General features: G+C 73.1%; 99 protein-coding genes and 1 tRNA gene (2 of these 100 running past the window's edge). 65 read left to right on the top strand and 35 right to left on the bottom strand.

All coding sequences use genetic code 11. The features are described 5' to 3' along the window. On the bottom strand, positions 1–56 hold the beginning of the coding sequence (locus CCO04_RS23575) for a malate dehydrogenase (RefSeq protein WP_215816589.1). 931 nt of this gene lie to the left of the window's left edge; the window shows 56 of its 987 coding nt (coding positions 1–56); the start codon lies at positions 54–56; its stop codon lies off the left edge, out of view. Positions 57–153: 97 nt separating this feature from the next. On the opposite strand from CCO04_RS23575, the gene CCO04_RS23570 reads away from it, so the two are divergent. After that, a complete protein-coding gene (locus tag CCO04_RS23570) occupies positions 154–774 on the top strand; it encodes a hypothetical protein (RefSeq protein ID WP_215816588.1) in 621 nt (206 codons plus the stop codon). A gap of 78 nt (positions 775–852) precedes the next feature. Here CCO04_RS23570 and CCO04_RS23565 read toward each other — a convergent pair whose 3' ends face one another. Further along, a complete protein-coding gene (locus CCO04_RS23565) occupies positions 853–1,917 on the bottom strand; it encodes an aquaporin (RefSeq protein ID WP_215816587.1) in 1,065 nt (354 codons plus the stop codon). Between the two features lie 182 nt (positions 1,918–2,099). Between CCO04_RS23565 and CCO04_RS23560 the strand changes: the two genes are divergently transcribed. The 4 genes from CCO04_RS23560 (at position 2,100) to CCO04_RS23545 (ending at position 9,844) form a co-directional block, all read left to right on the top strand. Continuing rightward, entirely contained in the window at positions 2,100–4,289 is a 2,190-nt protein-coding gene (locus CCO04_RS23560; protein WP_215816586.1) for an NADP-dependent isocitrate dehydrogenase, read from the top strand. Between the two features lie 35 nt (positions 4,290–4,324). Further along, positions 4,325–4,957 carry a DNA alkylation repair protein gene (locus tag CCO04_RS23555; protein ID WP_256448630.1) on the top strand — a complete coding sequence of 211 codons (633 nt, stop codon included), beginning with the start codon at positions 4,325–4,327 and terminating at the stop codon, positions 4,955–4,957. 85 nt (positions 4,958–5,042) lie between these two features. Beyond that, the gene (locus CCO04_RS23550; protein WP_215816585.1) at positions 5,043–8,564 is read left to right on the top strand and encodes an ABC transporter ATP-binding protein; all 3,522 of its coding nucleotides are present in this window, start codon (positions 5,043–5,045) and stop codon (positions 8,562–8,564) included. A gap of 41 nt (positions 8,565–8,605) precedes the next feature. Further along, on the top strand, positions 8,606–9,844 hold the full coding sequence (locus CCO04_RS23545) for an MFS transporter (RefSeq protein WP_308281484.1): 1,239 nt from the start codon (positions 8,606–8,608) through the stop codon (positions 9,842–9,844). Here the strand turns inward: CCO04_RS23545 and CCO04_RS23540 are convergent. Further along, positions 9,798–10,460 carry a DUF4328 domain-containing protein gene (locus CCO04_RS23540; protein WP_215816584.1) on the bottom strand — a complete coding sequence of 221 codons (663 nt, stop codon included), beginning with the start codon at positions 10,458–10,460 and terminating at the stop codon, positions 9,798–9,800. The genes CCO04_RS23545 and CCO04_RS23540 overlap by 47 nt on opposite strands. Positions 10,461–10,535: 75 nt before the next feature. On the opposite strand from CCO04_RS23540, the gene trpS reads away from it, so the two are divergent. The 9 genes from trpS to CCO04_RS23495 all read left to right on the top strand — a co-directional run bounded on the left by trpS (position 10,536) and on the right by CCO04_RS23495 (position 18,492). After that, entirely contained in the window at positions 10,536–11,624 is a 1,089-nt protein-coding gene (gene trpS, locus CCO04_RS23535; RefSeq protein ID WP_215816583.1) for a tryptophan--tRNA ligase, read from the top strand. Further along, complete coding sequence (locus tag CCO04_RS23530) at positions 11,624–12,130, top strand: 2'-5' RNA ligase family protein (RefSeq protein ID WP_215816582.1); 507 nt, start codon at positions 11,624–11,626, stop codon at positions 12,128–12,130. The genes trpS and CCO04_RS23530 overlap by 1 nt, the downstream gene beginning before the upstream one ends. After that, the gene (locus CCO04_RS23525; protein WP_252373727.1) at positions 12,127–13,176 is read left to right on the top strand and encodes a YihY/virulence factor BrkB family protein; all 1,050 of its coding nucleotides are present in this window, start codon (positions 12,127–12,129) and stop codon (positions 13,174–13,176) included. Before CCO04_RS23530 ends, CCO04_RS23525 begins: the two co-directional genes overlap by 4 nt. Before the next feature lie 35 nt (positions 13,177–13,211). Beyond that, on the top strand, positions 13,212–13,439 hold the full coding sequence (locus CCO04_RS23520) for an SCO4848 family membrane protein (protein WP_215816581.1): 228 nt from the start codon (positions 13,212–13,214) through the stop codon (positions 13,437–13,439). A gap of 5 nt (positions 13,440–13,444) precedes the next feature. Then, positions 13,445–14,053: a hypothetical protein gene (locus CCO04_RS23515; RefSeq protein ID WP_215816580.1), complete on the top strand. Its 609-nt coding sequence runs from the start codon at positions 13,445–13,447 to the stop codon at positions 14,051–14,053. Between the two features lie 65 nt (positions 14,054–14,118). Then, positions 14,119–14,658, top strand: coding sequence for a copper chaperone PCu(A)C (locus CCO04_RS23510; RefSeq protein WP_215816579.1), 540 nt, complete (start codon positions 14,119–14,121; stop codon positions 14,656–14,658). Continuing rightward, entirely contained in the window at positions 14,658–15,944 is a 1,287-nt protein-coding gene (locus tag CCO04_RS23505; RefSeq protein WP_215816578.1) for a Dyp-type peroxidase, read from the top strand. The genes CCO04_RS23510 and CCO04_RS23505 overlap by 1 nt, the downstream gene beginning before the upstream one ends. Continuing rightward, a complete protein-coding gene (locus CCO04_RS23500; RefSeq protein ID WP_215816577.1) occupies positions 15,941–16,522 on the top strand; it encodes a copper resistance CopC family protein in 582 nt (193 codons plus the stop codon). Before CCO04_RS23505 ends, CCO04_RS23500 begins: the two co-directional genes overlap by 4 nt. Continuing rightward, the gene (locus CCO04_RS23495; RefSeq protein ID WP_215816576.1) at positions 16,519–18,492 is read left to right on the top strand and encodes a bifunctional copper resistance protein CopD/cytochrome c oxidase assembly protein; all 1,974 of its coding nucleotides are present in this window, start codon (positions 16,519–16,521) and stop codon (positions 18,490–18,492) included. The genes CCO04_RS23500 and CCO04_RS23495 overlap by 4 nt, the downstream gene beginning before the upstream one ends. Here the strand turns inward: CCO04_RS23495 and CCO04_RS23490 are convergent. The 5 genes from CCO04_RS23490 to CCO04_RS23470 all read right to left on the bottom strand — a co-directional run bounded on the left by CCO04_RS23490 (position 18,489) and on the right by CCO04_RS23470 (position 24,425). Next, a complete protein-coding gene (locus CCO04_RS23490; RefSeq protein WP_215816575.1) occupies positions 18,489–19,769 on the bottom strand; it encodes an adenylate/guanylate cyclase domain-containing protein in 1,281 nt (426 codons plus the stop codon). The genes CCO04_RS23495 and CCO04_RS23490 overlap by 4 nt on opposite strands. A gap of 96 nt (positions 19,770–19,865) precedes the next feature. Next, entirely contained in the window at positions 19,866–20,609 is a 744-nt protein-coding gene (locus tag CCO04_RS23485) for a succinate dehydrogenase/fumarate reductase iron-sulfur subunit (RefSeq protein ID WP_215816574.1), read from the bottom strand. 11 nt (positions 20,610–20,620) lie between these two features. Beyond that, entirely contained in the window at positions 20,621–22,645 is a 2,025-nt protein-coding gene (locus tag CCO04_RS23480; protein ID WP_215816573.1) for a fumarate reductase/succinate dehydrogenase flavoprotein subunit, read from the bottom strand. Between the two features lie 13 nt (positions 22,646–22,658). Further along, a complete protein-coding gene (locus tag CCO04_RS23475) occupies positions 22,659–23,300 on the bottom strand; it encodes a succinate dehydrogenase cytochrome b subunit (RefSeq protein WP_252373726.1) in 642 nt (213 codons plus the stop codon). A gap of 174 nt (positions 23,301–23,474) precedes the next feature. After that, a complete protein-coding gene (locus CCO04_RS23470; protein ID WP_215816571.1) occupies positions 23,475–24,425 on the bottom strand; it encodes a Dyp-type peroxidase in 951 nt (316 codons plus the stop codon). Between the two features lie 110 nt (positions 24,426–24,535). Between CCO04_RS23470 and CCO04_RS23465 the strand changes: the two genes are divergently transcribed. From CCO04_RS23465 to CCO04_RS23435, 6 genes are all read left to right on the top strand, one after another. Continuing rightward, complete coding sequence (locus CCO04_RS23465; RefSeq protein WP_215816570.1) at positions 24,536–26,842, top strand: FdhF/YdeP family oxidoreductase; 2,307 nt, start codon at positions 24,536–24,538, stop codon at positions 26,840–26,842. Beyond that, complete coding sequence (locus tag CCO04_RS29365; RefSeq protein WP_215816569.1) at positions 26,826–27,800, top strand: FUSC family protein; 975 nt, start codon at positions 26,826–26,828, stop codon at positions 27,798–27,800. The genes CCO04_RS23465 and CCO04_RS29365 overlap by 17 nt, the downstream gene beginning before the upstream one ends. Positions 27,801–27,809: 9 nt before the next feature. Continuing rightward, on the top strand, positions 27,810–31,088 hold the full coding sequence (fdh, locus tag CCO04_RS23450; RefSeq protein ID WP_252373725.1) for a formate dehydrogenase: 3,279 nt from the start codon (positions 27,810–27,812) through the stop codon (positions 31,086–31,088). Next, positions 31,088–32,080 (top strand): 4Fe-4S dicluster domain-containing protein, encoded by a 993-nt coding sequence (locus tag CCO04_RS23445; protein ID WP_215816566.1) that lies wholly within the window; start codon positions 31,088–31,090, stop codon positions 32,078–32,080. The genes fdh and CCO04_RS23445 overlap by 1 nt, the downstream gene beginning before the upstream one ends. Continuing rightward, entirely contained in the window at positions 32,080–33,168 is a 1,089-nt protein-coding gene (gene nrfD / locus CCO04_RS23440) for an NrfD/PsrC family molybdoenzyme membrane anchor subunit (RefSeq protein WP_215816565.1), read from the top strand. The genes CCO04_RS23445 and nrfD overlap by 1 nt, the downstream gene beginning before the upstream one ends. A gap of 63 nt (positions 33,169–33,231) precedes the next feature. Further along, entirely contained in the window at positions 33,232–33,804 is a 573-nt protein-coding gene (locus CCO04_RS23435; RefSeq protein WP_215816564.1) for a hypothetical protein, read from the top strand. A gap of 86 nt (positions 33,805–33,890) precedes the next feature. Here CCO04_RS23435 and selD read toward each other — a convergent pair whose 3' ends face one another. Further along, positions 33,891–34,883: a selenide, water dikinase SelD gene (gene selD, locus CCO04_RS23430; RefSeq protein ID WP_215816563.1), complete on the bottom strand. Its 993-nt coding sequence runs from the start codon at positions 34,881–34,883 to the stop codon at positions 33,891–33,893. Between the two features lie 38 nt (positions 34,884–34,921). Here selD and CCO04_RS23425 point away from each other — a divergent pair. The 3 genes from CCO04_RS23425 to selB all read left to right on the top strand — a co-directional run bounded on the left by CCO04_RS23425 (position 34,922) and on the right by selB (position 38,102). After that, a tRNA-Sec gene (locus tag CCO04_RS23425) sits at positions 34,922–35,017 on the top strand. A 20-nt stretch (positions 35,018–35,037) separates the two neighbouring features. Next, complete coding sequence (gene selA, locus CCO04_RS23420) at positions 35,038–36,291, top strand: L-seryl-tRNA(Sec) selenium transferase (protein ID WP_215816562.1); 1,254 nt, start codon at positions 35,038–35,040, stop codon at positions 36,289–36,291. Continuing rightward, on the top strand, positions 36,291–38,102 hold the full coding sequence (gene selB / locus CCO04_RS23415) for a selenocysteine-specific translation elongation factor (protein ID WP_252373724.1): 1,812 nt from the start codon (positions 36,291–36,293) through the stop codon (positions 38,100–38,102). Before selA ends, selB begins: the two co-directional genes overlap by 1 nt. A gap of 155 nt (positions 38,103–38,257) precedes the next feature. Here the strand turns inward: selB and CCO04_RS23410 are convergent, their stop codons facing one another. Continuing rightward, positions 38,258–38,659 (bottom strand): rhodanese-like domain-containing protein, encoded by a 402-nt coding sequence (locus tag CCO04_RS23410; RefSeq protein ID WP_215816561.1) that lies wholly within the window; start codon positions 38,657–38,659, stop codon positions 38,258–38,260. Beyond that, a complete protein-coding gene (locus CCO04_RS23405) occupies positions 38,656–39,573 on the bottom strand; it encodes a LysR family transcriptional regulator (protein ID WP_215816560.1) in 918 nt (305 codons plus the stop codon). Before CCO04_RS23405 ends, CCO04_RS23410 begins: the two co-directional genes overlap by 4 nt. A gap of 40 nt (positions 39,574–39,613) precedes the next feature. Here CCO04_RS23405 and CCO04_RS23400 point away from each other — a divergent pair, with 40 nt between their 5' ends. Then, positions 39,614–40,273: a DUF1345 domain-containing protein gene (locus CCO04_RS23400; protein WP_215816559.1), complete on the top strand. Its 660-nt coding sequence runs from the start codon at positions 39,614–39,616 to the stop codon at positions 40,271–40,273. A gap of 9 nt (positions 40,274–40,282) precedes the next feature. Here CCO04_RS23400 and CCO04_RS23395 read toward each other — a convergent pair whose 3' ends face one another. Both CCO04_RS23395 and CCO04_RS23390 read right to left on the bottom strand, forming a co-directional pair. Beyond that, the gene (locus CCO04_RS23395; protein ID WP_257754119.1) at positions 40,283–41,056 is read right to left on the bottom strand and encodes a crotonase/enoyl-CoA hydratase family protein; all 774 of its coding nucleotides are present in this window, start codon (positions 41,054–41,056) and stop codon (positions 40,283–40,285) included. Beyond that, positions 41,053–42,558, bottom strand: coding sequence for a class I adenylate-forming enzyme family protein (locus CCO04_RS23390; protein ID WP_215816558.1), 1,506 nt, complete (start codon positions 42,556–42,558; stop codon positions 41,053–41,055). The genes CCO04_RS23395 and CCO04_RS23390 overlap by 4 nt, the downstream gene beginning before the upstream one ends. A gap of 71 nt (positions 42,559–42,629) precedes the next feature. Here CCO04_RS23390 and CCO04_RS23385 point away from each other — a divergent pair, with 71 nt between their 5' ends. Then, the gene (locus CCO04_RS23385) at positions 42,630–43,220 is read left to right on the top strand and encodes a TetR/AcrR family transcriptional regulator (RefSeq protein WP_215816557.1); all 591 of its coding nucleotides are present in this window, start codon (positions 42,630–42,632) and stop codon (positions 43,218–43,220) included. Here CCO04_RS23385 and CCO04_RS23380 read toward each other — a convergent pair. The 3 genes from CCO04_RS23380 to CCO04_RS23370 all read right to left on the bottom strand — a co-directional run bounded on the left by CCO04_RS23380 (position 43,190) and on the right by CCO04_RS23370 (position 45,134). Then, positions 43,190–44,248: a glycosyltransferase gene (locus tag CCO04_RS23380; protein WP_215816556.1), complete on the bottom strand. Its 1,059-nt coding sequence runs from the start codon at positions 44,246–44,248 to the stop codon at positions 43,190–43,192. The two genes, CCO04_RS23385 and CCO04_RS23380, sit on opposite strands and share 31 nt — an antisense overlap. A 63-nt stretch (positions 44,249–44,311) precedes the next feature. Next, the gene (locus CCO04_RS23375) at positions 44,312–44,734 is read right to left on the bottom strand and encodes a hypothetical protein (RefSeq protein ID WP_215816555.1); all 423 of its coding nucleotides are present in this window, start codon (positions 44,732–44,734) and stop codon (positions 44,312–44,314) included. Then, positions 44,721–45,134: a hypothetical protein gene (locus CCO04_RS23370; RefSeq protein ID WP_215816673.1), complete on the bottom strand. Its 414-nt coding sequence runs from the start codon at positions 45,132–45,134 to the stop codon at positions 44,721–44,723. The genes CCO04_RS23375 and CCO04_RS23370 overlap by 14 nt, the downstream gene beginning before the upstream one ends. A gap of 82 nt (positions 45,135–45,216) precedes the next feature. Here CCO04_RS23370 and CCO04_RS23365 point away from each other — a divergent pair, with 82 nt between their 5' ends. The 6 genes from CCO04_RS23365 to CCO04_RS23340 all read left to right on the top strand — a co-directional run bounded on the left by CCO04_RS23365 (position 45,217) and on the right by CCO04_RS23340 (position 53,137). Further along, complete coding sequence (locus CCO04_RS23365) at positions 45,217–46,941, top strand: methylmalonyl-CoA mutase family protein (protein ID WP_308281479.1); 1,725 nt, start codon at positions 45,217–45,219, stop codon at positions 46,939–46,941. A gap of 86 nt (positions 46,942–47,027) precedes the next feature. Then, the gene (gene scpA / locus CCO04_RS23360; RefSeq protein ID WP_215816553.1) at positions 47,028–49,193 is read left to right on the top strand and encodes a methylmalonyl-CoA mutase; all 2,166 of its coding nucleotides are present in this window, start codon (positions 47,028–47,030) and stop codon (positions 49,191–49,193) included. Continuing rightward, the gene (gene meaB, locus CCO04_RS23355; RefSeq protein ID WP_215816552.1) at positions 49,193–50,185 is read left to right on the top strand and encodes a methylmalonyl Co-A mutase-associated GTPase MeaB; all 993 of its coding nucleotides are present in this window, start codon (positions 49,193–49,195) and stop codon (positions 50,183–50,185) included. Before scpA ends, meaB begins: the two co-directional genes overlap by 1 nt. A gap of 89 nt (positions 50,186–50,274) precedes the next feature. Further along, positions 50,275–51,321 (top strand): ScyD/ScyE family protein, encoded by a 1,047-nt coding sequence (locus CCO04_RS23350; RefSeq protein ID WP_215816551.1) that lies wholly within the window; start codon positions 50,275–50,277, stop codon positions 51,319–51,321. Positions 51,322–51,402: 81 nt separating this feature from the next. After that, on the top strand, positions 51,403–52,602 hold the full coding sequence (locus tag CCO04_RS23345; RefSeq protein WP_308281477.1) for an amidohydrolase: 1,200 nt from the start codon (positions 51,403–51,405) through the stop codon (positions 52,600–52,602). A 37-nt stretch (positions 52,603–52,639) separates the two neighbouring features. Continuing rightward, complete coding sequence (locus CCO04_RS23340; protein ID WP_215816550.1) at positions 52,640–53,137, top strand: DUF3060 domain-containing protein; 498 nt, start codon at positions 52,640–52,642, stop codon at positions 53,135–53,137. 9 nt (positions 53,138–53,146) lie between these two features. Here CCO04_RS23340 and CCO04_RS23335 read toward each other — a convergent pair whose 3' ends face one another. Continuing rightward, the gene (locus CCO04_RS23335) at positions 53,147–54,925 is read right to left on the bottom strand and encodes an amidohydrolase (RefSeq protein ID WP_215816549.1); all 1,779 of its coding nucleotides are present in this window, start codon (positions 54,923–54,925) and stop codon (positions 53,147–53,149) included. Positions 54,926–54,977: 52 nt separating this feature from the next. Between CCO04_RS23335 and CCO04_RS23330 the strand changes: the two genes are divergently transcribed. After that, positions 54,978–55,958, top strand: a complete 981-nt coding sequence (locus CCO04_RS23330) for a LacI family DNA-binding transcriptional regulator (RefSeq protein ID WP_215816548.1) — start codon at positions 54,978–54,980, stop codon at positions 55,956–55,958. Here CCO04_RS23330 and CCO04_RS23325 read toward each other — a convergent pair. From CCO04_RS23325 to CCO04_RS23310, 4 genes are all read right to left on the bottom strand, one after another. Then, positions 55,943–57,229 carry an ABC transporter permease gene (locus CCO04_RS23325; protein WP_215816547.1) on the bottom strand — a complete coding sequence of 429 codons (1,287 nt, stop codon included), beginning with the start codon at positions 57,227–57,229 and terminating at the stop codon, positions 55,943–55,945. The genes CCO04_RS23330 and CCO04_RS23325 overlap by 16 nt on opposite strands. Further along, entirely contained in the window at positions 57,226–58,518 is a 1,293-nt protein-coding gene (locus tag CCO04_RS23320) for an ABC transporter permease (RefSeq protein ID WP_215816546.1), read from the bottom strand. Before CCO04_RS23320 ends, CCO04_RS23325 begins: the two co-directional genes overlap by 4 nt. Then, entirely contained in the window at positions 58,515–60,029 is a 1,515-nt protein-coding gene (locus CCO04_RS23315) for an ABC transporter ATP-binding protein (RefSeq protein ID WP_215816545.1), read from the bottom strand. The genes CCO04_RS23320 and CCO04_RS23315 overlap by 4 nt, the downstream gene beginning before the upstream one ends. Before the next feature lie 132 nt (positions 60,030–60,161). Next, positions 60,162–61,244, bottom strand: coding sequence for a BMP family ABC transporter substrate-binding protein (locus CCO04_RS23310; protein WP_308281475.1), 1,083 nt, complete (start codon positions 61,242–61,244; stop codon positions 60,162–60,164). A gap of 200 nt (positions 61,245–61,444) precedes the next feature. Here CCO04_RS23310 and CCO04_RS23305 point away from each other — a divergent pair, with 200 nt between their 5' ends. Then, positions 61,445–61,867 carry a cytidine deaminase gene (locus CCO04_RS23305; protein ID WP_215816544.1) on the top strand — a complete coding sequence of 141 codons (423 nt, stop codon included), beginning with the start codon at positions 61,445–61,447 and terminating at the stop codon, positions 61,865–61,867. Here CCO04_RS23305 and CCO04_RS23300 read toward each other — a convergent pair. After that, positions 61,855–62,979: a glycosyltransferase family 39 protein gene (locus tag CCO04_RS23300; protein ID WP_215816543.1), complete on the bottom strand. Its 1,125-nt coding sequence runs from the start codon at positions 62,977–62,979 to the stop codon at positions 61,855–61,857. The genes CCO04_RS23305 and CCO04_RS23300 overlap by 13 nt on opposite strands. Positions 62,980–63,016: 37 nt before the next feature. Here CCO04_RS23300 and CCO04_RS23295 point away from each other — a divergent pair, with 37 nt between their 5' ends. Then, positions 63,017–64,309 (top strand): thymidine phosphorylase, encoded by a 1,293-nt coding sequence (locus CCO04_RS23295; protein ID WP_215816542.1) that lies wholly within the window; start codon positions 63,017–63,019, stop codon positions 64,307–64,309. A gap of 146 nt (positions 64,310–64,455) precedes the next feature. On the opposite strand, the gene CCO04_RS23290 is transcribed toward CCO04_RS23295, so the two are convergent. Next, positions 64,456–66,033: a PucR family transcriptional regulator gene (locus CCO04_RS23290; protein WP_215816541.1), complete on the bottom strand. Its 1,578-nt coding sequence runs from the start codon at positions 66,031–66,033 to the stop codon at positions 64,456–64,458. 83 nt (positions 66,034–66,116) lie between these two features. Between CCO04_RS23290 and CCO04_RS23285 the strand changes: the two genes are divergently transcribed. Genes CCO04_RS23285 through CCO04_RS23260 form a run of 6 tightly spaced genes read left to right on the top strand, consistent with a single transcriptional unit; the run spans position 66,117 to position 71,844 of the window. Then, the gene (locus CCO04_RS23285) at positions 66,117–67,538 is read left to right on the top strand and encodes an FAD-binding oxidoreductase (protein WP_215816540.1); all 1,422 of its coding nucleotides are present in this window, start codon (positions 66,117–66,119) and stop codon (positions 67,536–67,538) included. After that, positions 67,535–68,653, top strand: coding sequence for an ABC transporter ATP-binding protein (locus tag CCO04_RS23280; RefSeq protein ID WP_215816539.1), 1,119 nt, complete (start codon positions 67,535–67,537; stop codon positions 68,651–68,653). The genes CCO04_RS23285 and CCO04_RS23280 overlap by 4 nt, the downstream gene beginning before the upstream one ends. 2 nt (positions 68,654–68,655) lie before the next feature. Next, positions 68,656–69,786 (top strand): PotD/PotF family extracellular solute-binding protein, encoded by a 1,131-nt coding sequence (locus CCO04_RS23275; protein WP_215816538.1) that lies wholly within the window; start codon positions 68,656–68,658, stop codon positions 69,784–69,786. Beyond that, positions 69,783–70,667: an ABC transporter permease gene (locus CCO04_RS23270; RefSeq protein ID WP_215816537.1), complete on the top strand. Its 885-nt coding sequence runs from the start codon at positions 69,783–69,785 to the stop codon at positions 70,665–70,667. The genes CCO04_RS23275 and CCO04_RS23270 overlap by 4 nt, the downstream gene beginning before the upstream one ends. Next, a complete protein-coding gene (locus tag CCO04_RS23265) occupies positions 70,667–71,509 on the top strand; it encodes an ABC transporter permease (protein WP_215816536.1) in 843 nt (280 codons plus the stop codon). The genes CCO04_RS23270 and CCO04_RS23265 overlap by 1 nt, the downstream gene beginning before the upstream one ends. 5 nt (positions 71,510–71,514) lie before the next feature. Further along, positions 71,515–71,844: a cupin domain-containing protein gene (locus CCO04_RS23260; RefSeq protein ID WP_215816535.1), complete on the top strand. Its 330-nt coding sequence runs from the start codon at positions 71,515–71,517 to the stop codon at positions 71,842–71,844. A gap of 123 nt (positions 71,845–71,967) precedes the next feature. Here the strand turns inward: CCO04_RS23260 and CCO04_RS23255 are convergent, their stop codons facing one another. The 3 genes from CCO04_RS23255 to CCO04_RS23245 are packed head-to-tail and all read right to left on the bottom strand — an operon-like array spanning position 71,968 to position 75,676. Continuing rightward, on the bottom strand, positions 71,968–73,386 hold the full coding sequence (locus tag CCO04_RS23255; RefSeq protein ID WP_215816534.1) for a DUF1116 domain-containing protein: 1,419 nt from the start codon (positions 73,384–73,386) through the stop codon (positions 71,968–71,970). Next, the gene (locus tag CCO04_RS23250; protein ID WP_215816533.1) at positions 73,383–74,858 is read right to left on the bottom strand and encodes an FdrA family protein; all 1,476 of its coding nucleotides are present in this window, start codon (positions 74,856–74,858) and stop codon (positions 73,383–73,385) included. The genes CCO04_RS23255 and CCO04_RS23250 overlap by 4 nt, the downstream gene beginning before the upstream one ends. After that, on the bottom strand, positions 74,855–75,676 hold the full coding sequence (locus CCO04_RS23245) for a DUF2877 domain-containing protein (protein ID WP_215816532.1): 822 nt from the start codon (positions 75,674–75,676) through the stop codon (positions 74,855–74,857). The genes CCO04_RS23250 and CCO04_RS23245 overlap by 4 nt, the downstream gene beginning before the upstream one ends. A gap of 119 nt (positions 75,677–75,795) precedes the next feature. Here CCO04_RS23245 and CCO04_RS23240 point away from each other — a divergent pair, with 119 nt between their 5' ends. The 12 genes from CCO04_RS23240 (at position 75,796) to CCO04_RS23185 (ending at position 91,526) form a co-directional block, all read left to right on the top strand. Beyond that, the gene (locus tag CCO04_RS23240) at positions 75,796–77,022 is read left to right on the top strand and encodes a CdaR family transcriptional regulator (RefSeq protein WP_215816531.1); all 1,227 of its coding nucleotides are present in this window, start codon (positions 75,796–75,798) and stop codon (positions 77,020–77,022) included. Positions 77,023–77,168: 146 nt separating this feature from the next. Then, a complete protein-coding gene (locus CCO04_RS23235; protein ID WP_215816530.1) occupies positions 77,169–78,530 on the top strand; it encodes a uracil-xanthine permease family protein in 1,362 nt (453 codons plus the stop codon). After that, positions 78,527–79,402 (top strand): xanthine dehydrogenase family protein subunit M, encoded by an 876-nt coding sequence (locus CCO04_RS23230; protein WP_215816529.1) that lies wholly within the window; start codon positions 78,527–78,529, stop codon positions 79,400–79,402. The genes CCO04_RS23235 and CCO04_RS23230 overlap by 4 nt, the downstream gene beginning before the upstream one ends. Continuing rightward, positions 79,399–79,896: a (2Fe-2S)-binding protein gene (locus CCO04_RS23225; protein ID WP_215816528.1), complete on the top strand. Its 498-nt coding sequence runs from the start codon at positions 79,399–79,401 to the stop codon at positions 79,894–79,896. The genes CCO04_RS23230 and CCO04_RS23225 overlap by 4 nt, the downstream gene beginning before the upstream one ends. Next, positions 79,893–82,271, top strand: coding sequence for an aerobic carbon-monoxide dehydrogenase large subunit (gene cutA, locus CCO04_RS23220; protein ID WP_215816527.1), 2,379 nt, complete (start codon positions 79,893–79,895; stop codon positions 82,269–82,271). The genes CCO04_RS23225 and cutA overlap by 4 nt, the downstream gene beginning before the upstream one ends. Then, positions 82,268–82,909, top strand: a complete 642-nt coding sequence (locus tag CCO04_RS23215; protein WP_215816526.1) for a carbon monoxide dehydrogenase subunit G — start codon at positions 82,268–82,270, stop codon at positions 82,907–82,909. The genes cutA and CCO04_RS23215 overlap by 4 nt, the downstream gene beginning before the upstream one ends. Next, entirely contained in the window at positions 82,906–84,303 is a 1,398-nt protein-coding gene (locus tag CCO04_RS23210) for an amidase (RefSeq protein ID WP_215816525.1), read from the top strand. The genes CCO04_RS23215 and CCO04_RS23210 overlap by 4 nt, the downstream gene beginning before the upstream one ends. Positions 84,304–84,491: 188 nt before the next feature. After that, on the top strand, positions 84,492–86,570 hold the full coding sequence (locus CCO04_RS23205; protein WP_215816524.1) for a hydantoinase/oxoprolinase family protein: 2,079 nt from the start codon (positions 84,492–84,494) through the stop codon (positions 86,568–86,570). A gap of 1 nt (position 86,571) precedes the next feature. Beyond that, the gene (locus CCO04_RS23200) at positions 86,572–88,575 is read left to right on the top strand and encodes a hydantoinase B/oxoprolinase family protein (protein WP_215816523.1); all 2,004 of its coding nucleotides are present in this window, start codon (positions 86,572–86,574) and stop codon (positions 88,573–88,575) included. An 8-nt stretch (positions 88,576–88,583) separates the two neighbouring features. Then, positions 88,584–89,408 carry an SDR family oxidoreductase gene (locus tag CCO04_RS23195; RefSeq protein WP_215816522.1) on the top strand — a complete coding sequence of 275 codons (825 nt, stop codon included), beginning with the start codon at positions 88,584–88,586 and terminating at the stop codon, positions 89,406–89,408. A gap of 62 nt (positions 89,409–89,470) precedes the next feature. Further along, entirely contained in the window at positions 89,471–90,418 is a 948-nt protein-coding gene (locus tag CCO04_RS23190) for a carbamate kinase (protein WP_215816521.1), read from the top strand. A gap of 1 nt (position 90,419) precedes the next feature. After that, a complete protein-coding gene (locus tag CCO04_RS23185; protein WP_215816520.1) occupies positions 90,420–91,526 on the top strand; it encodes a ring-opening amidohydrolase in 1,107 nt (368 codons plus the stop codon). Between the two features lie 93 nt (positions 91,527–91,619). On the opposite strand, the gene CCO04_RS23180 is transcribed toward CCO04_RS23185, so the two are convergent. Both CCO04_RS23180 and CCO04_RS23175 read right to left on the bottom strand, forming a co-directional pair. After that, positions 91,620–92,027, bottom strand: coding sequence for a VOC family protein (locus CCO04_RS23180; RefSeq protein ID WP_215816519.1), 408 nt, complete (start codon positions 92,025–92,027; stop codon positions 91,620–91,622). A gap of 64 nt (positions 92,028–92,091) precedes the next feature. After that, complete coding sequence (locus tag CCO04_RS23175; RefSeq protein ID WP_215816518.1) at positions 92,092–92,838, bottom strand: YafY family protein; 747 nt, start codon at positions 92,836–92,838, stop codon at positions 92,092–92,094. A 66-nt stretch (positions 92,839–92,904) separates the two neighbouring features. On the opposite strand from CCO04_RS23175, the gene CCO04_RS23170 reads away from it, so the two are divergent. After that, the gene (locus CCO04_RS23170; RefSeq protein WP_308281472.1) at positions 92,905–93,282 is read left to right on the top strand and encodes an MmcQ/YjbR family DNA-binding protein; all 378 of its coding nucleotides are present in this window, start codon (positions 92,905–92,907) and stop codon (positions 93,280–93,282) included. 20 nt (positions 93,283–93,302) lie between these two features. Here CCO04_RS23170 and CCO04_RS23165 read toward each other — a convergent pair whose 3' ends face one another. Further along, positions 93,303–93,977, bottom strand: a complete 675-nt coding sequence (locus CCO04_RS23165; protein WP_252373723.1) for a PaaI family thioesterase — start codon at positions 93,975–93,977, stop codon at positions 93,303–93,305. A gap of 16 nt (positions 93,978–93,993) precedes the next feature. Between CCO04_RS23165 and CCO04_RS23160 the strand changes: the two genes are divergently transcribed. The 5 genes from CCO04_RS23160 (at position 93,994) to CCO04_RS23140 (ending at position 96,586) form a co-directional block, all read left to right on the top strand. Beyond that, complete coding sequence (locus CCO04_RS23160) at positions 93,994–94,764, top strand: enoyl-CoA hydratase-related protein (protein ID WP_215816516.1); 771 nt, start codon at positions 93,994–93,996, stop codon at positions 94,762–94,764. A gap of 83 nt (positions 94,765–94,847) precedes the next feature. Beyond that, positions 94,848–95,354: a hypothetical protein gene (locus CCO04_RS23155; protein ID WP_215816515.1), complete on the top strand. Its 507-nt coding sequence runs from the start codon at positions 94,848–94,850 to the stop codon at positions 95,352–95,354. 50 nt (positions 95,355–95,404) lie between these two features. After that, positions 95,405–95,965, top strand: coding sequence for a YciI family protein (locus CCO04_RS23150; RefSeq protein ID WP_215816514.1), 561 nt, complete (start codon positions 95,405–95,407; stop codon positions 95,963–95,965). Next, a complete protein-coding gene (locus tag CCO04_RS23145) occupies positions 95,962–96,291 on the top strand; it encodes a GNAT family N-acetyltransferase (RefSeq protein WP_215816513.1) in 330 nt (109 codons plus the stop codon). The genes CCO04_RS23150 and CCO04_RS23145 overlap by 4 nt, the downstream gene beginning before the upstream one ends. A gap of 52 nt (positions 96,292–96,343) precedes the next feature. Beyond that, complete coding sequence (locus CCO04_RS23140) at positions 96,344–96,586, top strand: hypothetical protein (protein ID WP_215816512.1); 243 nt, start codon at positions 96,344–96,346, stop codon at positions 96,584–96,586. Positions 96,587–96,597: 11 nt separating this feature from the next. On the opposite strand, the gene CCO04_RS23135 is transcribed toward CCO04_RS23140, so the two are convergent. Continuing rightward, positions 96,598–97,494 carry an alpha-ketoglutarate-dependent dioxygenase AlkB gene (locus tag CCO04_RS23135; RefSeq protein WP_308281471.1) on the bottom strand — a complete coding sequence of 299 codons (897 nt, stop codon included), beginning with the start codon at positions 97,492–97,494 and terminating at the stop codon, positions 96,598–96,600. Positions 97,495–97,497: 3 nt separating this feature from the next. Beyond that, positions 97,498–98,022: a methylated-DNA--[protein]-cysteine S-methyltransferase gene (locus CCO04_RS23125; RefSeq protein WP_215816511.1), complete on the bottom strand. Its 525-nt coding sequence runs from the start codon at positions 98,020–98,022 to the stop codon at positions 97,498–97,500. A gap of 143 nt (positions 98,023–98,165) precedes the next feature. On the opposite strand from CCO04_RS23125, the gene CCO04_RS23120 reads away from it, so the two are divergent. From CCO04_RS23120 to CCO04_RS23100, 5 genes are all read left to right on the top strand, one after another. Continuing rightward, entirely contained in the window at positions 98,166–103,658 is a 5,493-nt protein-coding gene (locus CCO04_RS23120) for a carboxyl transferase domain-containing protein (protein WP_215816510.1), read from the top strand. 95 nt (positions 103,659–103,753) lie between these two features. After that, a complete protein-coding gene (locus tag CCO04_RS23115) occupies positions 103,754–105,766 on the top strand; it encodes a thioredoxin domain-containing protein (protein ID WP_252373722.1) in 2,013 nt (670 codons plus the stop codon). Continuing rightward, complete coding sequence (locus tag CCO04_RS23110; protein ID WP_215816509.1) at positions 105,763–106,512, top strand: matrixin family metalloprotease; 750 nt, start codon at positions 105,763–105,765, stop codon at positions 106,510–106,512. The genes CCO04_RS23115 and CCO04_RS23110 overlap by 4 nt, the downstream gene beginning before the upstream one ends. After that, positions 106,509–107,390 (top strand): DUF1353 domain-containing protein, encoded by an 882-nt coding sequence (locus CCO04_RS23105; RefSeq protein ID WP_215816508.1) that lies wholly within the window; start codon positions 106,509–106,511, stop codon positions 107,388–107,390. Before CCO04_RS23110 ends, CCO04_RS23105 begins: the two co-directional genes overlap by 4 nt. A gap of 26 nt (positions 107,391–107,416) precedes the next feature. Continuing rightward, positions 107,417–108,913 carry an aldehyde dehydrogenase family protein gene (locus CCO04_RS23100; RefSeq protein ID WP_215816507.1) on the top strand — a complete coding sequence of 499 codons (1,497 nt, stop codon included), beginning with the start codon at positions 107,417–107,419 and terminating at the stop codon, positions 108,911–108,913. Here CCO04_RS23100 and CCO04_RS23095 read toward each other — a convergent pair. Beyond that, positions 108,870–109,805 (bottom strand): DMT family transporter, encoded by a 936-nt coding sequence (locus CCO04_RS23095; RefSeq protein WP_215816506.1) that lies wholly within the window; start codon positions 109,803–109,805, stop codon positions 108,870–108,872. The genes CCO04_RS23100 and CCO04_RS23095 overlap by 44 nt on opposite strands. On the opposite strand from CCO04_RS23095, the gene CCO04_RS23090 reads away from it, so the two are divergent. Beyond that, positions 109,804–111,222 (top strand): PLP-dependent aminotransferase family protein, encoded by a 1,419-nt coding sequence (locus CCO04_RS23090; RefSeq protein WP_215816505.1) that lies wholly within the window; start codon positions 109,804–109,806, stop codon positions 111,220–111,222. The two genes, CCO04_RS23095 and CCO04_RS23090, sit on opposite strands and share 2 nt — an antisense overlap. A gap of 67 nt (positions 111,223–111,289) precedes the next feature. Further along, entirely contained in the window at positions 111,290–111,802 is a 513-nt protein-coding gene (locus tag CCO04_RS23085) for a hypothetical protein (protein WP_215816504.1), read from the top strand. Between the two features lie 12 nt (positions 111,803–111,814). Here the strand turns inward: CCO04_RS23085 and CCO04_RS23080 are convergent, their stop codons facing one another. The 3 genes in view from CCO04_RS23080 to CCO04_RS23070 are tightly spaced (at most 19 nt apart) and all read right to left on the bottom strand, a layout consistent with a single transcriptional unit that may run on beyond the window. Further along, on the bottom strand, positions 111,815–113,275 hold the full coding sequence (locus CCO04_RS23080; RefSeq protein WP_215816503.1) for an MFS transporter: 1,461 nt from the start codon (positions 113,273–113,275) through the stop codon (positions 111,815–111,817). A gap of 19 nt (positions 113,276–113,294) precedes the next feature. After that, on the bottom strand, positions 113,295–114,458 hold the full coding sequence (locus CCO04_RS23075) for an acyl-CoA dehydrogenase family protein (RefSeq protein WP_215816502.1): 1,164 nt from the start codon (positions 114,456–114,458) through the stop codon (positions 113,295–113,297). Next, positions 114,449–115,047: the 3' portion of an alpha/beta fold hydrolase gene (locus CCO04_RS23070; protein ID WP_215816501.1), read on the bottom strand. The gene runs 262 nt beyond the window's last position; only the last 599 of its 861 coding nucleotides appear in the window; its start codon lies beyond the right edge, outside the window; its stop codon occupies positions 114,449–114,451. Before CCO04_RS23070 ends, CCO04_RS23075 begins: the two co-directional genes overlap by 10 nt.

Here is a 115,047-nt window from a genome sequence, read left to right as displayed (position 1 = left end):
TAGCCGATCTGGCCGGCCGCGCCGGTCACGGCCACCTTGAGCGGGGTGGTGCTCACTGGGTCTCCTCAAGAGGTTGCGATGGGACTGCCAGCGACGCTAGCAGCGCCCGGCCCGGCGCGGGGAGCCGGGCACGGGTGCGAGACGATGGGCGCCATGCGGATCCTCCTCGCCGCCGCGACCGCGGGTGCGGTGCTCACGCTGGCCGGCTGCGGCTCGGCCGCGGCACCCAGCCCGCCCACCGGCGTCGACGGTCTGGTCGTCCCGACCCCGTCGCCCGAGGCCCGCGATTTCGTGCGGATCGTCGACAACCCGTGGTTCCCGCTGCGCCCCGGCGCCCGCTGGCGCTACGACGACCGCTCGGCCGCCGAGGCCGCCCCCGGTCCCGAGATCGAGGGCGTCACGACGACCACCCTGGTCCGTACCGCCCCCGACGGCACCACCACCCGCGACCACTTCGCCCAGGACCGGGCCGGCAACGTGTGGTGGTTCGGCCGCGACGGCGTGTGGCAGGCCGGTACCGCCGGCGCGGAGGCCGGGCTGATGATGCCGGCGCGGCCCCGGGTCGGCGACGGCTACCGGTCCGCGCCCGGCGAGGTGAGCACCGTCGAGGACCGCGACGAGGAGGTCACCGTCCCCCTCACGACGTACGACGACACGGTGGTGCTGGAGGTCGACGGCACCTCCGGCGCGAGCCGGAGCGAGGTCTACGCCCGCGGCGTCGGACTGGTCCAGGAGAACGCAACGGGGCTCGTCGCGTACGACGAGCCCCGTTGACCAGGCCGGCAGCGCGGCGGGAGGCGTCCCTCGGCAGCTTGCTGCCGCCTCAGGCGCCGGAGCCGCGCTCGGCCAGTGTTACTGCGGCGGGCGGACCTGGGTCTGCTCACCCGGCGGCGGCGCCCAACCGGACTGCGGGTCCGGGGTGGCCGGCGCGGCCGGAGCAGCGGGCTGCTGCTGGGCCGGGATCCACTGCTGGGCGGCGGGGTCCCACTGCCAGCCGTCCTGGATGATCGGCTGCTGCTGGGCCGCCTGCGGCTGACCGGCGTGCTGCCCGGCCTGGCCGAACTGACCCGGCTGCGCGGCGTGGCCGGAGCCGCCCGGCTGCTGGTTCCACTGCTGCTCGAAGGCGTTGGGCGCACCGAAGCCGGGCACCGCGACCGCGCCGCCGGCTCCGCCACCGAAGCCCGAGCCGGGCACCGGGTCGGCACCGCGGCCGAAGAGGATCGGGTAGAGGACGCCGGCCAGCGCGCCGCCGACGAGCGGGGCGACGATGAACAGCCACAGGTCGGCGATCGCGTCGCCGCCGGAGAAGAAGGCCACACCGATGGAGCGGGCCGGGTTGACCGAGGTGCCGGTCAGCGGGATGGCGACGAAGTGGATCGCGGCGAGCGCCAGGCCGATGGCCAGGGGCGCGAAGGCGACGGTGTCGTTGCGCTCGTCGGTGACCGAGAGGATCACGGTCAGGAAGATGAACGTCAGCACGATCTCGACGATCAGGGCGCCGCCGAGGGCGAAGCCGAAGTCGCCGAAGCCGTTGCTGCCGAGCGGGTCGCCGAACTCCCAGCCGCTGTCGCCGGCCAGGAGGGTGACGGCGAGGACGAGGCCGCCGATGAGGCCGCCGACGATCTGGGCCGCGGAGTACAGGCCCGTCTCGCGCCACGAGATGCGTCCGGCGATGGCAGCGCCCACCGAGACGGCGGGGTTGAAGTGGCCGCCCGAGATACGCCCGAAGGAGTAGGCCATGATCACGATCGCGATGCCGAAGGCGAGTCCGGTCGCGGCGATGTCGGCGCCCGTGGTGACGGCGGCGCCGCAACCCACGAAGACGAGGACGAACGTGCCGACCAGCTCGGCGAGGAGCTTCTGGGTCAGCGTGGGCGGGGTGGTGGTCGCGGCGTCGGCCGCTGCTTCTTGCGTCATGTGGATGTCTCCTCGGTTCGGCTCCCGAAATACCAGCCGGGTTGGTGCGTCCCACCCTAGTCATTGACCGCCCCGGGGCGTGGAGGCGAGGCTGGCCGGGGCCCACGGGTTCCCCGGTTCGGGTTCCGTCAGATATCTTGATGTCAAGCAATCTCACCCACGCTCAGGAGTGACGCCCGGACATGTCGAGCATCATCTACACCCACACTGACGAGGCGCCGCTGCTGGCGACGTACTCCTTCCTGCCGATCGTCGAGGCCTACGCGGCCAAGGCCGGCGTCGCCTTCGAGACGCGGGACATCTCGGTCGCGGCGCGCATCCTCGCGCAGTTCGGCCTGGCCGACGACGCGCTGAGCGAGCTCGGCGAGCTGGCCAAGACGCCGGCGGCCAACATCATCAAGCTCCCCAACATCTCCGCCTCCATCCCGCAGCTCAAGGCCGCGATCAAGGAGCTGCAGGAGCAGGGCTTCGCCGTCCCGGACTACCCCGAGGCGCCGGCGACCGAGGAGGACAAGGAGATCCGGGCCAAGTACGACAAGGTCAAGGGCTCCGCGGTCAACCCGGTCCTGCGCGAAGGCAACTCCGACCGCCGCGCGCCCGCGTCGGTCAAGAACTACGCCAAGACCCACCCCCACACGAACAAGCCGTTCGCCGAGGGCTCCCGGACCAACGTCGCCACCATGGGTGAGCACGACTTCGCGAGCAACGAGAAGTCGGTGACCATCGCGGCCGACGACACGCTCTCGATCGTGCTCGAGACCGAGGCCGGCGAGAGCATCGTCCTCAAGGACGGCCTCCAGGTCCTCGCCGGCGAGATCGTCGACGCCACCAAGATGGAGGCGTCCTACCTCCAGGCGTTCCTGGCCAACGCGCTCGCCGAGGCCAAGGCCCAGGACGTGCTCTTCTCGGTGCACCTCAAGGCGACGATGATGAAGGTCTCCGACCCGATCATCTTCGGCCACGTGGTTAAGGCCTACTTCGCCGACGTCTTCGCCCAGTACGGCGACCAGCTCGCCGCCGCCGGTCTCTCGGCCAACGACGGCCTCGGCGCCATCCTGGCCGGCCTCGGGAGCCTGGAGAACGGTGCCGAGATCAACGCTGCCTTCGAGGCCGCGCTCGCCGCCGGCCCGCGCCTGTCCTACGTCAACTCCGACAAGGGCATCACCAACCTGCACGTCCCCTCCGACGTCATCGTCGACGCGTCGATGCCGGCGCTGGTCCGCAACGGCGGTCGCCTCTGGGGCGTCGACGGCGGCGAGGACGACACCCTCGCGGTCATCCCGGACTCGTCGTACGCCGGCGTCTACCAGGCCGTCCTGGACGACGTGAAGAAGAACGGCCCGCTCAACCCGGCCACCATCGGCACCGTCCCGAACGTCGGCCTGATGGCGCAGGCGGCCGAGGAGTACGGCTCGCACGACAAGACCTTCGAGATCGCCCAGTCCGGCACCGTCCGGGTCCTGGCCGCCAACGGCGACGTGCTCATCGAGCACGACGTCGAGGCCGGCGACATCTGGCGCGCCTGCCAGACCAAGGACATCCCGGTCCAGGACTGGGTCAAGCTGGCCGTCACCCGGGCCCGCGCCTCGCAGACCCCGGCGATCTTCTGGCTCAACGAGTCGCGTGCCCACGACGCCGAGCTCATCAAGAAGGTCAACGCCTACCTGCCCCAGCACGACACCGAGGGCCTGACCATCGAGATCCTCGCGCCGACGCTCGCGACGGCGTACTCGCTGGAGCGGATGCGCAAGGGCGAGGACACCATCTCGGTGACCGGCAACGTGCTGCGCGACTACAACACCGACCTGTTCCCGATCCTCGAGCTCGGTACGTCGGCCAAGATGCTCTCGGTCGTCCCGCTGATCGCCGGTGGCGGTCTGTTCGAGACCGGCGCGGGCGGCTCGGCGCCCAAGCACGTGCAGCAGCTGGTCGAGGAGAACTACCTGCGCTGGGACAGCCTGGGTGAGTTCTTCGCGCTCGTCCCCTCGCTGGAGAAGTACGCCGAGCAGGCCGGCGCCCCGGCCGCGCAGGTGCTGGCCGACGCGCTCGACCGCGCCACCGGCACCTTCCTCAACGAGGACCGCTCGCCGGGCCGCAAGCTCGGTACGACCGACAACCGCGGCTCGCACTTCTACCTCGCGCTCTACTGGGCCGAGGAGGTCGCGGCCCAGACCGAGGACGCCGAGCTCGCCGCGGCCTTCAAGCCGCTCGCCGAGACCCTGCGGGCCAGCGAGGACACGATCGCCGCCGAGCTGATCGCCGTCCAGGGCAACCCCGCCGACATCGGCGGCTACTACCGCCCCGACGCCGACAAGACGTCGGCCGTGATGCGTCCGAGCGCGACGCTCAACGAGGCGCTGGCGGCGTTCTGAGCGAGCTCTCGCTCCCGGCCGCGGTCCGCACCTCGTTGCGGGCCGCGGCCGATCCGCGCCTGGCCCCGGGCCAGCAGGCGTACATGAAGTCCGCGCTGCCCTTCTACGGCGTCCGCAACCCCGAGGTGCGCCGGCTCACCCGGGCACTCGTGCGCGAGCGGGCGATCCGTGAGCCGGCCGTGCTGGTCGCCGCGGCCCGCGAGCTCTGGGACGAGGCGACCCACCGCGAGGAGCGCTACGCCGCCGAGACGCTGCTCGCGCTCCGCCCGCTCAAGGGCGACCTCTCGCTCGTGCCCTTCCACGAGCACATCGCCCGCACCGGCGCCTGGTGGGACCACGTCGACGCGGCCGCGGGCCGGGTCGCCGACCTGCACGACGCCCATCCCGCCGAGACGGCGCAGACCGTGCTGCGCTGGTCGACCGACGACTTCCTGTGGGTGCGCCGGCTGGCCATCCTGAGCCAGCTCGGCCGCAAGGACCGGGTCGACCGCGACCTGCTCACCACCCTGATCGAGCCCAACCTGGGCGACCAGGACTTCTTCATCCGCAAGGCGATCGGCTGGTCGCTGCGCGAGGTCGCGCGGGTGCACCCCGACTGGGTGCGCGCCTACGTCGACGCCCACGACCTGAGCCCGCTCAGCCGGCGCGAGGCGCTCAAGCACCTCTGAGGCGGACGTTCGCGCCCGCGACGGCCCGCCGACCGGAAGATATTCAGAGGCGAAGTGTCGGTGCCGGAACCTAGGCTGGGGCACGATGACCAGCACGCTGACCCGTACCGTGACTCCCGACCGGCCCTCCGTCAGCGGCGACCCGGCGCGACGCGTCGACTGGCGCCGCCTGCGGACCCCGGCCGCGGGCTTCGCGGTGTCCGCGGTCGCGGTCGCCGCGCTGGGCCAGGCGCTGGGCACGGTGGTGGCCGGCCGGCTGGCCGACCACCCGACCGCGGCGCTCGTGGGCTGGCTGACGTTCTTCGTGGTGGGTGCGGCCGCGGTCGACACCGCGGGCCGGGTCGTGTGGGCCGGTGTCGTCGACCGGGCCGAGGGCCGGCTGCGCGGTGACCTGCTCAGTGCCGCGCTCCAGCAGCCGCTGCCGCACCTGACCGAGCAGGCCGTCGGCGAGGTCCTCGACCGCGTCGACGACGACACCCACGAGGTCGGCACGCTGCTGCGCCAGCAGATCTGGATGGCGATGCGGACCGCCTTCGCCGCGGTGCCGATGTGGTTCGTCGCCGGCTTCACCTGGTGGCCGGCCTTCGTGCTGTTCCCGCTCACCGGCGCCCTCGCGGTGTGGGTGATGCGGCCCTTCCTGTCCGAGATCGCGCGCCGCAAGGTGATCGAGGAGGCGGCCTGGACCGATCACGCCGCCGCGCTCGAAGAGGGCGTCGCGGGCCGCGACGACCTGCGCACGAGCCTGGGCCAGGCGTTCGCCGTACGGCGGCTCGCGCGGCTCTCGGCCGACGTCCACGAGAAATTCCGCCGGGTCCTCGTCGTCGAGGCGCGCCTCGCCGTGCGGGTGGGTCTGATGCTGCACGGCCTGCTCGTCGCGATCGCGATCGCCGGCGTGCTGCTGGTCAGCGGCGACCACCTGGGCGTGGCCCGGCTGGTGACGCTCTTCCTGGTGACCACGATCTTCGTGGGCCAGATCAACAACCTCGCCCACCAGCTCCCCGACATCCAGGCGGGCCTGGGCGCGGTGCTGCGGCTGCGCCAGCTGCTCGCCGTCGAGGCCGAGCCGGTCGGCGGCGAGCCGGTCCCCGGCGGGGCGCTCGACCTGCGCATCCGGCACCTCGACTTCTCCTACGTCGAGGGCTCGTTCGCGCTGCGCGACGTCGACCTCTACGTCGAGGCCGGGCACACCCTGGCGCTGGTCGGCCGGACCGGCTCGGGCAAGTCGACCCTCGCCTCGCTGCTCTCGCGCGCGGCCGAGCCGCCGCAGGGCACGATCTTCCTCGGCGGGGCCGACATCACTGCCCTCGACCTGCACGAGCTGCGCCGCCGGGTCGGCGTGGTCACCCAGCGCACCGAGATCCTGGCCGGCACGCTCGCCGACAACATCGCGCTGTTCGCGCCGGTGCCCCGCGCGGAGGTCGAGGCCGCCGTCGACGAGCTCGGCCTCACCGACTGGGTCGCCGGCCTGCCCGACGGCCTCGACACGCTGCTCGGCCCCGGCGGCACCATGCTGTCGGCCGGCGAGGAGCAGCTCGTCGCGTTCGCCCGGCTGCTCGTGCGCCACGTCCAGGTCGTCGTCCTCGACGAGGCCACGGCGCGGATGGACCCGGTCACCGAGGCCCGCGTGGTCGCGGCCGCCGACCGGCTGATCAGCGGCCGTACCGGCATCCTGGTCGCCCACCGGCTCAGCACCATCGAGCGCGCCGAGGCGGTCGCCGTCCTCGACCACGGACAGGTCATCCAGCACGGCCCGCGCGACGAGCTCGCCCTGGTCGACGGGCCCTTCCGCCGGCTGCTCGAGGCCAGCGACACCGAGGGCTTCGCCGACACCGAGCCCGAGCCTGATGCCGAGGCGGAGCCCGACGCGTCCGGGGTCGGCGGGCGCCGTCGTACCGGTACGCCGCCGGAGCGCCCCGAGGTCGGCGCCGGCTCGTCGCTGGCCAAAGGCACCTGGAAGGCCTTCTGGGTCCGCCCGTGGTGGGGCGCCTGGTCGGTCGTGCTGTTCCTCGGCGGCTCGATCTTCGCCCCGCTCGGCGCGATCACCGGCTTCCTCTGGGGCCAGGTGGTCCAGCGGCTCGAGGCGGGGGAGTCGGTCACCACGCTGACGGTGCTCCTCGCGGTCAGCCTGCTCGTCGCGCCGATCCTGCTCGCCGACGCCTTCCGCCGCTACCCGCGGTGGTGGATCGAGGTGATGCTGCGGGTGCGGATGAGCGTGCTGCTCGGCCAGGTCCGCCCGCACCGGCTGCCGCGCACGCCTCCCGGTGAGGTGGTCGCCCGGTCGATGGACGCCGACCGCTACGCGCGCTACGCCGACCGCTGGGTCGACTTCACCAACGGCCTGCTCATCGCCGGCATCACCATGCTCGCCGGCGGCACCTGGCTGGCCGGCGCGGTCCTCCTCGTCGTCATGCTCACCAGCGCGCTCGCCTCGTCGATCGGCCGCCCGATCGCGGGCCGCTCGGCCGCGCAGTCGTCGGCCGCGCGGGCCCGGTTCGGCCGGGCCGTGGTCTCGGCCGTCGAGTCGGCGCGCACGGTCAAGCTGGCCGGGCGTACGCCGCACGTCCACGCCCACCTGCGCAAGGTCGACGACGGCCGGGTCGAGGCGGCCGTGTTCGAGCACCGCGTCCAGGCGGTCCTCGACGGCGTACCGATCGTCATGGTCCAGGTCGGCGTCGTCGCCTCCTGGGCGCTCTACCTCTGGGACGTCTGGGGCCTGGCGACCGCGCTGCTCGTCTCCACCGCGGTCAACGGGTTCGACTGGTTCGGCCGGGTGGCCGGTGCCGTGGTCACCGAGGCGCCGGGCACGCGCGCCTGGCAGCAGGTCACCTCGGAGTTCGCCGGCGGCACCGACCTGATGGACGTCCCCGCCGACGTCGACCTGGTCGCCGGTACGGCGCCCGACCCGGTCGCGCCCGGACGGGTCCGCCTCGACCGGCTCGAGCTGCACGACTACGTCGCCGTCCACGACGACGGCACGGTCGGCGCCGACCGGGTCACGCTCAGCGTGTCCCGCGGCGAGCTCGTGCTGCTCGTGGGCCAGGTCGGCTCGGGCAAGTCGAGCCTGCTGTCCTCGCTGGCCGGCCTGATCGACCACCGCGGCTCGCTGCGCTGGAACGGCGAGGAGGTCGCGGACCCCGAGACCTTCCTGCGCCCCAGCCAGGTCGCCCACGTCGCCCAGGTGCCGCGGGTGCTGTCGGGCACGTTCGCCGACAACATCCTGCTCGGTCACGACCGGCCCATCGACCAGCCGCTGGCCACCGCCCGGCTCACCGCCGACGTCGCCGACGCCGGCGGACCCGACGCGGTCATCGGGCATCGCGGCGTCCGCCTCTCCGGCGGCCAGGTGCAGCGCCTGGCGCTGGCCCGGGCGCTCGCCGCCGACGCCGAGCTGCTGCTCGCCGACGACGTGTCGAGCGCACTCGACGCCGCGACCGAGATCGAGCTGTGGGCGGCGCTGCGCGAGCGGCACACCACGGTGATCGGGGCGACGTCCAAGCGGGCGGCGCTGGCCCAGGCCGACCGGGTCGTCGTCCTGGTCGACGGAAGGGTCGCCGCGGAGGGCCCCTGGTCGGACCTCGTGACCGAGTGGGGACACTTGGCCGGGTGAGCGAGGAATACGCGGGCACCGGTGCGGGGTTGCAGCCTCACGTGACTTCAGCACCGACGACCTCGACCGAGGCCCGCACCGAGCCCGAGGTCGCCCACCACCGTCCCGGGCTGGCGATCCTGGCCCTGGCGGTCGGTGGATTCACCATCGGCACCACCGAGTTCATGACGATGGGCGTGCTGCCCGAGGTCGCCGACGGGGTCGACGTCTCGGTGCCGGCCGCGGGCCACATCATCTCGGCCTACGCCATCGGCGTGGTGGTCGGCGTCCCGATCCTGGCGTTCTTCGGTGCGGCGCTGCCGCGCCGGGCGATGCTCGTGGGCCTGATGGCGGCGTACGCCGCGTTCAACCTGCTCAGCGCCGCCGCGCCCACCTTCGAGGTGCTCACCGCGGCCCGCTTCCTCGACGGCCTGCCGCACGGCGCCTACTTCGGCGTCGCCAGCCTCGTCGCGGCCAGCCTGGTCACCCCCGAGCGCCGCGGCCGGGCGGTCGCGAGCGTGATGCTGGGGCTCTCAGTCGCCAATGTCGTCGGCGTCCCGCTGGCCACCTTCCTCGGCCAGCAGGTCGGCTGGCGCTCGACGTACCTGCTCGGCGGGCTGCTCGCCGTCGTCACCGCCCTGCTCGTCCTCGCCGCCGTGCCGTCCGTGCCGGGGGACTCCGAGGCGAGCGGCCGCAAGGAGGCCCGCGAGTTCTTCGGCAGCCTCCAGGTCTGGCTCACCATGGCCGTGGGCGCGGTCGGCTTCGGCGGGATGTTCGCCGTCTACTCCTACATCGCCAAGACCGTCACCGTCGTCGGCGGGCTCGACCGCGGCACGGTGCCCTTCTTCGTGCTCGCCCTCGGTCTCGGCATGGTCGCCGGCACCTGGCTGGCCGGCGAGCTCGCCGCCTGGTCGGTCTTCCGCAGCCTGCTGCTCTCCGGTGCGACCGGCATCGTCCTCATGCTCGTCTACTACGTCGCCGCGCCCCACGGCTGGCTGCTGCTGCCGGTCGCCTTCCTGGTGACCGCGACCGGCTCCGTGCTCGTGGTCAACCTCCAGCTGCGCCTGATGGACGTCGCCGGTGGCGCGGTCACCCTCGGCGCCGCCATGAACCACGCCGCCCTCAACATCGCCAACGCCCTCGGCGCCTGGCTCGGCGGCCTGGTCATCGCCGCCGGTCACGGCTACCGGGCCCCGGCACTCGTCGGCGCCGTCCTCGCCGCCGTCGGTACGGCGATCCTGCTGGTCTCGGCGCTCACCCACCGCCGAGCAGCGGCTGCGGAGCCGGCGCCGGCCCCCTGAGTGCCTCCTCCTGGCCGCCGGTGATCCGCAGCACGGCGCGGCACCACAGCGCGCCGCCGACGAGGGCCGCGACGGCGGCCACCCCCTCGACCGTGACCACGAGGTCGATCAGGTCCGGCGACTCCTGCCAGTCCTCGCCGCCGGAGATCGGCATCGGGAGGACGAGGAACACCAGCCAGGCGGCCCACCACCAGCCGAGCCCGGCCTCGCGCCCGGGCGGGACGCTCGCGCGCTGCACGTCCTTGACCAGCTGGTAGGGCACGAACAGGTTCGCGAACGGCACCCACCAGCCGAACCAGATCCACGCCCGCTGCCGGCGCTGCCGGACCCCTGGGCTGATCGCCTGGGCGTTGTCGCGGGCCCGCTGGAGCCAGAGGCAGCCGACCACCCACGCCGCCACGAGCAGCGGCCCCATCACCCACGCCGTCCGGTCATAGGTCGTGGTGAGCATGGCCGGGTCCGCGCCGATCTCGACGGCGGCCTCGTGCAGCCGCCGCGCCTCGACGGCGCCCAGCGCCCGGATCACCTGGGTCAGGGCGACGACGCCCGTGAGCGCGACCGTCGCCGCGGCGAGGCCGGTCGGCGCGATCCGCGCCGGGGAGCGGGGCGGGAGCATGGCCGGAGTGTAGGTGCGGCGGTCGGAGGGCGGGGGCTTTACGCGGAGAACGCCCGGCCTGAGACAATCCCTCCCATGTCCGCCACCACCGAGCACCCGCCCGTGCCGGAGACCGCGCAGCCGGCCGCGCCCGAGGGAGCCGCGCGCCCGCGCGTCCTCTCCGGCATCCAGCCGACCGCCGACTCCTTCCACCTCGGCAACTACATGGGCGCGGTCCGGCAGTGGGTGGACCTGCAGCGTGACCACCAGCCGTTCTTCTTCATCGCCGACCAGCACGCGATCACCGTCGACTGGGACCCCAAGCTGCTGCGCGAGCGGACGCTGCGGGGTGCGGCCCAGCTGCTCGCGGCGGGCGTCGACCCGGAGCGCTCGGCGATCTTCGTCCAGAGCCACGTGCCCGCCCACGCCCAGCTCGGCTGGGTGCTCAACGGACTGACCGGGTTCGGCGAGGCGCGCCGGATGACCCAGTTCAAGGACAAGTCGGCCAAGGGCGGCGAGGGCGCGGCGAGCGTCGGGCTGTTCGCCTACCCGATCCTGATGGCGGCCGACATCCTGCTCTACCGGCCCCACTACGTCCCGGTCGGCGAGGACCAGCGCCAGCACCTCGAGCTGACCCGCGACCTGGCCCAGCGGTTCAACGGCCGGTTCAAGAAGACCTTCCGGCTGCCCGAGCCCTACATCCTCAAGTCGACGGCCAAGATCTACGACCTGCAGGAGCCGACCAAGAAGATGTCCAAGTCGGGCTCCGCGCCCAACGGCATCATCGAGATGCTCGACGATCCCAAGGCCACGGCCAAGAAGATCCGCTCGGCGGTCACCGACTCCGACACCGAGATCCGCTTCGACCTCGCCGAGAAGCCCGGTGTCAGCAACCTGCTGACCATCTACTCCGCGCTCACCGGCGAGGCCGTGCCCGCCCTCGAGGAGCAGTACGCCGGCAAGATGTACGGCGACCTCAAGAAGGACCTCGCCGAGGTGGTCGTCGGCTTCGTGACGCCCTTCCGGGAGCGCACCCTGGAGCTCCTCGACAACCAGGACTACCTGATGCAGGTGCTCGCCCAGGGCGCCGAGACCGCCGGTGCGGTCGCCGAGGCGACGCTGAAGGACGTCTACCAGCGGGTCGGGTTCGTGGCGCCCGTCGCGCGCCGCACGGAGGGCTCCTGATGCCGGTGATCGGCGTCGCCATCGCGATACCGGAGCCGTGGGCCTCCGAGCTCTACGACTACCGGCTGCGCATCGGCGACCCGACCGCCGAGGGCGTCCCGAGCCACGTCACGCTGATCCCGCCCACCGAGGTGGCCGGCGGGCTCGACGAGATCGAGGCGCACCTGGAGACCGCCGCGGCCCAGGTCGCGCCCTTCCGTGTGCATCTGCGCGGGACGGGTACCTTCCGGCCCGTGTCGCCCGTCGTCTTCGTGAGCCTCGCCGAGGGGATCTCCCAGTGCGAGCAGCTCGCCGACGCCGTACGGCAGGGGCCGCTCGCCGTCGAGCTGCACTTCCCGTACCACCCGCACGTCACCATCGCCCACCACCTCGACGACCCGACCCTCGACCGGGCGTTCGCCGACCTCGCCGAGTTCGAGTGCTCGTTCGAGGTCACCGACTTCCACCTCTACGTCCATGACGAGCAGGAGGGTTGGCGGGCCACCCGCACCTTCGCGCTGTCATGAGCCTGGTCGAGCGAGTGAAGGCGAAGGTCGCGGACGCCCGCGACCGGTGGCCGCTCGTCGACCACGCGGTCCGGATGCAGGAGCACTACAGCGCCGTCCAGGGCAGCCAGCAGGCCGGCGGGGTGACCTACTTCGGGTTCCTGTCGGTCTTCCCGATCCTGGCGCTGGCCTTCTTCGCCGTGGGCTACATCGCCGATGTCTTCCCCGATGCGAACGAGTCGCTGGAGAAGGCGATCAACGAGGTCCTCCCGGGTCTGGTCGGCGGCGGCGACGGCCAGGTCGACATCGCCGACGTCCAGAACGCGGCCGGCACGGTCGGGCTGATCGGTCTCCTCGGCGTCCTGTACGCCGGCCTCGGCTGGCTCTCCTCGCTGCAGTCGGCGCTCGTGGTGATCTTCGAGCTGCCCGCGCGGCTGCGCCCCAACTTCGTGATCGGCAAGGTCCGCGACCTGGTCAGCCTGGCCGTGCTGGGGGTGGTGCTGCTCTCCAGCGTCGGGCTCTCGGCGGTCCTGACCCGGACCTCGCGGGCCGTGCTCGACGTCCTCCACGTCGGCGCCGAGCTGGGCTGGTTGGTGACCCTGGTCGCGCTGGCCCTCGGCCTGGCCGCCTCGGCCCTGCTGTTCTTCCTGATGTTCCGGCTGCTGGCCCGCCCGCCGCTGCCCTCGCGCGCGCTGTGGTCGGGGGCCTGGCTCGGCGCGATCGGGTTCGAGGTGCTCAAGCAGCTCTCCGGGCTGCTGCTGACCGGCACCCGCGGGCAGCCGGCCTTCCAGGCGTTCGGGATCGCGCTGATCCTGCTGGTCTGGATCAACTACTTCTCCCGGGTCGTCCTCTACGCCGCCGCGTGGGCCCAGACCAGCCCGCTGGCCGAGCGCCCGCCGGCGCCGGCGCCGGCCGCCGCGGCCATCGCCGCGGCCTCGACGCCCCGGCCGGGCGGCGTGGGCGAGCCGGCACCCCCGGCACCGCCCCTGCCCCGGCTGGCGTCGTTCGTCGCCGGAGGCGCGCTTGGGGTCCTGCTCACACTCCTGGGCCGCCGCCGGCGGCCGTGAGAGCGGCGCGTGGAGCGGTCTGGGACACTGGCCCAGTGAAGTTCGAGCGCAAGCACGCCCTCCTGCTCCTGGCCGTGGCCGCCTGGAACGTCTTCTCCTTCGGCAACTTCGCCAAGAACCTCTACCAGGCCTACGACGCCGGTGAGGACCGGGCGACCGGCTACTGGGTCGCCCACACCGTCCTCATCGTCGTGAACTTCGTGATCGCCGGCCTCCTCGGCTCGCTGGGCTGGAAGGCGCTGCGCGCGTCCAAGGACGCCTGAGCCCGATGACCTCCGGACCTGCCGCACGGGCACGGGCGCGCGCCCGGCGCTTCCGGCAGGTCCGCGGCGCCGTCGCGGGCTGCGTGGCGGCCTTCGGCGCCCTCGTCGCGCACGTGGCGGCGGGCGGCTCGGTCGAGCTGGTCCCCGGGCTGGTGGTGACCGCGGTGGCGCTGCCGATGGCGGTGGTGCTGACCCCCGGTGACGCGGTCGGGCTGCCCCGGATCGGGGCGACCGCGCTCGTCGCCCAGGCGCTCGGTCACCTCTGCCTGATGATGGCGCCCGCCGGCGAGCACGCCCACGGCCACCACGCCGGGACGTCGCTGGCCGGGCCCGCGGCGCCGTCCCCGGCGATGTTCGCCCTGCACGCCCTGGTCGCGATCGCGACCGTCGCCGTCGCCGCCGGGATCGACCGGGCCGCGCTCGACGTCGTCCGGGCCGCGGCCGGCTGGCTGCTGCCGCTGCTGCTCGCGGTCGTGGCTCCCGTCGTCGGCTACCGGGCCCGCGTCCTGGTCCGGGTACGCCGGCTGCGCGGCCGGCTCGCCGTCCGGACCGGCCGGCCCCGGGCCCCGCCGCGATGGGGCTCGACCCTCGCCCTTCCCGGCGTCGCACGCTGACCCTTCGGTGGCGCGCGCGCCTCTTCCCGCGCGCTGACGCGCGCCCACCGAACGGAACCGAACTCATGAAGAAGCACCTCTGCGCGGCGGTCCTCACCGCCGCCCTCGTCCCCGCGCTCGCCGCCTGCGGCAGCGGGACCGAGGACGCCCGCGACCAGGCGCCCTCGGGCAGCCCGACCAGCGGCAGCCCCACCACGGCCGAGGCCGCGCTCACCGTGACCGACCCGTGGGTCAAGGCCGCCCCCAGCGGCATGACCGCGGCCTTCGGGACCCTCGTCAACGAGGGCACCAGCGACCTCACGGTCGCCTCGGCGAGCACCGACGTCAACGAGATGACCGAGCTGCACGAGACCGTCGAGAACGAGGACGGCTCGATGGCGATGCGGCCCAAGGAGGGCGGCTTCGTCATCCCGGCCGGCGGCTCGCTCACGCTCCAGCCCGGCGGCGACCACCTCATGCTCATGGGGCTCACCAAGCCCCTGGAGGCGGGCACCACGGTGACGATCACGCTCACCCTCGGTGACGGGACGAGCACCGAGGTCGAGGCCACCGTCAAGGCCTTCGACGGCGCCGACGAGAAGTACCAGAACGGCGGCGAGAGCTGATGGCCGGCGGTCCCCGGTGGGACCGCCGGCGCGTCCTCCGCACCGGCGCCGCCGCGTTCGGCGGTGCCGGTGCCGGGTGGAGTGCGTCCGCCCTCGTGGCGAACGGCTCTGCCGCAGCGGCGCCCCCGGACGGTCCGACCCGCGTGGTCGGCCCGTCCGCGGGCGCGGAGACCGTGCCGGTCGTCGGCACCCACCAGCCCGGGGTCGACACGGCGCCCCAGGCCCACCTCGCCCTGGTCGGCTGGAACCTGCGCCCGGGCGCGGGCGCGGTCGGGCTGACCCGGATGATGCGCCTGCTCAGCGACGACGCCGCCCGGCTCGCGACCGGGACGGCGGCGCTGGCCGACACCGAGCCCGAGCTCGCCGCGCACCCGGCCCGGCTGACGGTCACCTTCGGCTTCGGGCCGCGGGTGCTGCGCGAGCTCGTGCCGGCGCCCCGGCGGCCCCGGCTCGACGAGCTGCCGGCGTTCGACCGGGACCGGCTCGACCCGCGCTGGGGCCAGAGCGATGTCGTCGCCCAGATCTGCTGCGACGACCCGACCACGCTCGCCCACGCCCGGCGGATGCTCGTCAAGGACGCCCGCACCTTCGCCGAGGTGCACTGGATCCAGAGCGGCTTCCGCACCGCGCGCGGCACCGTCCCCGACGGCACCACGATGCGCAACCTGATGGGTCAGGTCGACGGGACGGTCAACCTCGCGCCGGCCGAGCCGGACTTCGACGGGCTCGTGTGGGCCGCGGGCGACCCGGCGTTCGCGGGCGGCACCTTCCTCGTCGTACGCCGGATCCGGATGCAGCTCGACAAGTGGGACCGGGTCGACCGGGTCGGCCGCGAGGTCGTGGTCGGCCGCCGGCTCGACACCGGTGCGCCGCTGACCGGGAAGCAGGAGTTCGACGAGCCGGACTTCGCCGCCACCGACCGGTTCGGCTTCCCGGTGATCGACCCGGCCAGCCACATCGCCCGGGCGCGCAGCGACGACCGGCGCGAGCGCTTCCTGCGCCGTGCCTACAGCTATGCCGAGCCCGACCCGGCCCGCAGCACCGGGGAGGACAACGGACTGGTGTTCCTGGCGTTCGCCGCGGACCCGGCCCGGCAGTTCGTGCCCATCCAGCGCCGCCTCGACGAGCTCGACCGGCTCAACGAGTGGGTGGTCGCGATCGGGTCCGCCGTCTATGCGATCCCGCCTGCCGCACCGCAAGGTGGGTACGTGGGCCAGCAGCTGCTCGAAGGCACCAGCACCACCGGCACCACCAGCGACACCACGGGGGAGAAGTCACCATCATGAGGAAGCACGCGCGGCTCGCCGCGCTCGCCACGGCGCTCGTCGCCGTCCTGGCGGCGGGCTGGAACCTGCCCGCCTCGGCGCACGCGTCGCTGGTCTCCAGCGACCCGGCGGCCGGGCAGCGGTTCGACGCGCTGCCCGCGCAGGTCCGGCTCGAGTTCAGCGAGCCGATCAGCGCGCCGGCGTACGTCGTGGTCACCGCGCCGGACGGCTCCCGGGCCGACCAGGGCGAGGTCCGCATCGACGACGCCGTGGTGAGCGTGGCGCTCGGCGGGTCCGCACCCGAGGGCACCTACAGCGCCGCCTTCCGGGTCGTCTCCGAGGACGGGCACCCGGTCACCGGCCGGATCGTGTTCGTGGTCGGCGACGGGCCGCTCGACGAGAAGGGCCCCTCGGCCTCGGCCCCGGCGGATGCCGCGACGCCGGACCCCGCCGGGTCCAGCCGGACGCCCGACGCCCGCGACGACGGCGCCGACGGCGACGGCGGCCTCTCGCTCGGCCAGGTCCAGGTGGGGGTCGCGGTCGCCCTGTTCGCGGTGGCCGGTGGGCTGCTCCTGTGGAGCCGGCGGCGGTCCCGGTGAGCGCCCCCGCCGTCCGTGAGCGCCGCAGCCTCGCGGCCCCGCTGGGGGCCGCGGTGGTGCTGGCCGCCGCGGTCGCCTTCGTCATCCTCGTGGCGGGCGGGGGAGCGCCCCAGGAGCCGATCCCCGGCCTGCCCGACCCCGGCCGGCTGACCGGCTGGGGGCTCCCGGCCCTGCGCCTGGTCTCCGACGGTCTCGCGATCGCCGTCGTCGCTGGCCTCCTCGTCGCGCCGCTCACCATGCGCCGCCCCGAGAACGAGCTCGGCGGGACCGCCCTGCGCGCCCTGCTGCCCGTGCGCTGGCTGGCGGCCGGGTGGTGCCTGGTCGCGCTGGTCCAGGTCGTGCTGACCTACTCCGACCAGTTCGCCGTACCGGTGGGGGACATCCGCTGGCGTGAGCTGCGCGGCTTCGCCACCGGGGTCGACCAGCCCCGCGCGCTGCTCGCCCAGGCCGCGCTCCTGGCCGTGGTCGCCATCGCGGCCCGCTGGGTGCTGACCGCCCGCGGCGTGCTCGTCCTGCTGGGCCTGGCGCTCGTCGCCGTCGTCCCGCCGATCCTCACCGGGCACGCCTCCTCGGCGGGCAACCACGACACCGCCATCGTGGCGATGGTCGTGCACGTGGTCACCGCGGTGGTCTGGATCGCCGGCGTGCTCGCCCTGTGGTGGCACCTCGCGCTCGCGACCAAGGTGCGCGACCGGGCGCTGCACCGGTTCTCCGCGCTCGCCGGCTGGTGCCTGGGGCTGACCGCCGTCTCGGGCGTGGTGAGCGCCTGGGTGCGGCTCGAACGGCCCGCCGACCTCCTCTCGGCGTACGGCGCCGGGGTGCTGGTCAAGACCGCCGTGATCGTCGTCGTCGGCCTGATCGGCCTGACCCTGCGCCGCCGCGTGATCACCGGCGAGGCGCCCGACTGGGTGGTGCTGCTGCGCCTGACCGGCCTCGAGCTGCTCGTGATGGCCGTGGCCGTCGGCGCCGGCGTCGGCCTCTCCCGGACCCCGCCGCCGGCGCCCGAGAACCTCTACACCTCGCTCGCCGAGGGGCTCCTCGGCGGCCCGCTCCCGCCCGCGCCGACGTTCGGGCGGCTGCTGTGGTCGTTCACCCCCTCGGGCCTGGGCTTCCTCGTCGTCGGCCTCGGCGCGGCGGCGTACCTCGCCGGGATCGTCGCCCTGCGCCGCCGCGGCGACCACTGGTCGCTGGGCCGCACGATCACCTGGTTCGCCGGCCTCGCCGTCGTCGGCTACGCCACCTTCGGCGGCCTCGGGACCTACTCCGGCGTCATGTTCAGCGCCCACATGGCCGCGCACATGGCGCTGTCGATGGTCGCGCCGATCCTGCTCGTCTCGGGCCGTCCGCTCCAGCTCGCGCTGCGCGCGCTGCCCGGCAGCGACGTCCCCGGCGGCACCGGACCGCGCCAGCTGCTCGCCGCCGCCCTCGACTCGCGGCTCGCGCACCTCGTGCTGCACCCGGTCACCGCGGCGCTGCTCCTCGTCGGCAGCCTGTACGTCGTCTACTTCAGCAGCCTCTTCGACGTCCTCATGCGCAACCACCTCGGTCACCTCGCCATGGAGCTGCACTTCCTGGCGGCGGGGCTCGTCTTCTTCGAGGTGCTCATCGGCGACCGGCCCGGCGGCGGCACGTCGTACGTCGGGCGGCTGATGCTGCTGCTCGTCACGATGCCCTTCCACGCGTTCTTCTCGATCAGCGTGATGGGCTCGGAGCGGATCATCGGCGGCGAGTACTTCCGGCTGATCGACGCCCACTACGTGCCGAGCCTGCTCGACGACCAGCACCTCGCGGGCGCCATGAACTGGGCCCTCGGCGAGATCCCGATGGTCATGGTCATCGTCGTGCTCGTCATCCAGTGGTGGCGCGACGACGAGCGTGAGGCCAAGCGGCGCGACCGCGCGGCCGACCGCGACGGCGACGCCGAGCTGGCGGCGTACAACGAGATGCTGAAGCGGGCCGCGAAGGGCTAGGTCGCCCCCAGCAGGTAGTACGTCGTCATCGGCCCCTTGCCCTTGACGTCGACCACCTGCGGGTCGCTGAACGCGTAGCGGGTCTCGAGCAGCGCGTGCGTGGCCGCCGAGACCTGGATCCGGTGCGGCCGGCCGTGCGACTCCATGCGGCTGGCCGTGTTGACCGTGTCGCCCCACAGGTCGTAGGTGAACTTGCGCTGGCCGATCACCCCGGCCACGACGGGCCCCGACGCGATGCCGATCCGCATCGCGATCGGGCTCGGCCAGGTGGGGGAGAGGCGGGCCAGGGTGCGCTGCATGTCGAGCGCGAGCTCGGCCAGCGACGCCGCGTGGTCGTCGTCCGGCGTGGGCAGCCCGGCGACGGCCATGTAGGCATCGCCCACGGTCTTGATCTTCTCGATGCCGCGCCGGTCGCACAGCGCGTCGAACTCGCGGAACATCGTGTCGAGCAGCGCCACCAGCTCCTCGGGCGTGAGCGCCTCGGAGACCGGCGTGAAGCCGACGATGTCGGAGAACAGCACGCTCACGCTCGGCGCCGAGTCGGCGATCGCCCCTCGCTCGGTGCGCAGCCGCTGCGCGATCGGCACCGGCAGCACGTTGTGCAGGATCTCCTCGGAGCGCGCCCGCTCCTGCTCGACCTCCCGCTGGCGCTGGAAGTCGGTACGCCGCAACCGCTCCAGCGCATAGGCGACCACCCACGCGATCGCCGCGATCCCCACCGTCGGCGCCACGTGCGACCCCAGCGCATCGACCCCGCCCAGCGCCCCCGGCAGCGTCAGGCCCACCGCGACGAAGACCGCGATCGTCGCCACCACCGCGTGCATCCGCAGCCGGAGCAGCCCGATCGCTCCCAGCAGCGTGATCGTCGCCGACGTCCGCAGGTACTCCGTCGGGAAGTCACCCACCGCCGCCAGCGCCGGTCCCAGGCCCAGCAGCAGCAGGCTCAGCAGCAGCACCGAGCCCACCTGGAGGTGCCGGCGCACCACCGGCAGGCGCAGGGTCAGCCCGGACCCGACGAACACGAGCACCAGCGCCAGCCGGATCAGGGACGCCGCGAGCAGGCCGTCGGTGAGCACGAGGGCGTCCACGGCGCCGTACGCGGTCGTGAAGAGGACGCCGACCACCAGCGCGAACCGGGCCGCGCGCAGGCCGTTGTCGTCGTCGTACGTGCGGAAGTCGCGCTCGGCGGCGGGCTGGTCGAACTCCAGCATCCACCGCTTCATGTGCAGCTGCGCGTGCCGCTCGTGCACCCACGCACGGATCAGGCTGGCCCCCATAGCGGCAGGATGCCAGAACGGGGCGGCCCCGCTCCCCAAAAGCACGAGCGCCGCACCAGCCGTGGCTGGTGCGGCGCTGCGCGGACGTCGTGTGCGTCAGTGACCGTTCTTGAGCGCGGTGCGCAGGTCCTTGTTGAGCTGCGAGATCACGTCGAGCGGGATCTCCTTGGGGCAGGCCGCCGCGCACTCGCCGATGTTGGTGCAGCCGCCGAAGCCCTCGTGGTCGTGCTGGCCGACCATGTCGACCACGCGCGACCAGCGCTCGGGCTGGCCCTGCGGCAGCTCACCCAGGTGGGTGATCTTGGCGCCGACGAAGAGGGACGCCGAGCCGTTGGGGCAGGCGGCGACGCAGGCGCCGCAGCCGATGCAGGTCGCCACGTTGAAGGCGCGCATCGCCTTGTCGCGCGGGGCCGGGACCGAGTTGGCCTCGGGGGCCGAGCCGGTGTTGGCGGAGATGAAGCCGCCGGACTGGATGATCCGGTCGAACGCCGAGCGGTCGACGATCAGGTCCTTGACCACCGGGAAGGGCTCGGCGCGCCACGGCTCGATCGTGATGGTGTCGCCGTCCTTGAACGAGCGCATGTGCAGCTGGCAGGTCGTGGTGACCTCCGGGCCGTGCGCCTCGCCGTTGATCATCAGCGAGCACATGCCGCAGATGCCCTCGCGACAGTCGGAGTCGAACGCCACGGGCTCCTCGCCCTTGTCGTTCAGCTGCTCGTTGAGGACGTCGAGCATCTCGAGGAAGCTCATGTCCGCGGAGATGTCCGACACCTGGTAGGTGTGGAGACCGCCCGCGTCGTTGGGTCCGGCCTGGCGCCAGATCTTCAGGGTGAGGTTCATTCCGCCCGCGCTCACTTGTAGCTCCGCTGCTTCATCTCGATGGCCGTGTAGATCAGGTCCTCCTTGTGCAGGACGGGCTGACCCTGGTCGCCGCCCCACTCCCAGGCCGCGACGTAGGAGAACTCGTCGTCGTGGCGCAGCGCCTCGCCGTCCTCGGTCTGCGACTCGCCACGGAAGTGGCCGCCGCAGGACTCGCGCCGGTTGAGGGCGTCGATGCACATGAGCTCGCCGAGCTCGATGAAGTCGGCCACGCGGCCGGCCTTCTCGAGGCTCTGGTTGAGGGTGTCGGCCGAGCCGAGCACCTTGAGGTTCGACCAGAAGTCGGCCTTGAGCTCGCGGATCATGTCGATGGCCTTGCGCAGGCCCTCCTCGGTCCGCTCCATGCCGCAGTACTCCCACATGATGTTGCCCAGCTCCTTGTGGTAGCTGTCGGCGCTGCGGGAGCCGTTGATGGAGAGGAACTTCTGGACCCGGTCCTCGACGCTCTTGCGCGCCTCGACCACGGCCTCGTGGGACTCGTCGATCTTGTCGAACGGGCCGTCGGCGAGGTAGTCGCGGATGGTGTTCGGGAGGACGAAGTAGCCGTCGGCCAGGCCCTGCATGAGGGCCGAGGCGCCCAGGCGGTTGGCGCCGTGGTCGGAGAAGTTGGCCTCGCCCGAGACGAAGAGGCCCGGGATGTTCGACTGCAGGTGGTAGTCGACCCACAGGCCGCCCATCACGTAGTGCACGGCGGGGTAGATCCGCATCGGGACCTCGTACGGGTTCTCACCCGTGATCCGCTCGTACATGTCGAGGAGGTTGTCGTACTTCTCCTCGACCGCGTCCTTGCCCAGGCGCTTGATCGCGTCGCCGAGGTCGAGGTAGACGCCGCGGCGGAAGTCGCCGACCAGCGGGCCGACACCGCGGCCCTCGTCGCACATGTTCTTGGCCTGGCGCGAGGCGATGTCGCGGGGGACCAGGTTGCCGAAGGACGGGTAGATCCGCTCCAGGTAGTAGTCGCGGTCCTCCTCGGGGATGTCCCGCGGGTCCTTGTCGCAGTCTTCCTTCTTCTTCGGCACCCAGATCCGGCCGTCGTTGCGCAGCGACTCCGACATCAGCGTCAGCTTCGACTGGTGGTCGCCGGAGACCGGGATGCACGTCGGGTGGATCTGCGTGTAGCAGGGGTTGGCCATGTAGGCGCCCTTGCGGTGCGCACGCCACGCGGCGGTGACGTTGGAGCCCATCGCGTTGGTGGAGAGGAAGAAGACGTTGCCGTAGCCGCCCGTGGCCAGGACGACGACGTCGGCGAGGTGGGTCTCGATCTCGCCGGTGACCATGTCGCGGGCGATGATGCCGCGCGCCTTGCCGTCGACGACGATCAGCTCGAGCATCTCGTGGCGGGTGAACTGCTCGACCGTGCCGGCCGCGACCTGGCGCTCCATCGCCTGGTAGGCGCCGATGAGGAGCTGCTGGCCCGTCTGGCCGCGGGCGTAGAACGTGCGGGAGACCTGCACGCCGCCGAAGGAGCGGTTGTCGAGCAGGCCGCCGTACTCGCGGGCGAAGGGGACGCCCTGCGCGACGCACTGGTCGATGATGTTGGCGCTGACCTCGGCCAGGCGGTAGACGTTCGACTCGCGCGAGCGGTAGTCGCCGCCCTTGACCGTGTCGTAGAAGAGACGGAACGTCGAGTCGCCGTCCTCCTTGTAGTTCTTGGCCGCGTTGATGCCGCCCTGGGCGGCGATCGAGTGCGCCCGGCGCGGGGAGTCCTGGTAGCAGAAGGACTTCACGTTGTAGCCGGCCTCGCCGAGCGTGGCGGCCGCGGCGCCACCGGCCAGACCGGTGCCGACGATGATCACGTCGAGCTTGCGCCGGTTGGCGGGGTTGACCAGGCGGTTCTCGAACTTGCGGGTGGTCCAGCGGTCCTTGATCGGGCCGGTCGGAGCGACCGGGTCGACCAGCTTGTCGCCGAGGGTGTAGTAGCCGCGCGCGTCGTCGGACTTCTGCTCGGACGGTCCGTTGAGGGGGGTGAGCCCGTCGTGGAGGGTGCTTCCAGCCATCTTCAGGTGGTCCTTACTTCTCGATGATGCCGACGAGGACGGACAGCGGGACCAGCGCGAAGCCGCCGGCGACCACGATCGCCACGACCCAGCCGGCCGCCCGGGCACGCGTGCGCGCGACGGCCGAGCCGGTGAAGCCCAGCGTCTGCAGCGAGCTGAAGGTGCCGTGGTGCAGGTGCATGCCCAGTGCCACCATCGCGAGCAGGTAGATGACGGTGATCCACCACACGTCGAAGCTGTCGACCATCAGGCGGTAGGCGTTCTCGCCGCCGGTGTCCCCGTTGCTCGGGTTGATCTTGACGATCGTGAAGTTGAGCAGGTGCCAGATGATGAAGACCAGCAGCGTCACGCCGCCCCAGCGCATGGTGCGCGAGGAGACCGACGAGCCGTTGTTCTTCTTCACGGCGTACTTGACCGGGCGGGCCTTGGCCGCGCGGCGGGCCAGGATCACCGCCGAGGCCACGTGCGCGATCAGCGCGAGGATGAGGCCGACGCGCATGATCCAGAGGAAGCCCGAGTAGGGGAGCATCGGCTCACCCAGGACGCGCAGGTGGTGCGCGTACTCGTTGAAGGACTCCTCGCCCGCGAAGGCCTTGAGGTTGCCGTACATGTGCCCCAGGACGAAGCCGATGAACAGCAGGCCGCTCACGGCCATCAGGAGCTTCAGGGCGATGGTCGAACGGGCTGCACGGGAGCCCTTCGCCAATTCGGGTCGCGTCGTCGTTGCCACAGGGGGCCACGCTACCCCCGCTACTGACCAGTAGGTGACCGGGATCATGTGAGATACGCACGTAAGGCAAGCCTTACCCGCGCGCTCACGGGGCGCGGGTCAGCGCTCGACGGGGTCCGCGGCGGCGTCGAGGAAGTCGGCCGAGGGGACGAAGAAGAGGCTCCCGGTCAGGGCCGTGGAGAAGTCGAGGACCCGGTCGTGGTTGCCCGGCGGCTTGCCGACGAACATGTTCTGGAGCATCTCCTCGATGACGCCGGGATCGTTCGCGTAGCCGATGAAGTAGGTGCCGAACTCGCCCGCGCCGACCCGCCCGAAGGGCATGTTGTCGCGCAGGATGTCGCGCTCGGTGCCGTCGGTGTCGACGATCGTGGTGAGCGCGACGTGGGAGTTGCTGGGCTTGACGTCGTCGGCCAGCTCGACGTCGTCGAGCTTGGTGCGGCCGATCGCGTGCTCCTGCTGCTCGACGCTCAGGGTGCGCCAGGCGTCCAGGTCGTGGACGTACTTCTGGGTGATGACGTAGCTGCCGCCGGCGTACGCCGCGTCCTCCGCGCCGATGAGCACGGCCGCGGCCTTCTCGTCGCCCTCCGGGTTCTCGGTGCCGTCGACGAACCCGAGCAGGTCGCGCTGGTCGAAGGAGCGGAAGCCGTGCACCTCGTCGACGACCCGGGCGACGCCGGCCAGGCGCCGTACGAGGTGCTGGGCGAGTTCGAAGCACAGGTCGAGGCGGTGCGCGCGGAGGTGGAAGAAGAGGTCGCCGTCGGTGGCCGGGGCGTGGTGCCGGGCGCCGCTGACCGCGCGGAACGGGTGCAGCCCGGCGGGCAGGGGGAGCGCGAAGAGCCGGTTCCAGGCGCCGGCGCCGATGCCGGTCACGCAGGTCAGCTCGCCCTCGGGGATCCGGAAGCCGACCGAGCGGCGCAGCCCGCCGACGTCGGCGAGCAGGTCGCGCACGGTCTCGGCGGCGCCGGGCGCCTCGTCGTCGAGGGTGAGCGTCAGGAAGAGGGCGGCCTCGGTGAGCGGGGCGAGGACCGCCTGGGGCGTGGGGCTCGGCACCGCGCCGACTCTACGGGACCTCCGCGACCTCCAGAAGTCATAAACATCGTCTATCAAGCGATGGAAGATTGATCTTTGACGCTCATCGATCGACCGGGCACGCTGGAGGGGTGAGCGCCAGCGGCCCGACCGAAGACCCGCGCGACGACCTGCGGGTCACCCCTCCCAAGACCGTGGCCGCCGGCGTTCCCGCCGTGGCGCACGCGATCGAGTACTCCCTGGCCCAGGCCGGGCCCCAGCGCACGCTGCTCACCCTGCTGAGCCTCAACCAGGCCGAGGGCATCGACTGCCCCGGCTGCGCCTGGCCCGACCCGAAGCACCGGCACAAGAACGAGTACTGCGAGAACGGCGCCAAGCACGTCAACGACGAGGCGACCACGCGCCGGGTCACCCGCGCGTTCTTCGCCGAGCACCCGATCGCCGAGCTCGACCAGAAGTCCGACATGTGGCTCAACCACCAGGGCCGGCTCACCGAGCCGATGGTCAAGCGCCCCGGCGCGACCCACTACGAGCCGATCGGCTGGGACGAGGCCTTCGGCATCGTCGCCGACGGGCTCAACGCGCTCGCCTCGCCGGACGAGGCGATGTTCTACACCTCGGGCCGGCTCAACAACGAGGCCGCCTTCCTGCTCCAGCTCTTCTCGCGCGCCTACGGCACCAACAACCTGCCGGACTGCTCGAACATGTGCCACGAGTCGAGCGGCTCGGGCCTGGGGGAGACCCTCGGCATCGGCAAGGGCAGCGTCTCGCTCGACGACATCCACGAGTCCGACCTGGTCTTCGTGGTCGGCCAGAACCCCGGCACCAACCACCCGCGCATGCTCTCCGCGCTCGAGGAGACCAAGCGCAACGGAGGCAAGGTGATCGCGATCAACCCGCTGCCCGAGGCGGGCCTGTTCCGGTTCAAGAACCCCCAGAAGGCGCGCGGCGTCGTCGGCCGCGGCACCGAGATCGCCGACCAGTTCCTCAAGATCCGCCCCGGTGGCGACCTCGCGCTCTTCCAGATGCTCAACCGGATGCTGCTCGAGGCCGAGGACGCCGCCCCCGGCACCGTGCTCGACCACGACTACATCGCGGCCCACACCACCGGCTTCGACGACTTCGCCGCCCACGCCCGCACCGTCACTTGGGAGCACGTGCTCACCGCGACCGGGCTGACCCGCGCCGAGATCGAGGAGGTCCACGCGCAGGTGCTGGCCAGCCGCCGGATCATCGTGTGCTGGGCGATGGGCCTGACCCAGCACAAGCACGGCGTACCGACGATCCGCGAGATCGTCAGCTTCCTGCTGCTGCGCGGCAACCTCGGCCGCCTCGGCGCCGGGGTGTGCCCGGTGCGCGGGCACAGCAACGTCCAGGGCGACCGCACGATGGGCATCTGGGAGCGGGTGCCCGACCGCTTCCTCGACGCGCTCGCCGCGGAGTTCGACTTCGAGCCGCCGCGGGCCCACGGCTACGACTCGGTCGCCGGCGTGCGCGCGATGCGTGACGGCAAGGCCACGGTGTTCGTCGGCGTGGCCGGCAACTTCGTGCGCGCGATGTCCGACAGCGACGTGACCGAGGCGGCGCTGCGCTCGTGCTCGCTGACCGTGCAGATCTCGACCAAGCTCAACCGCTCGCACACCGTGTGCGGCGAGACCGCGCTGATCCTGCCCACGCTGGGCCGCAGCGACCGCGACGTCCAGGCGAGCGGCGAGCAGTTCGTGACCGTCGAGGACTCGATGAGCGAGGTGCACCAGTCGCGCGGCCGGCTCGCGCCCGCCTCGCCGGACCTGCTCAGCGAGGTCGCGATCATCGGCCGGCTGGCGCGGCGCACCCTGGGCCCCGGCGGCGCGATCCCGTGGGAGGACTTCGAGGCCGACTACGCGCTGGTCCGCGACCGGATCGCGCGCGTCGTGCCCGGCTTCGAGGACTTCAACGCGCGGGTCGCCGTCCCCGGCGGCTTCCGGCTGCCCAACCCGGTCAACTCCGGCGTCTTCCCGACGCCGAGCGGCAAGGCCGTCTTCGTCGTCAACCAGCCCGACTGGATCGAGCCGCCGGCCGGGCACCTGGTGCTCCAGAGCCTGCGCTCGCACGACCAGTGGAACACCATCCCCTACGCGATGAACGACCGCTACCGCGGCATCCACGACGCCCGGCGGATCGTCATGGTCAACCCCGACGACCTCGCCGACCTCGGCCTCGCCGACCGTGACCTGGTCGATCTGGTCAGCGTCTGGACCGACGGCAGCGAGCGCCGCGCCGAGGGCTTCCGGGTCGTCGCCTACCCGGCGGCGCGGGGTTCCGCGGCGTCGTACTACCCCGAGACCAACGTGCTGGTGCCCCTCGACAGCGTCGCCGAGATCAGCAACACGCCCACCTCCAAGGGCGTGATCGTGCGCCTGGAGCCCGCGGGTGCCGCTGGTGCCGCCGTCGGCTGACCGGCGCCACGCCGGCCGGGTCCTGCTCGGCCTGCTCGTCCCGGGGCTGGTGCTCCTCGGCACCGGCCGCCCCGAGCTGATGCTGTACGCCGTCTTCGGCTCCTTCGCCGGCATGTACGGCCGCCGGGAGGGACCGGCGGAGCGGCTGCGGCACCAGTTCCACGGTGCCGGGATGCTCGTCACCGGCGTCGCCCTCGGCGCGACCCTCGCGGCGACGGACGCCGGATCCGGCGTGCTGCTGGTCGCCGTCACCGGGTTCGCGACGCTGGGCTCGCTCGTCACCGACGCGCTGCGGCTGCGGCCGGGCGGCCCGTTCTTCGGCATCTTCGCGCTCGGCGCCACCGCGACCGTCGACCCCGGCCTGGTCGGACCGCTCGGTGCCGTCCTGATCTGCGCCACGACGGCGACCTGGTGCCTCGCGCTCGGTCTCGTCGCACGTACGCCGAGCGCCTCCACCCCGCCGGACCCGTCGCGGTCGCTGCCGGCCGGTGCCGGCGCCCAGGCCGCGCGCTACGCGCTGGCCACGGCGGCGGCCGGGCTGGCCGGGCTGGTGCTGGGCGTCGACCACGCCAACTGGGCGATGACCGCGGCCGCCGTACCGCTGGCGATCGTGACGGCCGGCGACCCGCTCGACCTGCGCGCCGTCGTCGAGCGGGCCGGGCACCGGGTCGCCGGGACCTTCGCCGGACTGCTGGTGACCGCGGTCGTGCTGCTGCCCGAGCCGCGCCCGGCCATGCTGGCGCTCGTCGTGATGGTGCTGCTGTTCCCGACCGAGCTGTTCCTGAGCCGGCACCACGGCATCGCGCTCGGCTTCTTCACCCCGCTCATCATGCTGATGACCGAGCTGGCGGCGCCGGCCGAGCCGCTCGGGCTGCTGCTGGCGCGAGGTGTCGACACGGTGCTCGGCGTCGCCGCGGGCGTCGCGGCGGCCGCCCTCGTCCCGGGCCGCGAGCGGTAGGGTCGGCCCATGGCTGCGTGGAGCCCTCTCGAGTGGCCCGTCCTCCGCCAAGCCCTGACCGGCGACCGGTTCGGGCGCGGCCCGGCCGTGCAGTCCGCGCGGACCCGCCGTACCGAGTCGCGCAACGCCACCGCCGACCGCGTCGTGCAGAGCGTCTGCCCCTTCTGCGCGGTGGGCTGCGGCCAGAAGGTCTACGTCAAGGACGAGCGCGTCGTCCAGATCGAGGGCGACCCGGACTCGCCGATCTCGCGCGGGCGGCTGTGCCCCAAGGGCTCCTCGAGCGAGCAGCTCGTCAACAACCCCCTGCGCCAGACCACGATCCGCTACCGCGCTCCGCACGCCACCGAGTGGACCGACCTCGACCGCGACACCGCGATCGACATGATCGCCGACCGCTTCCTCGCCGCCCGCCGGCACGGCTGGCAGGACCACGACGAGCACGGGCGCCCGCTGCGCCGCACGATGGGCATCGCCTCGCTCGGCGGCGCGACGCTCGACAACGAAGAGAACTACCTGATCAAGAAGCTCTTCACCGCGGCCGGCGCGATCCAGATCGAGAACCAGGCTCGTATTTGACACTCCGCCACGGTTCCCAGTCTGGGAGCCTCGTTCGGGCGTGGCGGTGCCACGCAGTCCCTCCAGGACATGGCCAACGCCGACTGCATCATCCTGATGGGCGGCAACATGGCCGAAGCGCACCCCGTGGGCTTCCAGTGGGTCAGTGAGGCGCTCGCCAAGGGCGCCAAGGTGATCCACGTCGACCCCCGGTTCACCCGTACGTCGGCCGTGGCGACCAAGCACGTCGCGATCCGGGCCGGCTCGGACGTCGTCTTCCTCGGCGGGCTGATCAACCACATGCTCAGCAACGAGCTCTACTTCCACGACTACGTCGTCGCGTTCACCAACGCCGCGACCCTGGTCGGCGAGGACTTCCGCGACACCGAGGACCTGGGCGGGCTCTTCTCGGGCTTCGACCCCGAGAGCGGCACCTACGACCCGTCGTCCTGGGCGTACGCCGACCCGGAGGGCGGCACCGTCACCGGGCCGTCCGGCGAGGAGCACGGGGCCAGCGCATCGCCCCGGGCCGCGGGCGACGAGCACGGCTCCGGCGGTCCGGCGCTGGAGCACGCGGGCGTCGTACGGGACGAGACGCTGCAGCACCCGCGCACCGTCTTCCAGGTGCTCAAGCGGCACTTCTCGCGCTACACGCCCGAGATGGTCCGTGACATGTGCGGCATCCCGATCGAGGACTTCGACTACGTCGCCCGCGCGATCGCGGAGAGCTCGGGCCGGGAGCGGACGACCTGCTTCGGCTACGCGACGGGCTGGACCCAGCACACGCTGGGCGCCCAGTTCATCCGCACGGCCGCCGTCCTGCAGCTGCTGATGGGCAATGTCGGCCGCCCCGGCAGCGGCATCATGGCGCTGCGCGGGCACGCGAGCATCCAGGGATCGACCGACATCCCGACGCTGTTCAACCTGCTGCCGGGCTACCTGCCGATGCCGAGCGTGGGCCGCCACGACACCTACCGCGACTACGTCGACTCGATCGGCTCGAAGCAGCAGAAGGGCTACTGGGCCTACGCCGAGACCTATGTCGTCAACCTGCTCAAGGCGTGGTGGGGCGACGCGGCGAGGGCCGGGAACGACTGGGCCTACGACTACCTGCCGCGGCTCAGCGGGGCGCACGGGACCTACCAGACCGTCGCCGACATGCGCGACGGCAAGGTCGACGGCTACTTCATCCTCGGCCAGAACCCGGCCGTGGGCTCGGCCAACGGGCGCCAGCAGCGGCTCGCGATGGCCCAGCTCAAGTGGCTGGTCGTGCGCGACCTCAACATGATCGAGTCGGCGACCTGGTGGAAGGACGGACCCGAGATCGAGTCCGGCGAGCTGCGCACCGAGGACATCGCGACCGAGGTGTTCTTCATGCCCGCCGCGACCCACGTCGAGAAGGCCGGCTCGTTCACCCAGACCCAGCGGATGCTCCAGTGGCGGCACCAGGCCGTGCAGCCGCCGGGGCAGGCGCAGAGCGAGCTCGACTTCTTCCACGAGCTGGGCGTGCGCATCCGGGCCCGCCTGGCCGGCTCGACCGACCCGCGCGACCGGCCCCTGCTCGACCTCACCTGGGACTACCCGCCCGACGAGCACGGCAACCCGGACCCGGAGGCGGTGCTCGCCGAGATCAACGGGTACGTCGTCGGCGACCGCGCGCCGCTGTCGTCGTACACGCAGATGAAGGCCGACGGTACGACGGCCGGTGGCTGCTGGATCTACACCGGCGTCTACGCCGACGGGCACAACCAGGCCGCCCGCCGCGTGCCCCAGGGCGGCGGCGGAGTCACCCAGTCGCAGTGGGGCTGGGTGTGGCCCGCGGACCGGCGGATCCTCTACAACCGCGCGTCCGCCGACCGCGACGGCAAGCCCTGGAGCGAGCGCAAGGCCTACATGTCGTGGGACGAGGCGCAGGGCCGGTGGGTCGGGCCCGACAACGTGGACTTCCCCGTCGACAAGCACCCGCACGCCCGTCCCGACCCGTCCCTCGGCGGCGCCGAGGGACTCGCCGGCGACGACCCGTTCGTGATGCAGGCCGACGGCAAGGGCTGGCTGTTCACCCCCAAGGGACTGGTCGACGGGCCGCTGCCCGCGCACTACGAGGCCGCCGAGTCGCCGGTCCGCAACGCGCTCTACCCCCAGCAGCAGGCACCCGCCCGGGTGCTGCTGGCGCGCGAGGACAACCTGGAGGCGCCCAGCGCCGGCGAGCCGGGGGCCGAGGTCTACCCGTTCGTGTTCACGACGTACCGGCTGACCGAGCACCACACCGCGGGCGGGATGAGCCGCTGGTCGCCGTACCTGGCGGAGCTGCAGCCGGAGATGTTCTGCGAGGTCTCGCCGCAGCTCGCCGCGGAGCGCGGGCTCGAGAACGGCGGCTGGGCCACGATCATCTCGCCGCGGGCGGCGATCGAGGCGCGCGTGCTGGTCACCGACCGGGTCAAGAGCCTGGTGATCAACGGGCGCGAGGTCCAGCAGGTCGGCCTGCCCTACCACTGGGGCGTCGGCAGCGACGCCGTCGTCACCGGTGACGCCGCCAACGACCTGCTCGGCGTGATGATGGACCCGAACACCCAGATCCAGGAGTCCAAGGTCGCCTCGTGCGACGTGATCGCCGGACGGCGGCCGCGTGGCGCGGACCTGCAGCGGCTCGTGGCGTCGTACCAGGAGCGGGCGGGGACGACGCCGGCCACGGGTGGCCAGCGGGTGACCGATCCGGACAAGGAGGGCTTCTGATGGGCCAGCTGAGCGGACCGACCGACCCGACCGCCGACGCAGCCTGGGCTCCGGAGCACACCCACCCGCGCAAGGGCTTCTTCACCGACACCTCGATCTGCATCGGCTGCAAGGCCTGCGAGGTCGCGTGCAAGGAGTGGAACCAGAACCCGCGCGACGGCGACCTCGAGCTGACCGGCATGTCCTACGACAACACGGTCTCGCTCGGCGCGAGCACCTGGCGGCACGTGGCGTTCGTCGAGCAGGGACGCGACGCGATCACGGCCGCGCGGGAGTCGGGCCGGGCGCTGGTGTCGCTGGGGATGCCGTCGTTCGGGGCGCCGGCTCCCGACGCGGTGCCCGACGTGGCGCCGCCGGACACCCCGGAGTTCCGGTGGCTGATGGCCTCCGACGTCTGCAAGCACTGCACCCACGCGGGATGTCTCGACGTGTGCCCGACGGGCGCGCTGTTCCGCACCGAGTTCGGGACGGTCGTCATCCAGCCCGACGTCTGCAACGGCTGCGGGACCTGCGTCGCGGGCTGCCCGTTCGGCGTCGTCGAGCGGCGCAGCGACGGGACCGCCGCGCCGACGTACCGCGAGGGGCACCGCAAGGGGGAGCAGCCGCCGGTCCCGAAGCGGGGCGTCGCCCAGAAGTGCACGCTCTGCTACGACCGGCTCGTCGACGACGAGCCGCCGGCGTGCGCGAAGACGTGCCCGACGACGTCCATCAAGTTCGGCGACCACGCGACGATGGTCGACACCGCGCGCGAGCGGGTCGCCGAGCTGCACGCGCAGGGGATGACCGAGGCGCGGCTCTACGGCGCCAACGAGCTCGACGGCGTCGGGGGCACCGGATCGGTGTTCCTGCTGCTCGACGAGCCCGAGGTCTACGGGCTGCCGCCCGACCCGCGGGTGTGCACGGCGGACCTGATGACGATGTACAAGCGCGCGGGCGTCGCCATGGCCGGGATGGTCGCGGCGGCCGCGGTCGCCTTCTGGAGGGGGCGCTGATGAGCGAGTACGACGAGGTGCGGCCGCCCGAGCCGGCCCGGCGCGGTCGGGGGCAGGGGCCTGGGCGTGGACGTCGGCGTCCCGGTGGGCGGCGCGGCGGTCGGGCCGAGGAGCTGATGGTTCCCGAGGCCGCGTTCACGTCGTACTACGACAAGCCGATCGTCAAGGCGCCGCCGTGGGGGCACGAGATCCCGGCGTACCTCTTCCTCGGCGGTGTCGCCGGCGGCTCGGGGCTGCTGGCCGCAGGCGCCCAGCTGACCGGTCGCTCGCTGCTGCGCCGCAACGCCCGGCTCTCCGCGATGGCCGCGATCGGCCTCGGCGGCGTCGCGCTCGTCGCCGACCTCGGCAAGCCGAGCCGGTTCTACAACATGCTGCGCACGTTCAAGGTGACCTCGCCGATGAGCGTCGGGTCGTGGATCCTCACCGCCTTCGCCGGCGGGCTGACGGTGACCGTCGGCGCCGAGGTCGACCGGATGTCGGGGGAACGGCTGCCGCTGGGTCCGCTGCGGCCGGTGCTGCGCGCACTCGAGGGACCCGCTGGGTGGGAGGCGGCGGTGTTCGCGGCGCCGCTGGCCGGGTACACCGCCGTACTGCTGGCGGACACGGCGGTCCCCACCTGGAACGCCACCCACCGCGACCTGCCGTTCGTCTTCGTCAGCTCGGCGAGCCTCGCCTCGGCCGGCCTCGCCATGATCACCACGCCGGCCCACGAGGCCGGACCGGCCCGGACCCTCGCCCTGATGGGCGTGGTCGGCGACGTCGTCGCGATGAAGGCCATGGAGCGCCGGATGGACCCCGTCGCCGCCGAACCCCTCCACCACGGCTCCGCCGGCACGATGCTGCGCTGGAGCGAGCGCCTCGCGGTGGCCGGCGCCGTCGGCGTGGTGCTCGGCGGACGCCGCCGTCCCCTCGCCGTCGCGTCGGGGCTCGCGCTGATGACCGCCTCGGCCCTCACCCGGTTCGGCGTCTTCGAGGCCGGCATCCACTCGACCAAGGACCCGCGCTACGTCGTCGAGCCGCAGCGGCGGCGGTTGGCGGCGCGGCGGGCGGCGGGGGAGACGGGCGACTCGATCACCACCGCGGGCTGACGTCCGCGCGGGGGCTGTGGATAACCAGACCGCGCTCGTGCCGGCTTCTGCTTTGCTCGGCACATGCGCGACCCGGCCCCGGGGCTGCCCTTGGGCGCCCACGTGTTCGTCGATGAGACGAAGGCCGGCGGCTACGTGATGGTGGCGACGTGGGTGCCGTCAGCCCAGGTCGCTGAGGTCCGGCGCCGCCTCCGGACCCTTCTGCGCCCGCGCCAGGCGCGTCTGCACTTCCAGAAGATGAACCGTGCGGACCGTCATCGGGCTATCGATCTCATCGCGGGGCTCGAGGTCTCGGCGGTGGTCTACCGCTCGCCGCTCAGGGACGCCCGAAGCGCTCGGTGCGCCTTGCTGGAGGCGATCCTCAGCGATGCCGGGGACTCCCGCGCCAGGCGCGTGGTGATCGAGCGGGACGAGGCATCGCCCGGGCTCGATCTGGCGGTCGCGAGGGCGACCGTCGTGGCCGACGACCCGGTCGTCACGCACCTGCGCAGTGTGGAGGAGCCGCTGCTGTGGGTGAGCGATGCGGCCGCGTGGTGTGTCCACCGCGGCGGCGAGTGGCGCACCAAGGTCGCACCAGTTCTGCGTGAGAGGCCGAGCGGAGACAAGGCTGAGCGGAAGAAGAGCGAACCCGGTTAGGCTGCCGATGAAGGGCAGACTGCCGGGTTCGGGTCTAGCGTAGGTGGCGTCGGGCTTCCGGGCAAGGCCGATTCCGGGCCTGGGGCTCAGCAGACCTCGATGCCCGCCCCCGCGACCGTGTGCCCGATCACCGGGTACCCCGGCACCTCGCCGACCACCAGCAGCCCACCCGACGTCTGCGCGTCCGCGAGCAGCAGCAGGTCGTCCTCACCCACCCCGGCACCCACCGAGAGGTGCGGCCGGACCCAGTCGAGGTTGCGGCGGGTGCCGCCCGACACGTAGCCGGCGGCCAGTGCGTCGCGGGCGCCGTCGACGAGCGGGACCGAGGCGAGGTCGATCACTGCGCCGACGCCGGAGGCGCGGCAGAGCTTGTGGAGGTGGCCGAGCAGGCCGAAGCCGGTGACGTCGGTGGCGGCCCGGGCGCCGGCGGCGAGCGCGGCGACCGAGGCGTCGCGGTTGAGGGAGGCCATCAGCTCGACGGCGTGCGCGAAGACCTCGCCGGTCTGCTTGTGCCGGTTGTTGAGCAGGCCGACGCCGATCGGCTTGGTGAGGGTCAGGGGCAGGCCGGCGACGGCGGCGTCGTTGCGCAGCAGGCGATCGGGGTGGGCGGTGCCGGTGACGGCCATGCCGTACTTCGGCTCGGGGTCGTCGATGGTGTGGCCGCCGATGACGGGGCAGCCGGCGAGGGTGGCGACGTCGAGGCCGCCGCGGAGGACCTCGCGCATGAGCTCCCTCGGCAGTACGTCGCGCGGCCAGCCCATGAGGTTGATCGCGACGACCGGCGTACCGCCCATGGCGTAGACGTCGGAGAGCGCGTTGGCGGCGGCGATCCGGCCCCAGTCGTAGGCGTCGTCGACGACGGGGGTGAAGAAGTCGGCGGTCGAGAGGACGGCCAGGTCCTCCCGCACCCGTACGGCGGCCGCGTCGTCGCCGTCGTCCACCCCGACCAGGATGTCGGGCCCGCTCTGGCCGACCAGGTCGCGGACCGCGTCCTCGAGCTCGCCCGGCGGGATCTTGCACGCGCACCCACCCCCGTGCGCATAGCTCGTCAGGCGACCGACCTCGGCGGGTGCAGACATGGCCCGAGCCTACGGGGAACTAAGTTGGGTCCCGGCGGGGAGGCGTATGGGTTCCTGGTGGGCCCCCCGGTCTTCAAAACCGAGGAGGCCGAGCAGCTCGGTCTGGCGGGTTCGATTCCCGTCCGCCTCCGCCACGAGCCGACCAGGAGGACCGGTGAACCAGGACGACCCGCGGCGCCGGATCCCGCGCACCGACCACCTGCTCGCGCTGGTCCGCGACGTGCAGCAGCAGGCGCGCGCGGGGCTCATCGCGCCCGAGGACGTCGAGGCCGCCGTGCTCGACCGCGCCCGCACCCGAGCCCGGGCGAGCGCGACCACCCTGCGTCCGGTGCTCAACGCGACCGGCGTCGTCGTCCACACCAACCTCGGCCGCGCGCCGCTCGGCCCGGCCGCCGTCGAGGCGCTCGTCACCGCCGCCGGGTACGTCGACGTCGAGCTCGACCTCGCGACCGGGGCCCGGTCGAAGCGGGGCCTCCCGGCGCGGGCGGCGCTGCGGGCCGCCTGCCCGCAGGCCGAGGACGCGCTCGTGGTCAACAACGGCGCCGCGGCGTTGGTGCTCGCCACCACCGCGCTCGCCGCGGGCCGCGAGGTGGTGGTCAGCCGCGGCGAGATGGTGGAGATCGGGGCCGGGTTCCGGCTGCCCGACCTCATCGCGTCGGCCGGTGCGCGGCTGCGGGAGGTCGGGGCGACCAACCGGACCCACCTGCGCGACTACGTCGACGCGATCGGGCCCGACACCGGGTGCGTGCTCAAGGTGCATCCCAGCAACTTCCGGGTCGAGGGATTCACCAGCGAGGTCTCGCTCGCCGAGCTCCGCGGGGCCGTCGGCGACCTGCCGGTGGTGGCCGACCTCGGCAGCGGGCTGCTCCACCCCGACCCGGCGCTGCCCGACGAGCCGGACGCCACGACCGCGCTGCGCGGGGGTGCGGACCTGGTCGTCGCCAGCGGCGACAAGCTCCTCGGCGGGCCGCAGGCCGGTCTCCTGCTCGGGTCCGGGCGGCTGATCGAGCGGCTGGCGACGCACCCGTTGGCGCGGGCGGTCCGCGTCGACAAGCTGACCCTGGCCGCGCTCGAGGCCACGCTGACAGGTCCGCCGTCGCCGGTCTCGGCGGCGCTGCACGCCGATCAGGGCGACCTCCGGCGCCGCACGGAGCGTCTCGGCGCCGCTCTCGACGTCCCGGTGGTCGCCCACGACGGCCGGGTCGGTGGGGGAGGGGCGCCCGGCGTACCTCTGCCGGGGTGGGCCCTCCGGCTCCCCGAGGCGACGGCCGAACGGCTGCGGACCGGTGATCCGGCGGTGCTGGCGCGGATCCACGACGGTGCGTGCCTGGTCGACCTGCGCTGCGTCCCGGAGACCGACGACGACCGGCTCCTGGCCGCCCTGCGTCGCGCGCTCGAAGCCCACTGATGGCGTACGTCGTCGCGACCGCCGGCCACGTCGACCACGGCAAGAGCACCCTGGTCCGCGCGCTGACCGGCATGGAGCCGGACCGCTGGGCCGAGGAGCGCCGCCGCGGGCTGACCATCGACCTCGGCTACGCCTGGACGACGCTGCCCGGCGGCGCGCACGTCGCGTTCGTCGACGTGCCGGGGCACCAGCGGTTCGTCGGCAACATGCTGGCCGGGCTGGGGCCCGCGCCGGTGGTGCAGTTCGTCGTCGCGGCCGACGAGGGCTGGCAGGCGCAGAGCGACGAGCACCGCGACGCGGTCGCCGCGCTCGGGATCGACCGGGGCGTGGTCGCGCTGACCCGTGGCGACCGGGCGACGCCGGAGCAGCTCGCGGCCGCGCGGGCGCAGGTCCGCGAGGGACTGGCCGGCACCGGCCTGCACGACGCTCCCGTCGTCGCGGTCTCCGCGGTCACCGGCGCCGGGATGCCGGACCTGGTCGCCGCGCTCGGCGACGTCCTCGCCCAGGCGCCCGCGCCGACCGCCGGCCGGCTGCGCCTGTGGGTCGACCGCTCGTTCAGCGTCGCCGGCGCGGGCACCGTCGTCACGGGCACGCTCGCCACCGGGACGATCGCGGTCGGCGACGAGCTCGAGCTCCTCGGCCCGTACGGCGCCCGCCCCGCCACCGTGCGCCGGATCGAGAGCGAGGGCGGTCCGCGCGACCGCGCCGAGCCCGTACGACGGGTCGCGCTCAACCTGCGCGGCCCCGCCGCCGACGAGGTCGGCCGCGGTGACGCCGTGGTCGCGCCCGGCACCTGGCGGACCTCCGCGCTGGTCGACGTCCGCCGCACGAGCGGGCCGGAGGGTCCGCTGCCCGAGCAGCTGCGGCTGCACGTGGGCACGGCCGCTGTACCGGTGCGGGTGCGGCCGCTCGACGACGACCACCGGCACCTGCGGCTGCGCCTGGACCACCCGCTCCCGCTGGCGCCCGGCGACCGGCTGGTGCTGCGCGAGCCCGGCAGCGGCCGGGTCGCCGGTGCCGTCGTGCTCGACACGGACCCGCCGGAGCTGCGGCGGCGAGGTGATGCCGCCCGGCGCGCGGACGCGCTGGCGACCCGCGGCCCGGACGGCGACCTGGCGGCCGAGGTGGCGCGGCGCGGCGCCGTACCGGTGGCGAAGCTGCGGCTGCTGGGCCTGGTCGCCGAGCTGTCCGGCGAGCTGTCCGACGAGCCGCCCGTCGGCGTCCTCGCCGAGCACGGCTGGTGGGTCGACGCGACGGCCTGCGCCGGGTGGGCCGACCGGCTGGGGCGCGCGGTCGCGGCCCGCCACGAGCAGGACCCGCTGGCGATCGGGCTCTCGCGCGGCGCGGTGCGCGATGCGGCCGGCGTACCGGCCGACGAGCTGGTCGACCTCGTGGTGCGCACGGCGGGACTGGTCGCCGAGGGCGGCTTCGTCCGCGCGGCCGGCCGCCCCGCGGGGCTGGGCCCGGCGGAGGCCGCGGTGGCCGAGGTCGAGCAGCGCCTCGCCGCGGACCCGTTCGCCGCGCCCGAGGCCGACGACCTGACCCGGCTGGGCCTGGGGCCGCGCGAGCTGGCGGCGGCCGAGCGGCAGGGCCGGCTGCTGCGGGTAGCGCCGGCGATCGTGCTGCTGCCGACCGCCCCGGCGCGCGCGATGCGGGTGCTGGCCGGCCTCGACCAGCCGTTCACGACGAGCGCCGCCCGCCAGGCGCTCGGGACGACGCGGCGCGTGCTCATCCCGCTGCTGGAGCACCTCGACGAGCGCGGCTGGACCCGCCGGGTCGACGGGGGCGCCGCGCGCGAGGTCGTGCGCTAGGAGTCCGCTGAACAAGCCCGCCTGCTGCGCGCCGCGATGCACGCACGCTGGCTGCGGCGGCGTCGATCAACGGTCAACCAGACCGCCTCACTCCGCTGCCTTGCCATCGCACGCGCCTCGCGACGCTCGCAACGGCGCCCTTGCTCAGCAGACTCCTAGAAGATCCGCTCGGGCAGCGTCTCCGCGACCGGCAGGCCGGCCTCGGCCCAGGCCGCGAAGCCGCCCTCGACGTCGGTCGCGCCGACCAGGCCGAGCGCCTGGAGCCGGGCCGCGGCGAGGGACGAGCTGAACCCCTCCTGGCAGAACACGACGGGCCGGATCCCCGGCGCGGCCAGGGCGCTGCGCCACGGGCTCGTCGGGTCGAGCCGCCACTCCAGGATCGTCAGGTCGATGGGGAACGACCCGGGCGGGGCGCCGAAGCGCTCGCGCTGGTCCTCCCGTCGTATGTCGACCAGGAGGGCGCCGCCCTGCTGCGCGGCGTACGCGTCGGCGGGCGTGAGCCGGTCGAGGCCGCCGCGGGCCTCGGCGAGCAGCCGGGAGATGGTCGGCTCGGTCATGACGGTTCGGCTCCTTGCTCCAGCAGGGCGGCGAGATCGACCTCGCGCGCGGTCTCGACGAGGGCCTGGGCCAGCAGCGACTCCGGTCCGTGCCCGGCGAGCACGAGACCCACCTGGTGGCTGCGTCGCGGGGTGGGCAGCGGGATCGCCCGCAGCCCCTCGGGTACGCCGAACGTCGGCAGCCACGCGTGCGGCACCACGCTGCACAGCCCCATCGACGCGACGTGGGCGTAGAGCGCCGAGACGGTGTCGGTCTCGACGACGACGTGCGCGGTCCGGCCGGTGTCGGCGAGGTGGCCGTCGACGATCCGGCGGTTCTGCATGTCGCCGGTCAGCAGGCACAGGGGAGAGCGGGCGGCGTCGTCCCAGGTGACCGACGTCTTCGCGCCGTGCTCGCCGTCGGCGGGGGTGAGCAGCAGGTAGCGCTCGCGGTAGAGCGGGATCACCCGGACCTGACCGAGGGGCTCGCCGTCGACGTACGTCATGCCGACGTCGAGCTCGAAGTCGTTGACCCCGCGCACGATCTCGCGCGAGGACATCGACAGCAGCCGGATGCCGACCAGCGGGTGCCGCTCGCGCACGGGCGTGGTCAGCAGCGGCGAGACGGTCAGCGCCGTCGGGATCGCGCCGATGCGCAGCGTGCCGGTCAGGCCGGCGTGCATCGTGGCGATGGTCTGGTCGAGGGTCGCGCGCTCGGCCAGCATCCGCTGCGCCCACCGCAGCACCTCGGCGCCCTCGTTGGTGAATCCCTCGAACCGCTGGCCCCGTCGGACGACCTGGACCCCGAGCTCGCGCTCCAGCTTGCGGATCCCCGCCGACAGCGCGGGCTGCGTGACGTGGCAGGCCTCGGCGGCCCGGCCGAAGTGCTCCTCGCGCGCGAGCGCCGCGAGGTACTCCAACCGGCGCAGCAGCATGGGACATGAGTACCACGTGCCAGTCACTACGCTGAGCCGCATGGCAGCCAGCCCCGACCCCGCCCGGCGTCCGCGCCTGGTCGCCACCGCGCTCCCACGGCTGCTCTCCGCGCTCGTCACCGGTGTCGCCGTCGCCGGCGCCGGATGGCTGCTGTCCGCGGTCGAGATCGGCGTGCTCACCGGGGTCGCCACCGCCGGCGCCGTGTACGTCGTCCTCGGCTGGGTGGTGCTCTGGCCGATGGACGCTGCCGCGACCCGCGCCAACGCCACCCACGAGGACCTCCGGCCCGCCGCCGACGAGGTCGCGGTCGCCTGCGCGGCCGTCGGCGGACTGGTGGGCGTCGTGATGCTCCTCGTCGCCGGCAACGGCGACACCAAGGACGCCGCCGCGGCCCTCGCCCTCGCCGCCGTCGCGATGGCGTGGGCGTCGGTGCACTTCATGTACGCCACGCGCTACGCGCACCTCTACTACTCCGACACCCCCGGTGGCATCGACTTCAACACCAACGAGGCGCCGGCGTTCCGGGACTTCCTCTACTTCAGCTACAACCTCGGGATGACCTACCAGGTCTCCGACACCGCGGTGCAGAGCTCGGCGATCCGGGCGGTCGTGCTGCGGCACTGCCTGATCGCGTACGTGTTCGGCGCGGCGATCATCGCGACGACGATCAACCTGGTGGTGGGGATCGTCGCGACCTAGGCCGCCGGCCTAGATGTCCTCGAACGACCCGCCGCGCCCCTTGCCCGCCGCGAACCGCCCCGCCCCGTCGACCCCGTCGGCCGCGAGCGAGACCATGCCGATGGCGAGCTCGCGGTGCAGCGCGGTCTCCTCGGTGTCGCCCCACTGGGCGCGGGCGGCCTGACGGTCGCCGCGCAGGCAGGTCTGGGGCATGCGCGCGATCTCCCGAGCCAGGACGACGGCCGCCTCGCGCGCCGTACCGCGGGGCACGACGCGGTTGACCAGGCCGAAGGACAGCGCCTCATGGGCGTCGACCGGGCGGCCGGTGAGGATGAGGTCCATGGCCCGGCTGTGGCCGATCAGGCGGGGGAGGCGGACGGTGCCGCCGTCGATGAGGGGGACGCCCCAGCGGCGGCAGAAGACGCCGAGGGTGGCGTCCTCGTCGGCCACGCGCAGGTCGCACCAGACGGCGAGCTCGAGGCCGCCGGCGACGGCGTGGCCGTGGATCGCGGCGATGACGGGCTTGGACAGGTCCATCCGGGTGGGGCCCATGGGGCCGTCGCCCTCGGGGGAGACGCGGTTGCCGGCGGCGGTGCCGACGGCCTTGAGGTTGGCGCCGGCGCAGAACGACGGGCCCTCGCCCGCCAGGACGGCGACCTTGGCGTCGGAGGCCTCGAACGTGCGAAAGGCGGCGGCGAGCTCGGCGGCCATCGGGCCGTCGACGGCGTTGTGCCGCTCGGGGCGGTTCATCACGACGACCATGACGTCGCCGTCGGCCTCGTGCTCGATGCGGACGTCGTTCACCGGGACTCCTCCCACAGGGGCTGGCGCAGGGCGCGGCGCAGGATCTTGCCGACCGCGGACTTGGGGATGGCGTCGACGAAGCGGACGCTCTTGGGCGCCTTGTGGGCGGCGATCCGGCCGCGGACGTGCTCGATGAGCTCGGCCTCGTCGGCGGTCGTACCGGGGCGGAGGGTGACGAAGGCGGTGACCGCCTCGACCCACTTGTCGTCGGGGGCGCCGACGACGGCGCACTCGGCGACGGCCGGGTGCGAGGACAGGGCGTCCTCGACCTCGCGCGGGTAGACGTTGTAGCCGCCGGTGATGATCATGTCGCTGGTCCGGTCGACCAGGTGCAGGTAGCCGCGCTCGTCGAAGCGGGCCAGGTCGCGGGTGCGCAGCCAGCCGTCGTCGGTCAGCGAGCGGGCGTTGAGCTCGTCGGCCTCGAAGTAGCCGTGCATCCGGAACGGCGCCTTGAGCGCGATCTCGCCGATCTCGCCGGGGCCGACCGGGGCGCCGTCCTCGTCGACGAGGCGCAGCTCGACGTCGGTCGCCGGCATCCCGCAGGCGCCCCACAGGGTGGGGTCGGCGTGGGCGTGCTCGTCGAGGACGGCGACGCAGAGCGGGGCCTCAGTCTGGCCGTAGTACTGGGTGAGGATCGGGCCGAAGACCTCGATCGAGCGCTCCAGCACCGGGCGCGGCATCGGGCTGGCGCCGTAGATGACCTTGCGCAGCGAGGAGAGCTCGGCGCCGTCGAGGGCGCCGGAGCCGTGGAGCATCGCGAACATCGTCGGCACCAGGTTGATCTCGGTGGCGCGGTGGCGTGCGATCGCCGCGACGAAGGACGCCGGCTCGAAGCCGGGCAGGATCGCCGAGGCTCCGCCGCGGACCCAGTAGGGCAGCACGAACGTGCCGCTGGCGTGGACCAGCGAGGCCGCGTGGAGCATCACCGAGTCGGGCTGCGGGTCGAGCAGGTTGGCCAGGATGTTGCTGCAGATCGCGCCGTAGCTGGCCTGGGTGTGGATGACGGCCTTGAGCTTGCCGGTGGTGCCGGAGGTGTAGAGCAGCAGCGTCGGGTCGTCCTCGGCCAGGACGACGTCGGGCTCGCCGACCGGCTCGGCGACGGGAGCGAGGAGGTCGGCGAGGGCGTACGCGCGCAGCCCGGGCACGCGCTCGGCGAGCCCGGCCGCGCGGTCGGTGAGCGCGGCGTCGGCGACCACGACGGTGGCGTGCGAGCCGGTGACCATGTCCGCGTGCTCGTCGAGGGAGAGGCGCGCGTTGAGCGGCACCCGGACCAGGCCGGCCTTGATCGCGGCGAACTCCATCGGCACCGAGTCGAGCCCGTTGTTGACGAGCAGCGCGACGTGGGTGCCCTTGGTGACGCCGTGGGCGGCGAGGTGGTGGGCGATCAGGTTGGCGCGCCGGTCGACCTCGGCGTAGGTGAGCGAGTCGTCGCCGAAGTACAGCGCGGTGCGCTCGGGGAAGGCGGCGGCGCCGCGACGGACAAGGCTGGCGGCCAGGGCCATGGGGGTGTCTCCTCGCACTGGAAATGAAAACAGACTGTATGGTCTGTTTTGTGCCTGCGAGGATTCTGCCCGTGGAAGCGGCCCGACGTCAATCACGTGCCCTGCGGACCCGGGAGCAGATCCTGGCGGCCGCGGTCGAGGTCATGGTCGAGCACGGGTACGCCGGCCTGACCATGCAGCGGGTCCAGACCCAGGCAGGCGTCACCCGCGGCGCGCTGACCCACCACTTCGCCTCGATGCGCGAGCTCGCCGTGGCCGCGGTCGACTACGTCGCCCAGGCCCAGGGCGCGGAGATCCAGGAGGCGACCGTCGGGGCCGGACCGGCCGCGCTGATCGAGGTGCTGCACGAGGTGACCCGCCGCCCGACGTACGTCGCGGGGCTCGAGCTGTGGGTCGCCGCCCGCACCGACCGCGAGCTGCGCGAGGCGCTGCGGCCCGGCGCGCGCGAGCTCGGCCGCCGGCTGCGCGAGCCGCTGCTGGCGCTGGTCGGGGACCTCGGCGACGAGCGCCTGGAGGTGTTCGCCGACGGCCTGCTGTCGCTGCTGCGCGGGCTCGCCGTCGGTGGTGTGCTGCGCGACCGGCCGGCGCTGGAGAAGGCGGTGCTCGGGGCGTGGCTGGCGGCGTTCGGGGCTCAGGCGACGACCGGCGCCGGCTCCGGGTAGGCGGCGGCGACCAGCTCGTCCACCGCGTCGGTCCAGGTGCGCCGCAGCGCCCGCTCCCGCCCGGCCGCGCCGAGCAGCCCGCGGCGCGGGTCCGCCGCGACCGCGGCCACAGCGCGGGCCAGGTCGCGCGGGTCGGCCGGGTCGTAGAGGACGCCGGTCTCCAGGTGCGCGACGACGCTCGGCGCGCCGCCCGCGCGCGGCGCGACGACGGGGACGCCGGAGGCGCCCGCCTCGCGCAGGGCGTGGCAGTCGGTCTCGTGCTCGCCCGGGTGGACCAGGACGTCCAGGGTGGGCAGCGCGACGGTCAGGTCGCCGATCGCGAGCGGACCGGTGAAGCGGGCGTGGGGCAGGCGGCGGGCGAGCCACTCGCGGTCGGGCCCGGCACCGATCACCACGACCCGGATGCCGGGGACGTCGGCGAGCGCGGCCAGGCGGCGTACGCCGGCGGGTTTGTGGAGGCCGCCGACGTAGCCGACGACGACCTTGCCGTCGCCGGTCTGCGAGGACTTGGCCTTGGACCACGAGCGGTGCAGCCAGGGGTCGCGCAGCGTGGGGGAGAAGGCCAGCGGGTCGGCCCCGGGCTCCCAGAGGCCGGCGTCGACGCCGAGCTCGGCGGCCCGCTCGACCATCCACGGCGAGGTGACGACCACCCGGTCGGCGCGCTCGGCGACCTTGGCGCGCCAGTAGTCCGCGGCGAGGTCGAGCACGGGGGACTGCTCCACCGCCAGCGTCGGTACGCCGGCGCGCGCGGCGTGCTTGAGCGCCTTGCGCCCCACCGCCCGCGGTGAGTGGGCCTGGACGAGGTCGGGCGCGAAGCTCTCGACGGCCTCGCGCACCTGCGCCCCGGTCGGCTCCAGCGGCCGCACCCGGACGACATCGCACCCGCGGTAGGTCGTGAGCCCGGGTCCCGGCGCGAGGATCCGGACGGCGTGCCCGCGGTCGACCAACCGGTCGACGGTCGCCTTGAGCGTGGTCGTGGTGCTGTCGACGGCCGGGTAGAAGGACTCGGTGGCCAGGACGATCCGCATGCCTCCACGGTGGGCCGCGGACATGGCGCGACCTCACCGTCCGGGTGGCCGGGCGGTGAACGCTCAGGCGTCCTTGGGTGCCACGGTGCGCGGCGGCAGGTCGCCCTCCACGATCGCCCGGGCGACGTCCTGGATCCGCCGGCCGCTCTCGCCCCAGCTGCCCGAGGGAGCGTCCCACCAGATGCTGAAGCCGCGCCGGGCCTCGATCGTCCAGTGCGCGCCGAACGCGACCCGGACCAGCGTCGCGAACGGGACCAGCAGGAGCAGCAGCAGGAACTCCAGCGCGACGAACAGCCCCAGCAGGATGAACGGCAGCGCGATGATCAGCAGGATGATCGCCAGCACGGCGCTGATCGGGTCGTCACCGAGCCCGTTGCCCCAGTCGAGCGGGCCCGCGTCGGCGTCCACGCCCTTGAGCCGGCGGCGCCACGGCACCCACCGGCGGGTCACGCGCCAGGTCTGGCCCTCGGGGTCACGCACCTTCACGCGGGGAAGCGTAGAGGTTCGCCGGCGGCGCGTCCCCGTTCTCGATCGACCGGGCGAGGGCGTGGATCCGGAGCCGGCTGGCGGCCCAGTCGCCGGCCTCCTCCTCCCAGTGCGGCCGGAAGCCGATCCGCGCCTCGACCCACCACGACCGGCCGAACCAGACGCGGGCGAGGGCGACGACGGGCAGCAGCAGGGCGAGCAGGAGCGCCTCGAGCGCGAAGACCACCACGATGAGCAGCAGGGGGAGGACGACCAGGCCGACGACGAACACCACGAGGCAGCTGATGGGGTCGTCGCCCCCGACCAGCAGGTCCGGGTCGACCTTGCGGCGCCGCAGCCGCCACGGCACCCACCGGCGGGTCACCCGCCAGGTCCGCCCCTGCGGATCACGCACCTTCACGCGGGCAACCTATCGTTCGCTCGGTCGGGACATTTGTCACACCAGGGTGACGAGGGCCTCGCCACGGATAGGCTTGGCCCTCGTGACTGACTCGCCCCTGACGCTGGCGCAGCCCGAGGACGCGCACACGCGCGCCGAATGGGAGGCCGCCACCGCCGCCGTGCTGCGCAAGACGCGCAAGCTCGGCGACAGCGACCCCGACAGCGCCGTGTGGGACAAGCTGACCCGCACCACCCTCGACGGCATCGCCGTGACCCCGCTCGGCCTGCCCGGTGGCGCCGTGAGCGCCGTACGCCCGGCCCGCCAGGGCGCCTGGGACATCCGCAGCCTGGTCGCGGACCCCGACGCCAAGGCGGCCAACGAGGCGGCGCTGGTCGACCTCGACGGCGGCGTGACGAGCCTGTGGCTCGGCGCCGACGAGAGCACCGACGTCGCGGCGACGCTCAAGGACGTGCTGCTCGACCTGGCGCCCGTCGTCCTCGACGCGCCGTCGGCGACGACCGCGGTGGCCGAGGCGTTCCTCGCGCTGCCCGGGGCCAAGCACCCCGACAGCAACCTCGGGATCGACCCGCTCGGCGTGATGCTGCGCGAGATCCCGCTCGCCGTGGACGAGGCGGTCGCCGAGCTGCAGACGCTGGCCCGCAAGGCCGACCAGCACGACATCCGGGCGATCGTCGTCGACGCGACGGCTGCCCACGACCTCGGCGCGAGCGACGCCCAGGAGCTCGGCTGGTCGATCGCGGTCGGCGTGGCCTACCTGCGCTGGCTGACCGACCACGGTCTGTCCGTGGCCGACGCCGCACACCAGGTCGAGTTCCGCTACGCCGCGACCGACGAGCAGTTCCCGACGATCGCCAAGCTCCGCGCGGCCCGCGTCCTGTGGAGCCGCGTCCTCGAGCTCAGCGGCGTCGAGACCGCGGTCGCGCAGCGCCAGCACGCCGTCACCAGCCGGCCGATGCTCAGCAAGTACGACCCCTACGTCAACATGCTCCGCGGCACCGTGGCGGCCTTCGCCGCCGGTGTCGGCGGCGCCGACGCGGTCACCGTGCTGCCCTTCGACAGCGCCAACGGCCGTCCCGACGGCTTCGGCCGCCGGATCGCGCGCAACGTCAACCACCTGCTCATCGACGAGTCCCACGTCGCCGCGGTCGCCGACCCCGCCGGCGGTGCGTACGCCGTCGAGCAGCTCACCGCCGACCTGGCCGCGGCCGGCTGGGCGGAGTTCCAGCAGCTCGAGACCGAGTGGGAGAGCGGCCACGACTTCGACCCGTTCCGGGCCCGCATCGCGGCCGTGGTCGAGCGGCGCGAGACCGACATCGCCCGCCGCAAGCGCCCGCTGACCGGGGTCAGCGAGTTCCCGAACCTCACCGAGGCGCTGCCCGAGCGCGCCGCGGACCCGCTCAACGACCGGGTCCGCCGCTACGGCGCCTCGTTCGAGGCGCTGCGCGACGAGCCCGCCGCGGCACCGGTCTTCCTGGCCACCCTCGGCACCGTCGCCCAGCACACCGCCCGGGCCACATTCGTCAGCAACCTGTTCGCGGCCGGCGGCATCGCGGTCGAGGTCGCGGGCCCGACCGCGGGCGTCGACGAGCTCGTCGCGGCGTACGCCGGGCAGCGCGTCGTGTGCCTGGCCGGCACCGACGCGGCCTACGACGAGTGGGGCACGGCGGCCGCCGAGGCCCTGCGCGCCGCCGGCGCGACCCGCGTGATCATCGCGGGCAAGGCCGTGGACTTCACCGACGACAGCGCGGCGATGGGTGTCGACGCGCTCGCGTTCCTCAACCGCACGCGGGAGGCGATCAAGTGAGCGACAACGACGGAGCGAGGAACGAGCTCGGCGGCGTTGGCCGCGAGCGCGTGAGCGGCGGGAGCGAAGCGAGCGCAGGCACTCGCATGAGCATTCCGAAGAGCTTCGCGGGTCTCCCGCTCGCCGCCGACCAGGCGGCCGCCGCCGCGCCGGACCTCCCGGCCGGCGAGCCGTGGCGCAGCCCCGAGGGCATCGACGTCCAGACGTCCTACGGTCCGGCCGACGTCGCCGGCCTCGACGCGCTCGACACCTTCCCGGGCCTGAGCCCGTTCCTGCGCGGGCCGTACCCGACGATGTACACGACCCAGCCGTGGACCATCCGCCAGTACGCCGGCTTCTCCACCGCTGAGGAGTCCAACGCCTTCTACCGCCGCAACCTCGCGGCCGGCCAGAAGGGCCTCTCGGTCGCCTTCGACCTGGCCACCCACCGCGGCTACGACTCCGACCACCCGCGGGTGCGCGGTGACGTCGGCATGGCGGGCGTGGCGATCGACTCGATCTACGACACCCGGACCCTGTTCGACGGCATCCCGCTCGACCAGATGTCGGTGTCGATGACGATGAACGGCGCCGTGCTGCCCGTCCTCGCGCTCTACATCGCCGCGGCCGAGGAGCAGGGGGTGAAGCCGGAGCAGCTCAGCGGGACCATCCAGAACGACATCCTCAAGGAGTTCATGGTCCGCAACACCTACATCTACCCGCCGGCGCCGTCGATGCGGATCATCTCCGACATCTTCGCCTTCACCAGCCAGCGGATGCCGCGCTTCAACTCGATCTCGATCTCCGGCTACCACATGCAGGAGGCCGGGGCGACCGCCGACCTCGAGCTCGCCTACACGCTCGCCGACGGGGTGGAGTACATCCGAGCCGGCCTCGAGTCGGGCCTGACCATCGACCAGTTCGCGCCGCGGCTGTCGTTCTTCTGGGCGATCGGCATGAACTTCTACATGGAGGTCGCCAAGATGCGCGCGGCCCGGGCGCTGTGGAGCCGGCTGGTGCGCCAGTTCGACCCGCAGAACCCCAAGTCGCTCTCGCTGCGCACCCACAGCCAGACCTCGGGCTGGTCGCTGACCGCGCAGGACGTGTTCAACAACGTCGGCCGCACGGCGATCGAGGCGATGGCCGCGACCCAGGGCCACACCCAGTCGCTGCACACCAACGCGCTGGACGAGGCGATCGCGCTGCCGACCGACTTCTCCGCGCGCATCGCCCGCAACACCCAGCTCCTGCTCCAGCAGGAGTCGGGCACGACCCAGACGATCGACCCCTGGGCCGGCTCGTACTACGTCGAGAAGCTCACCCACGACCTCGCCGAGCGCGCGTGGGCGCACATCCAGGAGGCCGAGGCCGCCGGCGGCATGGCCGCCGCGATCGAGCAGGGCATCCCGAAGATGCGCATCGAGGAGGCCGCCGCCCGGACCCAGGCGCGGATCGACTCGGGCTCGCAGAAGGTCATCGGCGTCAACACCTTCCGGCTGCCGGCCGAGGACCCGCTCGAGGTGCTCAAGGTCGACAACGACGAGGTCTACCGCCAGCAGGTCGCCAAGCTGGAGCGGCTGCGCGCCGAGCGCAACGGCGCCGACGTCGAGGCCGCGCTGCACGCGCTGACCCGCAGCGCCGAGAGCGGCGACGGCAACCTGCTCGACCTGGCCGTCTCGGCCGCTCGTGCCAAGGCGACGGTCGGCGAGATCTCCGACGCGATGGAGAAGGTCTACGGCCGGCACCAAGCCGTCATCCGTACCATCAGCGGCGTGTACCGCGACGAGGCCAACCTGGCCAACGACGGCGAGGGCGACTCGCTCGTCGCCCAGGCCCGCACCGCCACCGACGAGTTCGCCGAGGCGGAGGGCCGCCGGCCCCGCATCCTGGTCGCCAAGATGGGCCAGGACGGCCACGACCGCGGCCAGAAGGTCGTCGTCTCGGCCTTCGCCGACCTCGGCTTCGACGTCGACGTGGGCCCGCTGTTCTCCACGCCCGAGGAGGTCGCGCAGCAGGCGATCGACGCCGACGTCCACATCGTCGGGGTCTCGTCGCTGGCCGCCGGTCACCTCACCCTGCTCCCGGCGCTCAAGAGCGCGCTGGCCGAGCAGGGCCGCGACGACATCATGGTCGTCATCGGAGGCGTCATCCCGCCGGACGACGTACCGACCCTCAAGGACATGGGTGCCGCGGCGGTGTTCCTGCCCGGCACGGTGATCGCCGAGTCCGCGCTGGACCTGCTGGCCAAGCTCCGCGCCGAGCTCGACCACTGATGGACGTCGAGCGGCTGCTCGACGGGCTGCGCGCGGGCAACCGCGCCCAGATGGCTCGGGCCATCACGCTCGTCGAGTCGACCGCGCCCCGGCACCGGGCGGCGGCGCGGACGCTCCTGACCGCGCTCGCCACCGACGCCGCCGGTACGACGCCCGCGGTGCGGGTCGGCATCTCCGGCGTCCCCGGCGTCGGCAAGTCGACCTTCATCGAGTCGCTCGGGGTCCAGCTCACCGCGGCCGGGCACAAGGTCGGCGTCCTCGCCGTCGACCCGTCCTCGGTGCGTACCGGCGGCTCGGTGCTCGGTGACAAGACCCGGATGGCGACGCTGGCCGCCGACCCGAACGCGTTCATCCGGCCCTCGCCGTCGGCGGGAACCCTCGGCGGGGTGGCGCGCGCGACCACCCAGGCGATGGCGGTCCTCGAGGCCGGCGGGTACGACGTCGTCCTGGTCGAGACCGTCGGCGTGGGCCAGTCCGAGGTGACCGTGGCCGGCATGGTCGACACCTTCCTCTTCCTCACCCTCGCCCGCACCGGCGACCAGCTCCAGGGCATCAAGAAGGGCATCCTCGAGCTGGCCGACGTGATCGCGGTCAACAAGGCCGACCCCGAGGACCCCGCGCGCGAGCAGGAGGCCCGGGTCGCCGCCCGGGAGCTGGCCGGCGCGCTGCGCCTGGTCCGCGGGCACGCCGAGTGGGCGCCCCCGGTGGTGACCTGCTCCGGGCTCACCGGCGCGCGCGTCGACGAGGTCTGGCAGCAGGTGCTGATGCACCGCGACCACCTCGGTGCCGAGGGGGTCGCGCGCAAGCGCGCCGAGCAGCAGCTCGACTTCACGTGGGCGCTCGTGCGCGACGAGCTCGACCAGCGGCTGCGCCACAACGCGGCGGTCAGATCGGTCCAGGGTGACATACGCTCCGCGGTCCTCGCAGGAGAACTGACCGCCCCGCTGGCCGCCGACCGCCTGCTCGCGGCCTACGACGCCGATCAACCGTAAAATTCGCGGCGTTCGCCGGACAGTCCGCGCGGCCTCGGGTGAGGCTCTCCGGCATGAATCCCCCCAAGACTGATTCACGTTCTGTCCGCATGCTCCTGGCCGCCGGCGTCGCCGCCGCGGTCACCGGTTCCGTGCTCGCCCCCGCCCAGGCCGCGGCTCCCGCGCCCGGAAAGCCCGTCGCCCAGGGGCTCCTGTCCCCGCTGAGCGTCGCCGTCAACGACAAGGGCCACGTCTACTACACCGAGAACTTCGCCGGGAAGCTGCTGGTGAAGAAGCCCGGCAAGGCGGCCAAGGTGGTCTACACCGCCGAGGGCGAGGTGGGTGGTGTCTCGACCGAGGGCAAGGCCGTCTACTTCATCGTCAACAGCAAGGTGATGAAGCGGACGGCGGCCGGCAAGGTCCGCACGCTCGCCGACCTCGGCGCCTACGAGGCCGCCAAGAACCCCGACCGGGCCTACACCTACGGCGCCGTGGGCATCACGCCCGAGTGCGCCGCGGCGTGGCCGACCGGCGAGGGCGCCCCGCCGCCGGCGAAGTACAACGGCATCGTCGAGTCGCACCCCTATGCCACCGCGGTCGACAAGGGCGTCGTGTACGTCGCCGACGCCGCCTCGAACGCCGTCTACCGGATCCGCGACGGCAAGGTCCGCACGGTCGCCGTCCTGCCGCCCGTCGAGGCGACGATCACCCAGGGCATGGTCGAGAACGCCGGGTTCCCGGAGTGCTCGCTGGGCAAGAGGTTCCGCTTCGAGGGCGTGCCCACCGACGTCGAGCTCGCCGACGGCAAGCTCTACGTCACCGGTCTGCCCGGCGGCCCCGAGGACGGCTCGGTGCCCGGCTCGCTGTTCCGGGTCAACCTCGCCAAGAACAAGCTCAAGCGCATCGCCACCGGCTTCGTGAGCGCCACGGGCGTCGGCGTCGCCGACGACGGCAACATCTACGTCTCCGAGCTGTTCGGCGGCAAGGTCACCCGGATCACCCCGAAGGGCAAGAAGCGCACCTTCGTGCGGACCGCACTGCCCTCGGCGGTCGAGGTGGTCGGGAAGAAGCTCTACGTCACCGAGAACGTGCTGACCGGTCTCAGCCCCCAGCCGGGCGACGTCCCGGCCGGCAAGGTCGTCAAGTACAAGCGCTGAGCGGCCTCCCACGACACCGGGCGGGCGTCCGACCTGAGGTCGGGCGCCCGCCCGTCGCGTCGTACGGCGTAGGTTGGGCCCGTGGAACGTCGTGATGCCGCAGGCCTGCTCGGCCTGGTCGCCGCCGTCGTCGAGAAGCACGACGACGAGCTGGTGGAGCTGCGCCGCGACCTGCACCGCAACCCCGAGCTGTCGTGGTCCGAGCAGCGCACCTGCGACCGGGTGGTCGACCGCCTGGAGCGCGCCGGCTGGCAGGTCACCCGGATGCCGCGCAGCGGCGTCGTCGCCGACCTCGGCCAGGGCCCGACCACGGTCGCGCTGCGCGCCGACCTCGACGCCCTGCCGGTCCCCGACCTCAGCGCGCAGGCCTGGCGCAGCACCGTCGAGGGCGTCGCCCACGCGTGCGGCCACGACGTGCACACCTCGGCCCTGGTCGGCGCGGGGCACGCGCTCGGCGAGCTCCACGCCCAGGGGCTGCTGCCGGGGCGGGTGCGGCTGCTGTTCCAGCCGGCCGAGGAGGTCATGCCCGGCGGTGCCCAGCACCTCATCAACCACGGCGCGCTCGAGGGCGTCGACCGGATCTTCGCGCTCCACTGCGACCCGTCGGTCGACGTCGGCGCCGTCGGCCTGCGCTCGGGCCCGATCACCAGTGCCGCCGACCGGATCGACGTCCGCCTCGAGGGCAACGGCGGGCACACCTCGCGCCCGCACCTGACCGGCGACCTGACGTTCGCGCTGGCCAAGATCACCAGCGAGCTGCCCGCCGTCCTGAGCCGGCGGATGGATCCGCGCGCCGGCGTCAGCGTCGTGTGGGGGATGCTCCAGGCCGGCTCGGCCGCCAACGTCATCCCCGACCGCGGCATCGCCAGCGGCACCGTCCGGATCCTCGACGCCGAGGCCTGGGCCGCGTGCGAGGCGGTGGTCCGCGAGGCGGTGCTCGACATCGTCCGCCCCTACGGCGTCACCGCGACCGTCGACTACCTCCAGGGCGTGCCGCCCGTGGTCAACGACCGGCTCAGCGTCGCGATGATCGCCTCGGCCGCCGACGACCTGCTCGGCCTGCACCACCGCACCGAGGTCGAGCAGAGCCTCGGCGGCGAGGACTTCGGGTGGTACCTCGAGCACGTCCCCGGCGCGATGTTCCGCCTCGGCACCCGGACGCCGGGCGGCCCGCGCTACGACCTGCACCAGGGCGACTTCGAGGCCGACGAGGCCGCGGTCGGCTTCGGTGCGCGGATGATGGCCGGGGTGGCCGTCAACGCGCTCACGACGTCGAACTAGGGTTTCGTCCGACACCTTGCTCGGAAGGAATCCACCCATGACCGCGTCCTCGCGCGCCACGCGCGCCCTCGCCACCCTCGCTCCCGCCGCCCTCGTCGCGGGCCTCACCCTCGGCGTCCCGACGCCGGCCCGCGCCGCCGTCGCGGTCGACTGCAGCGCCGGCCCGGTGACCCTCACCGAGAGCACCGAGGTCTACACGCTCAGCGGCGCCTGCCGCGACGTCCGGGTCACCGGCAGCAATGTCGTCGTCAGACTCGCCAGCGCCACGAGCCTGACGATCACCGGCAGCAACACCCGGGTCGTCGCCTCGGGCGCGCTCGGCCCGGTCCTCGTCAAGGCCGCCAACTCCGCCGTCACCGCTCGTACCGGCGCCACGGTCAAGATCAAGGGCGCCAACAACAAGGTCGTCTTCCGCAAGCTCCGCAAGGTCGTCGTGCGCGGCGCCAACAACGTGGTGCGGGTCAAGGCCGGCAAGACGTCGGTCAAGGTGCGCGGTGCCAACAACGTGATCCGGGTGCACAAGCGGGTGCGCTGAGCCCGGCGCTCAGGGCCGCCCGGCCCGGAGCACCCCGCCGACGTACGTCGCCCTGACCTGCAGCGTGCGCACCTTGCGGATCGGCGTGCGGCGCAGGTCGCCCGACAGGATGATCGCGTCGAGCTGCTTGCCCACCGCCAGCGTGCCCGTGCGGCGCTGGAGGCCCAGCAGGTAGGCGGTGTCGGCGGTGTGGATCCGGATGGCGTCGGTCAGGCTGATCCGCTCCCGCGCGTTGAGCGGGCCCTCGTAGCGTCGTACGCCGTTGGTCTCGGGCGCCACGCGGGTCACCGCGACCTGGAGCTGGGCCATCGGGTCGAGGTCCTGGACCGGGAAGTCGGAGCCGTTGGCGAGCCGGGCGCCGGCGCGCAGCATCGAGCGCCAGGGGTACATCCGCTTCCAGCGCTCGACGCCGATGTAGGGCTTGAGCGCGTCCATCGTGTACGGGTCCTTCTCGGCCCACTCGGTCGAGATCGCGGCGACCACGTTGAGCCGGCGGAACCGGGCGTAGTCGGAGGGCGCGACGAGCTGGTCGTGCGCGATGATCCCGGGGATCCGGCGGTTGTCGTTGTGCCGGCGGGCATAGGCGAACGCGTTGAGCGCCTCGCGGGCCGCGCCGTCGCCGATCGCGTGGATGTGCACCTGCCAGCCGGCCTTGTCGAGCGCGGCGACGACCCGGTTGAGGTGCGCCTGCGGCACCCGCAGCGGGCCCTTGGTCGGGCCGGGGACCCACTTGCCGTGCTTGTTCTTGACCCGGTACGGCGCCAGCAGGCGCGCGGTCTGGTTGGGGTACTCGATGACGCCGTCGGCGAAGATCTCGCCCACCGTGGTGATCTTGAAGCCCGGCCCCTCGTAGGTCCGCTTGAGCCGGCGCAGCTCGCGCAGCGTGCCGGGCAGGTCGGCATAGGCCTCGTTGGCGTCGAGGGCGAGCGAGGCGCGCACCCGGCCGGGGAGCTCGTGCCGGTCGGCGAGGTACTTCCACGCCTGCAGGTCGCTCTCCTCGAGCAGCTGCGGCTGGTACGCCGTCAGGCCGCGCGCGGTGACGTAGGCGAGGGTGCGGCGCAGCCCCTCCACCCGCTCGGCCAGCGGAGCCGGTGGGATCTTCGAGGTCACCAGGCCGATTGCGGTGTCCTCCTTGAGGTAGCCGGTGGGCTCCCCGGCGGGATCGCGGACGATCACGCCGCCCTTCGGGTCGGGCGTGTCCTTGGTGATGCCGGCGACGGCGAGGCCGCGGCTGTTGGTGAGCGCGTTGTGGCCGTCGTCGGAGAACACGAAGATCGGCCGGTCGGTGTCGAGCGCGTCGAGCAGTGCCTTCGAGGGCACGGTGCCGGCGGGCTTCATGCCGGGCAGGTCCCAGTTGACGACGCTCAGCCAGTCGTTCGGGCCCTTGCCGGGCTCGGCGTCGAGGCAGTCCTGGATCCGGGCCCGGGTCTCGGCGACGGTGAGGAAGGCGTACTCCAGGTCGCAGGTCGGGAGCCGGGGCGACAGGTGCGCGTGGCCGTCCTGGATGCCCGGCATCAGGGTGCGCCCGCGCAGGTCGACGACCTCGGTGGCGCGGCCGATGAAGCGCCGGACCCCGGCGTCGGAGCCGACGTAGACGATCCGGCCGTCGCGCACGGCGACGGCCTGGGCCCGCCGGCCGGTCCCGGTCTCGACCGCGCCGTGGCGGAGCACGAGGTCCGCGGCCGGTCCCTGGGCGGCGGCGGCCGGGGCGGACGCTGCGACGGGGAGCGCCGACAGGCAGACGGCGGCCGCGAGGGCGGCCCTCGTGAGTGGGGTGCGGATGCGCATGTCGGGAGCCTCGGTGATTAATCCGTTAAGCACAAGGCTCTAGGGTGCGGGTATGACGGTCACGATCGCCGACGTCGCGCGGGCGGCGGGAGTCTCGACGGCAACCGTCTCCAACGCGCTCAACGCGACCGGCCGGGCCTCCGAGGCGACTCGGACGCGCGTGCGCGAGGCCGCCGCCCGGCTCGGCTACCGCCCCAACCCGGCGGGGCGGGCGCTGCGCACCGGCCGGGCCGGCGCGATCGGCCTCGCGGTGACGACCTACGGCGCGGTCGCCTGGGACGTCGCGTCGGTGTCCTACTACGCCCAGGCCATCGCGGCGGCGACCTCGGTGGCCCACCAGCACGGCTACGCCTTGGTGCTGCTCCCGGCCGGGCTCGACGCCGACGGCTGGTGGGACGTCCAGGTCGACGGGGTCGTGCTCATGGACTCACCCGAGGACGACCCGGCGGTCGCGGTGCTACGCGAGCGGCGCATCCCGGTCGCCTTCGACGGGCGCCCGGACCAACCGCACGCGCGCGACTCCTGGGTCGACAACGACCACGAGCAGGCGATCGCGATGGTGCTCGACCACCTCGCCGCCCAGGGCGCGACCCGGGTCGCGCTGCTGGCCGGGGACAGCTCCGACGCCTATACCCGTGCCTGTGTGGCGGCCTACACCGCTCGTGTCGCGCAGCCCCGGATCGGCTGCATCTCCCACGACGACCCGGAGGGCCGCCGGGCGGCCCGGGCGCTGCTCGAGGGCGGCGCCGACGCGGTGCACGGGATCTTCGACGGCTGCGGCAGGGGCGTGCTCGCCGCCGCGCGCGAGCTCGGCCTGCGGGTGCCGGACGACGTCCTGGTCGTCACGGCGAGCGAGGACCCGGCGTACGCCTGGACGGCGCCGCCGGTCACCACGCTCTCGCTGCTGCCGGTCGAGGCCGCGACCCGCGCGGTGACCGCGCTCGTCGGCGCGATCGAGACGGGGGAGGGCGCCGCCGAGGCGGACCTCCCGGTCCGCCTCGACGTGCGCGCCTCGACTCAGCCCTTGCGGTAGGGGACGCCGTCGGCGGCCGGCGCCCGCGAGGCACCGACCAGACCGGCGACCGCGACGATCGTGACCACGTAGGGCAGCATCAGCATGAACTGGCTGGGCACCGGCGAGCCGAGCACCGAGAGCACGCCCGACAGGTTCGAGGCGAAGCCGAAGAGCAGCGCCGCCAGCGTCGCGCGGACCGGGTCCCAGCGGCCGAAGATGACGGCGGCGAGCGCGATGTAGCCCGCGCCGTCGGTCATCTCCTGGCCGAACTGCGGCACCGAGACCAGCGTGTACGTCGCCCCGCCCGCGCCCGCGATCAGGCCGGCGATGAGCAGCGTGGTGTAGCGGGTCCGGTTGACCTTGATGCCCACCGTGTCGGCGGCCTTGGGGTGCTCGCCGACGGCGCGCACGCGCAGGCCCCACTTGGTGCGGTAGAGCGCCCAGGCGACGACCACCACGGCGGCGTACATGAGGTAGACGAGGATCGTCTGGCGGAAGAGCACCGGACCGATCACCGGCAGGTCGCCGAGCACGGGGATCGGGAGCCGCGAGAAGTGCTCGGGGGCGTTGAGCTTGGTCGGGTTGTCGGCGAGTACCTGGCTGAACAGGAAGCTCGTCAGGCCGATCACCAGCACGTTGAGCACGACGCCGACGATGACCTGGTCGACGAAGTAGTTGATCGCGAAGAAGCCCAGCACCAGCGCGACCAGGGCGCCGGCGAGCATCGCCGCGACCAGGCCGCCCCAGGGCGAGCCGACGATCGTGCCGAACATGGCGGCCGCGAAGGCGCCGAACAGCAGCTGGCCGTCGATGGCGATGTTGACCACGCCGGCCCGCTCGCCGAGGACGCCGCCGAGCGCGCCGAACACCAGCGGTACGGCGAGCGCGATCGAGCCGCCCAGCAGGCCCACGACCGGGACGGTCTGGCCGGCCGCGGCCCAGGCCAGGAAGCCGGTCATCGCGAGCACGGAGAAGATCGCGATCAGCCACAGCGGCGTACGTCGTCCGCGGCTCACCAGGAAGGCCGAGACCGCCGTGCAGACGGCGAGCAGGGCCACGACCGCGGCGACCGTGCCGGTCGACGGGACCGTGATCTCGGGCAGGTCGAAGAAGTCGGTGTCGGTGGCGAGCCGGAAGCCGGTGTCGCCCGAGCGGGCCTTGAGCACGATGAGCAGGGCGACCGCGACGGTCACCACGCCCAGCAGGATCGGCGCCTTGAGCAGCGTCCGGAGGGGCAGCGCGGTCGGCTCGGCCGCGGCCGGGACCGGAGCGTCGATGGTGGTGCTCATGCCGTCGCCTCCTTCGGCAGGCGGAAGATAGCTCGCACCAACGGGGGAGCGGCGATGAAGAGGACGATCAGGGACTGGATGACCAGGACGATCTCGACCGGGATGCCCTCGGCGGCGGCCATCGAGAAGCCTCCGGCCTTGAGGGCGCCGAACAGCAGGCCGGCGGCCAGGATGCCCAGAGGTCGGGAACGGCCGAGCAGGGCGACGGTGATGGCGTCGAAGCCGATGCCGGCGTCCATGTCGACGGTGACGCCGCTGGTCGCCGTACCGAGGATCTGGTTGACGCCGGCCAGGCCGACGAGTCCACCGGCGATGAGCATCACCGTGATGTAGGTGCGGCCCACGTTGATGCCGGAGGCGCGGGCGGCGTCGGGGTTCTCGCCGACGGCGCGGAAGCGGAAGCCGAGCGCGGACTTGTTGAGCAGCCACCAGGTGAAGCCGACCGCGACGAGCGCGATGACGAAGCCGAGGTGCAGGCTGAACCGGTCGCCGAGCAGCTTGGGCAGGATGACCGACTCGGGCATCGGCTTGGACTTGGGGTTGAGCGAGCCGGGCGCCTGGAGCAGGCCCTGCTTGGAGAGCACGTAGAAGACCAGGTAGTAGCCGACGTAGTTGAGCATGATCGTGACGATCACCTCGTGCGCGCCGCTCTGGGCCTTGAGGAATCCCGCGATGCCGGCCCACAGGGCGCCGGCCAGGGCGCCGGCGACGACGGCCAGCGGCAGGTGCACGGCCATCGGCAGGTCCATGCCGACGCCGACCCAGCCGGCGGCGGTGCCGGCGAGCAGCATCTGGCCGCGGCCACCGATGTTGAACATGCCGGCGCGGAACGCCAGGCCCACGCCGAGGCCGGCCAGGATCAGCGGCGCGGCGAACTTGAGGGTCTCGGTGAGCGGCCGGATCCGGAGCTCGAAGCCCTCGACGTTGGTGTTGTAGATCGCCCCCCGGAACAGCGCCGTGTAGGCGTCGGTGATCGAGGTGCCCACGGCGCTGAAGAAGTCGCCGGGGCGCGAGCCGATGTAGGACAGCGTGTCGCGCACGTTCTGGTCGGTGAGCAGGATCATCAGCGAGCCGATGACCATCGCCAGGAAGACCGACAGCACGGCGACCAGGGCGTTGCCGGTGGCGATCTCGCGCAGGACGCCGTCGAAGCGGCCCCGCTCGCGCGGCGAGCGGCTCTCGGAGGCCTCCGCGACCTCGGGCGCCTCGGGGGTGACCTCGGGGTTCTCGGGCTGCTCGGGGTTCTCGGGGTTCTCGGCCACGGGCTGGTTCTCGTCGTTCGTGCTCACTCGCCGATCCCTTCGGGTCGTTCGCCGGCCATCATCAGGCCGAGGGTCTCGCGCGGGGTGTCCGCCGGGACGATGCCGACGATCTGGCCGCGGTAGAGGACCATGATCCGGTCCGAGAGGGCGACGATCTCGTCCAGCTCGGTCGAGACCAGCAGCACCGGGACGCCGGTGTCGCGGGTGGCGACGACTTGTTTGTGGATGAACTCGATGGAGCCGACGTCGACGCCGCGGGTCGGCTGGGCGGCGACCAGGAGGCGCAGGTCGCGGGAGAGCTCGCGGGCGACGACGACCTTCTGCTGGTTGCCGCCGGAGAGCTGGCTGGCCTTGGCCTGGATGCCGGAGGCGCGTACGTCGTACTCGACGAGCTTCTCCTGGGCGAACTTGTCGAGGAAACCGCGGCGCACGGTGCCGGCCGCGACGAACGGCGCGCCGTGGCTGCGGTTGAGCATGAGGTTCTCGGCGATCGTGAAGCCGCCGACCAGGCCGTCGACCTGGCGGTCCTCGGGGACGAAGCCCACGCCGGCGTCGAGGACCTTGCGGACCGAGCGGCCGACCAGCTCGACGCCGTCGAGAGTGATCGAGCCGTGCACGTGGCTCTGGAGGCCCAGGATCGCCTCGGTCAGCTCTGTCTGGCCGTTGCCCTGGACGCCGGCGACGCCGAGCACCTCGCCGCGGGCGATCGCGAAGCTGAGCCCGTCGACGTGGACGTGGCCGGTGTCGTCGGTGACGCGCAGGTCGCGCACGACGAGCGCGTCGGGGCCGGGCTGGGCCGGCTCCTTGTGCACGGTCAGCTCGACCGGGCGGCCGACCATGAGCGCGGCCAGCTCGGCGTTGGACGCGGTGGGGGAGGCCTCGCCGACGACGGCACCGCGCCGGATCACGGTGATCCGGTCGGCGATCGCGCGGACCTCGCGCAGCTTGTGGCTGATGAAGACGATGGCGGTGCCCGACTCGCGGAGCTGGCGCATGATCTCCATGAGCTCGTCGGTCTCCTGGGGCGTCAGCACGGCCGTCGGCTCGTCGAAGACCAGGACCCGGGCGTCGCGGGAGAGCGCCTTGATGATCTCGACGCGCTGCTGCACGCCCACGGGGAGGTGCTCGACGAGCGCGTCGGGGTCGACCTCGAACCCGAAGCGCTCGGAGATCTCGCGCACCCGGCGGCGGGCGGCGTCGAGGTCGAGGGTCCCGGCGAAGCCGGTCGCCTCGTTGCCGAGCATGACGTTCTCGGCGACGGTGAAGACGGGGACCAGCATGAAGTGCTGGTGAACCATGCCGATGCCGGCGGCCATGGCATCGCCGGGGCCGGACATCTTCAGCGGCTCCCCGTCGAGGAGGATCTCGCCCTCGTCGGCCTGGTAGAGGCCGTAGAGGACGTTCATCAGCGTGGACTTGCCCGCGCCGTTCTCGCCCAGGAGGGCGTGGATCTCGCCGGCGTTGACCGTCAGCGAGATGCGGTCGTTGGCGACCAGGGGACCGAAGCGCTTGGTGATGCCTCGAAGCTCGAGCGTCATGGTGGCGATCCTCTCCGAGGAGACGTGTGCGATGCCAGGGATGGGGATGGTACGCGCCCGGGGAACGCAGTCCGGGGGAGGTCGGCGCCAGGCCGACCTCCCCCGGGCGCTGCGTCGCCGCAGGTGGGGTGCTTACTTGGTGAGGTAGGAGCTCACCGGGATGCTGCCGTCGATGATGCCCGCCTTGACGGTGTCGAGCTCACCCTGCAGGTCCGGGCTGATCTTGCTCTCGAAGTTGTGGAACGGCGCGATGCCGACTCCGTCGTTCTCGAGCGTCCCGATGTAGGCCTCGGGGTCGAAGTTGCCCTTGCCCGCCGCCACGACGGCCTCGATGGTCGAGGTCTTCATGTTCTTGAGGATCGAGGTGAAGATGACGTCGCGGGTGTTGGGGTCGGTCTCGTAGAAGTCCGCGTCGACGCCGACCATCGCGATGTCCTTGCCGGAGTCCTTGATCGCGGTGAGCGCGCCCTGGTAGATCGGGCCGCCGACCGGCAGGATCACGTCGGCGTTCTGGTCGAGGATCTGCTTGGCGGTGTTGGTCGCCTTCTCGTTGGCGTCGAAGCCACCGGTGAAGACGCCCTTGTCGTTGCCCTCCCAGCCGACGAGCTTGACGCCCTTGCCCTTCTCCTTGTTGTAGTAGTCGATGCCCTGCTTGAAGCCGTCCATGAAGATGGTGACGGTCGGGAAGGGCTGACCACCGTAGGTGCCGACGACCTTGGTCTTGGTGTAGTCCGCCGCCGCGTAGCCGGCCAGGAACGCCGCCTGCGCGGTGTTGTAGAGGATCGGCTTGATGTTGTCGGCGTCCTTCTTGCCGTCGAAGTCGTTGTCCGCCGCGTCGTCGATCAGGATGTACTCGATCTTCGGGTTGGCCTTGGCCGACTCGACGGTGGCCGCGGAGAGCGCGAAGCCGACCGTGACGATCGCGTCGCAGCCCTGGTTGACGAACTGGTCGAGAGCCGGCGCGTAGTCGTTCTCGTTCTTGGACTCGAACTCCTTGTAGTCGCTGTTGAGCTCCTTGGCCGCCTCCTTCACGCCCTCGTAGCTCAGCTGGTTGAACGACTTGTCGTCGAAGCCACCGGCGTCGGACAGGATGCAGGGAAGGAAGTCGCTCTTCTTGTCGGCGCTCTTCTCGGGGGCGTCGCCACAAGCGGTCAGCGCCGCGCTCGCCATGATCGCCAGGGCCGCGACGGCCGACGTCCTCTTCCAGGTCTTCACAGATGTCCTCCAGGTCGACGCCCGGCAACGTGGCAGGGCAAAGGGGGTGTGCTGATACTCCGAAGGTGCATCCTGGCTCACCAGGCGCTCCGCGGGAAGCGCATTCGTCGAAACGGTTACCAACTTGGGACATTTCTCGTCCCGGCAGGCCGTGGCGCAAGATCCTCGCGCGCTGAGGCGTCGTGGCCTACGGTGGCGGCGTGGTGGACTGGGACTCCCTGAAGCAGGCCGCGATCGACATCGCGGCGCGCGCCTACGCGCCGTACTCCGGCTACCGGGTGGGCGCGGCCGCGCTCGCCGACGACGGCCGCCTCGTCGTGGGCTGCAACGTCGAGAACGCCGCCTACGGCGTCACGCTGTGCGCCGAGTGCGGCCTGGTCTCCAGCCTGCACGCGAGCGGGGGCGGGCGGCTGACCCACTTCGTGTGCGTCAACGGCGTCGGCGACGTGATCATGCCGTGCGGCCGCTGCCGCCAGCTGCTCTGGGAGAACGGCGGCGCCGGGCTCGAGGTGCTCACACCCCAGGGCGTGCTCGGGATGGACGCGGTCCTGCCGCAGGCGTTCGGGCCCGACGACCTGAGCGTGGTCCAAGGCGCGGCTCAGGGCGCGGCTCAGGGCGAGTAGCGCCAGGCGAGCGTCAGGTAGACGCCGTAGCCGGCGCTGATCGCGGTCAGCACGCTCAGCACGACCACCAGCACCGTGCGGCGCGCGGCCGCGAGCCCCGCCGCCACCGGCAGGAGCAGCGGGAACGCGGGCAGGAGCAGGCGCGCCTTGGCGTGGTAGTAGCCGGCGCCGAAGAAGGTCAGCGCGACGACGATCCCCGCGAAGACCACGAGCGGCCACGGCACCTGGTCGGTGGCGAGCACGACGAGCAGGCCGATCGCTACCAGCACCACCGCCGCGGTGACGTAGTAGGCGAGCGCGCCCTGCTGGGTGAGCAGGTCGCGGGTGGTGGCGAGCGTGAAGCCGCCGGCGTCGTACGACATCTTCCAGGCGTCGTTCTGGACCCGGAAGTAGGCGTCGGCGCTGCCCAGGCGCTGCCCGACCCAGGCGATGTAGCCCAGCAGGCCCAGCGGGGCCAGCGCGCCGGCGACCCAGGGCCGCCAGCCGTCCTCGCGGCGCACGACGGCGACGAGGGCGCACAGTCCGACCGTGGCGACCAGCGCGGCCGCGGTCGGGCGGGTCAGCCCGGCGAGCAGGCACAGCGCGCCGGCGGCGACCCAGTTCCGGCGCAGCAGCGCCCAGAGGGTCCACGCGGCGAGGCCGGTGAACAGCGGCTCGGTGTAGCCCATCGACAGCACCACGCCGTGGGGGAGGACCGCCCACAGGCCGGCGAGCAGCACGCCCGTACGGCGGTCGCGCACGTGCGCGCCGACGGCGTAGATCCCGGCGGCCGCGCCGATGCCGCACAGCCAGGCGACCACGATCCCGGCCGTCCCCGCGCCGCCCGGCAGCACCGGGTCGACCACGGCGACCAGGCCGGAGAAGAGGGGGAAGAACGCGAGGTTCGTCGGCAGCAGGCTGCCGTCGGCGGCGAGCGGGATCGCCGTGTCGTAGCCGCGGGTGACCACGCCGGCGTACCAGCTGGCGTCGGAGCGGCCGAGGATCCGGAAGAGCGACGCGTCGCGGTCCGCGGCGAAGACCGCCAGGACGGCCACGCACAGGCCGCGCAGGGCCACGAACAGCCCGATCGCCCCCAGCATCCCGCGGCGGTCGAGAGGTGCGGACCGGAGCATGGGCCGGACCCTACCTGCGGCCGACTAGGGTGCGTGCATGACAGTCGGCAACCACGACGCCGTCGAGGTGATCCTCACCAAGCGCGACGGCCACACACTCTCCACCAGCCAGATCGACTGGATGGTGGACCGCTACACCCAGGGCGCGGTGGCCGACGAGCAGATGTCCTCCCTCCTGATGGCGATCCTGCTCAACGGCATGGACCGTCGCGAGATCGCGGACTGGACCGCGGCGATGATCGCCTCGGGCGTCCGGATGGACTTCTCCTCGCTCAGCCGGCCCACCGCCGACAAGCACTCCACCGGCGGCGTCGGTGACAAGATCACGCTGCCGCTGGCTCCGCTGGTCGCGGCGTGCGGGGTCGCCGTACCGCAGCTGTCGGGGCGGGGACTGGGCCACACCGGCGGCACCCTCGACAAGCTCGAGTCGATCCCCGGCTGGCGGGCGCTGCTCTCCAACGACGAGATGATGGCCCAGCTCGAGTCCGTCGGCGCCGTGATCTGCGCGGCCGGCGACGGCCTGGCGCCGGCCGACAAGAAGCTCTACGCCCTGCGCGACGTGACCGGCACCGTCGAGGCGATCCCCCTGATCGCCTCGTCGATCATGAGCAAGAAGATCGCCGAGGGCACCGGCGCGCTCGTCCTCGACGTCAAGGTCGGCAGCGGCGCCTTCATGAAGGACGTCGACAAGGCGCGCGAGCTCGCCGAGGTGATGGTCGCGCTCGGCACCGACGCCGGCGTCCGCACGGTCGCGCTCCTCACCGACATGCAGACCCCGCTGGGCTACACCGCCGGCAACGCGATCGAGGTCGCCGAGTCGGTCGAGGTGCTGGCCGGCGGCGGTCCCGCCGACGTCGTCGAGCTGACCCTGGCCCTGGCCCGCGAGATGCTCGCCGGAGCCGGCCGCGACGACATCGACCCGGCCGCCAAGCTCGCCGACGGCTCCGCCATGGACGCCTGGCGCGCGATGATCTCCGCCCAGGGCGGCGACCCCTCCGCCCCGCTGCCCGTGGCGCGCGAGCAGCACGTCGTCACCGCCCCGTCCGACGGCGTCCTCACCCGCCTCGACGCCCTGTCCGTCGGCGTCGCCGCCTGGCGCCTCGGCGCCGGACGCGAGCGCAAGGAGGACCCGGTGCAGGCCGGAGCGGGCGTCGTCTGGCACGCCCGCCCCGGTGACCCCGTCACCGCCGGCCAGCCGCTCTTCACCCTCCACACCGACACCCCGGAGCGCTTCGAGCGGGCCCTGGCCTCGCTCGAGGGCGGCTACGACATCGCCGCCCCCGGGACGTCGTACACGCCGAGCCCGCTCGTCATCGACCGGGTCAGCTAGCCGCCGAGGGCGCAGGGTTCCGGCGCCGAGGGCGCAGGTCTCCCGCCCCGAAGTCGCAGGGTTCCGGCGCCGAGAGTGCCGGGGGTGCGACTTCGAGGGCGAAACCCTGCGCCCTCGGGGCCGGAACCCTGCTACTTCGGCGGGGGTTAGCGGCCGCGGTCGTAGGCCATGAGGGCGACGCCGAGGGCCAGGAAGGAGTCGGGGGAGGTGAGGTCGATGCCGAGGACCTCCTCGATCCGGGCGAGCTGCTTGTAGACGGCGGGGCGGCTGCGGTGGGCGCTGTCGGCGAGGCGGGTCTTGTTGCCTCCGGCGGCGATGTACTGGCGGAGCAGGCCGACCAGGTCGGTGCCGCGGGCGCCGTCGTGGGCGAGGAGGGGGCCGAGCTCGGCCTCGGTGAAGGCCTGGACCCGGGGGTCGTCGTGCAGCAGGGCGACGAGGCCGTGGAGGCGGACGTCGGTGTTGCGGAACCACCGGCGTCCCGGACGGCGCAGGGCCGCGGCGACCTCGGCGACGTGACCGGCGAGGGCGAGCGACGCCCCCGCCGTCAGTACGCCGGCCGCGAGGTCGCCGACACCGACCACCAGGTCCTCCGACAGCGGCGCCGTCAGCCGGTCGAGCAGCTGCTCGGGATCGGCCCGGCCGACGGCCGCGAGCACGCCGACCTGGTCCAGCCGCAGGCTGCCGACCAGGGCGGGGCAGTGGGCGCGGGCAGCAGCCTCGACGACCTGCTCGACGACCCGGCGGGTGCGGTCGTGGCGTGCGACCGGGTCCTCGGTGGGGGAGCCGACCCGGTGCACCACCAGCGGCAGGTACGCCGTCGCCTCGGGCAGTCCGAGCGCGCCCGCGCGCGCCGCCGCCTCGGTCTCCGCGGCGATCCGGCCCAGCGACAGCTCGGTGAGCAGGCCGCCGTGGGCCGAGGTGACCAGGCCGGCCCGGTCCCGCTCGGCCATCCGGCCGAGCTCGAGGGCCTGGGCGGCGCGTTCAAGGACCATGGTGAGCAGGTCGGGCTCCGCCCCCGGATGAGGTACGACGAGCCGCGCCCACGTGCCGCTCTGCCCGCCGACCGGCGCGGTGAGCCACCCCTCGGGCCCGCTCACCCCGGTGTCGGGCAGCGACGCCGCCTGGCGCGAGCGCTCCTCCCAGCGGGCCAGCAGGCTCGCGGCGGGGCGCCCGCGCGCGGCGTACGCCAGCACCCGGCGGGACAGGTCCTCGAGGACCACCGAGAGCCCGCACAGGTCGGCGGCCGCGGTGACGATGCGGGGTGCGTCGGCGCGCTCGAGGCTGAGCGCGGTGAACGTCTCGTGGGTCGAGCGGGCGAACTCCACGAAGGCGTACTGCTCGGCGACGATCGCCCGGTACACCTCCTCGGTGATGTCGAGGAAGCGGACCTCGGCGTGCAGCGCGATCAGCGGGAGGTCGGCCGCCCGGGCCGCCGCCACCGCCGCCTCCGGTACGACGGGCAGCCCGGCGCTCAGCTCGACGACCAGGCCCGCGGCGTCAGCGCGGACCAGGCCGTCGACGAACGCGGCGGCACCGCCGCCGCTCAGCGGCAGCCCGGTGGACAGGATGAGCTCGCCGCCGGTGAGCAGCCCGGACAGGTCCGCGATCTCGACCACGTGCACCCAGCGGACGCCGCGGTCGAGCCGGTCCCGCCCGGCGAGCACCTCGGGTCGGCCCTGCTGCACGGCGGGGGAGGCGACGATCGTGCGCAGGCTGGGCAGCATGGTGACGGAGTGTAACGACGGGCTCCGAGATCGTGACAGGTCGTACCTAGGCACGACGTGCCACTCTTGGCAAAGGTGAGCGGGTGCCACCATCCGCGCCCGGAACCGTCTTCTCCCGCACCCCGGCACCGCGCGCCGCGGTCGATCACGCGCTCGCGCAGGTCCGCGACGCCTGCTTCTGGTTGGAGGACGTCCCCGGCCGGGTCTCCTACCCGGCGCTGAGCGGAGCGGCCGACACCGACCTGCTCGTCGTGGGCGGCGGCTACTGCGGCCTGTGGACGGCGCTCGTCGCCAAGCAGCGCGAGCCCGGCCGCCGGGTGATGCTCATCGAGGCCGAGCAGGTCGGCTGGGCGGCGTCGGGCCGCAACGGCGGATTCTGCGCGGCCAGCATCACCCACGGCGAGGAGAACGGGCGCAGCCGCTGGCCCGACGAGTACGACGAGCTCGAGCGGCTCGGCCTGGCCAACCTCGACGCGATCGAGGCGACGGTGCGCGACCTCGGCATCGACTGCGACTACGAGCGCACCGGCGAGCTGGACGTCGCAATCGAGCCGCACCAGGTCGCCGAGCTGCGGGAGAGCGGCGCCGAGGTGATCGAGGCCGACGCGCTGCGCCGGATGGTCGACAGCCCGACGTACCTGGCCGGCGTGCTCGACCCGGACGTCGCGATGGTGCACCCGGCCAAGCTCGCCGTCGAGCTGGCCCGGGTCGCGAGCGAGCTCGGCGTCGAGATCTTCGAGCACACCCGCGCCACGGGCATCGACGGCGGCGGGCGCAGCGGTCCGGTCCGGGTGCGCACGCCCCGGGGCACGATCTCCGCGCAGCGCGCGGCGCTGGCGACCAACGTCTTCCCGAGCCTGCTGGCGCGCTACCGGATGCACACGGTGCCGGTCTACGACTACGCGCTCATGACCGAGCCGCTCACCGCCGACCAGCTCGCGTCGGTCGGTTGGGAGGGCCGGCAGGGCATCGGCGACATGGCCAACCAGTTCCACTACTACCGGATCAGCCGGGACAACCGGATCCTCTGGGGCGGCTACGACGCGATCTACCACTACGGCCGCAAGGTGCGTCCCGAGTACGAGCACCGGCCGGAGACCTACCGCCGCCTGGCCGAGCACTTCCTGACGACCTTCCCCCAGCTGGAGGGGCTGCGCTTCAGCCACCAGTGGGCCGGTGCGATCGACACCTCCACCCGGTTCTGCGCGTTCTTCGGGCTGGCGATGGGCGGCCGGGTCGCGCACGCGGCCGGCTTCACCGGCCTCGGCGTCGGCGCCACCCGGTTCGCGGCCGAGGTGATGCTCGACCGCCTCGCCGGGCTCGACACCGAGCGGACGCGGCTCGCGATGGTACGCCGCGCGCCGATGCCGTTCCCGCCCGAGCCGATCGCCTCGATCGGCATCCAGGCGACCCGGTGGTCGCTCGACCGGGCCGACCACCGCGGCGGCCGCCGCAACGCCTGGCTCCGCTCGCTCGACGCACTGGGACTGGGGTTCGACTCATGACCGTCACCACCGAGACCGTCGCCCCCACGGGCTCGACGGCACCCGTCATCTCGCTGCGCGGCATCGTCAAGGAGTTCGGCACGCAGCGAGCCGTCGACGGCCTCGACCTCGACATCGCGCAGGGGGAGTTCCTCTCGCTGCTCGGCCCGTCGGGCTGCGGCAAGACCACGCTGCTGCGGATGATCGGCGGCTTCGAGGAGCCCGACGCGGGGGAGATCCTGCTGTCCGGCTCGTCGGTCGTCGGCGTGCCGCCGCACCGTCGTACGGTCAACACGGTCTTCCAGGCCTACGCGCTGTTCCCGCACATGAGCGTCGCCCAGAACGTCGCCTACGGCCTGCGCCAGCGCCGTACGCCGCGCGCCGAGATCGCCGGCCGGGTCAAGGAGGCGCTGCGCCTGGTGCGGATGGAGGAGTTCGCGCACCGCCCGCCCCGCAAGCTCTCCGGCGGCCAGCAGCAGCGCGTCGCGATCGCACGCGCCATCGTCAACCGGCCCGACGTGCTGCTCCTCGACGAGCCGCTCTCGGCGCTCGACCGGCAGCTGCGCGAGCGGATGCAGGTCGAGCTCAAGCTGCTGCAACGTGAAGTCGGCATCACCTTCGTGTTCGTCACCCACGACCAGGGCGAGGCGCTGGTGATGAGCGACCGGATCGTCGTCATGAAGTCCGGGCGGATCGAGCAGGTCGGTACGCCGCAGGAGGTCTACGAGCGGCCCGGCAGCGCGTTCGTCGCGTCGTTCATCGGCACCCAGAACTTCGCCGATGCCACGCTGCGCGAGGGCGGGGTCGTGGCGAGCGAGGCGACCCGGTTCGCGCCGCCCGCGGCCGCCCTGGCGTCGTACGCCGTGGGGGACGGGCTGCGCGTCGCCCTGCGCGCCGAGGCGGTCCGGGTGAGCGCCGGGGAGCCGGACCAGCCGGCCAACAAGATCGCCGGCCGGCTCGTGGGCACGTCCTTCCTCGGCGGCGAGATCCAGTACGTCGTGATCGGCGCCGACGGCAAGGAGGTGTTCGCCCGGACCCCGGTCCGCGACGCCGCCGACGTCAGCGTCGGCGACCCGGTCTGGTGCTCGTGGGCGCCCGACTCCGTGCTCGTCTTCCCCGCCGGGGAGGACCGTTGAGGGTGCTGGCGCCGCGGACCGCCGTGCCGCGGCTGAGCCGCCGCGCCCTGCTCGGAGGAGCCTCGGTCGTCGGGGTCGGCGCGCTCGCCGGGTGCGGACGCCGTACCTATGCGCCGACGGCGGCTCCCGACGGACGCAAGGAGAACCGGCTCAACGTCTACTCGTGGGGCGACTACGACGATCCCGCCAACATCGAGCGCTTCCGCAAGCAGCAGGACATCACCGTCCAGATGGACGCCTTCGCCTCCAACGAGGAGATGATCGCCAAGCTCAGCACGGCACGCGGGACCAGCGGCTACGACATCGTGGTGCCGACGGGCAGCTACGTGCCGCAGATGGTGGCGAACGGGATGCTGGCGCCGCTGGACCTCTCGCTCATCCCGAACTTCGCGAACCTCGAGCCGGACGCGCGCAGCCGTACCTGGGACCCGGACAACCGCTACGTCGTGGCCAAGACCATCGGTACGACGGGCTTCATCTACGACACGAAGAAGATCCGGCGCCCGATGCGGTCCTGGTCGGACTTCGTCGCCGCGGCCGGCGCCGAGGCCAAGGGCTCGACGTCCGTGCTCGACGACCCGTTCGAGGTCGCGGCGATCTACCTGGCCTCCCACGGCCAGGACCTCAACACCACCGACGCCGCGGTGCTCGCCGACGCGCGCGACTTCCTGGTGAACGACTTCGCCAAGAACATCCGCAACTTCAGCTCGGACCCGTCGCAGAACATCGTGCAGCGCGACTTCGCGCTGATGCAGTGCTACAACGGCGACGCCCGCCTCGGCATGGACGAGGGGGACTACGAGCACTGGAAGTTCGTCTACCCGACGCCGACCGCGAACCTCTGGATGGACACCTGGGCGATCGCCTCCGGCTGCCGGCACCCCGACAACGCCCACGCGTGGATCAACTTCATGCTCGAGCCGGAGGTCGGCTACCGCGACATGGACTACATCGGCTATCCGACGGGCCTCACGGGGCAGCGTGCACTCGCCGTCGAGCGTGAGGTGGACCGGGTCGACCTGGTCTTCCCGCCCGACGAGGTGATGGCCCGGCTCACGGCCGGCGTCCTCTCCGAGGCGCAGTCGACGCTGGTCGAAATCCTCAACGAGGTGAAGACGAGGGCCGGCTCGTGAAGGGGCGCGGTGCGTGGACGTCGTTCCCGGTCTGGGCGTGGCTGCTGTTCTTCATCTTCATCCCGCTGGGCCTGGTCGCCTGGTACAGCTTCGGCTACAAGCCGGGCCTCTTCTCGCCGGTCGCGAACGACAAGCTCTCCCTCGACAGGTACGGCGAAGCGCTCACCGGCACCTTCCTGCGCACGTTCTGGAACACCCTTCAGATCGCGGGGGTCGGCACCGCGCTGTGCGTGCTCATCGGCGTCCCCTTCGCCTACTGGATGGCGGTGCGGACCAGTCCGCGGATCCGCGGCCTCCTCGTCGCGCTGGTCCTCGTGCCATACTGGACGAGCTTCCTGGTGCGCACGATCGGCTGGCAGATCGTGCTCGCGCCCCACGGCTTCCTGTCCCAGACGCTCCAGGACCTGCACCTGATCGACGGGCCGCTGTCGGTGCTCTACACCCGCGGTGCGGTGCAGCTCGGCGTCGTCTACAACTACCTGCCGCTGATGATCCTGCCGCTCTACGTGGCCTTCGAGCGCACCGACCCGGCGCAGCGCGAGGCCGCACGCGACCTCGGCGCCGGGCGCTGGCGGACGTTCTTCTCGGTCACGCTGCCGGACGCCCTGCCGGGTCTGGCGGCCGGGTGCCTGCTGGTGTTCATCCCGCTGACGGGTGACTACATCACCCCGTCGGTGCTGGGCGGAGCGCGGGGCAACATGGTCGGGCAGATGGTCGCCCAGCAGTTCGAGAGCGCGCAGAACTGGGCGCTCGGTGCAGCGATGGCGTTCGTGCTGATGGGCTTCATCATCGCCACCGTGGTGGTGGTCGGACTGGTGTTCCTCGCGGCGCGGGCCGTCGTACGGTTCCGGCGGCGGATCGACCTGGAAGGAGTGGCGTGATGGCCGCGCGACGCAAGGACCCCGTAGGTGCGGCGTTCTGGGTGTTCGGGCTGGCTGTCTTCGCCTTCCTGTTCACGCCGATCGTCGTGATCGTCATCTACTCGTTCAACGACGGGCGGCTGCTCGGCTCGTGGCAGGGCTTCGGCCTCGACGCCTACAAGAGCGCGCTGCACAACGCCACGATCCGCGACGCGGTGCGGATCTCGCTGCTCTCGGGCCTGCTCGCCGCGATCGTCTCGACCGTGCTCGGCACGGTCGGCGGCGTCTTCCTGGCCCGCTCCCGCAGCCGCTGGGCGCTGGTGCTGACCGGGCTCCTGGCGATCACGCTGGTGACGCCCGAGATCATCGACGCCATCTCGATCCTGCCGTGGTTCGTCACGCTCGGCACCGACGGGCACATCGGGCTGCTCAACAACGGCCTGGTGCGGCTCGTCGTCGTCCACACGTCGGTGGCGCTGGCGACGGTGACGTTCATGGTGCGCGCCCGGATGGCGGGGATGGACCCGGCCATCGAGGAGGCCGCCTCGGACCTCTACGCGACGCCGTGGAACCGCTTCCGCCAGGTCACCCTGCCGATGGCCCGGCCGAGCATCATGGCCGGCGCGCTGATGGCGTTCACGCTCAGCCTCGACAACACCGTGGTGTCGTCGTTCGTCGCGCTGCCGGGCTCGACGTCGTGGCCCGTCTATCTCTTCGGGACGCTGCGGACCGGGCCGCGCCCCGAGGTCGCCGCGGTCTCGACCCTGATGCTGCTGCTCACCCTCGGCGCGCTGGTCCTGGTGGCCGTCGTCCTGCGCCGGGGCGGGGAGCGCGACCTCGCGAGCGCCCTGGGGGCAGGATGAGCGACATGGAGCGCAGCGTGGACGCCGGGAGCGTCGAGATCCCGCACGAGCCGGTGGTGGCGGCCGACATCGTCTCCGGGACGCCGAGCGTCGGCGTGCTCGAGCTCGGCGAGCTCGGGGGCGTCGAGATCGGGATCTGGGAGATCACGCCCGGGGTGGTGACCGATGTCGAGGCGGACGAGGTGTTCGTCGTACTCGCGGGGGAGGGGACGGTCCGCTTCACCGACACCGGCGAGAGCATCGAGCTCGGCCCCGGGACGCTGGTCCGGTTGCGCGAGGGCGAACGCACCGAGTGGGAGATCCGCTCCCGGCTGCGGAAGGTCTACCTCGCCTGACCTGAAAAACGCCGAAGTGCGGGGGTTGCTGGTCCGAGGTGGGGAGGTTGCTGGGTCGAGATCGGAATCTCGACCCAGCAACCGTCGTACTTCGGGGCAGCAACCCCCGCACTTCGCGGGGTGTCAGGCGCCGGCGCGGCTCCGGGTGCGCTCGGCCAGCTCGGCCAGTGCGGCCGGGAAGATCGACGCCGGGGGCGTGACCAGGCCGGCGCCGACCTGACCGACACCCGCGAGCTTGCCGGCCATGCCGGTGTTGATCTGCGGCAGGATGCCGGTCCGGCACACCGACGAGACGTCGATGCCCGTGGCGGCACCGGCGAAGTCGAGGACCGGGATCGGCCAGCGGTTGTTCTCGCCGATGGTGATCTCGCGCATCCGGCGGCTGGTGGCCAGGGCGTCGGGGACGGTGCCGCCGACGAAGCGCACGATCGCCGGGGCGGCGGCCATCGCGAAGCCGCCGATGCCGGCGGTCTCGGTGATGGCGGAGTCGCCGATGTCGGGGTTGGCGTCGTCCGGGCCGTAGTCACCGAGGAAGAGACCCTCGGCGAGCTGGGCGGGGCCGGTGAACCACTGGTCGCCGGTGCCGGAGACCTGGATGCCGAAGTCGGTGCCGTTGCGGGCCATCGCGACCACCATCGTCGAGCCGGGGATGTCGCGGCCCGCGTCGAGGGCGAGCTTGCACGCCGGCATGGCGATGTTGAGGAAGAAGTGGTCGTTGCCGCCGATGAACGCGAACGCCTCGGCGATCTCGTCCGACGAGCGGTTCGCGCGGACCAGGGCCGGCGCGAGGTCGCGCATGAGCATCAGGGTGCCGGCGCGGTTGCGGTTGTGGGCCTCGTCGCCCATCTGGAGCATCTGGCCGAGGATCGCGGTGGCGTCGACCGGGTCGGAGCCGGCGACGGCCTCGCCGAGCAGCGGGCCGAGGACGTCGCGCATCCAGCGCAGCCGCTCGAGCACCTCGGGGCCGTAGGCGCCGTAGCGCAGGACCTTGCCGAGACCCTCGTTGAGCGAGCAGTAGGTACGGCGACCGGTGGCCGGGTCCTCGAGGATGAACATCCACATCGAGGGCGACACGACGCCGGCCATCGGGCCGACGGCGCTGCGGTGGTGGCACGGCTCGAGCGAGACGTTCGCGCCCGACGCGAAGAGCGCCTCGGCGTCCTCGGGGTCCTCGACGAGGCCCTCGAACGCGGCGGCGCCCATGAGCGCGCCGCGCATCGGGCCGGAGGCGCGCTCCCACTCGATCGGCGGACCGGCGTGCAGGAACTGGCCCTTCTCGAGGCCGAGCAGCTCGGACGCCGGGGCGACGCCGACGAGCAGCGCCTGGACGTCGAGCATCCGCGAGACGGCGAGCGCGTTGGCGTCGCGGCGCAGCGGGTCGGCCGCGACGGTGGCGAGGTCGTCGGTGGTGCCCTCCATCGGGGGCTTCCAGTCGACGCGCTCGACGGGGACGGCCTGGGCCTCGACGGCCGCGGCGAACATGTCCGCGCCGACGGCGGCGACGGCAGCGGGGGACTGGCTGGGCAGGGACGTGGTGCTCATCGGGCGCCTCCGGTGGCGAGGGCAACCGCCCGGCGGGTGGCTGCGGCGTTGGACAGGTGGACCTCGGCGCCGGCGGCGGCGAGCGCCTCGGCCTGACGGGTGAGCCCCTGCTGGTCGGCCGAGGTGCCGACGCAGGCGACGACGACGGGGACGTCGCGGGTGGCGCGGGCGGCGGCGATCGCGGGGGCGAGGTCGCCGGCCGGGTCGTCCTGCGCGCCGTGCCCGAGGACGACGTCCATCAGGATCACCGCGGTGGCGGGGTCGGCCGCGACCTTGGTGAGGTGCTCCAGGCGCAGGGTCGGGTCGATCATCGGGTGCGCCCGGCCGCGGGTGAGGCCGTCGTCGCCGAAGTCGATCATCAGGTGACCCGGGCTGAGCATGCTCGCGTCGAGCGCCAGCTCGGGGGAGAGCGGGATGTTGCTGCGGATGTCGCCGAGCGTGGCGGCCGCGAGCAGCATCGCCTCGTCGCACAGGGTGCCGCCGACGAACAGCCCGCGCAGGGCGGAGCCGCCGTCGGGCGCGGCCACGGCGGGGGTGCCCCACACCGGCCACTCCGGTACGGCGACGCCGAGGTCGCCGAGGAGCGCCTCGACCTGCGTGGTGATGTCCGGCTGGCCCGCGCCGAGCAGCGCGAAGCGGACGGGGGTGCCGAGCGTGGCGGCGTACTCCTCGACGGCGGCGGCCACCTCGGGCGCCGGCGGCTTGGAGACGACGACGATGTGCTCGACGCTCGGGTCGGCGTCGAGCCGGTCGAGCGCGGTCGTGGTGGAGATGCCGCCGATGGCCGAGGACAGGTCGCGCCCGCCCACGCCGAGAGCCGCGGCCACGCCGACGCCGGCGGCGTCGAGGAGGGCGAGGATCTGCTGGCAGCCGGTGCCCGAGGCCGCGACGATGCCGACCCGGCCGGGGGTGACGGTGTTGGCGAAGCCGAGGCCGAGGCCGCCGACGACGGCGGTGCCGCAGTCGGGGCCCATCACGAGCAGGCCGCGGTCGCGGGCGATCCGCTTCATGGCGAGCTCCTGCTCGACCGGCACGTTGTCGCTGAAGATCATCACGTCGGAGCCCGCGTCGAGGGCGTCCATCGCCTCGACCAGCGCCGAGGCGCCGGGGACCGAGACGAGCGCGAGCCCGCCGCCGGCGCGGCGCAGGGCGGAGCCGGTGGTCCGCGGCGGGGCGGTCACCTCGCCGCCGGTGGAGCCCTTGCGGGCGGCGGCCAGCGCGGCGTCGACGGCAGCGAGGGCGGCGGGCAGCACGCTCTCGTCGTCGAGGCGCAGCGCGACCACCATGTCGTTGGGCGATGCGGCAGGCAGGGTGAACCCCATGCCCTGCAGCACCTCCAGGTTGAGATCGGTCGCCATGGCCACCTGGGCGGCGGTGACTCCGGGCGTGGCCGCGACGTCGCGGCTCACCTGGAGCAGGGCGACGCTGTCGGCGTAGGCGCCGGGACGGATCTCGACGTGCTCGACGGTCATCGAGGACTCCCTTCAAGGGGTGTTGCGGGGCTGGACAGAACGGATGGATGAAGTGCGAGGAGGGCGCCGAGGAGCATCCCGGCGCCCGAGGTGTGGCCGACCGCCCTCAGGCCGGCCACCGCGGCGGCGACCTCGTGGCCGGAGCCGAGGGCGAGGAGGAGCCGGCGGAACGGCGGGATCGAGGCGCCCGCGGCGGCATCGGCCAGCAGGGTCGCGGAGAGCGAGGTGGTGCGGTGCGCCTGCGCCCGTACGGCGTCCGCCACCGCACGCGGGTCGCGACCGGCGGCACGGGTGGCCACGAGCCAGCCCGACAGCACGTCGTCACCCACGGGGGTCAGGCCGTCGCCGCGCCCCACCAGCGCCGGTACGGCGGCCGGGTCGCCCGCCGCGAGCGCGTCGAGGGCGGCCTCCGGCAGCTGGCGCCGTACGACGGCCAGGTCGGGGTCGGCGAGCGCCAGGCGCTCCCCGGCGGCCGCCGGGTCCGGCAGCGCGGGCGCGTCGGTGGCGACGATCCGGTCGACCCCCACGCTGAGGCCGGGCAGCGCGACCACGCCGTCGCCCACCGGCACGGGGGCGCCGACGGCGGCCTCGGGCAGCGCGGTCAGCATGGTCGCGATCGCGGAGGGCACGTGCACCGCGCCGCGGGCCACGACGCCGACGACGCGCTCGTCCACGCGGACGTAGACGGCCTCGCGCCCGGAGTGGAGCACGGTGCCGACCCGCACGGGGCCGGCCAGGAGGTCGCGGAGCGCCGCTCCGCCCGCCCCCGCGACGCGGCCCGGGGGCAGCGTCGACGACGAGAGGGCGGGATCCGGCACTTGTCGGACGCTAACGGGTGGGTATCGTGCATCGAATGGTGAGCATTGCCAACGTCGGGCCAGAAGACGGGCAAGAGTTGATAGCCACGCCGGGGGACCCCATCACCGACCATGGCTTCATGGATGTCGAGGACCTCGCTGAGTCGCTGGCACAGCTCGTGCTGGCCGGCGCCGACCTCGACGAGCTCGTGACGACCATCGGCGAGGTGCTGGAGGCCGAGGTCGCGGTGACCACGACCGACGGCCGCGAGCGCGCGGCGCGCCTCGACGACGACACCCGCGCCCGGCTGGCCGACGCCGACCTGACCGACGAGACCGGGCGGCTGCGCGTGGAGTGGCTGGGGGAGTGGTTCGGCCGCGAGAACCAGCCGATCACCGGCGCCCGCATCCACCGCGTCCCGCTGGCGACCCCGACCCAGGCCCTCGGGCACCTGGTCGCCGTGGTCGCCCGCGAGCTGAGCGAGCGCGAGGTGACCGCGCTCAACCGGGCCGCCACCGCCGTCTCGCTGTCGATCACCCGCGAGCAGGCGGTCTCGGCCGTCGAGCACAAGTACCGCGGCGACTTCCTGCGCGACGTCTTCCTGGGCCGGGCCGGCTCCGAGGAGTTCGTCCGTGAGCACGTGGCCGGCTTCGGCTGGGAGCTCGGCGGACCGCTCATCGTCGTGGTCGCCCAGATCGACCCGGACCCCAGCGGCCAGCCGGTCGCGGTCGAGGACCAGCGCCAGTGGCAGGGCCGCTTCGCCAACGCCTGGCGCCAGGTCTCCGGTGCGGTCGACAAGGCCATCCCGATCGCCGACTTCGGCTCCGAGGTGGTCGCCGTGCTGCCCGGCGACGACGTCGAGGCCACGGCCGACCTGGTCCGACGCCTGGTGCACGCCGTGGCCGGCGACAAGGGCGGCGGCCGGCGTCCGTTCTCGGTCGGCGTGGGCCGGGTCGCGCCCGGTCCGGCGACCCTGCCCGACAGCTACTCCCAGGCGCGCCGTGCGCTCGAGGTCGGCCGCCGCTTCCGCGGCGTCAGCACCACCACGTGGTTCGACGACCTGGGCCTGCATCGGCTGATCGCGATGGTGCCCGAGACCGCCGAGCTGCGGGCGTTCGCCGACGACGTGCTGGGCGAGCTGGCCGAGTCCACGGAGGAGGCCGCGACGCTGCGCGAGACCCTCCAGGTGCTGCTCAACACCAACTTCAACGTGGCCGAGGCCGCGCGCACCCAGTTCTTCCACTACAACACGATGCGCTACCGCGTCGGCAAGCTCGAGCGGCTGCTCGGACCGGTCGCCTCGGACCAGAACCTGCGCCTCGACGTGGCGGTCGCCCTCAAGGTCCTGGAGGTCGTCGGGCACTGATCGACCACCGCGGCGCCTAGGGGCAACATTCGACACCAGATCAGCGTCCCTTTGGCGAAACTGGCCAGTGAGGTGTGACGTGGGCCTCAATAGGTTGGTCCCTCTGGGCTCGTCCAGGAGGCAGCCCCGAAGGAGGAGGACTCAGCATGTCGATGTTCAAGTGGGAGGTAGTCGACCCGGCTCCGGGTGAGCCGGTCGCGCCCCACCAGCGGCTCCCCTGGGGCCGCACCATCGGACTGGGCGCGCAGCACGTCGTTGCGATGTTCGGTGCGACGTTCGTGTTCCCGCTCGTCATGGGCCTGGACCCGAACCTGGCCATCATGTTCTCGGGTGTCTGCACGATCGGCTTCCTGCTGATCTGCAGCAACAAGGTTCCCAGCTACCTCGGTACGAGCGCCTCGTTCGTCGCCGGTGTCGCTGCGATCCGCACGCAGGGCGGCGACTCCGCCGACGTGACCGGCGCGATCCTGGTCGCGGGCCTCGTGCTCGCCGCCATCGGTGTCGCCGTGCACTTCGCGGGTGCCGGCCTGATCCACAAGATCCTGCCGCCGGCCGTGACCGGTGCCGTGGTCATGCTCATCGGCTTCAACCTGGCGCCGGTCGTGGCGGGCGTCTACTGGCCCCAGGACCAGTGGATCGCGCTCATCACCGCAGGCTTCCTCGTCGTCGCCTCGGTGCTGCTCCCGGGCTTCTGGTCCCGGATCGCGGTCTTCCTGGCGCTGATCTTCGGCTTCATCGTCTCGATCTTCGCCGACAAGGTGTTCGGCCAGATCACCTCGGTCCTCGGCGGCGCCACCGAGGCCACCGCCCACGACCGCGTCACGTGGGACGGCGTCAAGGCGGCCGACTGGATCGGCTTCCCGAGCGGCAAGCTCACCGACGGCGTCAACGTCATCCACGGCCCGAGCTTCTCGATGACCTTCATCCTCCTCGTGCTGCCGGGCGTCATCGCGCTCATCGCGGAGAACACCGGTCACGTCAAGGCCGTCGCCGAGATGACCGGCGACAACCTCGACCCCTACATGGGTCGTGCCATCGGTGCCGACGGTCTGGCCACCGCGTTCGCCAGCGCCTTCGGCGGCTCGCCGACGACGACGTACGCCGAGAACATCGGCGTCATGGGTGCCACCAAGGTCTACTCGACCGCCGCCTACTACGTGGCCGGCATCGTGGCGATCCTGCTGGGCCTGAGCCCGAAGTTCGGTGCCATCGTCAACGCCACCCCGGGTGGTGTGCTCGGCGGCATCACGGTCGTGCTCTACGGCATGATCGGCCTCGTCGGCGCGAAGATCTGGGTCGAGAACAACGTCGACTTCGGTGACCCGGTCAACATGGTCGGCCTGTCGGCCGGTCTGATCGCCGGCATCGGCGGCGTCACGCTCAAGATCACCGACGACTTCCAGCTCGGTGGCATCGCGCTCGGCACGATCCTCGTCATCGTGTTCTTCCACGCAGTCAACCGCCGCAAGGCGGAGCTCGGATCAGGAGAGGTGACCAAGAGGCTGTGAAGCCCGCACCGTTCGACTACGTCCGGCCGGGGTCCCTGGAGGAAGCCCTCCAGGCCCTGGCCGGGCACCCGGAAGCAAAGGTCCTCGCCGGAGGCCAGAGCCTCGTGCCGCTGCTCTCGATGCGGCTCGCGGCTCCGGCCGTCCTGGTGGACATCAACGAGCTGCCGGATCTCGACCACGTCAGGGTCGGCGCCGAGGGCGTCCGGGTGGGAGCACTCGCCCGGCACGCCCAGGTGCTCGCCGACCCCGACGTGGCCCGGGTCCAGCCGCTGGTGACGAAGGCCCTGGCCAACGTCGCCCACGCGACCATCCGCAACCGCGGGACGACGGTCGGCTCGCTGGTCCACGCGGACGCCGCGGCGGAGATGCCCATGGTGCTCCGCCTGCTCGACGGCTCCGTCGACGTGGTCGGACCTTCCGGACGTCGGACGATCCCGGTCGACGAGCTCTACGTCGGCCCCCTCGAGTCGAGCCTGCACCACGACGAGATCGCCGTGGAGGCGTTCTTCCCGGCCCTCGCGGCCGGCAGCGGTGTGGCGTTCGAGGAGATCGCCCGCCGCCACGGCGACTACGCCATGTGCGGCGTGGCCGCCGTGGTCGCGGTCGACGGCGACCGGGTCACCTCGGCCAAGGCCGGCTACCTCTCGGTCTCCGACATCCCGGTGGTGGTCGACCTGACCGAGGCCCTCGGCGGCGTCGTCGACAACCCGTCGCTCGCCGCGGCCGCGGAGGTCGCGCTCGCCGAGCTCGACCCCGAGACCGACATCCACGCGACGGCGGACTACCGCGCGCACCTGGTCCGGGTGCTGACCGCGCGGGTCGTGAGCGCCGCGTACGACGATGCCCGCGCCCGGGCGGAGGGAGCAGCGTGACCGAGAAGACCCACGAGATCCGGCTCAACGTCAACGGCACCGACCACGACGTCGAGGTGCCCGCGCGCCGCCTGCTCTCCGACGCCCTGCGTCACGACATCGGCCTGACCGGCACCCACGTCGGCTGCGAGCACGGCGTCTGCGGCGCCTGCACGGTGCTCGTCGACGGCCAGCCCATGCGCAGCTGCCTCATGTTCGCGGTCTCGGCCGCGGGCCACGAGGTCACCACGGTCGAGGGGCTGGAGAACCCGGACGGCTCGCTCGGCCCCGTCCAGCAGGCGTTCCGCGAGTGCCACGGCCTCCAGTGCGGCTTCTGCACGCCGGGCTTCCTGACCACGATCACCGCCGGCATCGCCGAGAACCCCGAGCCCACCGAGGACGAGGCCCGCGACATGGTCGCCGGCAACCTCTGCCGCTGCACGGGCTACCAGAACATCGTCAAGGCGGTCTGCCGGGCAGCCGAGCTGGCCCGCGAGAGCGAGGACGAGCAGTGACCACCAAGATGATGGGCGCCAAGGTCCAGCGCGTCGAGGACGAGCGGCTGGTCCGCGGCACCGGGCGCTACGTCGACGACGTGGCGCTCGACGCGCTCCACACCGCCGTCCTGCGCAGCCCCCACGCCCACGCCCGCATCCTGTCGATCGACGTCGACGCCGTCCTCGACCTCGACGGCATCCACGCCGTGTGGACCTACGACGACCTCGAGGGCGCGATGGCCGAGCCGCTGCCGCTGCTCATCCCGCACCCCACGCTGACCCACGGCCGCACGCAGTACGCGCTGGCCAAGGACGAGGTCAACTACGTCGGCGAGGCGATCGCCCTGGTCGTCGCCGACGACCGCTACCTGGCCGAGGACGCCCTCGCCCTCATCGCCGTCGAGTACGAGCTGCTGCCCGCCGTCGTCGGCGTCGAGACCGCGCGCGACGGCGCGAACCTGGTCCACGACGACGTCCCCGGCAACGTGGCCGCCCGCATGGAGCAGTCCAACGGCGACGCCGCCGCGGCCATCGCCGCCGCGCCCCACACGCTCTCCCTCGACCTCAAGATCGAGCGCAGCGCCTGCATGCCCATGGAGGGCCGCGGCACCGTCGCGCGCTGGGACCCCGACCAGAACCGGCTCCAGGTCTGGACGTCGACCCAGACCTCCACCGGCGTCCGGGCCGCGATCGCCGCCAAGCTCGGCCTCGACCTCGGTCAGGTCGACGTCATCACCCCCGACGTGGGCGGTGGCTTCGGCGTCAAGATCGTGCACCCCTGGCCCGAGGAGCTCCTCGTCCCGCTGGCCGCGCAGAAGCTCGGCCGCGCGGTGAAGTTCACCGAGGACCGCCGCGAGCACTTCATCTCCTCGGCCCACGAGCGCGCCCAGGTGCACCACGTCGAGGTCGGCTTCGACGACGAGGGCCGGGTCCTCGGGCTCGACGTGCGCTTCTGGCACGACCACGGCGCCTACACGCCCTACGGCCTGATCGTCCCGATCATCACCTCGACCCAGCTGCTCGGCCCCTACAAGCCGGGCGCCTACCACGTGCAGTTCGACTCGCTCTACACGAACACGGTCATCGTCACGCCCTACCGAGGCGCGGGCCGGCCCCAGGGCTGCTTCGTGATGGAGCGGACGATGGACGCCATCGCCGCCGAGCTCGGCAAGGACCGCGCCGACGTCCGGGCGATCAACTTCATCCAGCCCGACGAGTTCCCCTACGACCAGGGCCTGATCTTCCAGGACGGTCGCGAGCTCAAGTACGACTCGGGCGACTACCCGGCCATGCTCGACAAGATCAAGGACCTCGTCGACTGGGACAACTTCGAGTCCTTCCGCGCGGCCAAGGCCGCCGAGGGCAAGCGGGTCGGCCTCGGCCTGGCCTGCTACGTCGAGGGCACCGGTGTCGGCCCCTACGAGGGTGCGCACGTGCACATCGAGACCTCCGGCAAGGTCAAGGTCGCCACCGGTCTCACCTCCCAGGGCCAGGGCCACCAGACGGCGTTCGCCCAGATCGTCGCCGACGAGCTCGGCGTGCGCTTCGAGGACGTCGAGATCACCACCGGCGACACCCGCCGGATGCCCTACGCCGTCGGCACGTTCGCCTCCCGCGCGGCCGTGATGAGCGGCTCGGCCATCCACCTGGCGGCCAAGCGGACCAAGGAGAAGGCGCTGCGGATCGCCGCCGACGCGCTCGAGGCCGACATCGACGACCTCGAGATCGTCGACGGCATCGTGAGCGTCAAGGGCACCGACAGCTCGATCCCGCTCGGCACCGTCGCGGTCCTGTCCAACCCGCTGCGCTACGCCTTCGACGAGGCGTCCAAGGCCGCCACCCAGTTCAACGTCGGCGACCCGACGAAGCCGCCGGTGGCCGAGGACGACGAGCCGGGCCTGGAGGGCAAGGACTTCTACTCGCCGCCGCGCTCGACGTTCGCCTCCGGCATGCACGCCGTGATCGTCGAGACCGACGTCGAGACCGCCGAGATCAAGATCCTCAAGTACGCCGTCGTCCACGACTGCGGCCACCTGATCAACCCGATGATCGTCGAGGGCCAGATCCACGGCGGCGTCGCGCAGGGTGTCGGCGGGGCGCTCTACGAGCGGATGGCCTACGACGAGTCGGGCCAGCTGCTCAATGCCTCGTTCATGGACTTCCTCATGCCCTACGTCACCGAGGTGCCCGAGAGCATCGAGATCGACCACCTGGAGACCCCGTCTCCGCTCAACCCGCTCGGCATCAAGGGCGCGGGAGAGGCCGGCGTGATCCCCGGGTCCGCCGCCTTCGCCGCCGCCATCGAGGACGCCGAGCGCATCACCATCACCGCCATGCCCATCTCGCCGTCGGAGCTCTTCGCGCTGCGTGCGGCCCAGAAGGAGTCGAAGTGAAGATCTCCGGTCAGAACACCATCGCCGCCCCCGTCGAGAAGGTCTGGGACGCGATCCTCGACCCGCGCGTCCTCGTGGCGACGATCCCCGGCTGCGAGCAGCTCGAGGCGACCGGCGAGAACGCCTACGCGATGACCGTCAGCGCCGGCGTCGCGGCGATCAAGGGCACCTACTCGGGCTCCTGCGTCCTCGAGGACCTCCGCAAGGGCGAGGGCCTGACCATGAAGCTCAAGGGTGCCGGCGCGCCGGGCACCATCGACGCGACGGTCCTGGTGACGTTCGCCGACCAGGGCGGCCAGACCGTGCTGTCCTACGACGCGGACGCCGTCGTCGGCGGCATGATCGGCGGCGTCGGCCAGCGGATGCTGACCAGCGTCTCGCGCCGGATGGCCGCGGAGTTCTTCGGCAACGTCGAGAAGGTCATCGCCAACGGCCTGCCCGCCGAGGTGGCCGAGGCCGCCCCGGCGACCAACGCCGAGGGCGCCCAGGTCTTCGCCGCCGCCCCGAAGCCCGCCCGCGCCGCGGCCGGTGCCGGTGCCGCCGTGGGTGGCGAGTCGTTCCTCATGGGCGTCGCGATCGGCGGTGGCCTCGTGCTCGCTGGTGTGATCGTCGGCGGTCTGCTGGGCCGTCGTCGATGACCGGTCCCGTCGAGATCGGGCCCGACTCGACCGCCCGGGACCAGGCCGCGGCGGTCCGCCGCCGCGACATCTCCGCGCGCGAGCTGCTCGACCTCCACCTGGACCGGATCGCCGAGCGCAACCCCGAGCTCAACGCGATCGTCTCGCTCGACGAGGAGCGGGCCCGTGCGGGCGCCGCGGCCGCCGACGAGGCGCTCGCCTCGGGCGCCGAGGTCGGCGCGCTGCACGGTCTGCCGTTCGCGTTCAAGGACACCCACGCGGTCGGGGGCTGGCGGACGACGTACGGATCGCCGGTGATGTCGGACAACGTGCCCGAGCGCGACGAGCTGATCGTCGAGCGCGTGCGCGGTGCGGGCGCGGTCACGATCGGCAAGACCAACGTCCCCGAGTTCGCGGCCGGCTCCCACACGTTCAACCCGGTCTTCGGCACCACGCTCAACCCGGTCGACCCGACGCGCTCCGCGGGTGGGTCCAGCGGGGGAGCGGCGTGCGCGCTGGCCTCCGGCATGGTGCCGCTGGCCGACGGTTCCGACATGGGCGGCTCGCTGCGCAACCCGGCGTCCTTCTGCGGCGTGGTCGGCATGCGCCCGAGCCTGGGCCGGGTGCCCGAGTGGCCGCTCTACAACCAGTGGGAGACCACGTCGGTCGGCGGCCCGATGGCCCGCAATGTCGGCGATCTCGCGCTCCTGCTCTCCGTGATGGCCGGCCCCGACCCGCGCGCCCCCCAGGCGCTCGGCGACCCGGGCTCGGTCTTCGCCGAGCCGGTGGCGGCATCGCTGGCGGGTCTGCGGGTGGCCCTCAGCGTCGACCTCGGCGGCGCGATCGACGTCGACCACGAGGTCGCCGCGGTGGTCGAGCAGGCCGGCCGCGCGCTGGCCGGCGCCGGGGCGTCCGTGTCCGGCGCCGCGCCCGACCTGGGCCTGGCCGACGACACCTTCCGCACCCTGCGCGCCTGGCACTTCCAGGCCAAGCTGGGCCGGCTCCTCGCCGCGCACCCCGACGCGTTCAAGCAGTCGCTGGCCGACAACATCCGGGCCGGCGAGTCGCTGACCGGGGCCGACGTGGCCCGGGCCTACACCCAGCGCACCGCGCTGTCCGAGACGATGCGCGCCTTCTTCGGCGACCACGACGTCCTCGTGCTGCCGGTCTCGCAGGTGCCGCCGTTCCCGGCGACCCAGGAGTTCCCGACCGAGATCAACGGCAAGCCGATGGCGACCTACCTCGACTGGATGCGGTCGGCGTACTTCATCACCGTCACCGGCTGCCCGGCCATCTCGGTGCCCTTCGGCACGACGTCGACCGGCCTGCCCGTCGGCGTCCAGCTCGTCGCGCCGCACGGCGCCGACCGGCGCCTGCTCGAGGTCGCGGCCGCCTTCGAGGCGCTCGCCGGCTGAGTCCCCGTCCGCGGCCGCCCGCGGGCACGTCGTACGCCCACCTGCCTCCGGGCCGGTGGGCGTTCGGCATTTCCGGAGATCGCCACGCGCCCAGCGAAGCGCGGTCGTCAATGTCTGCCGACGATCTGCCACTTCCTCGGCAGAAGATGCCGTCGTGCGAAGCGACGCGGGTCACTTGAATGTGACCCATGACAGCGAGGCGGATCAGAATCGGCATCGACACCGGCGGCACGTTCACCGACGTCGTCGCCTTCGACGAGGACAGCGGTGCGGTGATCACCACCAAGACCCCGAGCACGCCGGCGAACCCGGCCGACGGGTTCCTGGCCGGCATCGACAAGGTGCTGGAGATCGCGGGAGCGGAGTCCTCCGACGTGGTGGCGGTCAGCCACGGCACCACGGTCGCGACGAACCAGCTCCTCGAGGGCAAGGTGGACGCGCTGGGGTTCATCACCACCGAGGGCTACGAGGCGATGCTGGAGATCGCCCGTCAGTCGGTGCCCGACGGCTACGGCAACTCCTACTTCTGGGTCAAGCCCGACCGGATCGTCCCGCGGGACCTGGTCAAGGGCGTCGGCGGCCGCCTGGACTTCACCGGCGCCGAGATCCGTCCGTTCGACGAGGCCAAGGCCCGTGAGGTCGCGCGCTGGTTCAAGGCCAAGGGGATCGACACGCTGGGTGTCTGCTTCCTGCACGCCTACGCCAACCCCGCCCACGAGGAGCGGATGCGCGAGATCATCGCCGAGGAGCACCCCGACGCGGTCGTCTCGATCTCGAGCGAGGTGCTGCGCGAGTACCGCGAGTACGAGCGCTCGATGACCACCCTGGTCGACGCGGCGGTCAAGCCGAAGCTCTCCCGCTACGTCAACAACATCAAGGACCGCCTGGCCGCGCAGACCGGCCGGACCGTCCCGTTCTACGTGATGAAGTCCAACGGTGGCGTGCTCTCGGCCGACGAGGTCGTGCACCAGCCCATCACCACCGTCCTGTCCGGCCCCGCGGCGGGCGCGCTCGGCGCGGCCCTCATCGCCAAGGTCGCCGGCTTCGACAAGGTCCTCACCTCCGACGGCGGCGGTACGTCGACCGACGTCTCGGTCGTCATCGACGGCGAGCCCACGCTGACCACCGAGGGCAGCGTCGGCGTCTACCCGTCCAAGATCCCGATGATCGACGTCGTCACCGTCGGTGCCGGCGGCGGCTCCATCGCCTGGCTCTCGCCCGAGGGTACCCTCAAGGTCGGCCCGCACTCGGCCGGCGCCGACCCGGGCCCGATCTGCTACCGCAAGGGCGGCACGGACGTCACCATCACCGACGCCCACGTCTTCCTCGGCCGGATCCCTCCCCACCTGCTCGGTGGCGAGATCCCGCTCGACGTCGACGCGGCCACCGCCGCGATCCAGCAGCTGGCGGGCAAGCTCGGCATCACCGCCGAGGCCTGCGCCAACGGCATCCTGGAGATCTCGGCGTGGAACCAGGCCAACGCGCTGCGCCAGGTGACCGTCAAGCGCGGCCTCGACGTGCGTGACTTCACCCTCACCACGTTCGGCGGCTCGGGCTCGCTGCTCCTGTGCCGGCTCATGGACATCCTCAACGTCCCGACCGTGCTGGTCCCGCCGAACCCGGGCAACGTCTCGGCCTTCGGCCTGCTCACGGTCGACGTCAAGAACGACTACGTCCAGACCCACGTCGCGCTCCAGGAGAACGTCGACACGGCGGACCTCCAGCGCGAGTTCGACGTCCTGCAGGCGCGGGCCGCGGAGGCGCTCAGCAAGGAGGGCTTCGCCGAGGCGGACCACGTCTTCGTGCGGACCGCCGACGTGCGCTACTTCGGCCAGGCCTTCGAGGTCCGGGTCGGCGTCCCCGACGGTCCGGTCACCACCGAGACCCTGGGCGCGGTCGCCGACCGCTTCCACGCCGAGCACAAGGTGCTCTACGGCTACGACTTCTCCGGCGACTCCTCGCAGCAGGTCGAGATCGTCAACCTCCGGGTCTCGGGCGTCGGCCCGATCAAGCGCCCCGAGATCCTCCGCGCCGACGAGGCGAAGCCGGAGCCGCAGCCCACGGGCACGCGCTCCATCTGCTTCGACGCCGAGGCCGGGTACGTCGAGACGCCGATCTTCTGGCGCCCCGACCTGCCGGCCGGCCAGGTGCTCGCCGGTCCGGTGATCATCGAGGAGTTCGGTTCGACCGTGCCCGTCCACCCCGGCTTCACCGCCCGGGTCGACGACTACGCCAACATCATCGTGACGCGCTCGGAGGGAAACTGACATGTGCCTGAGCTGCCAGACCATCTCTGTCCAGAACCCGGCCGCCCCGCGGACGTTCACCCACGACGGTGACATCACCTCGCACCGCGCGCCGACCCAGTTCCCCTTCGGCACCCTGACCGAGGACGCCGGCCGCAGCGCCGACCCCGTCCTGGTCGAGATCGTCCAGGGGTCGCTGGCCGCCGTCGAGCACGAGGTCGAGACCGCCATCGCGCGGACCAGCCGCTCGCCGATGATCCGCGACGCCCACGACTTCCGCGCGGGCATCCACGACCGGCTGCTGCGCAAGCTCACCGGCCGCTCGTACTCCGCGCTCGTGCACCCGGTCGCCCGGGACTTCCCGATCGAGGAGATGAAGGAGGGTGACGTCTTCTTCCACAACGACGTCTACCTCTCCGAGGGTGGCATCGGCCACCTCCCCGACCTGTGCGTCACCGTCCCGGTGTTCGCCGGCCCCGAGGGGGAGCGGCGCGTCGTCGCGTTCATCCAGGCCTTCGGCCACCACGACGACATCGGCGGCGCGGTGCCCGGCTCCATGCCGTCCCACGCCACCAGCGTGTTCGAGGAGGGCCTCGCGGTTCCCCCGATCAAGCTCTGGGACGCCGGTGTGCCGAACCGCTCGGCGCTGACGATCATGACCCGCAACTCGCGCATGCCCGAGTCGCTCGCGGCCGACCTGGACGCCGAGTGCTCGGCCTGCCTGATGGGCGCGCGGCGCCTGGGCGAGCTCTTCGACCGCTACGGCATCGAGACCGTCGAGGCCTGCTTCGACGCCGTCATCGACCGCTCCACCGAGACCTACCGGCGCGAGATCCTCTCCAAGATCCCGGTCGGCACCTGGACCTGGGAGGACTACGCCGAGCACGACGGTGTCGACGACCCGCAGCTGCACACCCAGCGGATCACCCTGACCCGTACCGCGGCCGAGGACCCCGAGGGCGAGCGGCTCATCCTGGACTTCGCGGGCACCGGCCCGCAGGCCAAGGGCCCGATCAACCACTGCGGTGACTACTCCGACGGTGTCTTCCTCAAGAAGTGGCTCGCGCCGATCCTGCGCAACCTGGCCGACACCCCGGAGCGGATGGCCGAGCTCGACGTCAACGAGGGCGTCGTGCCGCTCATCGAGATGCGCTTCCCCGAGAAGGGCACGCTGCTGACGCCGATCTTCCCGGCGCCGACCAACGCCCGGACGTTCGTCATCCTGCGCCTGCTCGGCGTCCTGGCCGGCGTGATCGCCAAGGCGGTCGACGGCAAGATGCCCGCCGACCAGGAGACGATCCGCTACACCGGTGTCTACGGCGAGGACCTCGAGGGCCGCTCGTACCTCATGCGCGAGGTGCTCGGCGGCGGCTCGGGCGGTCGCTACTACGCCGACGGCGAGGACACCATCCACGTCGTCCCGGACTCGCGCAACCTCCCCACGGAGTTCACCGAGTCGCGCTTCCCGTTCGTGGTCGAGTCGCTCAGCCTCGCCAAGGACTCCGGCGGTGCCGGTCAGTTCCGCGGCGGCCTGGGCTACGAGAAGCACATCCGGATGCTCAAGGACGCGCACTTCATGTCCATCGCGGACCGCTCCATCCTCGCCTGCTGGGGCGTCAAGGGCGGCAAGGCGGGCAAGCCGTTCCAGGTCACCATCGACCCGGGCGGCCCCAACGAGCGTGAGGTCGACGCCCTCGCCGACGCCGAGCCCGTGGTGGCCGGCGAGACGATCCGGATCCGCACCACCGGTGGCGGCGGCTGGGGCAACCCGGTCGACCGCGACCCGGAGCTCGTGGTCCGCGACGTCGTGTGGCGCAAGGTCTCGGCCGAGGCGGCCCTCGCCGACTACGGCGTGGTCCTGACCGGCTCGCTCGACGACGACACCCTCGGGTACGACGCCGCGGCCACCACGGCCGAGCGCGCCGCCCGCCCGGCTCCGGCCGACGAGGACGTCTTCTTCGACCGTGGCCCCGGCTACAGCACCCTGTCCGGTGGCGCCGCCGCGGCCGCGGTGGACACCCTCTGAGGATCGCCGTGAAGGTCGCGGTCCTCGGAGGATCGGGCAAGACCGGCCGCGCCGTCAGCGCGGCCCTGGCTCAGGCGGGCGTGGCGACACGCCCCCTGGGCCGGGCCGCGTTCGGTGATCTGCCGGCCGCCCTGGCCGGAGCCGACGCGGTGCACGTCATCGCGCCCAACCTCCACCCGGACGAGCCCGGGTACGTCACCGCCGTGCTCGCCGCGGCCCACCAGGTCGGCGTCGGCCGGATCGTCTACCACTCGGTCGCCTCGCCCTACGTGCCGGCGATGCCGCACCACGTCGGCAAGGCCGAGGCGGAGGACCTGGTCCGCCGCTCCGGGCTGGAGTGGACGATCCTGCAGCCCTGCGCCTACGTCCAGAACTTCGTGCCCGCGCTCGTCGCGGGCGCCGAGTCCGCGGCCGGCTCCGGGGGTGCCGCCCGGCTCGACGTCCCCTATGCGGTGCACACGCCGTTCGGGCTGGTCGACCTGCACGACGTCGCCGCGGCCACCGCGGTGGTGCTGACCAGGCCGGGGCACGTCGGGGCGACGTACGAGCTCGGGGGACCGGCGCTCGTCAGCGTCGCCGACGTCGCCGTCGCGGCCGCGACGGTGCTCGGTCACGAGGTGCTCGCACGCCGGATCGACCCGGACGACTGGGACGAGAGCGCGACCGGGCTCGACGAGCGCGAGCGGGTCTGGCTGCGCGCGATGTTCGCCTACTACGACGACCACGGGCTCCCGACCGGGGGCGTGCCGCTCGGTGCGCTGCTCGGCCGCGCGCCGGCAGGTCTTGGTGAAGTGTTGTCCCGGGAGCTGGCTGGCAGGAGTTGCCAGGGTTGACGCCGGGAGTTGGCTGATCCTCACGATGAACGCGGGTGACCCGGCTCACTAGGTTCGCAGTCATGAGAATCCTGCTCGCCCTCGGCGGCAACGCGATGACGTCGCCGGACGGCAAGGCCCGTCCGGAGGACCAGATCGCTGCCGCGACCGAGGCCATGGAGGCGGTCGCCGACCTCGTCGCCGAAGGCGTCGAGGTCCTGATCACCCATGGCAACGGTCCCCAGGTGGGCAACCTGCTCGTCAAGAACGAGCTCGCTGCCCCCGTCGTACCTCCCGTGCCGCTCGACTGGTGCGGTGCCCAGACCCAGGGCACCCTCGGCGACATCCTGATGAACGCCCTCGACGCGGCCCTCGCCGCGCGGGGCATCGCCCGTCCCACCGCGGCGCTGGTCACCCGGACCCGCGTCGACGCCGCCGACCCCGCGTTCGCGGCGCCGAGCAAGCCGGTCGGCCGCTACCTGTCCGCCGACGAGGCGCAGACGATGATCGACCACGGTGAGACGTGGGAGGACCGCGGCGAGCGCGGCTGGCGACGCATGGTCGCCTCGCCCGAGCCGCTCGAGGTCATCGACGCGCCCGCCGCCGTCGCGCTCGTCGACGCCGGCTTCGTCGTGATCGCCAACGGCGGCGGGGGCATCCCGACCGTCCGTCGTCCCGACGGCACGCTCGCCGGCGTCGAGGCGGTCATCGACAAGGACCTCGGCGCCGCGCTGCTCGCGCGCGCGGTCGAGGTCGACATGCTCGTGATCGCCACCGACGTGGCGCACGCGATCCTCGGCTTCGGTACGCCGGAGGCCGAGGACATCGGCGAGGTCACCCTGGACCAGATGCGTTCCTACGCAGCGGCCGGGCACTTCGCCGGAGGCTCGATGGGGCCGAAGGTCGACGCCATCTGCCGCTTCGTCGAGCGGTCCGGCCGCCTCGGCGTCATCACCGATCTCAGCAGCATCGTCGCTGCCGCCTCCGGCAAGGCCGGAACGATCGTCACCCCTAACCGAAAGGAAGCCTGACATGCCTTCTGCCATCGAGGTCCGTAAGGTCCCGATCCACTCCGTCGCCGACGCTTCCGAGCTGGCCAAGCTCATCGACGACGGCGTCTTCGCCGCCGACCGCGTCATCGCGATCATCGGCAAGACCGAGGGCAACGGCGGCGTCAACGACTACACCCGGATCATCGCCGACCGCGCCTTCCGCGAGGTCCTGATGGCCAAGGGCGCCCCCGAGGAGCAGGTCAAGGGCGTTCCGATCGTGTGGTCCGGCGGCACCGACGGCGTGATCAGCCCCCACGCCACCATCTTCGCCACGGTCGACGTCCCCGAGGACGACCCGAGCCGCGACGAGCAGCGCCTCACGGTCGGCTTCGCGATGAGCGAGCCGATCCTGCCCGAGGAGATCGGCTACGTCGCGATGATCGAGAAGGTCGCCGCGGGCGTGAAGGTCGCCATGGAGCGTGCCGGCATCACCGACGTCGCCGACGTGCACTACGTGCAGACCAAGACCCCGCTGCTCACCATCCACACCATCCGTGACGCGCACAGCCGCGGCAAGGAGGTCTGGACCGAGCACACCCACGAGTCGATGGACCTGTCCAACGGCGTCACCGGCCTCGGCATCGCCGTGGCCCTCGGCGAGATCGAGATGCCGACCGACGCCGACGTGATGAACAACCGCGACCTGTACTCGTCGGTGGCCTCGTGCTCCTCGGGTGTCGAGCTGGACCAGGCCCAGATCGTCGTGGTCGGCAACGCCAAGGGCGTCGGCGGCCGCTACCGCATCGGCCACTCGGTGATGAACGACGCGCTCGACCAGGACGGCATCTGGGACGCCATCAAGAACGCCGGCCTCGACCTGCCCGAGCGCCCGCGCACCGCGGACCTCGACGGCCGCCTGGTCAACGTGTTCCTCAAGTGCGAGGCCTCGCAGAACGGTGAGGTCCGGGGTCGTCGCAACGCGATGCTCGACGACTCCGACGTGCACTGGCACCGCCAGATCAAGTCGTGCGTCGGTGGCGTGACCGCCGCCGTCACGGGCGACCCGGCCGTCTTCGTGTCGGTCTCGGCCGCGCACCAGGGTCCCGAGGGTGGCGGCCCCGTCGCCGCGATCGTCGACCTGGGCTGACCAGCCCGCGCCGTGTAGCCCCGGCGCGAGCCTGGGCCAGGAGGGGCCCGACCTACCGGTCGGGCCCCTTCGCCGTGTCCGGGGCTCATCGGCTCATCGGGCCGGCGGGGAGAACACGCTGAACTGGTTGCCGGCCGGGTCGCGCAGGTAGGCGAACGTCGGCACCCCGGGCCCGACGTCGAGGTGCTGGCTGAGCACCGTGCCGCCGAGCTCGGCGGCCGCCACGCAGGTCGCGGCGACGTCGGCGACGAGGATCGAGAACACGGCGTGGCCCGGCAGCCGGCCGCCGGTGCCGAAGATGCCGCCGGAGGGTGCGCCCCCACCGCCCGGAGCGGTGACCAGGCGGTAGTCGAGCCCGCCGGCCTGGGAGGCCTCGTCGGCGGCGAAGGACCAGTCGAAGAGGCCGCCGTAGAAGGTCTCGGCGGCGCCCGGGTCGTCGGTGGCGATCTCGAACCAGGCGACGGTGCCGGGGACGGGCGGGGCGGCGGGGGTGGTGGTCATGGTGGGTCCTCCTGGAGGTGTCGGGTGGGTACGACGACCACGCTCCCAGCGGTTGGCGACAGCCCTATGTCGGAGTTTCCGCGGCCATCGCGAGGATCTTCTCCGGGCCCAGCGCGGCCTCCGGCCGGGCGATGAGCTGCCCGGGGATCTCGGGCTCGATCGGCCGGCGCGGACCGCGGGGGAGCGCGGGGGTGCGCTCGGCGCGGGTGATCCGGTCCATCCGGAACACCCGGTCGTCCTCGCGCAGCCGGCACCAGGCGGTCAGGTAGGACCCGCGCGGGCCGACGACCACGTGCTGCGGCTCGACCTCGCGCTCGGACTCGACGCGGTCGATGTCGACATAGCCGATCCGGAGGACCTGGCCCCGGCGCACCGCCTGCCAGATGGTCTCGGCGACGTCGGCGTCCGGCGCCGCCCCCTGCGGTACGACGAGCCGCACCTTGGCCGCCGCCGTGCGGGCCTCGGCGAGCGCGGCCGGCGGCATCGCGGCGACGATCTTCTGCAGCGCCGAGCGGGCATCGCGCGCGAACAGCACGTGGGCGCTGCTGCTGAGCGCCATCGCGAGCGCCGTCGCCTCGCGCGGGGTGAAGTTGAGCGGTGGCAGCGTCATCGACGGGTCGAGGCTGTAGCCACCGGTACGGCCCTGCTTGGTCGCCAGCGGTACGCCGGCCTGGCCGAGGGCGCTGAGGTCGCGCTCGACCGTCCGGACGCTGACCTCGAAGTGGGCGGCGAGCTGGCTCGCCGTACGTCCTCGGGGGCCGGCGGCGCGCAGCTCCTCGACCAGCGCGTAGAGACGGTCGGTGCGGTTCATGTCCCGCACGCTAGGCGCGAGCATGGACAGTGCCGGGCTGTCGGCGGCGTGTGGGACATTCGTGCTGTGCCTCGCCCGACCCGTCCTGACGTCCCCGGCGCCTACGTCTCGCGGCTGCGCGCGATCTTCGCCCGGCTCCCCGAGTGCGCCGAGGAGGACGCCTGGGTGGGGGTGCGCTGGCGGGTGTCCGGGACGACCTCGACGGTGGCCCACGTGTTCGGCGGTGAGGACCAGCTCTACCGGATCGTGTTCCGCGCCGAGCCCGACGAGGTGATGGCGTTCCAGCACCTGGGGGCGCCGTACTTCCGGGCGGAGTGGGGCGGCAATGTCGTCGGCATGCTCATCGACGACGACACCGACTGGGTCGAGCTCGGCGAGCTGCTCACCGACTCCTACTGCCTGCAGGCGCCGCCGCGGCTGGCCGACCTGGTCGACCGGCCCTAGCGATCGGGTCAGCGCTCAGCTCAGCCCTCGGCCGAGCGCGACCAGCCCTGCTCGGTCTCGTCGATCGGCGCCCAGCTCGGGATCAGGAACAGTCCGCTCGCCTCGACCGCGGCCTCCTCGCCGGGCACGCCGATGCTCGCCTCGACGGTGATCTTGCGGCCGTTCTCGTCGGCGATGCGCGCCTCGAGCCGGACCGGCCCGAGCGGCAGCGGACGGCGGTAGCGCAGGGTCAGCGTGCCGGTCATCGTGAGCCGCTTGAAGCCGCTCGCGGTCTCGCCCATGATCTGGTCGAGCAGCAGCGCGGAGATGCCGCCGTGGACCATCCCCGGCGGGCCCTCGTAGGCCGCGCCGAGCGTCACCTCGGCGTACGCGCTGGCGCTGGCGTCGTCGTGCACGTTGAGCACCGGCGGCGCGATCGCGTTGCCGCGCCCGACCACGGCGTTGCCCCAGTTCCACGAGCGGCCCTCGGAGTTGAACCGCACCCCCGCCGGACCCGGCAGCTGGGCGGCGCGCAGCCGGGCGACGAGCGCGTCCACCTCGTCTCGTACGGCGACCAGCTCGTCGTCGGCGACCGTGCTACGGATGGTCGCGTCGACGAGGTCGCGGACGGAGTCGGTGAGCGAGGAGAGGACCTTCTCGCGACGGTCGACCTCGCCGGACGGGATCTCGTCGTGGATGAACATCTCCATGGTCATCCCTAGATTGTCCCGCATGAGCGACAGCACCGGTGCCCCGGCCGTCCAGACCATCCGCGTCGACCGCACCCTCGTCATCGGTCTCGACCGCCCGGCCAAGCGCAACGCCATCAACGGCGCCGTCACCCAGGGCCTCGACGAGGCCCTCAACCTCCTCGAGGACGACGACTCCCTCTGGTGCGGCGTGCTGACCGGCGGACCGTCGGTCTTCTCCGCCGGCGCCGACCTCGCCGAGGGCCCCGGCGAGCCCACCGAGCGCGGCGGCATCGCCGGGATCATGTCGCGCGTGCGCCCCAAGCCGCTGATCGCCGCGGTCGAGGGCTACGCCCTCGGCGGCGGCCTCGAGCTGGTCCTGGCCTGCGACCTCGTCGTCGCCTCCCGGACCGCCACCTTCGGCTTCCCCGAGGTCAAGCGCGGCCTCCTGCCCGACTTCGGCGGCGTCTTCCGCGCCCCCCGCGTGCTCCCCGCCAACGTCGCCCGCGAGATGCTCCTGACCGGCGAGCCGATCGACGCCGAGCGCGCTGAGCGGCTCGGCTTCGTCAACCGCCTGGTCGAGCCGGGCGCGACCTTCGACGTCGCGCTCGGGCTGGCCGCCACCATCAGCGGCAACGCGCCGCTCGCCGTACGGGAGGCGTTGGCGTTGGCCCACGACGAGATCAACGGCGACGAGTCCGCGAGCTGGGCCGCCAGCCACGCCGCGCACGCGCGGCTGCTGGCCTCGGCGGACGTCGCCGAGGGGATCACGGCGTTCTTCGAGCGGCGCGAGCCGCGCTGGACGGGTCGCTGAGCCGTTCCGCCTGCTGGCACTTCTTGTTGACCGGTTCGTGACGTCACCTAACCTGGCGCCGACGCCGACATCGGGGGGTAGTCATGGAGTCAGGATCCTGGGCAGAGTGGCTCGCGGCCTTGGGTGGCCTGTGCGCGGTCGCGGCGGCGGTCACCGCGGGCTACTACGCCAAGGCTGCTCATGCGCTGGAGCGCGATCGCGAGAACCGGGCCGAGGAGTCGCGCCGCCGCGGCCAGGCGGCGCGGATCGCGGTCTGGCCGAGTCTGCGGACCGCGGACAAGACCTACGGCGTCATGCTCGCGAACACCTCCGACTCGCTGGTCTACGGATTGGAGGTGCTCGCCGCCTCGGAGGCGCACGGTGAGGGTCGGGTCGTCCTGCGGTTCCTGCCGCCGGGGCTCTACTTCGTCGATCCCTGGCAACGCGAGGACCGGTTCCCCGACCGGATCGCCGACGAGTCCGCCTACCGTCCGGTGATGAGCACCGACAAGTACGCCGTGACGCTCACCTTCACCGACGCCAAGGGCGTCCACTGGTCCCGGTTGCCGCAGCGGCCCCTGGCCGAGCTGCCCGCCCGGGCCGGCGGCTGACGATCGCCGGCCGGCGCCCCCACCGCCCGGCGGCCGGGTAGAACTGGGGCATGGACTTCCTCGTCTACCACCGCGACCGGCCCGGCTCGGGCGACCTGCGCCGGGCCCTCGTCGAGGAGCACTGGTCCTACATGGACGGCTTCGCCGAGACGATGATCGCGCGGGGGCCGACGTTCGACGCGACGGGCGAGGTGCTCACGGGCAGCGTCCACGTGCTCGGTCTGGCCGACCCGGCGGCAGCGTGGCGCTTCGCGTTCGAGGAGCCGTCGTACCAGGCGGGGGCCTATCGGGACGTGCTGGTGCGCCGCTTCCGCAACGACCTCGGGCGCACGATGTGGGACTTCGCCGGGGGGAGGGACGGGGACGACCGCTACCTGGTGCTGGGGCTCGGGCCGGAGCCGGGGCCCGAGCCGGTGGTGCCGGACTCGGAGGACCTGATCGGCTGCGGTGCGCTGCTGTCCGACGACGGCCAGACCTGGCTCGGTACGGCGGTGCTGGTCCGGGCCGCGGGGCTCGACGCGGCGCGGGAGGTCCTCGCCGCCCATCGCTACGATGCGGTCGAGGTGCATCGCTGGCACTTCGGGGGCCGTCGGACGGAGGACCAGGGATGAACGCGGTGAACCACGACGAGCTGACGGTGACGAACAACCGGGACCTCAGCCGGTACGAGATCCGGCTCGGCTACACCCAGGTGGGGCTGGCGGCCTACCAGGAGGCGAAGGACCTGATCGTCTTCACCCACACCGAGGTCGACCGTGAGCTGGAGGGCGCCGGCGTCGGCTCGCGCCTGATCCGCGCGGCGCTGGACGACGTCCGGGGGAGTGGGCGGCTGGTGCTGCCGGTGTGCCCGTTCGTGCACGCCTTCATCGTGCGCCACCCCGAGTACGCCGACCTCGACTACCGCAACCACCGCGCCCCCTCGACCGCCCGCGACTGAGGCCGCCGGCCGGCACCCTTGCCCTGCTCGGCCGTGCGGCCGACACTGAGGCATGGAGCGGATCCGGTTCCTGGTGGACCGCATCACCGAGCGCGAGGCCTACTGGGCCGAGGTGCGCGAGGGCGACCCTGACCTGGCGGGTCTGGTCGAGCAGCAGCTCGACCTCTGCGCGCGCGATCGCCGTGCGCTCGACCACGCGGACCCGCTCCGTCCCTCGCGGGCCGTCGAGCTGATGCTGCTGGGCTACAGCTCCCATCCGGACTTCCGGCGGGACTGGCATCCGCTCTACGCCTGAGCGGAACCAGGTCAGCCGGGGAGCCCGGTGACGCGCAGGGTGATGTTGATCCGGCCGTGCTCGAGCCCGCAGCCCTCGGGCGCGGTGCCGGGATGGATCCGGGGGACGCCGTGGTGGGCGAGACGTGCGGGGCCGCCGAACACGAAGAGGTCTCCGGAGCGGAGCCGGAGGTCGTCGTACGGCCGGCCGCGGTGCTCGGTGTTGCCGAACCGGAAGGTGCAGTCGTCGCCGATCGAGAACGACACGACGGGCGCGGGGGAGTGCTCGTCCTTGTCCTGGTGCATGCCGAGCCGGGCCGTGGCGTCGTAGAAGTTCACCAGGGCGGCGTCGGGCCGGTACCGGGCGGCCTCGGATGGCGACCACCCGGCGTCGGCGAGGGCTCGCCGTCCGAGATCGGCGAGCCAGTCGGGCAGCGGGAGGACCCGGGCGTCGTTGACGTCGTCGGCCGTGCGCGAGTACCGGTACGGCTGCCAGTGCCAGCCCAGGCACACGGTGCGCACCGACATCTCGTGGCCGCGGACCTTGGCCGCCCGGATCGGCACCGGCCCGGCCGCCCACCGGTGAAAGTGTGCGACGAGCCGCGCCTGCGCCGGGAGGTCGAGCCACCCCGGTACGTGGACGGCCCCCGGCGCGACCTCGACCCGTCGGTCGCGGCGCTGCTTCCAGACCAGGTAGCGGTCGGGGCAGCACGCGCCGCACGGTCGGTACCCGGCGGCGACGGCCGTGTCCTCGTCGGCGAAGAAGACGCGGTGGGCGACGTAGCCACCGCGCGCGATGGCGAGCAGCGCGGTGGGACAGTCGAGGCGGCCGTAGATGCGGCTGCGGCGGTGCCCGCCCCACGAGCCCGGGACGGACGACGGGTAGGGGCGGCCGTCGGGGCCGAGCAGGGTGTACGTCGCGGTGGGCACGGGTCAGAAGAGCCGGCCCGCGACGCGCGCGTCCTGCTCCTCGAGCGCGAGCAGGGCCTGCTTGCGGCGCAGCCCGCCGGCGTACCCGGTGAGGGAGCCGTTCGCCCCGATCACCCGGTGGCACGGCACGATCACGCACAGCGGGTTCGCGCCGACGGCCTGACCGACCTGCCACGCGAGGGAGCGGTCGCCGAGCCGCGCGGCGATCTCGCCGTACGTCGTGGTGGTGCCGCGCGGGACCAGCCCCAGCAGCGCCCAGACCCGCTGCTGGAAGCCATCGCCCGCGGCCGCCAGCGGCAGCTCGAACGCGAGCCGCCGGCCGCCGAGGTAGTCGACGAGCTGGGTCGCGGCCTCGCCCAGCAGCAGGTCCTCCGCCACGGGTACGGGGGTCCCGAGGTCCGCGGCGGCGGGCCGGCGCCGGTGGCTGCGGAAGTACAGCCCGCTGACCGCGTCGCCGTCCGGGCCGCGGGTGGCGATGAGGGTGATCGGGCCGAGGTCGGTGTCCACGACCGTGTGTCGGGTCTCCATGGGCGTCTCCTTGCTCTCAGCAGGTAGACGCCCGGCGCGGCCGGAACGTGAGGTCCGTGAGTTGAGGGTCAACAACCAATCCTCGTCAACGCTGTGGGATCTCCACTGGAGCCGGGCCCGCTCCGGATGGAAGGGTCGGGAGCGTGCCTCAGGTCTCGCGGATCGCCATCGTCAACCGCGGCGAAGCCGCCATGCGTCTCATCCACGCCGTCCGGGACATCAACGCCCGGCACACGTCCGGGAGCGAGCAGATCCGGACGATCGCGCTCCACACGGACGTCGACGCGGGCTCGGCCTTCGTGCGGGAGGCCGACGAGGCGTACCTGCTGGGGGCGGCCGCCGACCGGCCCTACCTCGACCTCGCGGTCCTGGAGCGTGCGCTGGTCGCGAGCGGCGCGGACGCGGCCTGGGTCGGGTGGGGCTTCGTCGCCGAGGACCCGGCGTTCGCCGAGCTGTGCGCGCGACTGGACGTGACGTTCATCGGCCCCAGCGCCGAGGCGATGCGCAAGCTCGGCGACAAGATCGGCTCCAAGCTGATCGCCGAGGAGGTCGGCGTACCGGTGGCGCCGTGGAGCCGCGGTGGGGTCGACAGCCTGGCTGCGGCGCTGGCCAGCGCGGACGAGGTCGGCTACCCGCTGATGCTCAAGGCCACCGCCGGCGGCGGCGGGCGGGGCATCCGCAAGGTTACCTCGGCCGAGGAGCTGACCGACGCCTACCAGCGCACCCGGGACGAGGCCGAGCGTGCCTTCGGCAGCGGTGTCGTCTTCCTGGAGAAGCTCGTCACCGACGCGCGCCACGTCGAGGTCCAGGTGATCGCCGACGGTCAGGGCACCGCCTGGGCGATCGGTGTGCGCGACTGCTCCGTGCAGCGCCGCAACCAGAAGGTCATCGAGGAGTCGGCGTCCCCGCTGCTCGAGGACGCGCAGACCCAGGACCTCAAGGCGTCCGCGGAGCGGCTCGCCAACGCCGTCGGGTACGCCGGCGCGGGCACCGTGGAGTTCCTCTACCACCCCGGCACGCGCACCTTCGCGTTCCTCGAGGTCAACACCCGTCTCCAGGTCGAGCACCCGATCACCGAGGAGGTGACCGGCACCGACCTGGTCGCCCTCCAGATCCAGGTCGCGCGCGGCATTCCGCTTGCGGGGGAGCGCCCGGCCGAGCGCGGTCACGCCGTCGAGGCTCGGCTCAACGCCGAGGACCCGGACCGCGACTTCGCGCCCGCCCCGGGCCGGATCAGCCGGCTCGAGCTGCCCGTCGGGCCCGGCATCCGGGTCGACACCGGTGTCGCCGAGGGCGACGTCATCCCGGCCGACTTCGACTCGATGATCGCCAAGGTCATCGCGTGGGGCGCCGACCGCGAGCAGGCGCTCGCCCGGCTGCGGCGGGCGATGGGGGAGACCACCGTCGTCATCGACGGCGGCGCCACCAACAAGAGCTTCATCCTCGACCTGCTCGACCAGTCCGAGGTCACCGTCGGTACGCCGGCCTGGGCCGACACCGGCTGGATCGACCGGGTCCGTGGCGAGGGCCGGCTGCAGTCGGCCCGGCACTCGGGCGTGGCGCTCGTCGCCGCCGCGATCGAGGCGTACGACGAGGAGGAGGGCGCCGAGATCGCGCGGTTCCTCCAGTCCGCGCAGGGCGGCCGCCCGCAGGTCCAGCACGACCCGTCGCGCACGATCGAGCTCAAGCTGCGCGGGGCGACGTACGCGCTGACCGTGCGGCAGACGGGCCGCGCCCAGTACGACGTGACCGTCGCCGGCGGCGGTGCCGAGCGCACCGTGACCGCGGTCCTCGACCGGATCGACGACGTGCACGGCCGCCTCACCGTCGACGGCCACCGCTACCGCCTGGTGACCGCGACCCACGGCACGGTCCACCTCGTCGAGGTCGACGACGTGATGCACCGGGTCAGCCGCGACGAGGGCGGCATGGTCCGCTCGCCCGCGCCGGCCCTCGTGGTCGCCACTCCGGTCGCGGTCGGCGACGAGGTCGCCGCCGGGCAGCCCGTGCTCGTGCTCGAGTCGATGAAGATGGAGACCGTGCTCCCCGCGCCGTTCGCCGGCCGGATCAAGGAGCTGCTGGTCCGGGTCGGCGGCCAGGTCGAGACCGGTGCGCCGCTGGTGCGCCTGGACCCGACCAGCGACGCCGACGAGGTGGGCGCACCCGCCGCCGGCGCCGGTACGGCGAGCGCCGACCTCGACCTGCCGACCTCGCGTCGGGCCGGCGTGGCCACCGACAGCCTCGGCGCCCTCGCCGGCCAGCTGCTGGGCTACGACATCGCGCCCGACCAGCGCGGCACCCTGCTCGCCGGTCACCTCGCCACCCGCGAGCCGAGCGCGCTGCGCGCCGAGATGGACCTGCTCGAGCTCTTCGCCGACGTCGCCGAGCTGAGCCGCAACCGGCCCGCCGGCGACGAGGCCCACACCGAGCTCCGGGTGCACAGCTCGCGGGAGCACTTCCACACCTACCTGCGCAGCCTCGACCCCGACCGCGGGGCGCTCCCGGACCACTTCCGCGACAAGCTGTCCCGGGCGCTCGCGCACTACGGCATCACCGACCTCGAGCGCACGCCCGAGCTCGAGCGGGCGGTGTTCCGCATCTTCCTGGCCCAGCAGCACCCCTCGGACGTCGACATCGCGGTCGGCGTCCTGCAGCGCTGGCTGAGCACCCCGCCGCCGCTCCCGGCCGACGAGCAGGCCGAGGCCCGGGCGCTGCTGGAGCGCCTGGTGCGCGCCACCCAGCTCCGGTTCGCGGTGGTCGGCGACCTGGCCCGCTCGGTCCGGTTCGCCTGGTTCGACCAGCCGCTCGTCGACGACGCGCGGCGGGCGGTGCTCGACGGCGTGGCCGCCGAGGTCGCCGCCCTCGCCGACGACTCCGCTCCGGACCGAGATGCCCGGATCGCCGCCCTCACCGCGATCCCGGAGCAGCTCGTCGGCTTCCTCCGTGACCGCCTCGCCGACGGCCTGCCGGAGCGCGAGCCGCTGCTGGAGGTGCTGATCCGGCGCCACTACCTCGAGTACGACCTGCACGACCTGACCGTCACGAGCGCCGGCGGCCGGCCGGTCGTGCACGCCGAGTACGCCACCGACGACAAGGGCGCCACCCGCGTCGTCTCCACCGTCGGCGACGTCACCGAGCTGGCCGACCCGACCGGGGCGCTCGGCGCCGCGATCGCCGGCGCGCTCACCGCCGACCACGACGACGTCGTCGAGATCTACCTGCGCTGGCCCGACGCGCCCGCCGACCCGGACCGGGCCTCGGCCGAGGTCGCCGCGATGCTCGCCGGCCAGGACTTCGCCGCGCGCGCCCGCCGCGTCTCGGTCGCGGTCTGCCCGGCCGCGCCCCAGCCCGTGGACTACTTCACGTTCCGTCCCGAGGGCGGTGCGCTCGTCGAGGACACCCTGGTCCGCGGCATGCACCCGATGGTCGGCCGGCGGCTCAACCTGGGGCGTCTCGCGGAGTTCGACGTCACCCGGCTCCCCGCGCCCGACGACGTGCTCCTCTACGAGTGCGTGGCCCGCACCAACCCGGCCGACCGGCGCCTGGTCGCGGCCGCGCAGGTGCGCCAGCTGGCCGTCGTACGCGATGACGAGGGGCGGGTGATCGCGCTCCCGCACGCCGAGCGCGCGGTCGAGAACTGCCTCGAGGCGATCCGCCGGGTCCGTACGGCGCGCGGCCGTGCGGGCACCCAGCTCGACGTCAACCACGTCTGGGTGACGGTGTGGCCGGTGGTCGAGGCCGACCTCGACCAGCTCACCGCGCTGCAGGGCAAGATCACCCCGCTCAGCGAGGGCGCCGGGATCGAGGAGGTGCTCGCCGAGGGCCGGGTCGCCGGACCCGACGGCACCACCACCCCGCTGGCCATCCGCTTCCACGCCAAGCCGGGCGCCGGGGTCGTCGCCGACATCGTCGCGCCGCCCACCGAGCCGCTGGCCCCCCTCGACGAGTACGCCGGCAAGGTGCTCCGCGCCCGCCGCCGGGGCCTGGTCTACCCCTACGAGCTCCAGCAGGTCCTGGCCGGCGGCGGCACCGTCGTCGAGCACGACCTCGACGACACCGGCGTCCTCGTGCCCGTCGACCGGGCGCCCGGCCACAACAAGGCCGGCATCATCGTCGCCGTCGTCTCCACCCCGACGCCGCTGCACCCCGAGGGCGTCACCCGCGTCGTGCTCTGCGGTGACCCGCTGATGTCCCTCGGCGCGCTGTCGGAGCCCGAGTGCGCCCGCGTGATCGCGGCCATCGACCTCGCCGAGAGCCTCGGCGTCCCGGTCGAGTGGTTCGCCGTCTCCGCCGGTGCCCGGATCTCGATGGAGAGCGGCACCGAGAACATGGACTGGGTGGCCGCCGCGCTGCGCCGGATCGTGCACTTCACCCAGGACGGCGGCGAGATCAACATCGTCGTCGCGGGCATCAACGTCGGTGCCCAGCCGTACTGGAACGCCGAGGCGACGATGCTGATGCACACCAAAGGCATCCTCGTGATGACCCCGGACAGCGCGATGGTGCTCACCGGCAAGCAGTCCCTCGACTTCTCCGGTGGGGTCTCGGCCGAGGACAACCACGGCATCGGCGGCTACGACCGCGTGATGGGCCCCAACGGCCAGGCTCAGTACTGGGTGCCCGACCTGGCCGGTGCGTTCGGCGTGCTGATGGCGCACTACGACCACACCTACGTCGCCCCCAGCGAGTCCGGGCCGCGGCGCGCGCCGTCCACCGACCCGGTCCAGCGCGACGTGACGTCGTACCCGCACCCGGGTACGGACTTCGCGACCGTCGGCGAGATCTTCTCGCCCGACCACAACCCGGACCGCAAGAAGCCCTTCGACATCCGCACCGTGATGCGGGCCCTGGCCGACGCCGACCACGAGATGCTCGAGCGCTGGGCCGGCATGGCCGACGCCGACACCGCCGTCGTCGTCGACACCCGCATCGGCGGCTACCCGGTCAGCCTCGTCGGCATCGAGTCCAAGCCGGTGCCCCGCGCGGGCTTCCCTCCCACCGACGGCCCCGACACCTACACCGCGGGCACCCTGTTCCCGCGGTCGTCGAAGAAGGTCGCCCGCGCCATCAACGCCGCCTCCGGCAACCGGCCGCTCGTCGTACTGGCGAACCTGTCGGGCTTCGACGGCTCCCCGGAGTCGATGCGCAACCTCCAGCTGGAGTACGGCGCCGAGATCGGCCGCGCGATCGTCAACTTCGACGGCCCGATCGTGTTCTGCGTGATCTCCCGCTACCACGGCGGCGCGTTCGTGGTGTTCTCCAAGCAGCTCAACCCGTCGATGACCGTCCTCGCCATCGAGGGCTCCTACGCCTCGGTCCTCGGCGGCGCCCCCGCGGCCGCCGTCGTCTTCGCCGCCGAGGTCGCCAAGCGCGCCGCCGCCGACCCCAAGGTCGCCGAGCTCCAGGAGCGCATCGACCACGCCGACGACGGCGAGCGCGGCGCCCTCGTCGTCGAGCTCGCCGAGCTCCGGGCACAGCTGCGGGCCGACAAGATCGCCGAGGTCGCCGCCGAGTTCGACGGCGTCCACGACATCCACCGCGCCGTCGAGGTCGGCTCGGTCGACGAGGTGATCGCGGCACGCGACCTGCGGCCCAAGGTGGTCGGTGCGATCGAGCGGGGGCTCGCGGGCCGCTAGGGCTGCGGGACCTGTCGGCTGCGCCGAGCCCGAGGACTCCGCAGCCCCCTAGGCTGGGACCATTCCGCGCGCACGCGTGATTGCCTCCGCCACCGATGAAGGTCGAGACCATGGTCAACCGCCTGGCGAACGCCACGTCCCCCTACCTCCTCCAGCACGCCGACAACCCCGTCGACTGGTGGGAGTGGGGCCCGGAGGCCTTCGCCGAGGCCCGGCGCCGCAACGTCCCGATCCTGCTGAGTGTCGGGTACGCCGCCTGCCACTGGTGCCACGTCATGGCCCACGAGTCGTTCGAGGACGAGGCGACGGCGGCCTACCTCAAGGAGCACTACGTGAGCGTCAAGGTGGACCGTGAGGAGCGGCCGGACGTCGATGCGGTCTACATGCAGGCGACGACGGCGATGACCGGTCAGGGTGGGTGGCCGATGACGGTGGTGATGGATCACGAGGGGGCGCCGTTCTTCGCGGCGACCTACCTGCCGGACCAGCCGCGGCACGGGTCGCCGTCGTTCACGCAGGTGCTGCGGGCGTTGAGTGATGCGTGGGTGACCAAGGGGGACGACGTGCGGGCGACGGCGGGCAAGGTGGCCGCGCACCTGCGGGACGAGGCGGCGCTGCCGGCGTACGCGTTGACGGGGGACCGGATCGACGGGGCGGTCGCCACCCTCGCCCAGGAGTACGACGCGATGGCCGGCGGCTTCGGCAACGCCCCCAAGTTCCCGCCGACGATGGTCCTCGAGTTCCTCCGCCGGTACGACGGCCAGGCCTGCCAGGAGGCCCGGCACATGCTCGCGCGGACGGTCGCGGCGATGGCCGGCAGCGGCATGTACGACCAGGTGGGCGGCGGGTTCGCGCGCTATGCGGTGGACCGGGCGTGGGTGGTGCCGCACTTCGAGAAGATGCTCTACGACAACGCCCAGCTGCTGGGTCTCTACGCGCGGCTCGGGACCGAGCAGGGTGACCGGGTGGCGGGGGAGACGGCGGACTTCCTGCTCCGCGAGCTGCGCACGGCCGAGGGCGGGTTCGCCTCGGCGCTCGACGCGGACAGCCCGGCCGAGCCGGGCGGGCACGCCGAGGAGGGGCTGTTCTACGCCTGGACGCCGGACCAGCTCGTCGCGGTCCTCGGGCCGGACGACGGCGCGTGGGCGGCGGAGCTCTTCCAGGTCACCAGCGAGGGCACGTTCGAGGACGGCATGTCGACCCTCCAGCTGCGCCACTTCCCGGAGGACCCGGCCGAGCGGGCGCGGCTCGTGGCGATCCGTACCCGGCTCCGCGAGGCCCGCGAGGCCCGTCCTCGGCCGGCCCGCGACGACAAGGTCGTCGCGGGCTGGAACGGCCTGGCGATCAGTGGGCTGCTCGACGCGGCGCGGCGGCTGGGGCGCGAGGACCTGCGCCAGGCGGCGGTCGAGGCGGGTGAGCTGCTCGTCCGGCTCCACCTGCGCGACGGTGGCCGGCTGCTCCGGGTCTCGCGCGACGGTGTCGCGGGCGCCCATGCCGGAGTGCTGGAGGACTACGGGTGCGTGGCGTCGGGCTTCCTGGCACTCGCCCAGGCGACGGCCGACCCCCGCTGGCTGCGGCACGCGACGGCGCTGATCGACAGCGCCCTGGCGGGGTTCGCCGCGCCCGACGGCGGCTTCTACGACACCCGGGACGATGCCGAGGTGCTCGTGACCCGGCCGCGCGACCCCGGCGACAACGCGTCGCCGAGCGGGTTCAGCGCGCTCGTGCACGCGCTGGTCGAGGCGCACGCCCTGACCGGCGAGGGCCGCTACCGCGATGCCGCGGAGCGGGCGCTCGCGACGGCGGCCGTACTCGCCGACAAGGCGCCGCGGTTCGCCGGGTGGTCGCTGGCCGCCGCGACGACGATGCTCGACGGACCGCTCGAGGTCGCCGTCGTCGGACCGGCCGGACCGGCGCGCGACGCCCTCGAGCTGAAGGCCCTCGCCCTGCCCGGCGCCGTCGTCGTGGCCACCACCGAGGCCACCGCCGCGAGCGGCCAGATCCCCCTCCTCGCCGGCCGTACGACGCTCGACGGCCTCCCCGCGGCCTACGTCTGCCGCGGCTTCGTCTGCGAGCGCCCGGTCACCGACCCCGCGGGCATCGGATGAGCGAGCGCTGGCGCTCCGGCGCCGTCCTCCTGCTGAGCGCGGTGATCTTCGTCGTGATCCTGCTGCTCGGCCCGGGCAGCGAGCTCGACGCGCTACGCCGTGTGGTCGGGATCGGCGGCGACCGGCTCGGCGACCCGGCGGACGTCGAGAAGGGCGGCACGTACGCCTTCCTCCAGCACCAGCGCGGCAGCAAGGACGAGCCGGTCACCTGGGACCCGTGCCGCGAGATCCGCTACGAGATCAACCCCGACCAGGCCCCCGGCAGCGACGACGACGCGGTCGCGTTCGTCAAGGAGGGCATCGCCGAGGTCGCCGGCATCACCGGCCTCCGGTTCACGTACGACGGCACGACCGACCGCCGTCCCGACACCGAGGGCAGCGTCCGGTTCGGCCGCCACGAGCCGGTCCTCATCGCCTGGGCGACCGACGACGAGGTCGACGAGCTGTCCGGCGACGTGGCCGGTGTCGGCGGGGCGACGGCCCAGTCGGGCGACGGCACCGAGTGGCGCTGGTACGTCACCGGCGGGGTCACCCTCGACGCGGACTCCTTCGACGACCTGGAGGACCGCCGCGACGGCGAGGACTTCCAGCGCGCGATCCTGCTCCACGAGCTCGGTCACCTGGTCGGCCTCGACCACGTCGACTCCGACCGCGAGCTGATGAACCCCGACGGCAGCGGGCTGCGCGACTTCGCGACCGGCGACCTCAACGGGCTGGTCCGGCTGGGGCAGGGCGACTGCCGGTGAGCCCCTGGTCGGCGCTCACCCCGGAACCCGAGCGGTTCCACGACGAGGGGTCCGCCGATCCGCCGCGGGTGGTGCTGGAGCGGGTCGAGTCCGGGGACGTGCACCGGCGCACCGAGAGCTTCCGGATGCTGCACCGGATCGCCTACCGCGACCGCGAGTACGGCGACCTGCTGGTCCCCGCCGACCCCGGCACGTTCGAGACCGACCTGACCTCGGTCCCGACGATCTTCACCTGGCTGGTGCCCCGGACCGGGCGGCACCTGCCGCCGGCGCTGCTCCACGACGGTCTCGTGCACGGCCGGCACGAGCCGCCGACGTACCTCTCGGTCGAGGGCCACGTGCTCGACCGGGTCGCGGCGGACCGGGTGTTCCGGGCGGCGATGCGCGACACCGACACCGGGCCGGTGCGCAGCTGGCTGGTCTGGTCCGCGGTCACCCTCGGCACGATCTGGTCCGGTTCCGCGGCGTGGTCGCCCGCGCGGCACCTCCGTTACCGCGCCGCGGCCGGCATGAGCCTGCTCGTGGTCGCGGTGCTGGGGGTGCTGGCCACGCTCGACCTGTTCGACGTGGTCGACGTCGTGCCGTGGATGGGGGACCGGCCGTTCGCGGCCGAGCTCGTCGGCGGCCTGGCCGGCGCGGTCGTCGTACCGCTGCTGCTGGGGCTGACCTGGGGCCGGTTCGCGATCGCGGGCGTGGTCGGCGGGATCGCGCTGGCGGTCCTGCTCCACGTCACGGTGGCGCTGGCGCTCATCACGCTGGCCTACCAGGGCGCCGAGTGGGTCGCCCGGCGCCGCCCGGTGGCGGCCGTCGCGATCGCCGCCGTTGTGGTGAGTGCCCACGTGGTGCTCGTCATCTTGTTCGTCGGCCCATTCCGCTGAAGGTGACCGGCGAGTAAGTTCGAGGCGTGACCAGCACCGACGCCGCGCCGGCCGCTCCCGCCGCGCAGACCTTCACCTCGCTCGACCCGGCCACCGGTGCCGTGGTCGGCACCCACCCGATCCACGACGCGGAGGCCGTCCGGGCCGCCGTCGCCCGCGCCCGCGCCGAGGCGCCCCGCTGGCAGGCCCTCGGGTACGACGGCCGCAAGCGGGCGCTCGTGCGCTGGCGCAAGCTCATCGCCCGCCGCATGGACGAGCTCGCCGCGCTCATGTCCCGCGAGACCGGCAAGCCCACCGGCGACGCGCTCCTCGAGACCGCGCTCGCCGTCGACCACCTGGCCTGGGCCGCGAGTCATGCCGAGAAGGTGCTCAAGCGGCGCAGCGTCGCGCCGGGCCTGCTCATGGTCAACCAGGCCGCGAGCGTGGAGTACCGCCCGCTCGGTGTCGTCGGCGTGATCGGCCCCTGGAACTACCCCGTCTTCACCCCGATGGGCTCCATCGCCTACGCCCTCGCGGCCGGCAACACCGTCGTCTTCAAGCCCTCGGAGTACACCCCCGGCGTCGGCGAGTGGCTGGCCCGCACCTTCCAGGAGGCCGTGGGCAGCCCGGTCTTCCAGGTCGTCACCGGGTACGGCGAGACGGGCGCCGCGCTGACCGCGGCCGGCGTCGACAAGGTCGCCTTCACCGGCTCCACCGCGACCGGCAAGCGCGTGATGGCGGCCTGCGCCGAGACGCTCACCCCGGTCGTCATCGAGGCGGGCGGCAAGGACGCGCTCATCGTCGCCGAGGACGCCGACGTGGCCGAGGCCGCCGAGGCCGCGCTCTGGGGCGCCGCCGCCAACGCCGGCCAGACCTGCGCCGGCGTCGAGCGGGTCTACGTCCACGACCGCGTCTACGACGAGTTCCTCGACCACCTGGTCCGCCAGGCCCAGGAGCTGGAGGCCAAGCCCGGCGGCCAGGTCGGCCCGATCACGATGCCCTCGCAGGTCGACATCATCCGCCGCCACGTCGACGACGCGCTGGCCCGCGGCGGCCGTGCGCTGGTCGGCGGTCCGGTGCCCGAGGGCGCCCGCTTCGTCCAGCCGACCGTGCTGGTCGACGTCCCCGAGGACTCCTCGGCGGTGCAGGAGGAGACCTTCGGGCCCACCGTCACCGTGACCCGGGTCAAGGACATGGACGAGGCCGTCGCGCGGGCCAACGGCACCCGCTACGCGCTCGGCTCGACGGTCTTCTCCAAGGACCACGGCATGGAGATCGCCGAGCGGCTGCGCGCCGGGATGACCGCGATCAACGGCGTCATCTCGTTCGCGGGCATTCCGACGCTGCCCTTCGGCGGGGTGGGCGACTCCGGCTTCGGGCGGATCCACGGCCCCGACGGCCTGCGCGAGTTCACCTACCCCCACGCCATCGCCCGCCAGCGGTTCAAGCCGGCGATCGCGCTGACGACCTTCCGCCGCACGGCCAAGGAGGAGAAGCAGCTCACGAAGGTCGTGCGGGGACTCTACGGCCGCGGGAAGAAGTAGCCCGCCCGGCGCAGGCGATCACCGTCAGCCCGCCGGCGACGGTGAGCCAGGTGATCGTCTCGCCGAGGAGCAGGCCGGCCCAGGTGATGCTGAGCACCGGCTGGACGAGCTGGACCTGGCTGACCTGCGCCATCGGCCCGAGCGCGAGCCCGCGGTACCAGGCGATGAAGCCGAGGAACATGCTGATCGCCGCGAGGTAGCCGAAGCACAGCCAGGCCACCGGCGGTGCCGACGGCGGCTGGCGGACGACGCTGACCGTGGTCAGCAGCGCCATCACCGGCGCCGACAGCACGAGCGCCCACGAGATCGTCTGCCACGAGCCGAGCTCGCGGGACAGGACGCCGCCCTCGGCGTACCCGGTGGCGCAGGCGATCACGCCGGTGAACAGCAGCAGGTCCGCGCGGTGCAGGTGGCTCACGCCGCCGCTCTGGGCGACGGCGAAGCCGACGGCGGCGGCCGAGCCGAGGCCGGCGTACAGCCAGAAGGCGGGGACGGGCCGCTCCCGCGTCCGCAGCACCGCGATCACCGCGGTGGCCGCCGGCAGGACGGCGATCACCACGGCGCCGTGGCTGGCCGGCACCTCCGTCAGCGCGTACGACGTGAGGAGGGGGAACCCCGCGACGACGCCGGCCCCGACGACGGCGAGCCGGCCCCACTGGGCGCCGCGGGGGAGCCGTTGGCCGCTGAGCGCGAGCGCGGTCCCGGCGAGCGCCGCGGCGACCACCGCGCGGCCCGCGCCGATGAAGAGCGGGTCGAGGTCGCGCAGCGCGACCCGGGTGAGCGGGACGGTGAACGAGAAGGCCAGCACCCCGAGGAGCCCCCAGGCGAGACCGGCCGGGACCGTCGATAGCAGGTGCCGACGGGAGACGATAGCGCTACTCTGTGCTGACATGAACAACGATAGCAGTGCGCGGATCGTCGCCGCGCTGCGCGCCTGGATCCGGGACGCGCCCGAAGGTGCCCAGCTGCCGTCGACCCGCGCGCTGGTCCAGCAGCACGAGGCGAGCCCGGTCACCGTGCAGAAGGCGCTGCGCCGCCTGGTCGCCGAGGGCCTCGTGGAGAGCCGGCCGGGGGTGGGCACCTTCGTCCGCGCGGTGCGGCCCACCCGGGGGCCCGACTTCGGTTGGCAGACCGCCGCGCTGCGCACCCCGCGCGCCAACCTGCCGCGGATCGCCGGTCCGCTGCTCACCGCGCCGCCGGACGCCCAGGTGCTCCACGCGGGCTACCCCGGACCCGAGCTGCTGCCCGAGCGGCTCGTGCGCACCGCGCTGGGCCGGGCCGCCCGCGGCGCCGCCGCGACGGCCCGACCGCCGGCTCAGGGCATGAGCGAGCTGCGGGCGTGGTTCGCCGCCGAGCTGGCCGACGCGACCCCCGCCCACCTGGGCGCGGTGACCCCGGCCGATGTCGTCATCGCGCCGGGCAGCCAGAGCGCGCTCTCGTCGATCTTCCGCGCGCTGGTCGCGCCGGGCCAGTCGCTGCTGGTGGAGTCCCCGACCTACTGGGGCGCGATCCAGGCGGCCCACCAGGCGGGCGTCGAGCTGGTGCCGGTCCCCGTCTCCGACGACGGCGCCGGCCCCGACCCGGCCGAGGTCGACCGGTCGTTCCGCGAGACCGGCGCCCGCGCCTTCTACGCCCAGCCCAACTACGCCAACCCCACCGGCGCCCAGTGGAGCGTCGAGCGCGCCGACGAGGTGCTCACCGTCGTCCGCGCCCACGGCGCCTTCCTCGTCGACGACGACTGGGCCCACGACTTCGGCATCGACACCACCTCGCGCCCGGTCGCCGCCCGCGACGACGCCGGCCACGTCGTCTACCTGCGCTCCCTGACCAAGAGCGTCTCGCCGGCCCTGCGGGTCGCCGCCGTCATCGCCCGCGGCCCGGCCCGCGACCGGATCCTCGGCGACCGCTCGGCCGAGTCGATGTACGTCAGCGGACTGCTCCAGCAGGCCGCCCTCGAGGTGGTCAGCGACCCCGCCTGGCGCACCCACCTGCGCCGGCTGCGCGCCCAGCTGCGGGAGCGCCGCGACCTGCTGGTCGAGAGCCTGCACGAGCACGCCCCGTCGGTCGCGCTGGACGTCGTACCGCCGGGCGGGCTGCACCTGTGGGCACGGCTGCCGGGCGGCACCGACGTCGAGCGGCTGGTCCGCGACTGCGCGGCCGACGGGGTGTGGGTGGCCGGCGGTGACGAGTGGTTCCCGGCGGAGCCGTCGGCGCCGTACCTGCGGCTGTCGTACATCGGGCCGGACCCGGGGGGCTACCCGGCCGCCGTACGGGTGCTGGAGGGGGCGCTCGGACGGCAACGGGGCTAGCCGGGGTTTGCCCTCGCGCGTCGGCGGGCAGGTGGCGGAGCGCCGTCAACGAACCTGGGAGGTTCCCGTGCTCCGCCGCTTCGCGACTCTCGCCGTCACCCTGACCGCCGCCGGTCTCGCTCTCGCCCCGTCGGGGGCGCCGATCCCCACCGCCGGCGCCGCGCCGGCTCCCCTGGGAGAGCGCGTCGCCGCCAGCGGCAACACGACCGTCGGCACCACGACGTTGTACAAGACCGTGCGCGGGGTGCGCGTCGCGGCGTGCCGCTACCGCCACGACGGGAACGGCTTCAAGACCGTCCGGTTCGACCTCGACCTGAGCCGCGCCGACCGGCTCCTCAGCCAGGCGCGGTTCCAGGTCAACGTGAAGACCGCGCGCAGCTATCGCAACCCGTGGAGCCCCTGGATGGCCAACGGACCGACGTACTACTACTACAACGGGCAGGGCCGCGGGTCCGCGTGGAGCGCCTACGTCCCCCTCGAGAACGCGATGTCGGTGCAGGCCCGCACGGACACCCGCTACGGCACCAGCCAGTGGGGCAAGCTCGTCCGCTGGACCGACCTCGCCTGGTGCCGCGGCTGACGGTCGCCGTCCTCACGTCCGCTGCCGCCCGAGCCCGCGCGGCAGGAACAGTGCGGCAGCACCGCCGGCCACGGCGCAGCCGGCGATCATGCCGAGCGCTCCGACGAAGCCGTGCCCGCTGTAGACCGGCGCACCGCCGACCAGTGCGAGGACGTTGGCATTGAGGATGACGAAGCCGAACGTCGTGCCTACCGCGCCCATCAGCGTGCGGCTCACCTCGGCGAGGCTCGAGCTGACGACCTGGCGCTCCGGCGGCACCGCGGCGATGACGAGATTCGGGATCGCCGCGCCGGACAGGCCGATCGCCAGGTGCACGGCTGCCGAGCCGACCAGGACCAGTGGCTCCTCGGCGCGTCCGAGCGCCATGAGGAGCGCGCCTGCGGCGATGAGGACGGCGGCCGCGAGCATGTGCACCTTCGCCCCCGTACGACGGGCGGTCGCCCCCACCACGAGCCCGCCGACAACGATCGCGATGCCGTTGACGACGCCGAAGATCGCGAACTCGCTGGCGGTCATGCCGAAGCCGTAGTCCTGGCCGAGCGCGCGGGGCGTCATCGCCAGGATCGCGAGGAACGAGCTCGTCGTCGCGCCGACGCCGTAGACCAGGCCGGAGGAGACGACGCTGAGCAGGAGCGCCGGACGGCGCAGCTCCTTCAGGTCGATCAGCGGCTGGTCGGCCCGGCCGGCCTGGAGGATCCAGCCGGCGAACAGCACGACGCCGAGTGCCAGGAGGCCGAGCGTCGCGGTGTCGGTCCAGCCCCACTGCGGGCCCATGCTGACCCCGACGAGGACCGCGGCGACCGAGCCGCCGAGCAGGAAGGCGCCGGGCAGGTCGAGGCGCGAGTCGGACGACCGCACCGGCGACTCCGGCACGACGACCAGGGTGGCCAGGGTCAGCACGAGCGTGAGCACGGTGAGGAACCAGTACACGCCCGGTACGCCGTGGTGGTCGATCAGCCAGCCCGCCAGGAACGGCTGCAGCACCACCACGAGGCCGGTGCCGGTCATCGTCACGCTCACCGCGAACGGCACGATCCGGGCCGGGAAGACGTCGCGCACCAGTGAGTAGGCGAGGAACGCGACCGAGAAGATCGCGCCCTGGAGCGCCCGGCCGACGAGGAAGAGCGCGAAGCTCGTCGCGACGGCCGACAGCACCGAGCCGACGAGGCTGAGGGCCAGCACGCCCAGCAGGACGCGCTTCTTGCCGTACATGTCGGCGAGCTTGCCGACCAGCGGCATCGCGACGGCGGCGGTGAGGAACGCGATGGTCATCGCCCAGCTCGCCTGCGTGGTGGCGAAGCGGGTCGAGATCGCGGGCAGCGCCGTGCCGGAGAGCACGGCGGAGACCGGGATGATCTCGGAGGCGAGGACCAGCACGGTGAGGACGGCGGCGAGGCGCGGCGTCCAGAGGCGGCCCGAGCCACCCGTCGGTTCGATCGGGGCGGTGGCGCCCGGCTCGTGGATCGTTGTCATCGGGTGGGTCCCTTCAGGGTCAGAAGATGGTTCCTGGTGCTCCGGTCAGCAGGTACTGGCCGTACTCGTGGTTCGCCAGGTCAGGCACGTTCACGGCGTGGTGCTGACCGGCGTGGATGTCGCGCCAGACCGCCTGCAGCGGGCTGGACGACGCGATGGAGCGCGGACCGCCGATCTGGTACGCCTGGTCGGCCGCGGTGACCGCGAGCCCGACGGCGGCGACGTGGTCGCGGCGGGTGCGCTGCCGGGTGCCCATCGCGACCGGCTCTCCGGCCTCCACCGCGGCGAAGGCCTCGGCGGCGTTGGCCTGGAGGATCCGGTACGCGGTGTGCACTGCGCCGTCGGCCTGCGCGAGCAGGGCGAGGGACGCGGGATGGGGCAGCTTGGTGGGATCGGCGGCGAGCCGGCCCCGGTGGATCTCCAGCGCCTCGTCGTGCACCCGCCGGGCCATGCCGACCAGCGGCATCACGACGGCGTTGACGAACAGCGTGTACCAGGGGATCCGGAACAGGGGAGCGGTGTTGACCTCGTTGCCGGGGTAGCGCTCGCGGTACAGGTCGGCGACGTCGTGGGTGCGGTGGGCCGGCACGAAGGCGCCGTCGACGACGATGTCGTTGCTCCCGGTGCCGGCGAGTCCGGACGTGAACCACACGTCATCGATGACGTAGTCGTCGCGGGGGAGCAGCAGGTGCAGCACCTGCCCGGTGCGGGTGCCGGTGTCGTCGACGACCATCGCCCCGACGAACACCCAGGCGCAGTGGTCGCTGCCGGACGAGAAGCCCCATCGTCCGGTGAGCTCGTAGCCGCCGGGGACCTGCCGTGCCGTCCCCGCCGGGCTGTACGACGAGCTGACCCACGTGTCCGGGTCCTCGCCCCACACCTCGCGCTGGGCCCGGTCGGGGAACAGCCCGAGGTGCCAGGAGTGGACGCCGACCACACCGGTGACCCAGCCGGCCGAGCTCGACTGGCGGGCGACCTCGTGCATCGCGGCGTTGAACACGGTCGGGGCGGCCTCGTGGCCGCCGTACCGCTTCGGCTGGAGGAGTCGCATGACGCCGGACTCGCGCAGGATCCTCACGGACTCGTCGCTGAGCCGGCGCTGCGCGACGCAGTCGGCCTCGGCGGCGCGGAGCCGGTCGGCGTCGGCCTCGATCGTGGCGAGGACGGGATGGCTCAGCTGCACGGGGGCTCCTCACGGGTCAGGAAGTCGAGGACGAGGGACTCGAAGTCGTGCTTGCGCTCGACCTGCGCCCAGTGACCGCAGGCGCCGAGGACGTGGAGGTCCGCGTTCGGCATCCGGCGCAGCGCGAACAGCGCGCCGTCGGGCGGCAGCATCCGGTCGTCGCGGCCCCACGTGACGAGCGTCGGGTGGGGGATCTCGTCGGTGCGCGCCCACAGCGGCGCCCTGCCGGGCAGCGCCAGGGACGCCATCACCGCGCGCATCCGCTCGATCGCGCCGGGCGCGGTGGCATTGGCCCAGCGCTCGTCGAGCAGGGCGGGCGTGATCGTCGCGGGGTCGGCGACCATCGTGCGCACCCAGGCCTCCAGGGCGGCGCGGGTCGGCTCGGCGAGGAACTCCCCGAGCCGGAGCGCGCCCTCGCTGACCATCGGTCCGTGCAGTGGCGCGTAGAGCCCGCCCGGGCCCATCAGCACCAGTCGGTCGATCCGATCGGGTGCGCTCGCCGCCGCCTCCAGCGCGACCCAACCGCCCATCGAATTGCCCAGCAGGTGGGCCTTCTCGATGCCCAGGTCGTCGAGCAGCCGGACGACGG

The sequence above is a fragment of the Pimelobacter sp. 30-1 genome, from assembly GCF_018831735.1.
Lineage (GTDB): Bacteria > Actinomycetota > Actinomycetes > Propionibacteriales > Nocardioidaceae > Nocardioides.
Note: the sequence above shows the minus strand (reverse complement) of the source record. Positions and strands in the feature narration are given on the sequence as shown.

Excerpts from the sequence above, each read along its gene's own strand:
- CCO04_RS23570 (WP_215816588.1), top strand. The coding sequence starts at position 154 with ATGCGGATCCTCCTCGCCGCCGCGACCGCGGGTGCGGTGCTCACGCTG.
- CCO04_RS23565 (WP_215816587.1), bottom strand. The coding sequence starts at position 1,917 with ATGACGCAAGAAGCAGCGGCCGACGCCGCGACCACCACCCCGCCCACG.
- CCO04_RS23560 (WP_215816586.1), top strand. The coding sequence starts at position 2,100 with ATGTCGAGCATCATCTACACCCACACTGACGAGGCGCCGCTGCTGGCG.
- CCO04_RS23550 (WP_215816585.1), top strand. The coding sequence starts at position 5,043 with ATGACCAGCACGCTGACCCGTACCGTGACTCCCGACCGGCCCTCCGTC.
- CCO04_RS23540 (WP_215816584.1), bottom strand. The coding sequence starts at position 10,460 with ATGCTCCCGCCCCGCTCCCCGGCGCGGATCGCGCCGACCGGCCTCGCC.
- trpS (WP_215816583.1), top strand. The coding sequence starts at position 10,536 with ATGTCCGCCACCACCGAGCACCCGCCCGTGCCGGAGACCGCGCAGCCG.
- CCO04_RS23530 (WP_215816582.1), top strand. The coding sequence starts at position 11,624 with ATGCCGGTGATCGGCGTCGCCATCGCGATACCGGAGCCGTGGGCCTCC.
- CCO04_RS23525 (WP_252373727.1), top strand. The coding sequence starts at position 12,127 with ATGAGCCTGGTCGAGCGAGTGAAGGCGAAGGTCGCGGACGCCCGCGAC.
- CCO04_RS23515 (WP_215816580.1), top strand. The coding sequence starts at position 13,445 with ATGACCTCCGGACCTGCCGCACGGGCACGGGCGCGCGCCCGGCGCTTC.
- CCO04_RS23510 (WP_215816579.1), top strand. The coding sequence starts at position 14,119 with ATGAAGAAGCACCTCTGCGCGGCGGTCCTCACCGCCGCCCTCGTCCCC.
- CCO04_RS23505 (WP_215816578.1), top strand. The coding sequence starts at position 14,658 with ATGGCCGGCGGTCCCCGGTGGGACCGCCGGCGCGTCCTCCGCACCGGC.
- CCO04_RS23500 (WP_215816577.1), top strand. The coding sequence starts at position 15,941 with ATGAGGAAGCACGCGCGGCTCGCCGCGCTCGCCACGGCGCTCGTCGCC.
- CCO04_RS23490 (WP_215816575.1), bottom strand. The coding sequence starts at position 19,769 with ATGGGGGCCAGCCTGATCCGTGCGTGGGTGCACGAGCGGCACGCGCAG.
- CCO04_RS23485 (WP_215816574.1), bottom strand. The coding sequence starts at position 20,609 with ATGAACCTCACCCTGAAGATCTGGCGCCAGGCCGGACCCAACGACGCG.
- CCO04_RS23480 (WP_215816573.1), bottom strand. The coding sequence starts at position 22,645 with ATGGCTGGAAGCACCCTCCACGACGGGCTCACCCCCCTCAACGGACCG.
- CCO04_RS23475 (WP_252373726.1), bottom strand. The coding sequence starts at position 23,300 with ATGGCCGTGAGCGGCCTGCTGTTCATCGGCTTCGTCCTGGGGCACATG.
- CCO04_RS23445 (WP_215816566.1), top strand. The coding sequence starts at position 31,088 with ATGGGCCAGCTGAGCGGACCGACCGACCCGACCGCCGACGCAGCCTGG.
- nrfD (WP_215816565.1), top strand. The coding sequence starts at position 32,080 with ATGAGCGAGTACGACGAGGTGCGGCCGCCCGAGCCGGCCCGGCGCGGT.
- CCO04_RS23435 (WP_215816564.1), top strand. The coding sequence starts at position 33,232 with ATGCGCGACCCGGCCCCGGGGCTGCCCTTGGGCGCCCACGTGTTCGTC.
- selD (WP_215816563.1), bottom strand. The coding sequence starts at position 34,883 with ATGTCTGCACCCGCCGAGGTCGGTCGCCTGACGAGCTATGCGCACGGG.
- selB (WP_252373724.1), top strand. The coding sequence starts at position 36,291 with ATGGCGTACGTCGTCGCGACCGCCGGCCACGTCGACCACGGCAAGAGC.
- CCO04_RS23410 (WP_215816561.1), bottom strand. The coding sequence starts at position 38,659 with ATGACCGAGCCGACCATCTCCCGGCTGCTCGCCGAGGCCCGCGGCGGC.
- CCO04_RS23405 (WP_215816560.1), bottom strand. The coding sequence starts at position 39,573 with ATGCTGCTGCGCCGGTTGGAGTACCTCGCGGCGCTCGCGCGCGAGGAG.
- CCO04_RS23400 (WP_215816559.1), top strand. The coding sequence starts at position 39,614 with ATGGCAGCCAGCCCCGACCCCGCCCGGCGTCCGCGCCTGGTCGCCACC.
- CCO04_RS23390 (WP_215816558.1), bottom strand. The coding sequence starts at position 42,558 with ATGGCCCTGGCCGCCAGCCTTGTCCGTCGCGGCGCCGCCGCCTTCCCC.
- CCO04_RS23380 (WP_215816556.1), bottom strand. The coding sequence starts at position 44,248 with ATGCGGATCGTCCTGGCCACCGAGTCCTTCTACCCGGCCGTCGACAGC.
- scpA (WP_215816553.1), top strand. The coding sequence starts at position 47,028 with ATGAGCATTCCGAAGAGCTTCGCGGGTCTCCCGCTCGCCGCCGACCAG.
- meaB (WP_215816552.1), top strand. The coding sequence starts at position 49,193 with ATGGACGTCGAGCGGCTGCTCGACGGGCTGCGCGCGGGCAACCGCGCC.
- CCO04_RS23350 (WP_215816551.1), top strand. The coding sequence starts at position 50,275 with ATGCTCCTGGCCGCCGGCGTCGCCGCCGCGGTCACCGGTTCCGTGCTC.
- CCO04_RS23340 (WP_215816550.1), top strand. The coding sequence starts at position 52,640 with ATGACCGCGTCCTCGCGCGCCACGCGCGCCCTCGCCACCCTCGCTCCC.
- CCO04_RS23335 (WP_215816549.1), bottom strand. The coding sequence starts at position 54,925 with ATGCGCATCCGCACCCCACTCACGAGGGCCGCCCTCGCGGCCGCCGTC.
- CCO04_RS23330 (WP_215816548.1), top strand. The coding sequence starts at position 54,978 with ATGACGGTCACGATCGCCGACGTCGCGCGGGCGGCGGGAGTCTCGACG.
- CCO04_RS23325 (WP_215816547.1), bottom strand. The coding sequence starts at position 57,229 with ATGAGCACCACCATCGACGCTCCGGTCCCGGCCGCGGCCGAGCCGACC.
- CCO04_RS23315 (WP_215816545.1), bottom strand. The coding sequence starts at position 60,029 with ATGACGCTCGAGCTTCGAGGCATCACCAAGCGCTTCGGTCCCCTGGTC.
- CCO04_RS23300 (WP_215816543.1), bottom strand. The coding sequence starts at position 62,979 with ATGCTCCGGTCCGCACCTCTCGACCGCCGCGGGATGCTGGGGGCGATC.
- CCO04_RS23295 (WP_215816542.1), top strand. The coding sequence starts at position 63,017 with ATGACAGTCGGCAACCACGACGCCGTCGAGGTGATCCTCACCAAGCGC.
- CCO04_RS23290 (WP_215816541.1), bottom strand. The coding sequence starts at position 66,033 with ATGCTGCCCAGCCTGCGCACGATCGTCGCCTCCCCCGCCGTGCAGCAG.
- CCO04_RS23280 (WP_215816539.1), top strand. The coding sequence starts at position 67,535 with ATGACCGTCACCACCGAGACCGTCGCCCCCACGGGCTCGACGGCACCC.
- CCO04_RS23265 (WP_215816536.1), top strand. The coding sequence starts at position 70,667 with ATGGCCGCGCGACGCAAGGACCCCGTAGGTGCGGCGTTCTGGGTGTTC.
- CCO04_RS23260 (WP_215816535.1), top strand. The coding sequence starts at position 71,515 with ATGGAGCGCAGCGTGGACGCCGGGAGCGTCGAGATCCCGCACGAGCCG.
- CCO04_RS23255 (WP_215816534.1), bottom strand. The coding sequence starts at position 73,386 with ATGAGCACCACGTCCCTGCCCAGCCAGTCCCCCGCTGCCGTCGCCGCC.
- CCO04_RS23250 (WP_215816533.1), bottom strand. The coding sequence starts at position 74,858 with ATGACCGTCGAGCACGTCGAGATCCGTCCCGGCGCCTACGCCGACAGC.
- CCO04_RS23240 (WP_215816531.1), top strand. The coding sequence starts at position 75,796 with ATGGATGTCGAGGACCTCGCTGAGTCGCTGGCACAGCTCGTGCTGGCC.
- CCO04_RS23235 (WP_215816530.1), top strand. The coding sequence starts at position 77,169 with ATGTCGATGTTCAAGTGGGAGGTAGTCGACCCGGCTCCGGGTGAGCCG.
- CCO04_RS23210 (WP_215816525.1), top strand. The coding sequence starts at position 82,906 with ATGACCGGTCCCGTCGAGATCGGGCCCGACTCGACCGCCCGGGACCAG.
- CCO04_RS23205 (WP_215816524.1), top strand. The coding sequence starts at position 84,492 with ATGACAGCGAGGCGGATCAGAATCGGCATCGACACCGGCGGCACGTTC.
- CCO04_RS23200 (WP_215816523.1), top strand. The coding sequence starts at position 86,572 with ATGTGCCTGAGCTGCCAGACCATCTCTGTCCAGAACCCGGCCGCCCCG.
- CCO04_RS23190 (WP_215816521.1), top strand. The coding sequence starts at position 89,471 with ATGAGAATCCTGCTCGCCCTCGGCGGCAACGCGATGACGTCGCCGGAC.
- CCO04_RS23185 (WP_215816520.1), top strand. The coding sequence starts at position 90,420 with ATGCCTTCTGCCATCGAGGTCCGTAAGGTCCCGATCCACTCCGTCGCC.
- CCO04_RS23180 (WP_215816519.1), bottom strand. The coding sequence starts at position 92,027 with ATGACCACCACCCCCGCCGCCCCGCCCGTCCCCGGCACCGTCGCCTGG.
- CCO04_RS23175 (WP_215816518.1), bottom strand. The coding sequence starts at position 92,838 with ATGAACCGCACCGACCGTCTCTACGCGCTGGTCGAGGAGCTGCGCGCC.
- CCO04_RS23165 (WP_252373723.1), bottom strand. The coding sequence starts at position 93,977 with ATGACCATGGAGATGTTCATCCACGACGAGATCCCGTCCGGCGAGGTC.
- CCO04_RS23160 (WP_215816516.1), top strand. The coding sequence starts at position 93,994 with ATGAGCGACAGCACCGGTGCCCCGGCCGTCCAGACCATCCGCGTCGAC.
- CCO04_RS23155 (WP_215816515.1), top strand. The coding sequence starts at position 94,848 with ATGGAGTCAGGATCCTGGGCAGAGTGGCTCGCGGCCTTGGGTGGCCTG.
- CCO04_RS23150 (WP_215816514.1), top strand. The coding sequence starts at position 95,405 with ATGGACTTCCTCGTCTACCACCGCGACCGGCCCGGCTCGGGCGACCTG.
- CCO04_RS23145 (WP_215816513.1), top strand. The coding sequence starts at position 95,962 with ATGAACGCGGTGAACCACGACGAGCTGACGGTGACGAACAACCGGGAC.
- CCO04_RS23140 (WP_215816512.1), top strand. The coding sequence starts at position 96,344 with ATGGAGCGGATCCGGTTCCTGGTGGACCGCATCACCGAGCGCGAGGCC.
- CCO04_RS23125 (WP_215816511.1), bottom strand. The coding sequence starts at position 98,022 with ATGGAGACCCGACACACGGTCGTGGACACCGACCTCGGCCCGATCACC.
- CCO04_RS23115 (WP_252373722.1), top strand. The coding sequence starts at position 103,754 with ATGAAGGTCGAGACCATGGTCAACCGCCTGGCGAACGCCACGTCCCCC.
- CCO04_RS23110 (WP_215816509.1), top strand. The coding sequence starts at position 105,763 with ATGAGCGAGCGCTGGCGCTCCGGCGCCGTCCTCCTGCTGAGCGCGGTG.
- CCO04_RS23090 (WP_215816505.1), top strand. The coding sequence starts at position 109,804 with ATGAACAACGATAGCAGTGCGCGGATCGTCGCCGCGCTGCGCGCCTGG.
- CCO04_RS23095 (WP_215816506.1), bottom strand. The coding sequence starts at position 109,805 with ATGTCAGCACAGAGTAGCGCTATCGTCTCCCGTCGGCACCTGCTATCG.
- CCO04_RS23080 (WP_215816503.1), bottom strand. The coding sequence starts at position 113,275 with ATGACAACGATCCACGAGCCGGGCGCCACCGCCCCGATCGAACCGACG.